The sequence below is a fragment of the Rhizobium sp. L43 genome, assembly GCF_002531725.1.
In the GTDB taxonomy this organism is placed as follows: Bacteria; Pseudomonadota; Alphaproteobacteria; order Rhizobiales; family Rhizobiaceae; genus Rhizobium.
Genome location: NZ_NWSQ01000013.1, coordinates 1 through 112583, shown reverse-complemented (window position 1 = coordinate 112583; position 112583 = coordinate 1). Strand labels below are relative to the sequence as shown.

General features: G+C 61.5%; 105 protein-coding genes, 2 tRNA genes and 6 pseudogenes (1 of these 113 running past the window's edge). 53 read left to right on the top strand and 60 right to left on the bottom strand.

Annotated elements, in window-relative coordinates; all coding sequences use genetic code 11:
- Both CO667_RS18505 and CO667_RS18500 read left to right on the top strand, forming a co-directional pair.
- Nucleotides 1-401, top strand: partial view of a carbohydrate ABC transporter permease gene (locus CO667_RS18505; protein ID WP_097619740.1) — the 3' portion only. Its footprint begins 436 nt before the window's first position; the window shows 401 of its 837 coding nt (coding positions 437-837); its start codon lies beyond the left edge, outside the window; the stop codon is at nucleotides 399-401.
- A gap of 25 nt (nucleotides 402-426) precedes the next feature.
- Nucleotides 427-1692, top strand: coding sequence for an ABC transporter substrate-binding protein (locus tag CO667_RS18500; protein WP_097619739.1), 1266 nt, complete (start codon nucleotides 427-429; stop codon nucleotides 1690-1692).
- A gap of 71 nt (nucleotides 1693-1763) precedes the next feature.
- On the opposite strand, the gene CO667_RS18495 is transcribed toward CO667_RS18500, so the two are convergent.
- Nucleotides 1764-2744: a substrate-binding domain-containing protein gene (locus tag CO667_RS18495; RefSeq protein WP_097619738.1), complete on the bottom strand. Its 981-nt coding sequence runs from the start codon at nucleotides 2742-2744 to the stop codon at nucleotides 1764-1766.
- Nucleotides 2745-2947: 203 nt separating this feature from the next.
- Between CO667_RS18495 and CO667_RS18490 the strand changes: the two genes are divergently transcribed.
- Nucleotides 2948-5791, top strand: coding sequence for an insulinase family protein (locus tag CO667_RS18490; RefSeq protein ID WP_097619833.1), 2844 nt, complete (start codon nucleotides 2948-2950; stop codon nucleotides 5789-5791).
- A 52-nt stretch (nucleotides 5792-5843) separates the two neighbouring features.
- On the opposite strand, the pseudogene CO667_RS18485 reads toward CO667_RS18490, so the two are convergent.
- Nucleotides 5844-6158, bottom strand: a pseudogene (locus CO667_RS18485) (MFS transporter); the annotation flags it as partial.
- Here CO667_RS18485 and CO667_RS18480 point away from each other — a divergent pair.
- Nucleotides 6109-6537 carry an arginase family protein gene (locus tag CO667_RS18480; RefSeq protein ID WP_245433151.1) on the top strand — a complete coding sequence of 143 codons (429 nt, stop codon included), beginning with the start codon at nucleotides 6109-6111 and terminating at the stop codon, nucleotides 6535-6537. The pseudogene CO667_RS18485 and the gene CO667_RS18480 overlap by 50 nt on opposite strands.
- Before the next feature lie 137 nt (nucleotides 6538-6674).
- Here the strand turns inward: CO667_RS18480 and plsY are convergent, their stop codons facing one another.
- The gene (gene plsY, locus CO667_RS18475) at nucleotides 6675-7334 is read right to left on the bottom strand and encodes a glycerol-3-phosphate 1-O-acyltransferase PlsY (protein WP_097619737.1); all 660 of its coding nucleotides are present in this window, start codon (nucleotides 7332-7334) and stop codon (nucleotides 6675-6677) included.
- A gap of 114 nt (nucleotides 7335-7448) precedes the next feature.
- Between plsY and CO667_RS18470 the strand changes: the two are divergent.
- Nucleotides 7449-8941, top strand: a pseudogene (locus CO667_RS18470) (winged helix-turn-helix domain-containing tetratricopeptide repeat protein).
- 47 nt (nucleotides 8942-8988) lie between these two features.
- On the opposite strand, the gene CO667_RS18465 reads toward CO667_RS18470, so the two are convergent.
- Entirely contained in the window at nucleotides 8989-9669 is a 681-nt protein-coding gene (locus CO667_RS18465) for a peroxiredoxin-like family protein (RefSeq protein WP_097619736.1), read from the bottom strand.
- Between the two features lie 73 nt (nucleotides 9670-9742).
- Nucleotides 9743-12988: an adenylate/guanylate cyclase domain-containing protein gene (locus CO667_RS18460; RefSeq protein WP_097619735.1), complete on the bottom strand. Its 3246-nt coding sequence runs from the start codon at nucleotides 12986-12988 to the stop codon at nucleotides 9743-9745.
- 251 nt (nucleotides 12989-13239) lie between these two features.
- On the opposite strand from CO667_RS18460, the gene CO667_RS18455 reads away from it, so the two are divergent.
- A complete protein-coding gene (locus CO667_RS18455) occupies nucleotides 13240-14025 on the top strand; it encodes a carbon-nitrogen hydrolase family protein (protein ID WP_097619734.1) in 786 nt (261 codons plus the stop codon).
- On the opposite strand, the gene CO667_RS18450 is transcribed toward CO667_RS18455, so the two are convergent.
- The 3 genes from CO667_RS18450 to CO667_RS18435 form a co-directional block, all read right to left on the bottom strand.
- Nucleotides 14009-14305 carry a hypothetical protein gene (locus CO667_RS18450; protein WP_097619733.1) on the bottom strand — a complete coding sequence of 99 codons (297 nt, stop codon included), beginning with the start codon at nucleotides 14303-14305 and terminating at the stop codon, nucleotides 14009-14011. The genes CO667_RS18455 and CO667_RS18450 overlap by 17 nt on opposite strands.
- 963 nt (nucleotides 14306-15268) lie before the next feature.
- Complete coding sequence (locus tag CO667_RS18440) at nucleotides 15269-17416, bottom strand: mechanosensitive ion channel family protein (RefSeq protein ID WP_097619732.1); 2148 nt, start codon at nucleotides 17414-17416, stop codon at nucleotides 15269-15271.
- A 148-nt stretch (nucleotides 17417-17564) separates the two neighbouring features.
- Complete coding sequence (locus CO667_RS18435) at nucleotides 17565-18887, bottom strand: epoxide hydrolase family protein (protein ID WP_097619731.1); 1323 nt, start codon at nucleotides 18885-18887, stop codon at nucleotides 17565-17567.
- A gap of 427 nt (nucleotides 18888-19314) precedes the next feature.
- Between CO667_RS18435 and CO667_RS18430 the strand changes: the two genes are divergently transcribed.
- Nucleotides 19315-20265, top strand: coding sequence for an alpha/beta hydrolase (locus CO667_RS18430; RefSeq protein WP_097619730.1), 951 nt, complete (start codon nucleotides 19315-19317; stop codon nucleotides 20263-20265).
- On the opposite strand, the gene CO667_RS18425 is transcribed toward CO667_RS18430, so the two are convergent.
- Both CO667_RS18425 and CO667_RS18420 read right to left on the bottom strand, forming a co-directional pair.
- The gene (locus CO667_RS18425) at nucleotides 20254-21168 is read right to left on the bottom strand and encodes a LysR family transcriptional regulator (protein ID WP_097619729.1); all 915 of its coding nucleotides are present in this window, start codon (nucleotides 21166-21168) and stop codon (nucleotides 20254-20256) included. The genes CO667_RS18430 and CO667_RS18425 overlap by 12 nt on opposite strands.
- Nucleotides 21169-21289: 121 nt before the next feature.
- A pseudogene (locus CO667_RS18420) lies at nucleotides 21290-21969 on the bottom strand (DUF599 family protein).
- A 324-nt stretch (nucleotides 21970-22293) separates the two neighbouring features.
- Here CO667_RS18420 and CO667_RS18415 point away from each other — a divergent pair.
- Complete coding sequence (locus CO667_RS18415) at nucleotides 22294-22839, top strand: PAS domain-containing protein (protein WP_097619728.1); 546 nt, start codon at nucleotides 22294-22296, stop codon at nucleotides 22837-22839.
- Nucleotides 22839-24098, top strand: a pseudogene (locus CO667_RS18410) (DUF4010 domain-containing protein). The gene CO667_RS18415 and the pseudogene CO667_RS18410 overlap by 1 nt, the downstream one beginning before the upstream one ends.
- A 67-nt stretch (nucleotides 24099-24165) precedes the next feature.
- Here the strand turns inward: CO667_RS18410 and CO667_RS18405 are convergent.
- Nucleotides 24166-24546 carry a hypothetical protein gene (locus CO667_RS18405; RefSeq protein ID WP_097619727.1) on the bottom strand — a complete coding sequence of 127 codons (381 nt, stop codon included), beginning with the start codon at nucleotides 24544-24546 and terminating at the stop codon, nucleotides 24166-24168.
- Nucleotides 24547-24612: 66 nt separating this feature from the next.
- A complete protein-coding gene (locus CO667_RS18400; RefSeq protein ID WP_097619726.1) occupies nucleotides 24613-25302 on the bottom strand; it encodes a hypothetical protein in 690 nt (229 codons plus the stop codon).
- A 262-nt stretch (nucleotides 25303-25564) separates the two neighbouring features.
- Between CO667_RS18400 and CO667_RS18395 the strand changes: the two genes are divergently transcribed.
- Nucleotides 25565-26191 carry a TerC family protein gene (locus CO667_RS18395; RefSeq protein WP_097619725.1) on the top strand — a complete coding sequence of 209 codons (627 nt, stop codon included), beginning with the start codon at nucleotides 25565-25567 and terminating at the stop codon, nucleotides 26189-26191.
- On the opposite strand, the gene CO667_RS18390 is transcribed toward CO667_RS18395, so the two are convergent.
- The 3 genes from CO667_RS18390 to metG are packed head-to-tail and all read right to left on the bottom strand — an operon-like array spanning nucleotide 26188 to nucleotide 29348.
- Entirely contained in the window at nucleotides 26188-27006 is an 819-nt protein-coding gene (locus tag CO667_RS18390) for an MBL fold metallo-hydrolase (RefSeq protein ID WP_097619724.1), read from the bottom strand. The two genes, CO667_RS18395 and CO667_RS18390, sit on opposite strands and share 4 nt — an antisense overlap.
- 4 nt (nucleotides 27007-27010) lie before the next feature.
- The gene (locus tag CO667_RS18385) at nucleotides 27011-27793 is read right to left on the bottom strand and encodes a TatD family hydrolase (RefSeq protein WP_097619723.1); all 783 of its coding nucleotides are present in this window, start codon (nucleotides 27791-27793) and stop codon (nucleotides 27011-27013) included.
- A 4-nt stretch (nucleotides 27794-27797) separates the two neighbouring features.
- Complete coding sequence (metG, locus tag CO667_RS18380) at nucleotides 27798-29348, bottom strand: methionine--tRNA ligase (RefSeq protein ID WP_097619722.1); 1551 nt, start codon at nucleotides 29346-29348, stop codon at nucleotides 27798-27800.
- A gap of 234 nt (nucleotides 29349-29582) precedes the next feature.
- On the opposite strand from metG, the gene CO667_RS18375 reads away from it, so the two are divergent.
- Complete coding sequence (locus CO667_RS18375; RefSeq protein WP_097619721.1) at nucleotides 29583-30371, top strand: sulfite exporter TauE/SafE family protein; 789 nt, start codon at nucleotides 29583-29585, stop codon at nucleotides 30369-30371.
- Nucleotides 30372-30451: 80 nt separating this feature from the next.
- On the opposite strand, the gene CO667_RS18370 is transcribed toward CO667_RS18375, so the two are convergent.
- The 4 genes from CO667_RS18370 to CO667_RS18355 form a co-directional block, all read right to left on the bottom strand.
- Nucleotides 30452-31477, bottom strand: a complete 1026-nt coding sequence (locus CO667_RS18370) for a DNA polymerase III subunit delta' (protein ID WP_097619832.1) — start codon at nucleotides 31475-31477, stop codon at nucleotides 30452-30454.
- An 8-nt stretch (nucleotides 31478-31485) separates the two neighbouring features.
- Complete coding sequence (tmk, locus tag CO667_RS18365) at nucleotides 31486-32166, bottom strand: dTMP kinase (RefSeq protein WP_097619720.1); 681 nt, start codon at nucleotides 32164-32166, stop codon at nucleotides 31486-31488.
- Between the two features lie 135 nt (nucleotides 32167-32301).
- A complete protein-coding gene (locus CO667_RS18360; RefSeq protein WP_097619719.1) occupies nucleotides 32302-33495 on the bottom strand; it encodes a D-alanyl-D-alanine carboxypeptidase family protein in 1194 nt (397 codons plus the stop codon).
- A 74-nt stretch (nucleotides 33496-33569) separates the two neighbouring features.
- Nucleotides 33570-34676: a septal ring lytic transglycosylase RlpA family protein gene (locus CO667_RS18355; RefSeq protein WP_097619718.1), complete on the bottom strand. Its 1107-nt coding sequence runs from the start codon at nucleotides 34674-34676 to the stop codon at nucleotides 33570-33572.
- A gap of 428 nt (nucleotides 34677-35104) precedes the next feature.
- Here CO667_RS18355 and CO667_RS18350 point away from each other — a divergent pair, with 428 nt between their 5' ends.
- Both CO667_RS18350 and CO667_RS18345 read left to right on the top strand, forming a co-directional pair.
- Nucleotides 35105-35578 (top strand): hypothetical protein, encoded by a 474-nt coding sequence (locus tag CO667_RS18350; protein WP_245433150.1) that lies wholly within the window; start codon nucleotides 35105-35107, stop codon nucleotides 35576-35578.
- A 109-nt stretch (nucleotides 35579-35687) separates the two neighbouring features.
- Nucleotides 35688-35891, top strand: a complete 204-nt coding sequence (locus tag CO667_RS18345) for a hypothetical protein (protein WP_028758513.1) — start codon at nucleotides 35688-35690, stop codon at nucleotides 35889-35891.
- A gap of 86 nt (nucleotides 35892-35977) precedes the next feature.
- On the opposite strand, the gene CO667_RS18340 is transcribed toward CO667_RS18345, so the two are convergent.
- Both CO667_RS18340 and CO667_RS18335 read right to left on the bottom strand, forming a co-directional pair.
- Complete coding sequence (locus CO667_RS18340; RefSeq protein ID WP_097619716.1) at nucleotides 35978-36457, bottom strand: LysR substrate-binding domain-containing protein; 480 nt, start codon at nucleotides 36455-36457, stop codon at nucleotides 35978-35980.
- Nucleotides 36414-36902 carry a LysR family transcriptional regulator gene (locus CO667_RS18335; RefSeq protein ID WP_097619715.1) on the bottom strand — a complete coding sequence of 163 codons (489 nt, stop codon included), beginning with the start codon at nucleotides 36900-36902 and terminating at the stop codon, nucleotides 36414-36416. Before CO667_RS18335 ends, CO667_RS18340 begins: the two co-directional genes overlap by 44 nt.
- A 303-nt stretch (nucleotides 36903-37205) precedes the next feature.
- Here CO667_RS18335 and CO667_RS18330 point away from each other — a divergent pair, with 303 nt between their 5' ends.
- Both CO667_RS18330 and CO667_RS18325 read left to right on the top strand, forming a co-directional pair.
- Nucleotides 37206-39245 carry an NADH:flavin oxidoreductase gene (locus tag CO667_RS18330; protein WP_097619714.1) on the top strand — a complete coding sequence of 680 codons (2040 nt, stop codon included), beginning with the start codon at nucleotides 37206-37208 and terminating at the stop codon, nucleotides 39243-39245.
- Nucleotides 39246-39521: 276 nt separating this feature from the next.
- Nucleotides 39522-40373: a glycine betaine ABC transporter substrate-binding protein gene (locus CO667_RS18325; RefSeq protein WP_097619713.1), complete on the top strand. Its 852-nt coding sequence runs from the start codon at nucleotides 39522-39524 to the stop codon at nucleotides 40371-40373.
- A gap of 88 nt (nucleotides 40374-40461) precedes the next feature.
- Here the strand turns inward: CO667_RS18325 and CO667_RS18320 are convergent, their stop codons facing one another.
- Nucleotides 40462-40788: a GYD domain-containing protein gene (locus tag CO667_RS18320; protein ID WP_179874179.1), complete on the bottom strand. Its 327-nt coding sequence runs from the start codon at nucleotides 40786-40788 to the stop codon at nucleotides 40462-40464.
- A gap of 268 nt (nucleotides 40789-41056) precedes the next feature.
- On the opposite strand from CO667_RS18320, the gene CO667_RS18315 reads away from it, so the two are divergent.
- Nucleotides 41057-41146 (top strand) — tRNA-Ser (locus CO667_RS18315).
- Nucleotides 41147-41182: 36 nt separating this feature from the next.
- On the opposite strand, the gene CO667_RS18310 is transcribed toward CO667_RS18315, so the two are convergent.
- A complete protein-coding gene (locus CO667_RS18310) occupies nucleotides 41183-42067 on the bottom strand; it encodes a LysR family transcriptional regulator (RefSeq protein WP_097619712.1) in 885 nt (294 codons plus the stop codon).
- A 380-nt stretch (nucleotides 42068-42447) separates the two neighbouring features.
- Between CO667_RS18310 and CO667_RS18305 the strand changes: the two genes are divergently transcribed.
- A complete protein-coding gene (locus tag CO667_RS18305) occupies nucleotides 42448-43437 on the top strand; it encodes a quinone oxidoreductase (RefSeq protein ID WP_097619830.1) in 990 nt (329 codons plus the stop codon).
- 42 nt (nucleotides 43438-43479) lie between these two features.
- Nucleotides 43480-43866 (top strand): pyrimidine utilization protein C, encoded by a 387-nt coding sequence (gene rutC / locus CO667_RS18300; protein ID WP_097619711.1) that lies wholly within the window; start codon nucleotides 43480-43482, stop codon nucleotides 43864-43866.
- Between the two features lie 253 nt (nucleotides 43867-44119).
- Here the strand turns inward: rutC and CO667_RS18295 are convergent, their stop codons facing one another.
- Nucleotides 44120-45250, bottom strand: a complete 1131-nt coding sequence (locus CO667_RS18295; RefSeq protein WP_097619710.1) for a hypothetical protein — start codon at nucleotides 45248-45250, stop codon at nucleotides 44120-44122.
- Between the two features lie 231 nt (nucleotides 45251-45481).
- On the opposite strand from CO667_RS18295, the gene CO667_RS18290 reads away from it, so the two are divergent.
- Nucleotides 45482-45706, top strand: coding sequence for an alkylphosphonate utilization protein (locus CO667_RS18290; RefSeq protein WP_003559525.1), 225 nt, complete (start codon nucleotides 45482-45484; stop codon nucleotides 45704-45706).
- A gap of 15 nt (nucleotides 45707-45721) precedes the next feature.
- On the opposite strand, the gene CO667_RS18285 is transcribed toward CO667_RS18290, so the two are convergent.
- The 3 genes from CO667_RS18285 to CO667_RS18275 form a co-directional block, all read right to left on the bottom strand.
- Nucleotides 45722-46540, bottom strand: a complete 819-nt coding sequence (locus CO667_RS18285; RefSeq protein WP_097619709.1) for a transglutaminase family protein — start codon at nucleotides 46538-46540, stop codon at nucleotides 45722-45724.
- A 158-nt stretch (nucleotides 46541-46698) separates the two neighbouring features.
- Nucleotides 46699-47592 (bottom strand): transglutaminase family protein, encoded by an 894-nt coding sequence (locus CO667_RS18280; RefSeq protein WP_097619708.1) that lies wholly within the window; start codon nucleotides 47590-47592, stop codon nucleotides 46699-46701.
- Nucleotides 47593-48102: 510 nt separating this feature from the next.
- A complete protein-coding gene (locus tag CO667_RS18275; RefSeq protein ID WP_018495827.1) occupies nucleotides 48103-48258 on the bottom strand; it encodes a hypothetical protein in 156 nt (51 codons plus the stop codon).
- 584 nt (nucleotides 48259-48842) lie between these two features.
- Here CO667_RS18275 and CO667_RS18270 point away from each other — a divergent pair.
- Nucleotides 48843-49097 (top strand): GlsB/YeaQ/YmgE family stress response membrane protein, encoded by a 255-nt coding sequence (locus CO667_RS18270; protein ID WP_097619707.1) that lies wholly within the window; start codon nucleotides 48843-48845, stop codon nucleotides 49095-49097.
- A 118-nt stretch (nucleotides 49098-49215) separates the two neighbouring features.
- Here CO667_RS18270 and CO667_RS18265 read toward each other — a convergent pair whose 3' ends face one another.
- Nucleotides 49216-49497 (bottom strand): hypothetical protein, encoded by a 282-nt coding sequence (locus CO667_RS18265; RefSeq protein ID WP_097619829.1) that lies wholly within the window; start codon nucleotides 49495-49497, stop codon nucleotides 49216-49218.
- A 220-nt stretch (nucleotides 49498-49717) separates the two neighbouring features.
- Between CO667_RS18265 and CO667_RS18260 the strand changes: the two genes are divergently transcribed.
- Genes CO667_RS18260 through glp form a run of 5 tightly spaced genes read left to right on the top strand, consistent with a single transcriptional unit; the run spans nucleotide 49718 to nucleotide 55176 of the window.
- Entirely contained in the window at nucleotides 49718-51610 is a 1893-nt protein-coding gene (locus CO667_RS18260) for a SurA N-terminal domain-containing protein (RefSeq protein WP_097619706.1), read from the top strand.
- Nucleotides 51611-51618: 8 nt separating this feature from the next.
- On the top strand, nucleotides 51619-52635 hold the full coding sequence (gene trpD / locus CO667_RS18255; protein ID WP_097619705.1) for an anthranilate phosphoribosyltransferase: 1017 nt from the start codon (nucleotides 51619-51621) through the stop codon (nucleotides 52633-52635).
- 9 nt (nucleotides 52636-52644) lie between these two features.
- Nucleotides 52645-53457, top strand: a complete 813-nt coding sequence (gene trpC, locus CO667_RS18250; protein WP_097619704.1) for an indole-3-glycerol phosphate synthase TrpC — start codon at nucleotides 52645-52647, stop codon at nucleotides 53455-53457.
- Between the two features lies 1 nt (nucleotide 53458).
- Nucleotides 53459-53956 (top strand): cyclic pyranopterin monophosphate synthase MoaC, encoded by a 498-nt coding sequence (gene moaC / locus CO667_RS18245; RefSeq protein ID WP_097619703.1) that lies wholly within the window; start codon nucleotides 53459-53461, stop codon nucleotides 53954-53956.
- Nucleotides 53953-55176, top strand: coding sequence for a gephyrin-like molybdotransferase Glp (gene glp, locus CO667_RS18240; protein ID WP_097619702.1), 1224 nt, complete (start codon nucleotides 53953-53955; stop codon nucleotides 55174-55176). Before moaC ends, glp begins: the two co-directional genes overlap by 4 nt.
- Here glp and CO667_RS18235 read toward each other — a convergent pair.
- The 6 genes and pseudogenes from CO667_RS18235 to CO667_RS18215 form a co-directional block, all read right to left on the bottom strand.
- The gene (locus CO667_RS18235; protein ID WP_097619701.1) at nucleotides 55145-55849 is read right to left on the bottom strand and encodes a 50S ribosomal protein L11 methyltransferase; all 705 of its coding nucleotides are present in this window, start codon (nucleotides 55847-55849) and stop codon (nucleotides 55145-55147) included. The genes glp and CO667_RS18235 overlap by 32 nt on opposite strands.
- A gap of 45 nt (nucleotides 55850-55894) precedes the next feature.
- Nucleotides 55895-55975 (bottom strand): annotated as a pseudogene (locus CO667_RS36370) (GNAT family N-acetyltransferase); the annotation flags it as partial.
- 65 nt (nucleotides 55976-56040) lie between these two features.
- On the bottom strand, nucleotides 56041-58011 hold the full coding sequence (locus tag CO667_RS18230) for a DEAD/DEAH box helicase (protein ID WP_097619700.1): 1971 nt from the start codon (nucleotides 58009-58011) through the stop codon (nucleotides 56041-56043).
- Between the two features lie 98 nt (nucleotides 58012-58109).
- The gene (locus CO667_RS18225) at nucleotides 58110-59966 is read right to left on the bottom strand and encodes an adenylate/guanylate cyclase domain-containing protein (RefSeq protein WP_097619699.1); all 1857 of its coding nucleotides are present in this window, start codon (nucleotides 59964-59966) and stop codon (nucleotides 58110-58112) included.
- A gap of 5 nt (nucleotides 59967-59971) precedes the next feature.
- Nucleotides 59972-60490, bottom strand: coding sequence for a FecR domain-containing protein (locus tag CO667_RS18220; protein ID WP_097619828.1), 519 nt, complete (start codon nucleotides 60488-60490; stop codon nucleotides 59972-59974).
- A gap of 136 nt (nucleotides 60491-60626) precedes the next feature.
- Nucleotides 60627-61772, bottom strand: coding sequence for a citrate synthase (locus tag CO667_RS18215; protein ID WP_179874178.1), 1146 nt, complete (start codon nucleotides 61770-61772; stop codon nucleotides 60627-60629).
- Between the two features lie 84 nt (nucleotides 61773-61856).
- Between CO667_RS18215 and CO667_RS18210 the strand changes: the two genes are divergently transcribed.
- Nucleotides 61857-62945, top strand: coding sequence for a citrate synthase/methylcitrate synthase (locus CO667_RS18210; RefSeq protein ID WP_097619697.1), 1089 nt, complete (start codon nucleotides 61857-61859; stop codon nucleotides 62943-62945).
- Between the two features lie 70 nt (nucleotides 62946-63015).
- Here CO667_RS18210 and CO667_RS18205 read toward each other — a convergent pair whose 3' ends face one another.
- From CO667_RS18205 to CO667_RS18190, 4 genes are all read right to left on the bottom strand, one after another.
- Nucleotides 63016-64644, bottom strand: coding sequence for a CTP synthase (locus tag CO667_RS18205; protein ID WP_097619827.1), 1629 nt, complete (start codon nucleotides 64642-64644; stop codon nucleotides 63016-63018).
- 144 nt (nucleotides 64645-64788) lie between these two features.
- Nucleotides 64789-65328, bottom strand: a complete 540-nt coding sequence (gene secG / locus CO667_RS18200) for a preprotein translocase subunit SecG (RefSeq protein ID WP_097619696.1) — start codon at nucleotides 65326-65328, stop codon at nucleotides 64789-64791.
- Between the two features lie 118 nt (nucleotides 65329-65446).
- On the bottom strand, nucleotides 65447-66217 hold the full coding sequence (gene tpiA / locus CO667_RS18195) for a triose-phosphate isomerase (RefSeq protein WP_097612710.1): 771 nt from the start codon (nucleotides 66215-66217) through the stop codon (nucleotides 65447-65449).
- Between the two features lie 137 nt (nucleotides 66218-66354).
- Nucleotides 66355-67254: a phospholipase gene (locus tag CO667_RS18190; protein ID WP_097619695.1), complete on the bottom strand. Its 900-nt coding sequence runs from the start codon at nucleotides 67252-67254 to the stop codon at nucleotides 66355-66357.
- Between the two features lie 219 nt (nucleotides 67255-67473).
- Here CO667_RS18190 and parE point away from each other — a divergent pair, with 219 nt between their 5' ends.
- The 3 genes from parE to CO667_RS18175 all read left to right on the top strand — a co-directional run bounded on the left by parE (nucleotide 67474) and on the right by CO667_RS18175 (nucleotide 72246).
- The gene (parE, locus tag CO667_RS18185) at nucleotides 67474-69576 is read left to right on the top strand and encodes a DNA topoisomerase IV subunit B (protein ID WP_097619694.1); all 2103 of its coding nucleotides are present in this window, start codon (nucleotides 67474-67476) and stop codon (nucleotides 69574-69576) included.
- Between the two features lie 197 nt (nucleotides 69577-69773).
- A complete protein-coding gene (locus tag CO667_RS18180; protein WP_097619693.1) occupies nucleotides 69774-70913 on the top strand; it encodes an esterase-like activity of phytase family protein in 1140 nt (379 codons plus the stop codon).
- Nucleotides 70914-71028: 115 nt separating this feature from the next.
- Nucleotides 71029-72246 carry an AI-2E family transporter gene (locus CO667_RS18175; RefSeq protein WP_097619692.1) on the top strand — a complete coding sequence of 406 codons (1218 nt, stop codon included), beginning with the start codon at nucleotides 71029-71031 and terminating at the stop codon, nucleotides 72244-72246.
- 18 nt (nucleotides 72247-72264) lie between these two features.
- Here CO667_RS18175 and CO667_RS18170 read toward each other — a convergent pair whose 3' ends face one another.
- Nucleotides 72265-72723 carry a GNAT family N-acetyltransferase gene (locus CO667_RS18170; RefSeq protein WP_097619691.1) on the bottom strand — a complete coding sequence of 153 codons (459 nt, stop codon included), beginning with the start codon at nucleotides 72721-72723 and terminating at the stop codon, nucleotides 72265-72267.
- A gap of 130 nt (nucleotides 72724-72853) precedes the next feature.
- On the opposite strand from CO667_RS18170, the gene CO667_RS18165 reads away from it, so the two are divergent.
- Nucleotides 72854-73273, top strand: coding sequence for a hypothetical protein (locus CO667_RS18165; RefSeq protein WP_097619690.1), 420 nt, complete (start codon nucleotides 72854-72856; stop codon nucleotides 73271-73273).
- Nucleotides 73274-73968: 695 nt separating this feature from the next.
- Nucleotides 73969-74256, top strand: coding sequence for a TraM recognition domain-containing protein (locus tag CO667_RS18155; RefSeq protein WP_097619689.1), 288 nt, complete (start codon nucleotides 73969-73971; stop codon nucleotides 74254-74256).
- A 324-nt stretch (nucleotides 74257-74580) separates the two neighbouring features.
- On the opposite strand, the gene CO667_RS18150 is transcribed toward CO667_RS18155, so the two are convergent.
- The 4 genes from CO667_RS18150 to CO667_RS18135 all read right to left on the bottom strand — a co-directional run bounded on the left by CO667_RS18150 (nucleotide 74581) and on the right by CO667_RS18135 (nucleotide 79498).
- On the bottom strand, nucleotides 74581-76017 hold the full coding sequence (locus tag CO667_RS18150; RefSeq protein WP_097619688.1) for a hypothetical protein: 1437 nt from the start codon (nucleotides 76015-76017) through the stop codon (nucleotides 74581-74583).
- 48 nt (nucleotides 76018-76065) lie between these two features.
- Nucleotides 76066-77607: a M23 family metallopeptidase gene (locus tag CO667_RS18145; RefSeq protein WP_179874177.1), complete on the bottom strand. Its 1542-nt coding sequence runs from the start codon at nucleotides 77605-77607 to the stop codon at nucleotides 76066-76068.
- Between the two features lie 19 nt (nucleotides 77608-77626).
- Nucleotides 77627-78562, bottom strand: a complete 936-nt coding sequence (locus tag CO667_RS18140; protein ID WP_143540730.1) for a hypothetical protein — start codon at nucleotides 78560-78562, stop codon at nucleotides 77627-77629.
- A gap of 366 nt (nucleotides 78563-78928) precedes the next feature.
- A complete protein-coding gene (locus CO667_RS18135) occupies nucleotides 78929-79498 on the bottom strand; it encodes a MobA/MobL family protein (RefSeq protein WP_245433160.1) in 570 nt (189 codons plus the stop codon).
- A gap of 15 nt (nucleotides 79499-79513) precedes the next feature.
- Between CO667_RS18135 and CO667_RS18130 the strand changes: the two are divergent.
- Nucleotides 79514-79774: pseudogene (locus CO667_RS18130) on the top strand (transposase); the annotation flags it as partial.
- A gap of 21 nt (nucleotides 79775-79795) precedes the next feature.
- Here CO667_RS18130 and CO667_RS18125 read toward each other — a convergent pair.
- From CO667_RS18125 to CO667_RS18115, 3 genes are all read right to left on the bottom strand, one after another.
- Nucleotides 79796-80938 carry a DUF2336 domain-containing protein gene (locus CO667_RS18125; protein ID WP_097619684.1) on the bottom strand — a complete coding sequence of 381 codons (1143 nt, stop codon included), beginning with the start codon at nucleotides 80936-80938 and terminating at the stop codon, nucleotides 79796-79798.
- A 108-nt stretch (nucleotides 80939-81046) separates the two neighbouring features.
- Nucleotides 81047-81658, bottom strand: coding sequence for a flavin reductase family protein (locus tag CO667_RS18120; RefSeq protein WP_097619683.1), 612 nt, complete (start codon nucleotides 81656-81658; stop codon nucleotides 81047-81049).
- The gene (locus CO667_RS18115; protein WP_097619682.1) at nucleotides 81658-82242 is read right to left on the bottom strand and encodes a nitroreductase; all 585 of its coding nucleotides are present in this window, start codon (nucleotides 82240-82242) and stop codon (nucleotides 81658-81660) included. The genes CO667_RS18120 and CO667_RS18115 overlap by 1 nt, the downstream gene beginning before the upstream one ends.
- Nucleotides 82243-82355: 113 nt before the next feature.
- On the opposite strand from CO667_RS18115, the gene CO667_RS18110 reads away from it, so the two are divergent.
- Entirely contained in the window at nucleotides 82356-83456 is a 1101-nt protein-coding gene (locus CO667_RS18110; RefSeq protein ID WP_097619826.1) for a hypothetical protein, read from the top strand.
- Between the two features lie 199 nt (nucleotides 83457-83655).
- Here CO667_RS18110 and thrS read toward each other — a convergent pair whose 3' ends face one another.
- The 4 genes from thrS to CO667_RS18090 form a co-directional block, all read right to left on the bottom strand.
- Complete coding sequence (gene thrS / locus CO667_RS18105) at nucleotides 83656-85662, bottom strand: threonine--tRNA ligase (RefSeq protein WP_097619681.1); 2007 nt, start codon at nucleotides 85660-85662, stop codon at nucleotides 83656-83658.
- A 123-nt stretch (nucleotides 85663-85785) separates the two neighbouring features.
- Entirely contained in the window at nucleotides 85786-86313 is a 528-nt protein-coding gene (locus CO667_RS18100; protein WP_097619680.1) for a DUF1697 domain-containing protein, read from the bottom strand.
- A 127-nt stretch (nucleotides 86314-86440) separates the two neighbouring features.
- Complete coding sequence (gene yidD / locus CO667_RS18095) at nucleotides 86441-86845, bottom strand: membrane protein insertion efficiency factor YidD (protein ID WP_097619679.1); 405 nt, start codon at nucleotides 86843-86845, stop codon at nucleotides 86441-86443.
- A gap of 5 nt (nucleotides 86846-86850) precedes the next feature.
- Entirely contained in the window at nucleotides 86851-87297 is a 447-nt protein-coding gene (locus CO667_RS18090) for an iron-sulfur cluster assembly scaffold protein (RefSeq protein ID WP_097619678.1), read from the bottom strand.
- 310 nt (nucleotides 87298-87607) lie between these two features.
- Here CO667_RS18090 and folE point away from each other — a divergent pair, with 310 nt between their 5' ends.
- The 3 genes from folE (at nucleotide 87608) to CO667_RS18075 (ending at nucleotide 89775) form a co-directional block, all read left to right on the top strand.
- Nucleotides 87608-88222: a GTP cyclohydrolase I FolE gene (gene folE, locus CO667_RS18085; protein ID WP_017960561.1), complete on the top strand. Its 615-nt coding sequence runs from the start codon at nucleotides 87608-87610 to the stop codon at nucleotides 88220-88222.
- Nucleotides 88223-88247: 25 nt separating this feature from the next.
- The gene (hisI, locus tag CO667_RS18080) at nucleotides 88248-88700 is read left to right on the top strand and encodes a phosphoribosyl-AMP cyclohydrolase (RefSeq protein ID WP_097619677.1); all 453 of its coding nucleotides are present in this window, start codon (nucleotides 88248-88250) and stop codon (nucleotides 88698-88700) included.
- Nucleotides 88701-88812: 112 nt separating this feature from the next.
- Nucleotides 88813-89775 carry a patatin-like phospholipase family protein gene (locus CO667_RS18075; protein ID WP_097619676.1) on the top strand — a complete coding sequence of 321 codons (963 nt, stop codon included), beginning with the start codon at nucleotides 88813-88815 and terminating at the stop codon, nucleotides 89773-89775.
- A 68-nt stretch (nucleotides 89776-89843) separates the two neighbouring features.
- Here the strand turns inward: CO667_RS18075 and CO667_RS18070 are convergent, their stop codons facing one another.
- The gene (locus tag CO667_RS18070) at nucleotides 89844-90278 is read right to left on the bottom strand and encodes a CBS domain-containing protein (protein WP_097619675.1); all 435 of its coding nucleotides are present in this window, start codon (nucleotides 90276-90278) and stop codon (nucleotides 89844-89846) included.
- Nucleotides 90279-90369: 91 nt separating this feature from the next.
- The gene (locus CO667_RS18065; RefSeq protein WP_097619674.1) at nucleotides 90370-91161 is read right to left on the bottom strand and encodes a rhomboid family intramembrane serine protease; all 792 of its coding nucleotides are present in this window, start codon (nucleotides 91159-91161) and stop codon (nucleotides 90370-90372) included.
- Nucleotides 91162-91424: 263 nt separating this feature from the next.
- Between CO667_RS18065 and CO667_RS18060 the strand changes: the two genes are divergently transcribed.
- The 6 genes from CO667_RS18060 (at nucleotide 91425) to CO667_RS18030 (ending at nucleotide 97762) form a co-directional block, all read left to right on the top strand.
- A complete protein-coding gene (locus tag CO667_RS18060; protein WP_179874176.1) occupies nucleotides 91425-92069 on the top strand; it encodes a PAS domain-containing protein in 645 nt (214 codons plus the stop codon).
- Between the two features lie 124 nt (nucleotides 92070-92193).
- A complete protein-coding gene (locus tag CO667_RS18055) occupies nucleotides 92194-92805 on the top strand; it encodes a PilZ domain-containing protein (protein ID WP_097619672.1) in 612 nt (203 codons plus the stop codon).
- A 311-nt stretch (nucleotides 92806-93116) separates the two neighbouring features.
- Nucleotides 93117-94091, top strand: a complete 975-nt coding sequence (gene pip / locus CO667_RS18050; protein ID WP_097619671.1) for a prolyl aminopeptidase — start codon at nucleotides 93117-93119, stop codon at nucleotides 94089-94091.
- Between the two features lie 364 nt (nucleotides 94092-94455).
- Nucleotides 94456-95061 carry a transglutaminase-like cysteine peptidase gene (locus CO667_RS18045; RefSeq protein WP_097619670.1) on the top strand — a complete coding sequence of 202 codons (606 nt, stop codon included), beginning with the start codon at nucleotides 94456-94458 and terminating at the stop codon, nucleotides 95059-95061.
- A gap of 243 nt (nucleotides 95062-95304) precedes the next feature.
- Nucleotides 95305-96051 carry a hypothetical protein gene (locus CO667_RS18040; RefSeq protein WP_097619669.1) on the top strand — a complete coding sequence of 249 codons (747 nt, stop codon included), beginning with the start codon at nucleotides 95305-95307 and terminating at the stop codon, nucleotides 96049-96051.
- Between the two features lie 157 nt (nucleotides 96052-96208).
- A complete protein-coding gene (locus CO667_RS18030) occupies nucleotides 96209-97762 on the top strand; it encodes a D-alanyl-D-alanine carboxypeptidase (RefSeq protein WP_097619668.1) in 1554 nt (517 codons plus the stop codon).
- A 1-nt stretch (nucleotide 97763) separates the two neighbouring features.
- Here the strand turns inward: CO667_RS18030 and CO667_RS35435 are convergent, their stop codons facing one another.
- Nucleotides 97764-97931: a hypothetical protein gene (locus tag CO667_RS35435; RefSeq protein WP_179874172.1), complete on the bottom strand. Its 168-nt coding sequence runs from the start codon at nucleotides 97929-97931 to the stop codon at nucleotides 97764-97766.
- Between CO667_RS35435 and CO667_RS18025 the strand changes: the two genes are divergently transcribed.
- Nucleotides 97876-98151 carry a hypothetical protein gene (locus CO667_RS18025; protein ID WP_097619667.1) on the top strand — a complete coding sequence of 92 codons (276 nt, stop codon included), beginning with the start codon at nucleotides 97876-97878 and terminating at the stop codon, nucleotides 98149-98151. The two genes, CO667_RS35435 and CO667_RS18025, sit on opposite strands and share 56 nt — an antisense overlap.
- 44 nt (nucleotides 98152-98195) lie before the next feature.
- Here the strand turns inward: CO667_RS18025 and CO667_RS18020 are convergent, their stop codons facing one another.
- The 3 genes from CO667_RS18020 to CO667_RS34890 all read right to left on the bottom strand — a co-directional run bounded on the left by CO667_RS18020 (nucleotide 98196) and on the right by CO667_RS34890 (nucleotide 100427).
- Entirely contained in the window at nucleotides 98196-98633 is a 438-nt protein-coding gene (locus CO667_RS18020) for a DUF1489 family protein (RefSeq protein WP_097619666.1), read from the bottom strand.
- 162 nt (nucleotides 98634-98795) lie between these two features.
- On the bottom strand, nucleotides 98796-100199 hold the full coding sequence (locus tag CO667_RS18015; protein WP_097619665.1) for an L-serine ammonia-lyase: 1404 nt from the start codon (nucleotides 100197-100199) through the stop codon (nucleotides 98796-98798).
- A gap of 48 nt (nucleotides 100200-100247) precedes the next feature.
- Nucleotides 100248-100427: a hypothetical protein gene (locus CO667_RS34890; protein ID WP_143540729.1), complete on the bottom strand. Its 180-nt coding sequence runs from the start codon at nucleotides 100425-100427 to the stop codon at nucleotides 100248-100250.
- Nucleotides 100428-100485: 58 nt separating this feature from the next.
- Here CO667_RS34890 and CO667_RS18010 point away from each other — a divergent pair, with 58 nt between their 5' ends.
- A complete protein-coding gene (locus CO667_RS18010) occupies nucleotides 100486-101250 on the top strand; it encodes a DUF599 domain-containing protein (RefSeq protein WP_097619664.1) in 765 nt (254 codons plus the stop codon).
- Nucleotides 101250-102239: a DUF1624 domain-containing protein gene (locus CO667_RS18005; RefSeq protein WP_097619663.1), complete on the top strand. Its 990-nt coding sequence runs from the start codon at nucleotides 101250-101252 to the stop codon at nucleotides 102237-102239. The genes CO667_RS18010 and CO667_RS18005 overlap by 1 nt, the downstream gene beginning before the upstream one ends.
- A 94-nt stretch (nucleotides 102240-102333) precedes the next feature.
- Here CO667_RS18005 and CO667_RS18000 read toward each other — a convergent pair whose 3' ends face one another.
- Together CO667_RS18000 and mgtE are read right to left on the bottom strand one after the other, a co-directional pair.
- A complete protein-coding gene (locus tag CO667_RS18000; protein WP_085737334.1) occupies nucleotides 102334-102726 on the bottom strand; it encodes a MerR family DNA-binding transcriptional regulator in 393 nt (130 codons plus the stop codon).
- Nucleotides 102727-102790: 64 nt separating this feature from the next.
- Nucleotides 102791-104203 carry a magnesium transporter gene (gene mgtE / locus CO667_RS17995; RefSeq protein WP_097619662.1) on the bottom strand — a complete coding sequence of 471 codons (1413 nt, stop codon included), beginning with the start codon at nucleotides 104201-104203 and terminating at the stop codon, nucleotides 102791-102793.
- A 253-nt stretch (nucleotides 104204-104456) separates the two neighbouring features.
- On the opposite strand from mgtE, the gene CO667_RS17990 reads away from it, so the two are divergent.
- From CO667_RS17990 to CO667_RS17980, 3 genes are all read left to right on the top strand, one after another.
- Nucleotides 104457-104951: a peptide deformylase gene (locus tag CO667_RS17990; protein WP_097619661.1), complete on the top strand. Its 495-nt coding sequence runs from the start codon at nucleotides 104457-104459 to the stop codon at nucleotides 104949-104951.
- A gap of 95 nt (nucleotides 104952-105046) precedes the next feature.
- Nucleotides 105047-105556 carry a BON domain-containing protein gene (locus CO667_RS17985; protein ID WP_097619825.1) on the top strand — a complete coding sequence of 170 codons (510 nt, stop codon included), beginning with the start codon at nucleotides 105047-105049 and terminating at the stop codon, nucleotides 105554-105556.
- 332 nt (nucleotides 105557-105888) lie between these two features.
- Entirely contained in the window at nucleotides 105889-106254 is a 366-nt protein-coding gene (locus CO667_RS17980; RefSeq protein WP_097619660.1) for a hypothetical protein, read from the top strand.
- A gap of 61 nt (nucleotides 106255-106315) precedes the next feature.
- Here CO667_RS17980 and CO667_RS17975 read toward each other — a convergent pair whose 3' ends face one another.
- Together CO667_RS17975 and lipB are read right to left on the bottom strand one after the other, a co-directional pair.
- Complete coding sequence (locus CO667_RS17975) at nucleotides 106316-106960, bottom strand: methyltransferase (protein WP_097619659.1); 645 nt, start codon at nucleotides 106958-106960, stop codon at nucleotides 106316-106318.
- 269 nt (nucleotides 106961-107229) lie between these two features.
- Nucleotides 107230-107949: a lipoyl(octanoyl) transferase LipB gene (gene lipB, locus CO667_RS17970; protein WP_097619658.1), complete on the bottom strand. Its 720-nt coding sequence runs from the start codon at nucleotides 107947-107949 to the stop codon at nucleotides 107230-107232.
- Nucleotides 107950-108133: 184 nt separating this feature from the next.
- Here lipB and CO667_RS17965 point away from each other — a divergent pair.
- The 5 genes from CO667_RS17965 to CO667_RS17945 all read left to right on the top strand — a co-directional run.
- Nucleotides 108134-108218 (top strand) — tRNA-Leu (locus tag CO667_RS17965).
- A 98-nt stretch (nucleotides 108219-108316) separates the two neighbouring features.
- Nucleotides 108317-109267: a DMT family transporter gene (locus CO667_RS17960; protein WP_179874175.1), complete on the top strand. Its 951-nt coding sequence runs from the start codon at nucleotides 108317-108319 to the stop codon at nucleotides 109265-109267.
- Between the two features lie 97 nt (nucleotides 109268-109364).
- Entirely contained in the window at nucleotides 109365-110069 is a 705-nt protein-coding gene (locus tag CO667_RS17955; RefSeq protein ID WP_097619656.1) for a hypothetical protein, read from the top strand.
- A gap of 75 nt (nucleotides 110070-110144) precedes the next feature.
- On the top strand, nucleotides 110145-112154 hold the full coding sequence (locus CO667_RS17950) for an acetyl/propionyl/methylcrotonyl-CoA carboxylase subunit alpha (RefSeq protein WP_097619655.1): 2010 nt from the start codon (nucleotides 110145-110147) through the stop codon (nucleotides 112152-112154).
- A 112-nt stretch (nucleotides 112155-112266) separates the two neighbouring features.
- The coding region (locus CO667_RS17945; RefSeq protein WP_179874174.1) for an alcohol dehydrogenase catalytic domain-containing protein at nucleotides 112267-112583 on the top strand (317 nt) is incomplete at its 3' end.

Below are 112583 nucleotides of genomic sequence, written 5' to 3'. Positions count from 1 at the left end.
CGCCCTTCACCATTTCGGTCTTTGCGATCTTCATGTTCCTGCAGTTCTTCCGCGCCATGCCGGATGATCTCATCCATGCCGCCCGTCTCGACGGCATGTCGGAGCTCGGCATCGTCGCCCGCGTCATCGTGCCGAATGCCTGGCCAGCGGTCACCGCCTTCGCCATCTTCTCGGTCGTCGCCCATTGGAACGATCTCTACTGGCCGCTGATCGTCATCAGCAAGCAGGACTACGCCACGCCGCCGCTCGGCCTGATGTATTTCCGCGCCGCCGAAGCCGGCGACGACTACGGCGCGCTGATGGCGGCGACCCTCATCATTACCCTTCCCCTCGTCGCTGCCTTCCTGCTTGCGCAGAAGCGTTTCGTCGAGGGCATCACCATGACCGGTCTCAAAGGCTGACCGGCTTCAACCAGGAGAACGAGCGATGAAACCTATCACCCAGCTTCTCGCCGCAGCAGCCGTATCCTTGGCAATCGCGCTTCCCGCGCATGCCGAGACGACGCTGACGGTTCATTACCCGATGCCGGGCTTCTTCAAGGACGTGATGGACACGATCTCGAAGAAGTTCATGGCAGAAAACCCCGACATCAAGATCCAGTTCGCGAGCCCCTCGGCAACTTATGAAGAGGGCATCCAGACGATCCTTCGCCAGGTCGGCACCAGCGAAATGCCCGATGTCACCTTCATCGGCCTCAATCGTCTGCGCATGCTCGACGAGCGCGACGTCGCCGTCGACCTCGGCCCGCTCGTCAAGAAAGACGGCAACATGGCCGAGCAGGGCTTCTCCGACACGATCCTCAAGCTCGCCCAGGTTAAGGGCAAGCAGGTGGGCTTGGCTTTCGCCACCTCCAACCCGATCATGTACTACAATGCCGATCTCGTGAAAGCGGCCGGTGGCGATCCCGACAATCCCCCGAAGACCTGGGATGAGGTCATCGCGCTCGGCGGCAAGATCAAGGCGCTTGGCAACGGCGTCGACGGTATCGATTTCCGCTGGCAGGGCGACGATTGGATGTTTTCGGCCCTGCTCTTCGGCGCCGGCGGCAAGATGCTGAGCGACGATGAAAGCAAGGTTGCCTTCAACGGTCCGGAAGGCCAGAAGGCCGTCGAAGTCCTGCATCGCCTGGTTAGCGAAGGCGGCATGCCTGTCTTCACCAAGCCCGCCGGCGAACAGGCTTTCGCAGCCGGCAAGGTCGGTTTCGAATTCCAGACGACGGGCGCGCTGCGCAACACCATCAAGAATGTCGGCAGCAAGTTCGATCTGCGCACCGCAAAAATCCCGCTGATCGATCCGGTCAACGGCCGCCTTCCCACGGGCGGCAACGCCGTCGTCATCCTGACGCATGACGCCGCCAAGCAGGATGCCGCCTGGAAGTTCGCAAAATTCGCCGCGGGCCCTTACGGCGCCTCCGTCGTCGTGCCCGGCACCGGTTATGTCCCGAACAACGAACTGGCTGCAAAGTCGGCCGATTATCTCGGCGATTTTTACCAGCAGAACCCGCTGTTCCAGGCAGGCCTCAGCCAGATGCCGGTGATGATCCCCTGGTATGCCTTTCCCGGCTCGAACGGCGTCAAGGTCACACAGACGATCGTCGACAACCTCTCGCGCATCGTCGACCAGTCGGCCGAGCCGAAGGAAGCGCTCGACGACGCAGCCGCTGACGTCGAAGGCATGCTGCCGCGCAGCTGATCATTCTTCTCGAGGCATAGGGCAGGGGCCGCCACGCCGAACGCGTGGCGGCCCCTCCTATTTCGCAAGCTTCAGATGGCGCGCACCGTGCCGCCGCGGCGCAGCGTATAGGCGACATCAAGATGGCGGGCAGGGGCGGCGTTCTCCGCCATGTCGAGGAGCAGCGAGGCGGCCGTCGCCCCCATGCTGGCATCCGGCATTTCGATTGTTGTCAGCGGCGGGTCGATCAGCCGGCCGATGGTGATGCCATCGAAACCGGCGACCGAAACATCGCTCGGTACCGAAAGCCCCTCGCGCTTCAGCGCGCCGATGACGCCGAGCGCCAGAAGATCGTTGGAGGCGATGATCGCCGTCGGCGCAAGCGCTGACATCGCGGCGCTGAGATCGAGTTGGTCATAGCCGCCGACGAAGGGGATCTGCAGGGCATCGAGCGGTGTCAGCCCGTTCTCGGCCATCGCGTCGAGATAACCCTGGTAGCGAAGCCGCGCCCGGTCGGAGGCGGCAAAATTGCCGGAGAGAAACAGAATGCGGCAATGGCCGAGGCCAATCAGAAAGGTCGCGATCTCCCGGCCGGCGCCGCGATTGTCGGCGGTGACGGCCGCCGGAAACTGTGCCGTCGGCAGGTTGTGGAGCAGCACGGTCGGCGGGAGCCTGGCCAGCAGCGCCTCGCTGGTCGATGGATCGCAGACGGTCAGGATCAGCCCGGTCGGCCGGTCGTTGAGGAGGGCCGCGACGGCATCGGCTTCCCGCGCCGGATCGTAATTCGACTGGGCGATCAAAACACCATGGCCGGCCACCAGCATGCGGTTCTGGATGCTCGACAGCGACGAGGCAAAGACCGGATTGGTGATGCTCGGGATCAGTACGCCGACCACCGGCCTGCGTCCGAGCCGGCCGACGGAATGGCCGGCCGGGCGATAGCCGAGTTCGGCGGCGGCGCGGCGTACCTTGCGCACCATCAGGTCGCTGGCCGGCCCGTTGCGGTTGAGAACGCGGCTTGCGGTCGCCAGCGAACATCCGGCCCGGAACGCGACCTGCTGCAATGTCGCCATCGAAAGCGCCTCGCATGAATCAAATTCGGTGCGACGCGCTTTAGAGGGTTTCGATGACATTGTTCTGACACCTGAGTCCGACAATTGGGGAGGCGGCTTCGGCTTCTTCCTCGTTCACACACATGGAAGTTGAAGCGAAATGCAACCCGTGGAATAGTCGGATCACCATATCCACCCCCTTCATGCGCATCGCCCGGACGAGAATGCCTCACAAACACATGGAATGCTCCGCCGCCTGGTGGTTTCTCACTGCGATTTCCCTTCTCGCAAACTTCACCTCGCCGGCCTATGCGGACACCCTGTCCACGCCCTGGCCGCAGACTCAAAGCGATCTTAAAGCCGACTCCAACGTCCATTTCGGCACGCTCGCCAACGGTATGCGGTTTGCGATTATGCGCAATGCCACGCCGCCCGGACAGGCGGCGATCCGTTTTCGCATTGGCTCCGGTTCACTTGAGGAAAACGACAACCAGCAGGGTCTGGCGCATGTTCTCGAGCACATGGCCTTCAAGGGGTCGACGCATGTCGCCGAAGGCGAGATGATCCGTATCCTACAGCGCAAGGGCCTGGCCTTCGGACCTGATACCAACGCCCATACCTCTTATGACGAAACTGTCTACGCACTCGATCTGCCCGAGGTCGATGCCGACACGGTTTCGACCGGCTTGATGCTGATGCGAGAGACGGCGGGCGAGTTGACGCTTGATGGCGGCGCGCTTGATCGCGAACGCGGCGTCATCCTGTCGGAAGAGCGGCTGCGCGATACGCCGCAGTATCGCGCCGGGCTCGGCATCATGAATTCGCTGCTCGCCGGCCGGCGCGCGACCATGCGCCCGCCGATCGGCAAGGCCGATATCATCAGCAATGCGCCGGTGGACCTCGTCCGTGATTATTACCGGGCCAATTACCGCCCCGACCGGGCAACGCTGGTGGTGGTGGGCGATATCGACCCGGCCGCGATGGAACGCGAAATCCGGCAGCGCTTCGGCGACTGGAAGGCCGTGGGTCCGGCGCGGGCACAACCGGATCTCGGCACGCTGGAGACCAAAGGCGAAAGCGCCGACGTCCTCGTCGTTCCCGGCGGCGTGACCAACATACAGATCGCCTGGACGCGTCCCTATGACGCCGCGCCCGATATGTTCGCCAAACGCCGCACCCAGCTTGTCGAAGATCTCGGCCTTATGGTGCTCAAACGCCGGGTGAGCGCCCTTGCCAGCAAGGCGGATGCGCCTTTCATCAGCGCGGGCGTCGGCTCCCAGGATCTTCTCGATTCCGCGCATGTCATCCTGATCGCGGCGAATTCCGAGCCGGACAAATGGCGGGCGGCGCTGACGGCCATTGACCAGGAACAGCGTCGTATTCAAAAGTTCGGCGTTGCGCAGGCTGAGATCGATCGCGAAATCCTCGAATATCGCTCGGCCCTCCAGGCGGCCGCGGCCGGAGCCGCGACGCGCACAACCACCGACATCGCCTCCAATCTGGCGAGCAGCGTCGATGACAATCAGGTTTTCACTTCGCCTGCCGAAGACCTCTCGCTGTTCGAAACGATAACCAACGGCGTCACCGCGGCCGAGGTCAATCAGGCCCTGCAACATGCTTTCTCCGGCAACGGTCCGCAGCTCGTGCTGCAGACCGCCCAATCGCCGCAGGGCGGAGCCGAGACGGTTCGGCAAGTCTATGATGCTTCGAAAGCCATTGCCGTTTCGGCCCCATCCAGTGCAGCCGACGTCGCTTGGTCCTACACCCATTTCGGCGAGCCGGGCGCTGTGGTCGAACGCCGCGCCGTCGACGATCTTGGCTTGACCATGGTGCGCTTTTCCAACGGGGTGCGGTTGACCGTCAAGCCGACCAAGCTGCGCGCCAACGAAGTGCTGGTGCGCGAAGATATCGGCCGTGGCCGGCTGGATTTACCGCATGACCGTCCCGTCCCGATCTGGGCATCTCCCGCCGTCGCACTGTCCGGCGTGAATGCCATGGATCACCAGGATATACAGAAAGCGCTGACAGCCAACATCGTCGGCATCGACTTCTCGGTCGGCGACAGCTCCTTCAAATTCGACGGCCGTACACGAACGGAAGATCTTGCGACGCAATTGCAGCTGATGACCGCCTATACCTCCGATCCCGCCTACCGCCCCGAGGCGTTCAAGCGTGTGCAGCAGGCCTATTTGAGCGGTATCGATCAGTATCAGGCGACCCCCGGCGGCGTTGTCGGCCGTGATCTCGGCGGTCTCGTGCATTCCGGCGATCCGCGATGGACCTTCCCGGATCGGGCCCAGTTGTCCGCCGCCAAGCCGGAAGATTTCGAGGCGTTGTTCCGGCCTGCGGTTTCCAGCGGCCCGATCGATATTACCATCGTCGGCGACGTAACGGTGGACGACGCAATCCGGCTGACAGCTGAAACCTTCGGCGCTTTGCCGCCGCGTCCGGAGACGGCGCCGAGCAATGATCGGGGCAATGTGCGGTTTCCCGCGAACAACAAGCCCGTTGTGCGGACCCATAGCGGCAGGGCGGATAGTGCCGCCGCCACCATCGGGGCTCCCATCGGCGATTTGCTCTCCGATCTGCCGCGATCCTTCACCGCCAATGTTGCCGTCCAGATTTTCCAAAACAGGCTGATCGACCGGTTTCGGATTGCAGAAGGAGCAAGCTACGCCCTGGAGGGTGACGTTAACCTGTCAAGGGAGCTCCCCGGCTTTGGCTACGCCTATTTCTACGTCGAGACGGACCCGGCAAAGATCGCGCGCTTCTACGCCCTTGTCGACGAGATCGCCGATGATCTCAGGTCGCATGACGTCTCCCCGGACGAGCTCGCCCGCGCCCGCGAACCGATCATCGAGACACTGAAGCATCAGCGGCAAGGCAACGAATATTGGATTGAATATCTGCGCGGCGCTCAGACGGATTCGCGCCGTCTAGACCGGATACGCGACAATCTCAGCGGTTACGACAAGGTCACGGCCGAGGATATCCGCGCGTTTGCCGCGACCTATTTCGGCCCGGAAAAATTCTGGAAGTTCGAAGTGTTGCCGGCGGCGGTCCGATAGTCGGCAGGGCTGCGTTGCGACGAGGGGCAGGGCGGCACCGGGCAAGCCTTGGTCAGGCCTGCGGTCTCCGAGCGATCAGCAATGCCGCCAATAGACAGCTGAGCAGGCCGAGGGAAGACGGCAGCCCCTGATGCCCGATCAGTTGCATCGCCAGTCCTGTCGCGGGCGAGCCGACGATGCCGCCGATGCCCCAGACGAAGGCGAAGGCGGCGTTGCCGGCGATCAGGACTTGACCGGTGAAACGCTCGCCGAGCTGGATCAGCGAAAGGGTGTAGATCCCGAAGGAGACCCCGCCCCAGATGAAAACCAGCGGCCAGATGAGCCACGAACTGAAGACCAGTGGCAAGAGCAGGCAGCCGGCGAGGCAAGTGAGCGTCGGCAGCGCGCGCGCCGCCGATGTAGATGCGGCACTGCACTATGGCAGCCGCTTCGTGACCGCTCGCGAGGTTCACGCTGAGGGCGCAGAGGCGGCTCTCCGGCATATTCCGGAAGGCGCCCGGGTCGTCGTCACCCTCGATTGCGACAGCATCGATCCCGCCATCTTGCCTGCTGCGGCGGCGCGGACTCCTGGCGGCCTCACCTACACTGAGGTGATCGACCTGATCGCCGGTCTCGGCAGGCGGGCGAGGATTGCGGGATTTGACCTTGTCGAATTCTATCCTCCCGCCGACATCGAAGGCCTGTCGGCCCTGACCGCGGCGCGCCTTCTCGTCAATGCGATCGGCGCCATCGTCCGGCAGGATTGAAACCTGCTTCCTCTGGCAGTTGGTGCTTTTCCGATTCTAGAGCGGTTCAGCTTTTCATGGAACCAGGAAACCGCTCTAAGCTATTGTTTTTACGTAATTCAGGACGGAAAATCGCTTCGCACTTTCCTGGAATTGTTCTAGGCCACCTTGCCCAGGCGAGGCTCCGTCCCAGCCAGCAGCCGCCGAATGTTGGTGCGATGGCGCACAATCACGTAAATGCCGCCGGCGATCACCAGCAGCCTATAGGGCAGCGGCTGCTCCAAGCCAAAGACGAGAGCGATGGCCGTCAACGCCGCCAGCATCGAACTCAGGGAAACAATCCGGGCGGCCGCCAGCGCAAGGCCAAAAACCGTCACGGCACCCAAACCGACGGGCCACGACATCGCCAGCAACACACCGAGCCCCGTCGCAACGGATTTGCCACCTGTAAAATTCAACCAGACCGAACGGCCATGCCCCAGCATCACGGCAAGCCCTGTCAGGCAAACAGCCCAAGGCGCCAAGCTTTGCAGATCAAGCGCCGCCGGTGGCGTGGCTGATGAGGCCGTCGTGAGCCAGGGATAAAACCAGCGGGCAAAGACGACGGCTCCCACGCCTTTCAGCACATCGACCAGCAGCACCGCCAAGGCAGGCCATTTGCCGAGCGTTCGCAACACGTTCGTCGCTCCGGTGGAATGGGAACCATGCTCCCGGATATCGATGCCCTTGAGCAGTTTACCCGCCAGATAGCCCGTCGGTATGGAGCCAAGGAGATAAGCGATCGCCAATCCCACCGCACCCGCTATCCAGAACACCATGGAAGTCACCTCGACGCTCTCTTTCTCAGGGCGTTATCAATGGTCGTTATCTGTGGAATACACCGCTTGCGTCCTTAGTTCCATCCAAGCTTTAAAGTCTCTAGGATACGCAGCATGGGACTACGCTTTGCCTTTGGTCCGTTCGTGCTTGATCGGGCTGCGGGAACGCTTCTTCGGGACGACGATCCCGTTGCCGTTGGCCACCGCGGGCTAGAGCTGCTTGCAGCACTCGTCGGGCGGCCCGGCGAAATCCTCGGCAAGGCCGAACTGATGGATGCAGCGTGGCCGGGCAGGGCGGTCGAGGAAGGCAACCTCACCGTCCAGATCGCTCGGCTGCGCAAGCTGCTCGGTCCGGCCGCCGGCGGCGGTGAATGGATCTCCACGGTGCCGCGCGTCGGCTACCGCTTCACAGAGGCCATAAATCAGCTGGGCGCGAAGCGAACAGCTTTGCCGCTGCCCGACAAACCATCGATATCGGTGTTGCCCTTCGTCAATATCAGCAACGATCCCGAGCAGGACGCCTTCGCGGATGGGCTGACCCAAGACCTCATTACCGACCTCTCCAGGATGCCGGGCCTGTTCGTCATCGCCCGCAATTCGGCCTTCGCCTACAAGGGGAAGGCGATTGATGTGCGCGGGATCGCCGAGGAGCTCGGCGTGCGCTATCTGCTGGAGGGGAGCGCAAGACGCGCCGCGGGACGAGTGCGCATCAACGCCCAGCTGGTCGACGCGGTGAGCGGCGCGCATCATGGGCAGAACGCTTCGACCGCAGCCTGGAGGATATCTTTGCCGTCCAGGACGAAGTCACCGGCAAGATCGTCGAGGCGCTGCTCGGCCGGCTGCGTTCACCGCCGCCGCGCAATCGGCCGAGCAGCATCGAGGCTTACGATCTCTGCGTGCGGGCGCGCAAGCTGATGGATGACGCCCCGCAGTCGGCACAGGAAGCGGTGTTGACGCGCGCCATTTCCCTCGACCCTGACTATGCCGAGGCCCATCGCTGGCTGGCCATGAACCATTGGATGGGATGGGTCCATAGCGGCGGACCGACGGAATCCAGCCGTAGCCTCGCTTTGCAACTGGCACGCAGGGCTGTCGCGCTCGATCCCGAAGATGCCGGCAGTCGCTGGATCCTGGCCTATCTGCTTGCCTATGAGCGCTGCTTCACCGAGGCGGATGCGGAATTTGCCAAGGCGATCGATCTCGACCCGAACGAGGCCGACACCTTTGCAGCCCTATCCGACATCGCGGTCCTGGCGGGGCGGGTCGGGGAGGGCCTCGAACACATTGCCAAGGCCTTCCGGCTGAATCCGTTTCCGGCAAGCTGGTATTATCTGACGCTCGGCCAGGCGCAATATGCCGCCGGTGAGTACGAAGCCGCCGTCAAGACCTTGCGCCGGGACGAGACCTATCGGACGAGCTCCCGCCGTTTCCTGGCAGCAAGCCTTGCTCAACTCGGCCGGCTCGACGAGGCGCGCGGGGAGGCCGAACTCTTCCTCGTCGCCAACCCGCAATTTTCAACCCGGCACTGGGCGGCGACCGAACCCTTCCGCGATGCCGTGACGCTTGCGCATTTCGTCGAGGGTTACCGTAAGGCCGGCCTTCCCTGACGCCCCATCTCATCGAGCCGAGGAATGATCACAACAAATCATCCGCTTCAAACAGCCATATTCGACGCTGCCGACATCACTTCTCGAGGCGCTGGGCCGCCGAACATATGGCGGCCGCCATCCTCGACTTCGGTGAAGCACCAGCGCACGACACCATCGCGATCGAGCAGGAATTCGCCGACAAGCTGGCCGTGGCCGGTAGCAATCATCTGCGTGTCGTCCTCGGTGAATTCATAACCATCCGCCTTGTCCAGATAGTCCACCGCCGCCATCACATCCATCGGCTCGGGGAGCTCACCCGGCATGTCGATACGCATCGAGGTTACCGTGCTCATGCTGAGCTTGTGCGGCCAGTCATTCTCGTCTTCCGTGAACTGGACATTCGGTAAGCCGAAGGCCCTGTGCGATATCCGTTCCGGGTCGGAGGCCGCCAGCAGATTGGGAAGCGGATGGTAGCGGAAATAGAGGCGGGCGCGCTCGATCGGCGTGTTGACGACGGTAAGGCTGTCGATGCCTTTCTCCTGCAATGCATCGGTGAGTTCGGCCATGGCGGCGATCTGCCGGCGGCAGAAGGGGCAATGCAGTCCGCGGAACAAGCCGACAAGCACCGGCTTCTGGCCGCGAAAATCGTCGATGGCGATCTTGCCCTGGCGGGTGATCGCATCCAGCACCACGTTCGGCGCGCGGTCTCCAGGCTGCAACGGTCTTTCCGAGTGGTTCTCCTGCATGTTTAGTTCCTCCCTTTATGCGTTTGAATCGATTTGATTAATCGATCTTCGGCAATCCTCAAGACGAGGACGCTCAGTCGAGAAACGGCAAGACGACAAGTGTGCCTGGATCGAGGTTGTGGCGCATGCACACATCCTGTGCCAGCGTGAAATACCGTTCCGCCTCGTCCATGTCGTCATGTTCGAGGCTCAGTGTCGCCAAGCCATCATAACACGGAAAGAGCAGTTGCGGCTCGTCAATTTCCTTTGCAACCTCAAGGGCTTCCTCGTAATACTTACGGGCTAGCTTCGGCTGCCCGTGGCATTGATGAATCTGCCCGAGGACGATCAGCGGTACGGAGAGATGGTCGCGCTGATCGAGCGCCCGGTCGATTTCGACGGCCTTCTCCGCTGCCGGCACGCCCTCGGCGGCGCAGCGATCGGTGAAGGTACAGCAGGAAACCGCAAGATTGGCGAGAAGCCGCGCCTGAAAGCCGAGATCACCGATACGGGTCGCAACCTCCAGCCCGCGCCGGCAGATCTTGATGGCGCGGGCCGGATCGACGATCGTGTAGAGAACGCCGAGATTGGAATAGGCGCGACAGGCGGCGCTTTGCAGATCGGCCTTTTCGGCAACCGAGAGGCTGTGCTCCACCTCAAGCACGGCATCGCGGCGGCGACCGAGCCGTGCAAGAGCGGCACCCTTGGTATTCAGTGCTTCCGCCATGGCGCGCGCCGCCTCCCGTCCGGCCTCGGTCGTTCCGTCGATCGGTAACGTTTGCAGGCATTGCAGCGCCTGCGTCGCCCACTCGGCGGCGGCAGCCTGATCGCCCATGCGGAAGGCCAGATGGCCGCGCTCCTGCAGGAGATGCGCATGTTCGACCGGCGCATCGATCGCCGCGATCATCACCTCGGCCGCGGCGCAATGTGTCTCCGCCTGGTCGCGGCGCCCTGCATCGAGGTGCAAGCGGCCGATCTTACGCAATATCCTCGCTGCGGCGATCCGGTCGTCTCTGGCGCGATGGATCGCAAGCGCCTGCTGGTAGTGGTTCAAGGCATCGTCGCGGCGGCCGGCAGGAGCGCAGAGATCGGCAAGACGCTCCAGCAGCGCCAATTGCTCCGCTGTCGCTTCCGGCTCGTTTGCGAAGGCCCCAAGGGCCTGACGGTAGAGGCGCATGGCATCGTCATTGGCGTAGGTCTTGCGCGCCAGATCGCCCGCCGCCATCAGATAGCTGGCGCCCTTGGCCTTTTCGGCGGTCAGGCTGAAATGATGGCCGAGCTGGGCCAGATGCTCGGGCCGCTCGGGCGTCAGGCCATATTGGCGCTCCAGAACCCGTCCGATCCGAAGATGAAGCTCCATGCGCCGTTGCAGCAGGAGATTATGGTAGACGACATCATGCATCAGCGTCTGACTGAAGCGGTAGCCCGGCGATATCGCGGCATCGGGCCCACGCAATTCCTCTGTGATATTGGCATCGCAGAGATAATCCAGTGCCGCATCGACGGCGGACGGGTCGGCGGCGATGGCGCGGAGCAGGGCGGTATCGAACTTCGGGCCGACCACCGCTGCCTCCTGCGCCAGGCGTCTGATCTCCTGCGGCAGACGATCGACACGGGCAAGCAGCAGGGCTTGCAGGTTGACGGGTATATCGACGTCCGTGTCTTCGGCGGCGAGGTGCCAGCGCTGACCATCATTGTGCAATGTGCCCATGTCGATCAGCGCCCGAAGGATTTCTTCGATGAAAAGCGGATTGCCGCCGGCCCGGTCGAGAATGCGTTTGCGCATCGCGACCGGCAACTTGCCATGAGCCTCGCCGAAAAGGGCGGCAAGCAGCCTCTGCCCATCGGCTGCGGCGAGGGGGCCGAGGCGTTGTACGGTGACGTTGACGCGATGGGAATCCAGCGGGTCGGTCTGCGATGTCGGCCGGTAGATCGCTAGCAGCATCAGCCGGCTGCGCTCCAGCCGATCCATCATGAAGCGAAGCACCTCGAGCGAGGCGGCGTCCGCCCAGTGCAGATCCTCGATGACAAGCAGCAGCGGACTTTGCGCCAGCCGCCGCTCGAAGACGGTGCGGACCGCATAGAAGATCTGCCGCCGCAGCTGCTCCGGCTCGATGTGCCGCAATGCACCATCGGGATCACCGAGGCCGAGGACGTGCTGAAACAGCGGCAAAAGTCCCTCGACGTCCTCCTGGGTCAGATCGAGCGCGCGGAACCCCGTTGCCAGCAGCTGCCGTGTCCGGTCGAGATCATCCCGCTCGCCGATGCCATAAGCGCTGCGCACGACTGCGGCGAGCGTGCCATAGGATTGTTCGCCGAGCGGAGAGCAGGTTGCCTTGCGGATGGCAAGGCCCTGGAAACGGGCAGCCGTGCCGGCGATCGCGACGAATTCGTTGGCGAGCCGCGACTTGCCGATACCGGCTTCGCCGATCAGGCGGACGAGCTGGGCCGCACCGCTGCAGGCGAGATCGAGGCATGTCAGCAGCCGCGACAACTCCGTATCCCGTCCGATCATCGGCGCCTGAAGGCCGAGACTTTCCAGCCCGCGCGCCGTATGCGGCGCTTCCAGCAGCCCTGTCAACCGATGGACGAGGACGTTTCCGCTTTTGCCGCGCAAGGTCTGCGCGCCGAGACTGTCGAAGGCAAAGGCATGGCGGGTGAGGCGATAGGTCAGCGGCCCCACAAGGATATCGTTTTCACCGGCCATGGATTGCAGGCGTTGGGCGGTGTTCACCGTGTCGCCGGTCACAGAATAGGATTTTGTACTGACCGCGCCGAAACCGCCGGTGACAACAGGGCCGCTGTTGATGCCGATATGCAGACGCAGCGGCACGCCGGCGCGTGCGTGCCAGCGCTCGCCGACCTCAGCGGCCCGACGGATCATATCGAGAGCGGCGCCGAGCGCCCGTACCGGATCGTCCTCATGGGCGACCGGTGCGCCGAACAGCGCCAGCAGCGCATCGCCGACGAACTTGTCGACGAAGCCGCCATAGGCCTCGACCGCCTGCGTCATCTCTTCGAACAATTCGTTCTGCAGCACCCGCATCACCTCGGGGTCGATCTGCTCGCTCAGCGTCGTGAAGCCGCAGAGATCGGCAAAGAGCACCGTGACCGGCCGCCGGTCGGCATCGCCCTCCGATTTGGACGGCATCGCCTCGATGCCGGGCTTCGATACGGATTGGACCTTGCCTGCGATCGATGCGCCGCAACGGGGGCAGAAGGCGAAATCGGGCTGGCAAGGATTGCCGCAGGCGGCGCAGGAGACAGGCTGCCTTGTGCCGCATTGCGGACAGAAAGCAAAACCGCTCTGAATATCGAAACCGCAGCCGGCGCACTCCATCGCACGCGTCCCACGAAGGCCCGATCCGTCACGGCGATTTCACCCGTAACCAGCGGACCTTAACAGGGGCAGCATGAACCTGCTGCTTGGGGCCTGCAAGCACTAAACAAAAGCGGCAGAACGACGATCGATAAGAGCACGCATACCGGAGTTGATCGATTGCGCGTGCCGGCGTGAAGGCTCTATCGGTTGGGTTGAGATCTGGACGTTCGCGCATCATGATCGCAATGACGGCAGCAGGAGGATAGGATTTGGCAAACACCTTTCGAATCGCGTTGGCGCAGATGACGACCGCCGTGGATATTGATGAGATCTGCGCATCTGCCGCGGAAAAAGGAGCTGCTATCATCCTGTTTCCCGAGATGTTTTCGAATGGGTACAGTCGTTTTAGTTCCGAAGATGCTGCGTCCCGGCAGGCTTGGATCGACGCGGCAGTGTCGATTGACGGTCCCTACCTGAACAGATTTCGACAGGCCGCGCGCAACAATAGCCTTGCGGTCGTGGCGACGTTCCTTGAACGGGGCGAGGCCAAACCATTCAACTCGGCCGTATTGATTGACGACAGCGGCGAAATTGTCCTCCATCAACGCAAGCGTCATATTTGCTTCTTCGACGTTCCGGAAGAGGCTTGTGCGCCGGGCGAAAGCTCAAGCGTAACAAGGCTGAAGACCAAGGTGGGGGAGGTGGCGATCGGCATAATGATCTGCATGGATCGGGAGTTTCCCGATGTAGGATCGGATCTCGTTCGGGACGGCGCGGAGATTATCCTCGTTCCGAACAGTTGTCCGCTCGTGGACGATCCAGGCGTAGGGGACGTGCGCGTGGCCGGGGTGCGCGCACTGGCCTTCCAGTCCGCCGTCGGAATGGCTGTGGCCAATTATCCGGCACCGAAAGATGATGGGCATTCATTCGCCGTCGATCCATTGGGCAGGATTCTGATCATGGGCGGCAAGCAGCAAGAGCTCGTCACCGTAGACTTCGATCTGGATGAGATCAGGACCGTTCAAAAGCGGGAGTGGTTTAGACGGACCCGATGAGCGCGAGGCGGTGGATCATGGCAATGAAGAGCCTTTCCGCTGAAAGCAGCCGATTGAGCGGTAGCCTGCGATAGCTCCAATATGGCGTTCTGCGCCGCGATACCGGTGTGGCAGGCCGCAATTCGCCCGAGCGACCCCGATCAACACAGCTTTGCGGCTGCTCGGCGTCGACGCCGCTGGAAACGCCGACGAGTTCGATGCTCTGGGTCTTGGTCGCTTTCGAGACCTTGAAGACCTCGGCCTTGACGAAAGGGATGACGACTAGAGCGGTCTGTCTCATAGATAAGAAAAGTTCTATATCTCATTGTTTTACAAAGTTAAATACAGAAATCCGCTGCACGAGATTGCTGGAACTGCTTGATGTTGATAGTCGCAGACCCGCTACTCGTGCGCGCGACGGCACAAACAGACAACGAGGTGGTGCTTAGATGACGCAACGAATTTCAGGCATCTTGATCTCGGGAAGTTCTCATGCCGGCAAGACAACCCTCGCCAAGCGTCTAGCTGAAACACTTGGGTGGAACGTAACTTCGACTGACGAGTTTGGGCGTCACCCTGGTCGGCCATGGCCGGATGTACGCGCTCCGGTCGCCGAGTATTATTCGCGCCTCTCTTTAGAGACAATCCATTGGTTCCTGAAGGTTCACCACGAAACATGTGGCCCAGCATCGAGCAAAGAATCGAGGCCGAGAGACGGGCTCAAAGGCCTTTCGTGCTTGAGGGCTCTGCCTTGCGCCCAGAATATACAGCTGGTCTCATTGGCGATGATCTGTCTGGCGCACATCTTTACGCCGATAGTGATTTTCTAAGAGAGAGGATGTGCGTCTCGGCACAATACGATATCGCCGAGAAAGCCAGGCGCGACATAATCGATAAATTTATAGATCGTTCCTTGCGCGAAAATTCCGAAATGCACGCGGCTGCCCGGGAACACGGCCTAAGGACCGTGGAAGCTTCAGACGAGCCCGCCATAACCGCTCTTTTCGACGAGTTCGTGTACCGCGCACTATCCTAGGCGCAAACAATCTCCCAGATCTCGTTAAAGCCGAGGAGAGTGACATTCCAACTTTGCAGGATCAGGACACTTCAACTTTGCGGTGACAAACAAAAATCGCATAAGACAGATTATGGAACATGAGAATGCTATTTGATTACAATGGCATGCCTTCGCCATTCATCTGATAGTCCCATTCTTTTAAATCGGCCGCTCCCGGACTTGCCCTTATAAAACGGCGCGACGCTGCTATTCCTGCGGTGTTGGGATGATTTTTGATGGCCTCTGGAGTTCCGACGCGGCGGCGGTTGCCGCTGCATCCGTGCCGCTGGAGACATGAACCGTCGGAGTTGCGAACTGGATGCCTTTTTCCGCGAATGTCTTCTTGAGCATGGCGAGCGCCTTTCGGCGAACGGCGAATTGTTCGCCGGGTTTCGCCATGAACTTCAGACGAATCTGCACGCCATAGTCCGCCATCTGCTCAATCCCTTGCATTTTCAAGGGCTCGATGATGTTGGGTCCGAGTTCGGCATCCTCCAGAAGCTCGACGCCGATGCGCTTGATGGTCTTGCGGACTTCCTCGAGATCGCTGTCATAGTTCAGGGTAAGCGTAATGATGTCGATCACCCAGTCGCGGCTGAGGTTTTGCACCGCGCCGAGTTCGCCGAACGGAACGATGGTGACCGGACCGCGGTGATGTCGCAGGCGGATCGATCGCAGCGAGAAGCCTTCGACCGTCCCTTTATATTTCGCCGCCTGAATGTATTCGCCGATGCGAAAGGCATCGTCGAACAGATAAAAGACGCCTGAAATGATGTCCTTGACGAGTGTTTGTGCACCGAAGCCGACGGCTATGCCGACGACACCGGCGCCCGCCAGCAGCGGTCCGATCTGGACGCCAACGGCATCCAGGATCATCAGGAAACCGACAGCTCCGATCGCCAGGAACAACACGTTGCGAAGAATGGGCAGGAGGGTATTCAGCCGCTGACGGCGGCGCGCCTCGGGGCCGTCCTGATGCCCCGCCTCTGCGTTTCGCGAGGCCACCGCCATCTGGCTGTCGATCAGCGTGCTTGCGAGTTTCCAGATAACGTCGGTCACCAGCAGCACGATCACGATGCGGATTCCTGCGCGGATCAACCGCGTGCTCACCGTTTCGGCTGCGGCGAGGTCACCGAGATTAACATTCCACGCGCGGGCAATCAGGAGCGCGGCAACCACAATGAGGCCGTTCCGCAGCGTTTGCATGATGACGACAGACCATCCGACGATGGTGGGATCTTCGACCGCCTGCCCCTCCCCGGATTGTATGATGCGTCGAATGATATCATGAGCCACCGAAACGGTAAGCGGCAGAAGCGTGATGACGAACACCGTCCAGAATGCACCGCGCAGCCCGGACACCCATAACAGCCACGATAGGATGATGCTCGCGCTGAAGCCGACACAGACCAGCCGGTTTACGGGCGGGCCGTCGGTACGAAAGTGCCGCAGCCAGATCATGACGATCAAAGCGATTGAAACGACACCGAACCATGCCGCAGTAAAGAGATCGACCAGGATGGGCGAAGCCCCGATCGTCCGGATCACTTCGATGATGGCCCAGCCAGCCGCCAGCACTGCGACGATTGCGAGGAGCCAGTAGTACCAGAACCAGGCAAGCGATGTGACAAGCGTCAGCAGCCGCATATGTGGCAAGCGGGCGCCCGGCGCGATGACAACGCGGCCGACAAGCACGCCAAGGCGCAGCATGAGCGCAGCTGATAGCAGGATGAGCGCGATATCGCGGAACACGGCAGGCCATGGAAAGAGGATAAACGCGCCGAGGCTTCCGATCAGGTAACCGACCAAGGCGAGAAGACCCATTGAAAGCCGGGCCGCGTGCAGCCTGATGCGCTGCCGGACGGTGTCGGCAGGCGCGGTCAGGACAAAATGGAGAAGCCCTCGCCCGGACCACCAGGCAAGGCGCTGCGCGACGAATCCGCCTGCGACAAAGAGTGCGACCGCCAAGATCAGGCCGACAGGGTCGATATGATTATCCGTTTGGAAGGCGCGGATGGCCGCCTGGATCTGACCTGGGAGGGTCGGGACGGCATTGACGAGTGCGAGTAGCCTCTGGCGCAAATCCTGTAGCGAGGTGGCAATCGATGGTGGCGGCGTCTCCTGCGAGACCGCTACCGGCTGCGCCGGTTCCTGATTGCCGGGAACGATCCGATTGACCAGCGCGCGTCCGGGTTCATCGTTCGGCAATTCGATAATAACCCGGATCGGCGCCGAAGAATTGGTCGTTTCGGCCGCCGGGGCGGGGTTTGCGCCAGCGAGCAGAAGCGTTGAAAATACCACCGTCAGGAATGTGGATACTCTGCCGAAGAAATGACGGTCGTCGTTGATGCGCATGTAGCCGTGATCCCCGCGAAGTTGTCGTCGCTTCTGCTTGGTTGATGGAAACTTCGGACTTTGTGAAGCGTTGCACCATCAACGTCAATCGACGAACCTGTTCGGCGGATGTAAACCCGACTCTGCCCATGCGCAAATCTGCGGTTGCTCATGACCGCACCGACTTGAACCCTGCCCTGATCTCCTGACTGAAGAGTTCCGGCTCCTCCCAGGCCGCGAAGTGGCCGCCCTTGGAGACGCGGTTGTAGTAGATGAGCTTGGGATAGGCTTTGGACAGCCAGGGCTTTGGCGGCTTGTAGACCTCTCCGGGGAATATTGTCACGGCGACCGGTACTTTGACGGCGGTGAGCGTGGCGCCGGACATGGCGTTTTCCCAATAGATACGGCCACTCGAGGGGCCGGTATTCGTCAGCCAGTACAGCGTGATGTTGTCGAGGATGGCATCCTTACCAAGCGCCTGTACGGGATCACCTGAAGTGAACACCCAGTCGGCGATCTTGTCGTAAAGCCAGGCGGCAAGACCGACCGGAGAATCCGCAATGCCGTAACCGACCGTCTCCGGCCGCGTGCTCATGATCGCGGCGTAGCCGAAGCCGTTGTTGAGGAAATCCCGCGCCTCATCGAAGACGACCTTCTCATCCGCAGATAGGCTATCGGGAGCCGGCCCTCCGTTTTTAAGAGCCTGGGCTGCGTCCGATGGGAGCGTCGTGGCCCGCTCGATCCTGTTGACATGGATCGCGAGCAGTCCATCGGGCGCCTGGCGACCCAGGGCGTCACTGATGATCGCGCCCCAGTCGCCGCCCTGCGCGACATAGCTCTCATAGTCGAGCCGCTTCATCAGCACATCCCAGGCAGCCGCTATCCGCTGCGGGTTCCAGCCCGTTGCCGACGGTTTCCCGGAGAAACCGAATCCCGGGATCGACGGGATCACCAGGTGGAAGGCATCGTCAGCCGTGCCGCCATGCGCCGTCGGGTCCGTGAGCGGCCCGACGACATCAAGCAGCTCGAATACCGAACCTGGCCAGCCATGGGTCATGATCAGCGGCAGCGCGTTTTGATGGCGCGAACGAACATGGATGAAATGGATGTCCAGTCCATCGATATTGGTGAGAAACTGCGGAAAACTGTTCAGCCTGCTCTCCGCCTTCCGCCAGTCGTAGGACGACTGCCAATAGCGCACCAGTTCCTTCAACCTGTCAGGCTGGACACCCTGCGAACGATCCATGACGGTTTCGCCGTCGGGCCACCGGGTCTCGGCAAGACGCCGCCTGAGATCTGCCAGCGCCGCCTCGGAGACCTCAACCTTGAACGGCCGGATCTCCTCGGATGCGGCGCCGACGACATCAGCGGCGTCGGATGTGCGTGGAAGAGCGGCAGACATGCCGGCCGCCGCAACCCACAACAGCAGTGAGCGTCGTGACATATGCCCGAGCTTCAAGGCGTGGCTATGTTTCAAAGAGGTCAGTGCCATGACACGTGTCCTTTCATGACATCGAGGGTCAACGGACAGATTTTCGACAAGGAGAAGCCCCAGGTGAACCACATAGGTCGCCCCTTCGGACGCCCTGCCCTCGCCGACATTCCTTGCCGCGTGCGCCGCGCCGTCAGGATGAAGAGCGACTGACGGGCGTTGAACCTGATCGGTTCGCGCGCCTCGTGCCTGCATTCGATGACTATCAGTTCTTCCTAATTTTGTCGCGGACGACAGCTGGCCGGCACCCCGGAAAAATGAGAGGCACCCTCTCGTGCGAATGTCAGCCTTGGGCAGCCGCGTTGCAGCGCTACCGCCGTCGAGAGGATGCCTCTCACTTTCTCCGGCTACTGCGCACCGACGCCGTGCTCAATTATGTCGGGAGACAGCCGGCTTTGGCTGAGCGCCATTCAGGAAAGGACATCCTATGTCTAAGGGCAAAATCGCAAATACGGCTGCATCGGTCGCAGCAACTCCCTCTTCCCACACGTCTGAAACCGTCGCGTCCGGAGAAACCGCGCACGACGCTGTCGACTTCATCGAGATCGACGATATCCTGACGCTGAGAAGGATGATTGTCCGAGCCCCGGCGCCAAAAGGCACCGTGCTTTTCCTGCATGGGTTTCCGGAAACGCTGACGGTCTGGAAAGACATCGCGACGACGCTTGCGCGCGACTACGACGTCCATGCCTTCGATTGGCCGGGCTACGGGCAGTCGTCGCGCCCGGTTTCGGAACGCTTTTCCTATGCACCGAGGGCCTATGCCCAGGTGTTGAAAGCCTATATCGAGCGGGCAGGCATCGATCGGTCGAACCTCGTGATCTATGCGACCGATATCGCCGCCCTCCCCGTTCTGCTGCTTGCTCTCGATGAGCCGACGATAGCCAGGCGGATCATCGTCGGAGACTTTGCGCCGTTCGACCGGCCGCAACATATGTGGGAAAACCTGCAGAATCTCAAAGCCGAGCCCACCGCCTCGCCGACAGGCGCCTACATGAACAAGACCAGCGACGAGATCCTTGAGAACGTGCACAGGCGCGGCCTCTCGCCTGCCGAGCAATTCGATCTACCGACCGACGTCCAGCAAGACATGGCCCGCTCCTGGCGCCTCGACGGCGTCACGTCGGCGGATGCCTTCGCCCAATACTACGCGAATTTCACCCATGACCAGAACTTCCTCGAGGCCAACCTCCACCGGCTGAAGACGCCCGTGAAGGTGATCTGGGGTGAGAAGGATATCTACATCAGAAGCGGGATGGGCATCGAGTTCGCCGGCAAGATCGGTGCAAAGGTCGATATCCTCCTGGGCATCGGGCACTTTCCGCACCTCCAGAATCCGAATCAAACGGTTAAAGAAATCTGCGCATCATTCAGATAATGTTAGAACATCTTTGTAATTTTGTTGCGCCCGCAACCGCGGCAGAGTCCAATCGACGAAAGCCCGCACCTTCAAGGCCAGCAGCCCCTGGCGCGCGTATACGATATGAATGGGCTGCGGCGCGCCGTCGAAATCGCGCAAGATGGGGATGAGCGCGCCGGACGCCAATTCGTCCGAAACCTGATAGTCGAACAGCCGCGCGATCCCCGCGCCGCCGACAGCCGCCGCAACACAGTTTGCCGCGGTATTCACTTCCAACCGGTTACGCGGCACCGCCTCCATCGGCGTGCCGTCGACGTCGAATGTCCAGAAGAATGTCCGCTTGTTGAAGATGATCCCGTCGCGCTCGATGAGATCGACGGGGTGCTCGGGCATACCATGCCGCTCGACATAAGCGGGGCTCGCGCAGGTCAACAGCCGGAATTCGCCGAGCTTGGCGGCATGCAGGGAACTGTCGGCGAGGTCGCCGAGACGGATCGCGATATCCACCTGCTCGGACACGAGATCGACCGTGCGGTCGAGCGACAGAAGATTCACCGACACCTCCGGGTATTTCTCCATGAAGCTCAGCGCGAGAGGAAGAACGTACCGGCTCCCGTATTCGACCGGCATCGTGATCGTCAGCACGCCTCGGGGCGTCTGGTATTCCCCGGAGGCCCTCCGCTCGGCCTCATCGAGATCCGCCATGATCTTGCGGGCGGCGTCGACATAATCGCGTCCGGCGTCGGTCAGCTGAAGATTGCGGCTGGTGCGGACGATGAGGTTCGCCCCAAGATGTCGCTCAAGCTCGGCCACCTTGCGGCTGACGCTGGGCAATGGCGCGTTCAGCTTCCTGCTGCCGGCTGAGATGCTCCCGGCGTCGACGACCGCCAGCAATATGCGCATCGCTTCAAGACGATCCATCGGCCACCGCCCGTGAGATTACCGCTTCTGTCTGTTGTCGTTCGAGGGCCGGACCTTCGCAACGTGCTCGACCGCAGGTCTCTCAAACTATCACCTTGCGCCGCGCCGCGGGCATCGATTCTTAGTCGAGCAGCTTGCGTATCGCCATGATCCCCTTTGCCGCATCCGACCAGGACTGGCGCCAGATCAACACGCCGACGCTGAGGATGGTCGCAACAATGAACGGGATTGGCCCGATGAACCAGAAGGCGGCGGCGACGGTGAAGTAGTAGGATCGGACGCCGACGCTGAACGAACGAAGCGCAGGGTTCAAGACCAGGGTGAGCGCGTTCGTCCAGCCGGCGATGTCCCTGTCTTCGTCGCGGGAGGGGCTGGCCCCGATCGCCGCCAGACAATAGTTGATCTGCCGCACCGCCCAAATGAAATCGGATAGTCCCCGCAGCAGCGTCGCCATGATCAGCAGGACCTTGCACTGGAAAAACCATGCGGGATCCTGAGCCGCGAACATCGCGATCAGCCCACCCGATCCATAGTTCGGTTCCATGAACAGCGCGCCGCTCAGCCCGACGATGACGATGAGGTTGGCCGAGCCGAAGAAGGATGCCGAATTGATCGTATGCCCGAGGATCGCGGCGTCGCCGATGAAGTTGTTGTCGCGCGTCAGAACCTCCCGCATCCAGGCTGCGCGAACGCGCACCATATCGACGGAAAGACTGTCGTTCCTCCTCGGCCAATCAAAGGCTCGACAGCCACCCAGACGAGAAGGAAGAAAACGATCGCCGCAACGTTCAGAAAATCCATGGTGCCCCCGAACTTTATGTGGATTTTCTGAAACACTACTTCGCGGCGGCGGCAGCTCCAAGCGTGTATCGATGCCGCCGACCGGGTCGCGGAAAACTGTGCGGCGGTTTGCGACAACGACATGCGTTGACAGAACACCCAACACGCGAAGAGAGAATTAGCTTCAGCTTGCAATGTCCTTGCAGTTGCGTCCGATGGAAACGCCGCTAAAATCGAGGGCGAAATGGTCGACCGCCCTGTCATTGATCGAGCGTGTCGTATTCTTTCGAGGGCCGGGATGATATAATCAACCGGCGGCATTGGCGCGCAGACCGGGGGTGGCGAATGAAGCCTGTCAACGGAGCTTTTGGAACCTCTGAATTTTCTCTTGCCGAAGAGGCTGGCATCTTTACCTGGGTGTTGGCGACCGACACGGTTTATGCGGATTCGGCGCTGGCAAATCTCTTTGGGCTTGATCCGGAAGAGACCATCGCAGGGCTGCCGGTCATCAGATATCTCCACCGGATTCACCCGGACGACAAGCCATCCGTGGCCAAGGCGATTTCAGAATCGGTGATCACCGGAAATCCGTACCGCCATGATTACCGGGTATTCGATCGAAGCGGGCAAATGATCACCGTGGCTGCCTTCGGCCGGTGCTTCAGGGATGAGGCCGGAAACCCGTCGCAATATGCCGGCATCGTATTCCCGACGAATGATCACGTCCGGCAGGACCACCAGCAGGACCACCAGGACCAATTGTCTGCTCACTGCCGTGAGGCCCTGAAAATTGCGCAGTCATCCGGCCTGCAGGCTACGGCCGATGCGCTTGAGGCAATTCTCAAAGAGCTTCCCAAGCCGATGCCTTCGGACTTCGCGCAGATTCATTGATGATGACATCATTGATGACGACAGAAGCATTCCAGCGCCTCAGTCTGGCGCTGGCGATCGGCATTCTTGTCGGCATCGAGCGCGGCTGGCGGGATCGTGAGGCTGCACCAGGCAAGAGAGTAGCCGGTATCCGCACCTATGGCCTGTCAAGTTTCCTCGGTGGCTTCTGCGGTTTCCTGCAGCCTGTCACAGGGCCGATTCTGCCGACAGCGATCTTTATATTCTTTTGCATCACGGTTCTCCTTTTCGGCTGCATGCAGGCGGCACGAAAAGAGGATTACAGCGCCACCGGCACCATTGCGGCCCTGGCGGTCTTTGCGCTGGGCTTTGGCGCGGTCGTGGCGGATATGACGATAACGGCCGCAAGCGCTGTGGCGATAACCGCCCTTCTCGCGGCGGGAGCCATTGCATGGATTTCTTCGCCGATTGACCTGGCTTGAACTCAGGGCCGCCCTGATCCTGCTGACCATGACGATCGTCATCCTCCCCATTCTTCCCAATAGGGCGATTGATCCCTGGCAGGCAATCAATCCCTTCGAACTTTGGATGCTGACGATCCTGGTGGGAGCCGTTTCCTTTGCCGGCTATATCCTGATCAAGCTCAGCGGCGCCCGCGCCGGAATACTGCTGACCGGGGCCAGCGGTGGCATCGTCTCCTCCACCGCCTTGACGCTTTCTTTCGCCCGTCAGTCGAAGCAGATGCCGGCCCTCTCGCCATTCCTCTCCGCGGGGGCAATGCTTGCGGGAGCCGTTTCTCTTGCCCGCGTCCTTTTGATTTGCGGCGCCATTGCACCAGCCGTTTTCAGGGAGCTTGCTCTATCTCTCGCTCCGGCTGCTGCCATCCTCGCCATAGCAGGTGGTTTCGCCGCATTGCTGCAACGCCCGGATGACAGCACCGATTTTTCACCCCGAAACCCGCTCGAGGTGATGGTCGTGCTGCGCTTCGCACTCATTCTCGCCGTCGTGACAGTCCTGACGCGAATGACCTTGATCGTCTTCGGAACTCAGTCGCTGATCGCCCTTGCATTCATCACCGGACTGGGCGATCTCGATGCGATAACGCTTGCCGTTGCAAAATTGCCATCCATCCAGGTACCCGCAGATGCGGCCACCCGCGCCATAGCGGTCGCGGCCTTCGCCAATTTGCTGGCGAAAGCCGTTCTTGCAGCGAGCATGGGGAGCATGCTTATGCTGTTCGTTTCGCGATCGCCGGCGGTGTCGCGACCTTGGCAGGAATTGCCGGCACGCTGCTGGCATGAGCGCTTGGCCGACGCAGAGGGATCTTGTCGGGACTGGCCGCATGCGGCTTCGGACTGCAAGGCGTTCTCACCGCCGCCTCGCCTGTGACAGATGGGCGACAGATCCGGCAAGCATGAGGTCGAACGGAAGGCGTCGAACCAGTCTGGTTGCGATGAAGGTTGCGCACATCGCCGCAGCAAGCTTTGCCCAGGGATAGTCGCCGAGTTGGACATGGGCATTTGCGTCGACCGAAGCGGCCTTGGCTTTCAGCGCCGCTTCCGCATCCTCGCGCAGCATGCCGATCCGGGCGCGAAGCAGTCTGACTTCGTGCTGCAGGACGGTCAGATCATGGTCGGCCTTTTCACGCGCGGTCTCTGCGGCGGCATCGGCAAAAGGCGGTTCGCCTTCGGCGACCAGTTCATCGGGATCGAGCGGAAGGACGCCGTCCCGGTTGATGGATGATTGCATGGACATGTCCTCCAACGAAGAGCAAGAGAAATGAGGCCCGGCATTTCGGCTGGGCCAGGGTTTACATCAGTGATCGCGCCGGAAGCTCTGGCTCTGTTGGCCTCCACCTTGCGACTGGCTCTGCGATTGGCGATCGGCGTCGCTCGATGGCGAGCCGGCGCCGGTGAAGCTATAGGCCCGCACCTTGGCGCTTCCGTGCGTGGTGTCGCGGGTTGCGACCGGGCGCGCGTCGTCGGAAGTCGCAGGCGAATCCCGGCCTTCGAATGCGCTCTCGGACACGGCGAGGTCTTCCGAGGCTTTGCCGCCCTGAGGCGATCCGGCAAAGCCGGTGTTTGACGCGCCTTGAAATGCGCCTTCCGACGACCACAGATCCGCCCGCTCGTCCATGTCGATGCTGCCCTCGTGTTCCAGGATATCGTGGACGGTCTCATAGAGTGCGTCATCGATATCGTTGACCTGGACAAGGAAGCCGCCTCGCCGCAGCCCTTCCGCATAGACCGCACGATCCTCGTCGGGGAAGAAGAAATCTGCTAGCGCGTCGAAAAAGCCGCTGCGGTCATCGCTCATCACGCCGGCATTTTTTCCATCCGCCTCATACCCCGGCATCAGCCTTATTCTGGCAACCGGCACGCCGGCATCCTCCAGACGGGAGATGGCGGTTTCGGCGTCCGATCGGCTGTCGAAAAGTGCGGTGAGGCTGCTGCCGCCTGTCGGGCCTGAGAAGGCCGGATTGGTATCGTTGTGAATGTTGCTCACGGGAATCTCCTCTCGATGCATGGAGCCAGGCCGTCGACCCGACGTCTGGTTCCCTGACCGGAAAACCGGCGGACAAGAGGAATGTTCCAAGCGAATGCAAGGCTCGCCGACATCTACATGCGGAACGGTTTGGCAGCGAAGATCGTTGTGCAGCGATTCAAGGTGCTGCAGCGTCTTTTGCGCGAAACGCGCGGCGCTGTAGCGGTTGACGTCAAACCTTCGAGACGCTAGCACGGCTGTTGACGCATTGGGGATATTTCATATGGACATCTTTACGGCAGCCGGTCTGACGGCTTTGCTGCAGGTCATTGCTATCGACCTCGTTCTCGCCGGCGACAACGCCGTGGTTATCGGTCTTGCCGCTGCCGGCCTCGAGGCGACGCAACGCCGCAAGGCGATCATCGTCGGTATTGCGGCCGCGACCATCCTGCGTATTCTCTTTGCCAGCGTCGCGGTCTATCTGCTGGCGATCGTCGGCCTGCTGCTGGCAGGCGGACTTCTGCTTCTGTGGGTCTGCTGGAAGATGTGGCGCGAGCTTCGCGCCGGCCATGGCGAAAACCACGACGCGGCGGGCGCCGAAAGCGCACCGAAAAAGACCTTCTTCCAGGCGGCCACCCAGATCGTCATCGCCGACGTCTCCATGTCGCTCGACAATGTGCTCGCCGTTGCCGGTGCGGCGCGCGAACATCCGAGCGTGCTGATCATCGGTCTTGCTCTGTCGATCGCGCTGATGGGTATCGCCGCCAACCTGATCGCCCGGTTGCTCAACAACCATCGCTGGATCGCCTATGTCGGCTTGCTGATCATCCTCTATGTTTCGCTCGACATGATCCATCGCGGCGGCGTCGAAGTGCTGCCCTACGTGCAAGCGAGCGGGTTCAAGTTTTAGAGCCTGACCTCGGTCTCGAAGCTCATCTGGTCATACGCCGGCACCACATGGTCCGGCGTCTCGGCCATGACAACGTCGTAGTCGAGCGGCGTGTGCATATGGGTAAGGATTGCCCGTTTCGGCTTCAGCCGGCCGATCCAATCGAGCGACTGTTCCAGCGACAGATGGCTCGGGTGATAGGTATATTGCAGCGCGTCGATAATCAGCACGTCGAGATTCTGCAGCTTCTCGACCGTCTGCGGCGGAAAATCGCTGATATCGCTGCAATAGGCCACATCGCCGATCCGGAAGCCGAGCGAATGGATATCGCCGTGCTGCTGGAGATGCGGATGGAAGGCGATCGTGCCGCCGGGACCGCGGATTTCCAGAGGTTCGTCGAGGTTTTCGATGACGACAGGCAGCACGATCGGCGGATAATTGCTGCCCGGCGGCGTTTCCAGGCAATAGCCGAAGGCGTCCCGCAGCCTGTCCATCGTAAATTGGTCGGCGAAGATCGGCACCCGGCGGCGGGTATTGTGAAAATAGCCGCGCAGATCGTCGATGCCATGAATATGATCCGCATGCGGATGGCTGTAGAGCACGGCATCGACATGGTCGGCCCCTGCCCTGATCATCTGCTCGCGAAAATCCGGCCCCGTGTCGATGACGACGGTGGTGACACCGCCATCCCCCGCAAATTGCTGCACCATGAAGGCGGCGCGTGTGCGCCGGTTCTTCGGATTGTCGGGATTGCAGGCACCCCAGTCGCCGGTAATGCGCGGCACCCCGGGTGACGACGAACAGCCGAGAATGGTGAAGCGCCGCCGGTAGAGCACGCCGCTAGACCCTCGGCATCTTCGAGAACAGCCGGAAAGCGTTCTCGGTCGTGATCCGTGCGACCTCCGCATAGGAAAGGCCGATCGTCTCGGCCAGCACCTCGGCGGTGTTGACGACATAGGACGGTTCATTGCGCTTGCCGCGCCAGCGCTTCGGCGCCAGATACGGCGCGTCCGTTTCCACCAGCAGCCGATCCTGGGGGATCGTCTTGGCGATCTCGCGCAGCTCTTCCGACTTCGGGAAGGTCAGGATGCCGGAGAAGGAGACATAACCGCCGAGCGCGACGCCGGTCTTGGCAAGCTCCGGGCCGGCCGAGAAGCAGTGCAGGATGAAGGGGAAGGCCCCCTTCCCGGTTTCCTCGGTCAGGATCGCAGCCATGTCCTCGTCGGCGCTGCGGCTGTGGATGACGAGCGGCAGCCCGGTCTCGCGCGCCGCGGCGATATGGCGGCGGAAGCCGGTCTGCTGGTCCTCAGGCTTCTGCGTGTCGTAGAAATAGTCGAGACCGGCCTCGCCGATCGCCACCACCTTCTCATGGGCATTGGCGAGACGCACCAGCTCTTCCGTCTGGATATCCAGCTCTTCGTCGGCATTGTTCGGATGCGTGCCGACCGAGCAGAACACCGAGGGATATTTCTCGGTGATGGCAAGCAGCCCATCAAGTTTGCGCACCCGCGTCGAGATCGTCACCATCTGCGCAACGCCGGCCTGATGGGCGCGCGTGACGATCTCGTCGCGCTCCGCCTCGAAATCGGCGAAATCAAGATGGCAATGCGTATCGATCAGCACGGCTTCAAGCCTCCGGAGCCACGTAGCGCGGGAAGACCGGCGTCGGCGCTTCGAGGGCCGTTCCGGCAACGAGGCGGCCGGCCTCACCGAGGGCGGCGAAGTCGCGCTTGTCGTCAGGCGCCGCGACCAGATCGAGCAACTTGCCGGATGATTCCGGCATGAAGGGCTGCAGCAGGATGGCAATCTGGCGCACGACTTCGGCAGTCACGTAAAGCACGGTGCCCATCCGCTCCGGATCGGTCTTCTTCAGCGCCCACGGCGCCTGGCCGGCGAAATAACGGTCTGTCTCGGAGACAACAGCAATGATCGAGGCGAGCGCCCGGTGGATCTGTTGTTTGCCCATGTCCTCGCGCGTCGAAGCATGCAGCGCGTCGGCTTGGGCCAGCATCGCCTTGTCCTCGTCGCTCAGCGCCCCGCATTCCGGGATCTTGCCGTCGCAGTTCTTGACGATCATCGACAGCGAGCGGCTGGCAAGATTGCCGATGCCGTTGGCGAGATCGGAATTGATGCGGATGCCGATCGCCTCTTCGCTATAACTGCCGTCCTGGCCGAAGGAGACCTCGCGCAGGAAGAAGTAGCGCACCTGGTCGAGGCCGAAATGGTTCACCAGATTGACGGGATCGACGACGTTGCCGAGCGACTTCGACATCTTCTCGCCCTTGTTGAGCAGAAAGCCATGGGCAAAGACCCGCTTCGGCAGCGGCAGCTTTGCCGACATCAGGAAGGCCGGCCAATAGACGGCATGGAAGCGGATGATGTCCTTGCCGATGATGTGGACGTCGGCCGGCCAGTATTTCGCCCGCGGGCCGTTCCTATCCTCGATATAGCCGGTCGCGGTGAGGTAGTTGGTCAGCGCGTCGACCCAGACATACATGACATGGGCGGGATCGTTCGGCACCTTGATGCCCCAGTCGAAGGTCGTGCGCGAGACCGAAAGGTCCTTGAGGCCCGACTTGACGAAGGAGATCACCTCGTTGCGGCGCTCGGCCGGACCGATGAAATCGGGGTTCGCCTCGTAATGGGCCAGCAGCTTCTCCTGGTATTCAGAGAGCTTGAAGAAATAGCTTGCCTCTTCCACCCATTCGACGGGCGTGCCCTGCGGCCCGTAGCGCACGCCGTCGGCGCGCAGCTCCGTCTCGTTTTCCTGGTAATAGGCCTCGTCGCGCACCGAATACCAGCCGGCATAGCTGTCCTTGTAGATGTCGCCGTTCTCGGCCATCAGATTCCAGATGTTGCGCGATGTCTCGTGATGACGCTCCTGCGTGGTGCGGATGAAATCATCGTTCGAGGCGTTGAGCAGCGTGGCCATTGCCTGGAATTCGCCGGAGTTGCGGTCGGCAAGCGCCTGCGCGGTGATGCCCTCGGCGCGCGCCGTCTGCTGCATCTTCTGGCCGTGTTCGTCGGTGCCGGTCAGGAAGAACACGTCCTTGCCGTCCAGGCGCTGGTAGCGCGCCATCGCATCCGTCGCGATCAGCTCATAGGCATGGCCGATATGCGGCTTGCCGTTGGGATAGGAAATCGCAGTGGTGATGTAGAAGGGTGTCTTGTCTGTCATGGCGGCCAATGTCCGGCTAACTCTATAAACATGGTCAGCCGCTCTTAGCGCATGTCACCGTCAAGCGAAACATCAAGTTTCACCGCCGCCAATGATTTCCGGGAGGTCGGCATGGTGAACTTGACTCAGCTTCTGCCGCAATCTACCCGTCATGGAAAAGAGGGCGGAACAGAACCAAGTGCCAGTTTTCATCTACCGGAATTGTCGTGGCTGCGCGCCGTCAGGGGCGCTTGTTTGACATTCGAGCCGCTCTATTCGCTTTCGGGCCTGTTCGTCGGCGCCCTCGTCGGCATCACCGGCGTTGGTGGCGGTTCGCTGATGACACCGCTGCTGGTGCTGCTCTTCGGCGTCCATCCCGCCACCGCCGTCGGCACCGATCTTCTCTATGCGGCGATCACCAAGACCGCGGGTACTGCCGTTCACGGCATGCACGGGCGCGTCAACTGGAAGATCGTCGGCAGTCTCGCAATCGGCAGCGTGCCGGCCGCCCTGCTGATGCTCTGGCTGCTGGCCGGCGTCGATCGCAAAAGCATTGGCGTCACCAACACGATCACCACGGCGCTTGGCTGGCTTCTCGTCATGACCGCGATCATGCTGGTCTTCCGTGGCCCGATCCTCGAGCTGGCGCGCCGCGCCATCGGCGACCGCACGCCGCCGCGGCCGGCAACCATCCTCGCGTTTACCGTCATTCTCGGCTTCTTGCTTGGTGTGCTCGTCACCTTGACCTCGGTCGGCGCCGGTGCGCTGGGGGTGACGATCCTGCTGGTCCTCTATCCCAGGCTCGATGTGCGCGAGATCGTCGGTTCCGATATCGTCCATGCGGTCCCGCTGACCTTGATCGGCGGCATGGGTTATTGGCTGATCGGCGAGATCGACTGGCCGATGCTGTTTGCCCTGCTCATCGGCTCTATCCCCGGCATCATCATCGGCAGCCTGCTGGCGCCGAAACTGCACGAACGCACCATCCGCATCGTCCTTGCCGCCACGCTCGCCGTCGTCGCAGGCAAGCTGCTGACCGGCTGATAATGCATGTCGCCCAAAAGTGTGCAGCGGTTTTGAGATAACGACATGCATAAATTAGAGAATTAAAGCGCGTTCGCGCTTTAAAGGCCCGGCTGCTTGATATCGGCGAGAATGCTGATGATAGTCTGCTTGCGGTCGAGATTATAGGCATCGGAAATGGTCAGCCGCTCGGTGATCTCCGAATAGAGCCGCGCCAGTCGCTCCGCAGCGGCGATCTGCCCCTCGCCTGCCGCCGCCCGCGCGCGGTTCATGATGTCGTCACCGACATGGCTGACGAAGAAATCGAAGATCGTGTCGCTTTCCCGGCCGGAAAGCGCGTCGGCCAGCCGATGCATCGCCTTGCGTGATGTCGGCCCCTCGGCCGACAGCATCTCGTCATAGGCGGCAATGATCTCGCCGCCGCCGTAGTTCAAGAGTTTCAGCGCCTCGCCGACGCTGCCCTTGGCGGCCGAAAGCACTGCCCCGCCCTCGCCTGCTATGCCGAGATGGTCAAGGGCGGCGACCAGCGCGTCGTCGGCAAGCGGCGCCAGTTTCAGCGGCAGGCAGCGCGAGCGGATGGTCGGCAGCAATCGCCCCGGCGCATGCGAGAGCACCAGGAACAGCGCCCGCTTCGGCGGTTCTTCCAGGATCTTCAGGATGGCGTTGGCCGCATTACGGTTCATGTCGTCGGCCGGGTCGATGATGACGATCCGCCAGTTGCCGGTGCCGGAGGTCTGCGAGAAAAATTTGCCGGCGCGGCGCACCTCGTCGACTGTTATCGCCGATTTCACCTTGCCGGTCTTTTCGTCGACCGGCCGGGCAAGGTGCAGGAGATTGTGCGAGGCGCCGGAGGCGATCTGCCGGCTGACGGCAGAGGCCGGATCCGGATCGCCGATCGTCTCCGGCGCCGTCTCGGGATCGGGATGCGAGAGCACATGATTGGCGAAGCGGAAGGCGAGCGTCGCCTTGCCGATGCCCTCGGGCCCCTCGATCAGGATGGCGTGGTGGCCCTTGCCGGATCGGTAGGATTGCGCCAGGAAGGCCTCCGCCTCCTCATGGCCGAACAGCCGGGTATTTTCGCCCGGCCAGATGGCGCCGTCGAGCAGTCCGGGTCTATCCTCACTCATGATGGCCTTCATTCATGATGGGCGGCTTCCGGCATGCGCGCACGGCCTGCGGGCGATAGCAGCTGTTTGACGATCGCCAGGATCTCGGCGGCGATCGCCTCCTCGGTCTGCATGGCATTGACCACGTGGCAGCGCTCCGGCTCGCGGGCGGCGATATCGAGAAAGGCCTCGCGCCGTTTCTCGTGGGTTTCGAGCCGCTCCTTCTCGAAGCGATCGGGAGCGTCGGCGGCGGCGCGCTTTTGCGCCCGCTCCAGCCCGATCTTGGCGGGGATGTCGAGGATCACGGTGCAATCCGGCATGACGCCGTTGATGGCGATGCGCTGCAGCGTCTCGATGAAATCGGGTTCGAGATTGCCGGTGATGCCCTGATAGACGCGGGAAGAATCCATGAAGCGGTCGCAGAGCACGATCTTGCCGGCGCCAAGCGCCGGCCGGATCACCTCTTCGACATGGTCGTTGCGCGCCGCCGCAAAGAGGATCGCTTCCATCCGCGTGCCGAAGGCTTCGGCAGCCCCTGACAAGAGCACGTGACGCACGGCCTCCGCCCCCGGCGATCCACCCGGTTCGCGCGTCACCAGCACGTCGTGACCTTCGCCCTTCAGCGCCGCGGCGAGGCGGCGGATCTGCGTGGATTTACCAGCGCCTTCCCCGCCTTCAAATGTAACGAACAATCCCATACCGGATGACAATGCCAACTTCCCGCATTCCAGGCGCCCCGCGTGCGCCCCACCTCTTCTATCTATCCGAAGATATCGGGGAGGAAAACCTTTCGCCGCGGCGACATATTCACCTTTCCCAGCAAAACGCATGGGAAGGCCTGCTGTTCAGCCGGGCGCCGACTTGTCCCAGAGCCAGGAGAAAAACAGCGATTCGCCGAGTTCCAGCATGGCGTCGACCGCCCGGCTGCTGAGCGAGCCCTCGCCGACGGCCTGCACGGTATAGAGCGGCACTTCCCTCAGCAGCCGGGACCCTGCGAAAATCCTGAGTGTGCCGGCCTGGGTATCCGGCTGCACCGGCGCCGTCAGCGGCCAGCGATAGACGATGCGCGCCGACAGCCGGTCGGGGTTGCTGATCGGGATATAGACGCTGACCGGCGCCTTGGCGACGAGATCGACGGTGCGCGCCGTGCCGCCATAGACGCTGGCGGCACCGATCACTTCCTTGTCGGCGAAGATCTGCCGGTTTTCGAAGGCCGTCAGCCCCCATTCCAGCACCCGCTTGGCCTCCTCCGTCCGCTCCTTGTCGGAGGCGATGCCGGCCAGCGCCAGAAACAGGCGCCGGCCGTCGCGTTCAACCGAAGCGACGATCGAATAGCCCTCGCCCTCGGTAAAGCCGGTCGCCAGCCCGTCGGCGCCGAGATCGAGCCCGAGTAGCGGGTTGCGGTTGCGCTGGAAGATCTTGTTCCACTCGAAATCCGGCTGGGCGAAATAGGGATAGAGGTTCGGATAGGACTGCTGCAGGGCCGTGGCCAGGATCACCATCTCGCGCGCCGTCACCTTGCTCTTTCCATCGGGAAGGCCGGTGGAATTGCCGAACTCGGCCTTCTCCATGCCGATCTCGCGGGCGCGCCGCGTCATCGACACGGCAAACTGCTGCTCGGTTCCGGCCATGCCTTCGGCGAGGATGATGCAGCTGTCATTGGCGCCCTGGATGGCGATACCCTTGATCAGGTCATCGACGCGCACACGCGATTTGAGGCTGGCAAACATCGTTGCCGTCCGCGACGGCGCACCGCCGGTTCGCCAGGCATATTCGGAAACCGGATATTCGGTATCGAGGCTGATCTGGCCCTTCGTCACCGCCTCGAAGACGAGATCCATCGTCATCAGCTTGGCGAGCGAAGCCGGCGAAAAGCCCTGATCCTCGTTCTTGGCGAGAAGCACCGTGCCGGTGGCAGCCTCGATCATATAGGCCTGCGCCGCCTTGGTGGCAAAACCGGCGGTACCGCTATCGGCTGCGAGTGCGCCGGTGGCGAGCGGCATGATGCATGCAAGCAGGCGAAGCAAAGGCTTCAGCATCAAGAATTCCCATCGATCAGGGGGGCGTATTTCAGAAGGTTAGAGCGAGAGGAAATCCGATGCAATTGCCGCGCTCAGCGCGCGGCGGATTTTGCCTGATGACGCTTGGCCGCGGCAAGGATCGACTGCTGCGTCAGCCCGTCATTGCGCACCATCACCGCGTCGAAGGCGAGATCGACGGTCACCGTCTTCACATCCTCGTTCTGGTAACCGAGCGCGAGAGAGCCGAGCGGCCGTTCGTAGGGCATGGGACCAATCTCCGGCAGCACGACCATCTGGTCGAAGGACGGCGCGGCATTGTTGACGGACGGTGCTGACGGCGCCACCAGAACATGAGCGGGCGCGGTTAGGGCGGGCGCTGCGGCGGGTGCCGCATTGTAGCGCGCGCTCGGCGTCGAACCGGCATAGGACGTCGCCGACATCGGCACCGGCACGTTGGCCGGCGTCTCATAATCTTCCGAACTCTGCAGCTGGTCGCGGGTGATCTTGCGGCTGTTGGAGGCGACCATCACGCCGGATGCGATCTGGCCTTCCGGATTGATGCCGGGAATGCGGCTGCCCTTCGGCACGTAGGAGGCCATCAGATAGGGCATGTCATGGCCGTCCATGCGGGCGCGGCCGACATATTGCACGCGCACCTTGCCGGTGCCGCTGTGCTGCAGATCCAGCATGTCGGCCGTCTTGTTGGACAGGTCGATGATGCGGCCTTCGTGATAGGGGCCGCGATCGTTGACGCGCACGATGACGGAGGAACCGCTTTCGAGATTGGTGACGCGCGCATAGCTCGGCAGCGGGAAGGTCGGATGCGCGGCGGAAAGGTGCATCTGGTCGTAGACTTCGCCGTTCGCCGTCAGGCGGCCATGAAAGGCCGAGCCATACCAGGAGGCGACGCCGACCTTGTTATAGGCGAAGTCTTCCTTCGGATAATACCACTTGCCCTTTACCTCGTAAGGATTGCCGACGATGTAGCGGCCGCCGCCCTTGGGGATATTGTTGCCGGTGGCAACCCGCGGGCTCGCCTTCACGCCATATTCGGATTCGGAGAAATATTCCTTGCCGTGGGATTTCTTCTTCGGCACCGCCTGTGTCGTGCCGCATGCCGCAACCGTCGCACACATCGCCGAGATCGCCAGCCACCGTGCTGTCGTTGCGAAAGACGCCGCCCCGTATCCCAATTTCATGTGCCCCACGCCGCTCAAAGATCGTTATGGTTAAGGAACTCTGCCCCATCCTGGGCCATTACGCCTTATCCCCGCCCGCCTAACGAGACTTTAATCTTGTTAAGTTCGTGGCAAATTTACGAAGGATTTCGCAGCGATAGCGACAATTCTAATGATTATGGTTTATAAATCACTAACGCGAACGTTGCCGCCCTGCCCCTCGTCGCCGTAATAAGGCCCTGACGCCTCGTGCCGATGCGGGGCATATGGTAAATCTGAACTCACTTGCGAATGCCCGAAAAGCCCAAATTGGCACAGGCCGGAGCGGCTTTCCCAAGCGGCGCGGCGCCACCTTGCCTCGCCCGGCGAAATAGCGCTAAGCATTCTCTGCGCAGGGTTGGGGGATTGCCATGGGCGGAATTTTTAAAAGCTTGATTTTGCTTGTTATAATGACCGTCTCATCGGCCGTCAGTGCCGCCGCGGAAGATTTCCCCGCCTATTGGCGCAAGACGATGACCAATGATCCCAGCACGAATTTCTATCTTGCCCAGGCCCTGAAGCCCTTACCGAACAAGGATGCCGAAACCATCAGAGTGCTCAGGCTGTCGCTGATCGCCGGCAGTTTGTGTCTCGGCGCCACCATTAATACGAGGACAGGCGAGGCCTTTCTGCAGCAGGCCGGATATCACCGCCTGCGCGGAAAGGCCTGGGACGAAGCCGCTTTCCTTGCGAACGATTGGTTCAAATACTTCAACTACCGCTCCCTCGCCCATCTCTGCGCCGGCATCGACTATATGTTCGGGCCGGAGGGAAAACTGGCGCCTAATCTGGTAAAACCCGGCAAGGGCGAGCCAAAGGGATCTTACGACCCTCTGGACTCCTACTACATGCGGCTTCCGCCCTTGCGCAAACCGAACGGCTAAGTCACGTCACCAATTGCCATATGGCGGATTGCGTATTTGACGCTTCGTGGCTGTATGGAACGAAATGCCCGCCGGGAGCTTTGAAGGTTTAGACCTTTGGAGGATCACCATGAATAATGAAACCATTCTGCAGCTCGACACGGTCAGCCAACAGTTGCACGCTCGATCTCGCGCGCTTTCCCAACCAGATAAAGACAACGACATCTCGATCCTGATGTCGGCACTCGCCGTGACGATGGAGGCGGTTCGTTCTCTTTGCGAGGATATGAACCAGCTCAACGGTCCGAAGGGCCTTGGATCCGACGGGGGCTAGCTGCCACTTCCCAAAGCCGTTGGAATTGCGTCTATGCGCAGCATTCCCTCCGGAATCACGCCAAGGGCGGGAACGACATGCGCGCCTCAAAGACCTTCAAAACGGTTCGCCAGCCAGTCTCTGAAAATCAGGGCGACCTTTCTGCGGTTCGGGGCACTTGGCGTTACCGCATAGAAACGCCTCCCTGTCTTCAGGGTGCGGTCAAGAGCAATGACGAGGCGGTTTTCTCGAAGGGGACGATCGATGAGAGGTCGCCAACCGAGCGCGATGCCTTCGCCATTTTCAGCGGCCTTCATCGCGACAAGGGAATCGTTAACCTGCAGCGATGTCGGCAAGGTCGGCGGAGCGCCGACGCCTGTAGCCCGCAACCAGTCGGCCCAACCGATCCTGAAGCGATACGGGTCAACGTAGTGTATAAGCCGATGGCACAGTATATCGCTGGCAAGTGACAGAGGCTTGCTCTTCGCCTGATAGACCGGGCTGCAAACAGGCAATATTTCCTCGTTCCACAGCGGAATGGCATCACAATCCGGCCAGTTCCCATCGCCGAGCCGAATATGGAACATCGATATTACTCGTCGTCATCGCTGGATCGCGGTCCAGGCATCTCAGGTCAATCATCAAGTCGGGATGGACTTGGCGAAATTCCGGCAGCAGCGGCATTAGCCACTCTGTCGCCATGACCGTCGAGGCGCTGATGACGAGGGTGTCTCGGCGAGGCATGCCGGCGATATCGTCAAGCGTTTCGGCGATCGACGCAAATCCTCCCGATACTGCCGAATAGAGGCGTTGGCCTTGCGTTGTCAGGCTTAGCGCCCGTCTTTCCCGGACGAAAAGGGCGTGGCCGAGAGACGACTCGAGTTGCCTGATCCCGTGGCTGACTGCGGGCTGAGTAATGGACAATTCCGTGGCGGCTTTCGAAAAATTCAGATACCTCGCCGCAGCCTCGAACAGGATCAGGCTGTGGAGGGAGGGAATTGACCGTCGTAACGACTGACTTTCATGACTCATGGTTTGAGTTCTTCGCCGTTCGAAAATTGCAGCGCACGGAATCCGTCACACGGTGCAAGACTGCGCACCGGCAAGAAGCGAACACCCTATCGTTAGCGTGGTCAACAAGCCTGGCGGGGGATCACCCACTCACCCGTCGGCCGATCCCACCTCGAAGGACTTTATCGATCCTGCCTCATACTTCCATGAATTTATTTGCCCTTTACGGCCTCACGCCCTCGCCGGACATTGTCGTTCACCCGCCACAACCCGACGTCGGGAGAACAGGCGACAACGACATAGGCCGTCACGGGAACAATTGAGATGCCAAACGATCCATTGCTCCAGCCTTTCCAACTCAAGCATTTGACACTCCGAAACAGGATGATGTCGACGGCGCACGAGCCGGGATACACTGAAGACGGCCTCCCGAAGGAGCGCTATCGTCTCTACCATTCGGAAAAGGCCAAAGGCGGAATAGCTATGACGATGATCGGCGGTTCGTCCGTCGTCGACATCGACAGTCCCCAGGCGTTCGGCAATATCCAGCTCCACAAAGACGAGTCCGTGAAGTGGCTTCGAGAGCTTGCCGACGACGTTCACGACCACGGCGCTGCCGTGATGATTCAAATCACTCACCTTGGAAGCCGAACCAACTGGAATAAAGGCGATTGGCTTCCGATAATCGATGCGTCCCACATCCAGGAGCCCGCGCATCGCGCCTATCCCAAGGCGATGGAGGATTGGGACTTCGAGCGCGTGATCACAGGGTATGCCGACAGTGCGGAGCGGGTCAAAGCGGCAGGGCTTGACGGTATCGAGCTTGAGTGCGCCTCGCATCTCATCGCGCATTTTTGGTCTCCGGCAACAAATAAGCGGGACGATGAATACGGTGGCTCGCTCGAGAACCGGATGCGCCTTGTGAACGATATTCTAACCGCCATCCGCAAGCGTATCGGCCACGAGTTCATCGTCGGCGTCCGTATGGTCTGCGATGAAGTTTGGGATAAAGGGCTCTCGCGCGACGAAGGGGTGGAGATTGCCCGTCGATTGAAGGCCAGCGGATTGATCGATTTCGTCAACGTCATTCGCGGCCACGTCTCAGAGGACGAGGCCTTGAGCCACGTGATTCCGAACATGGGAGCCGCATCTGCTCCCCATCTCGATTTCGCCGGAGAGGTTCGCCAGAATGTGAAGATACCGACCTTCCATGCGGCAAGAATTCAGGATGTGGCTACCGCACGGCACGCGATTGCGAGCGGCAAGCTTGACATGGTCGCCATGACACGCGCGCACCTTGCCGATCCTCACATCATCCGCAAGGTGACCGAAGGGAAGGAGGATCAAATTCGCCCCTGTGTCGGCATGGGGTTCTGCATCGACTCCATCTACCCCGCTGGCAACGCCACTTGCGTGCACAATGCGGCGACTGGTCGGGAGGGCAGCCTCGCGCATGTGATCAGGAAGACCAACGGGCCAATGCATAAGATTGTGGTCGTCGGAGCGGGACCGGGCGGTCTTGAGGCTGCACGGGTCGCGGCCGAGCGGGGCCACAAGGTCATGGTTTTTGAGGCTGGATCCAAAGCAGGCGGACAAATTCTAATAACCGCGGCACTGAAACGACGTCGCGAAATCCTTGGGATCGTGGACTGGCGCTTGTATGAATGCGAGCGCCTCGGCGTCGAATTCCACTACAATCGCTTCGTCGATGAGAGTGACGTTGTGGCAGAAGAACCCGACGTCGTCGTCGTTGCCACGGGCGGACTGCCTAATGTTGACTGTCTTGAGGAAGGACAGGAGCTTGCGACGACCAGTTGGGACATCCTCGGCGGAAGCGTTCAGCCCGCGAAAAATGTGCTGGTCTACGACGACAACGGTTCGCACCCCGCCATGACGATCGCTGAGTTTCTGGCCGACGCGGGCTCGAATCTTGAAGTTGTCACGCCTGCACGAACCCTTGCGCCGGACATCGGGGCAACGAGCTACCCCGCCTATTTCCGTGCCCTCAACAAAGCAGGCGCAAAGTTCACCCTGAACTTGCGCATTGAGCGCCTCCAACGTCGCGGAAACAGGATCGCAGTCATATTTTTCGACGAGTATTCTAAGGTCTGCGTCGAAAAAGAAGTGGACCAGGTTGTCGTCGAAAGCGGGACGAAGCCGATGGACGAACTCTATTTCTCGCTCAAGCCGCTCTCCCGGAACCAAGGTGAAATCGATTACCGGGCTTTCATAGCGGGCAAGCCGCAAGTTGTTGTCAATAATCCCGGGGGCAAGTTTCAGCTATTTCGGATTGGCGATGCGGTCGCAAGCAGGAACATCCACGCGGCCATATACGACGCGCATCGATTCATGGCCGCGGTTTGATCAAGGCCGCAGGGTTGAAATCCCGCCAGGCAGTTCGATTTCGGCCAGTCCTCCACTGATCGATCTTAAAGGCATACGCAAGTCAAGGCACGCATGAAGTCCCGAAAGATGTAGGCCCCGCCCCGTCTGCAAGGTCATGGCCATGATGGCTAGGAGCAGACTCGGTGATCTGATTGCAGGAATTGCGCGCAGGGATGACCCCTCGCCGCGTAATTATGAAGGCCAGGCCGACCGCTGGTGTTTCATGAAAAGGGGAACGAAAACTAGGAGAAAAAAATGATGACGTTGTGGAAAATGCTTTGTGCCGCGGCCATGTTCGGAATGACCATGCTGCCCGCGCACGCGGAAGAAAAGACAATCACCATTGGCACGATGCAGTGGGAAGATCTGGGAGCGATCAGCGGTGTCACCAAGAAGGCGCTGGAAGATTCCGGCTACACCGTCAAGGTCGTGTCGTTCTCCGAATGGGGCATCGCCTATGCCGCTCTCAGCAAGGGCGATATCCAGATTCTCGCCTCGCTGACAGACTACGTTGCACAGGACTATTGGGATAAGAACAAGAAGAAGCTGGAGAAGATATCGCCGGTTTCGTTTGGCCTGTACCAGGCTATTGCGGTTCCGAATTATGTGCCGATCGACTCAATGGAGCAGTTGAATGCCAACGCTGACAAGTTCAGCGGCAAGATCGTCGGTATCGAACCGGGTTCAGGCCTGATGCGCGATGCCGCCAACTCCGTCAAAGCCTATGACCTCAAGCTACAGCTTGTCGAAGGCAGCACGGCTGCGATGACGGCTGAATTGAAGTCGGCCATCGACCGAAAGGAATGGATTGCTGTGACGCTCTGGGAGCCATCGTGGATGATACAGAAGTACCCGGTCAAGTTTCTGAATGACCCGAAGGCGATATTCCCGCTGGCGCAGACCTACAACTGGATAGCCAAGAGCGGCTTCTCCGCCGAAAACCCGCATGCGCGCGAAGTCATCGCCAGCGTATATCTCCCACTAGCAGATATCACCGCGATCGCCGGCGCGGTCGCCGATGGCAAGACAATGGACGAGGCAGTTAAGGGCTGGACCGACACTCATGCCGACCTCTTGAAGCGCTGGGAAAACATCAAGTCGAAGTAACTCTTAACGGCCGGGCCACCGAGCGATCGGCGGCCCGGCCTGGACTTTACCTGGAGTCGCGGAGGGCTCGCTGGCATTGGGCCGCTGCTTATGCTGCCGGTGGCCGATACCGAACCGACTTCGCCTTTTCCAAGGCTTCGATCGTATCCTCGACGCTGAGGAGGACGGTGGTCTCCATGGATCTGAGCGCGCCGCCTGCGCCGATTGCCAGCGCGACCGCCGCCATCGATACGTTGTCAGGCGCCTCCCACAGATTCCAACCGTCATGCTCGCCAAAGGCGTACCAGAACCCATGGAGCTTTCCGCCCACCGATTCAATGTAGGTCCGAGCCGCCGCCCGGCGATCTTCGGGGTTTTCGATCATGCGCGCCCACGTCTCGGGCGTGTAACTGAAACGCGTGAGATACATGGCCATGGCTTGCGTCCTCCGCCAGAACAAAACAGTAAACGCTCAAGCCCGGGAGAACGCCAGTTATTTCCATTGTGCGGACCGGGCCTGTCTGCCCGGTTCATTCGCAAAACGGCGATCATCGAAGATGCCGGCAAATGCTGCAGAGCACGTTGACGCTGCTATCAAAGCTGCTAAAAAGCCAGCCATCGAATGATTGGGTCGCAGATCGGCGGCAATGGCCGGTTCGCAGAAATCGACAGACTGTGGATTTCTGAAACCTTTTCAATCGGATGGAAGAGTGTCCGAGTGGTTTAAGGAACCGGTCTTGAAAACCGGCGTGCGGGAAACCGTACCGTGGGTTCGAATCCCACCTCTTCCGCCAGTTCCCATTGTCCCACGAGAACAGGACGTAGCTTAGTCAGCCCTCTAGCTGACCACTGCTTTCCGTGAGAATCTTCACCAGACATTCCTTCACGATCTGAACCCTCTGTATCCGACCAGCCTGATCCTGCACGAGAAGCCACAGGTCGAGGATCAGCCTGGGGATGTCTGTGAGCACGGGCACCAACTCGGTTCGGTTTGCGGCAAAACACGGCAGAACCGCAATGCCGAGGCCGCTTTCGACGGCGGTCAACTGGGCGGTGAACGAGCTCAGCCGCATGGCCGGCTGCAGGTCGGGGAAAAGCTCGTCCAGCCACACCGACATCGAGAGATAACGCAGCTCCTCGCTCCATCCGATCATCCGGTGAGATTGCAGATCTCGGTCATTCGACGGCTGGCCATGGGTCTCCACATAATCCCGATTGGCATAGAGGCCGAACGCGACTTTGCCGACGCTGCGCATTCGGTAGCTGCCCCGCTCCGGTGGAACGATCCGAAGGACGATATCGGATTGCTGGGTGGCGAGTTGTACGGGCCGGACGCTGGAGCGGATGTCGAGCTGGATGCCGGGATAGTCCTGCAGGAAGCCCGCCAGATTGGGGAGCAGGAACTGCTGGCCGAGCAGCTCGGGCGCGTCGATACGGACGACGCCCGAGAGCGTGTCGCTGCTGTCCTTGGCCGATCGTTCGAAAGCCTTCAAGGACGTCTCGGCCTGTTCGGCCGGCCTCTGCAGCTTCATCCCGGCCTCGGTCAGTTCATATCCGTCGAAATGATGCCGAAATAACGACAGTCCCAACGCCTGCTCGAGGGCGATGATCCGGCGGGAGACCGTTGAGGTGCTCACGCCCAATCGGCGTGACGCCGCGCTGAGCGATCTCGACTCGGCGACGGCGAGAAAGAATTTTAGGTCATTCCAGTCCATGCGTCTTTCCATTTTTGGAATGACGGTTGCCCAAATCGGCAATCGCCTACTGCGCCTGATTTGATATGATCGGGACTGCAGCGGCAAGGGAAATCGCCGCCGCCGCTGGATTTCCAAGTCTTAGAGTTTCCAAATTTGGTATGGCCGATTCTCAAACGGCCCAACAGGCGTGAGGCTTGTCACTATGATCGTTCAAGCTTGTATCAACGGTGCGCGCCCGAGCGGTTTTCACCCGCTCCTTCCCCTGGCAATCGATGCCGCCCCGGTCGCCGCCGCCGCGGCGATCTTCAGCGGCCAATCGCACTGACCCGATGGCGAATTTTTTTCTCCGTCGTCGGGTCAGCCTGATCCGGTCGACCTATCGCTCCCACGAGGCAACCATGACAATTGCAATAGACACTTTCCGCTTTTCAGAATTCGGCGCACCTGATGTTCTGCGTCGGGAAACCATAGAACTCACCGCGCCGGCTGCCGGCGAAATCCAGATAAAACACCTGGCCATCGGCGTCAACTATATCGACGTCTACCATCGCAAGGGCGTCTTTGCGGCACAGCTTCCCTTGCCGAGCGGGCTGGGCGTGGAAGGGGTCGGTATCGTCACCGCTCTTGGCGATGGCGTCGGCAATTTCAAAATCGGTGACCGCGTCGCCTATGTCGGCGGTCCGCCGAACGGCTATTCCACACATCGAAACCTGCCCGCGGCACGCGCTTTGCCGGTGCCGGAGGCGCTGGACAGCGAAACCGTCGCCGCCCTGGTGTTCAAGGGGCTGACGGTCGAATACCTGATCCATCGCTGCGTGCCGGTGACCAAAGGCGACACCGTCCTCTTCCACGCCGCGGCAGGCGGCGTCGGCTCGATCGCCACCCAATGGCTGAAGCATCTCGGCGCCACCGTGATCGGCACCGTCGGCTCGGAGGAAAAGGCCGAGATCGCCCGCGCAAACGGCTGCGACCACACGATTATCTATAGCAGGGAAGATTTCAAAGCCCGGGTTGCCGAGATCACCGGCGGCAAGGGCGTGCGCGTCGTCTACGACTCCGTCGGCGCCGATACCTTTGCCGGGTCGCTGGAGTGCCTCAGCCCGCGCGGCACACTGGTCAGCTTCGGGGAAGCCTCCGGCCCGGTCGCGCCTTTGAATGTGGCGTCGCTCGGCGCTAAGGGTTCGCTGTTCGTCACCCGTCCGTCCATCGCGCACTACACGGCCGATCGCGGCCAGTATGAGGCGGCAGCCAGGAATCTCTTCGCCGCCATCGAGGCCGGTATCGTCAAGGCGCCGAACCTGTCGAAGTACAAGCTCAGCGATGCGGTCAAGGCGCATGAGGACATGGAAGCCCGCCGCACCCGCGGTTCGATCATCCTCATTCCCTGACGCACCTGCCCCGATGCCCTCGCAATATCAAAGGAGAAGTCGATGCCGAAAACCATCGTGGCGCCTGAGGGAATCGGCGAGCCGATCGCGCCCTATTCGCCCGGCGTGCTTGCCGATGGCGTGCTCTATGTCTCGGGTACGTTAGCCCTAGATGCGAACAACGACGTCGTGCATCCGGGCGATGCCGGCGCTCAGACCCGCCATGTGCTGGAGACCATCAAGTTGGTGATCGAAACCGCCGGCGGCACGACGGAAGATGTGACGATGAACCATATCTTCATCAGCGACTGGGCGAATTACCAGGCCGTCAACAAGGCCTATGCGGAATATTTCCCCGGTGACAAACCCGCGCGCTACTGCCTCCAATGCGGCCTCGTGAGGCCGGATGCGCTGATCGAAATCGCGACCGTCGCTCATATAGGGATATAGGCGGGAGATTGCGGCGCGTGAGAGCCCTCACGAGAGGTACGCGTATATCAGGACGCCGACGGAACCCCAGAAGATAAGCGGCGTAAATATCATTCCCGCAACGAAAATCTTTGTCACTGCAAACTCCGCAACTCCGTTCATGCCGCAAACCTATTGCAGTGACGTGGGTTTGCCATGGGCATAAAGTCCGGGATAGATCGGGCCTTGGTCTGAGTTTTGCAGGAATGCTACAGCGCCATCCGCATGGAGGCGATCATTGCCTAGCGGCCAGCCGCTCGATGAAGCGCTCCTTTCGAGCATGGAGTTCACGGATCGAATGCAGGCGGTGGGTGAAATCGGCCGTGCTGCCATTTTGTTCGGCAATTGTCTTCAGGTCGGCGAGGAGGTTGGCGGCCGCGTCATAGCCGGAAGCGTTGCGCCGCGCGATCTCGATCTCGACCTCGCGCCAGACTGCATCGCCCCGTTGTATGATCGCGTTGAGCCGGGCGCGGCGGGCGCTAGCCTCTTTCTCCTCCTGCCGCTTTCTTTCTGCCGCAAGCCGCTCGTTCTCCTCGCGTTTGCGGATATCGCAAATCGCGCCGGCACGGGCTCGCAGGTCCGCGGCCGTATGCGTGGCGGCTGCAGAACTCGCGCTAGGAAGGCTCCGGGCGCTTTTCCGCAACTCGCTTGCCACATACGGATCGCCCTCGATCAGACGGACAAGCATCTCCGTCTTCTCTTTGTCGGGCAAGGCGGTGACGAACCGCCGGACGGCATCCGACGCCATGGGGCCGCTCAATGTCGTCTCCGCGGGGCGTTCGGCGGCGGCCGCAACGAGGTCGGCATCGAGACCGAAGAACTGCGCGAAGGCTTCAAGCTCACCGGTCATCGGGCCTATCCCGGGCAGCGGCGCCACCTCCTCCGGCCCGAGCGTTTCCGCTTGGACCGCCATCAGCCACAGCAGATAGAAGAGCCTGAGATCACCGCCGAGCACAGCGGTGCGCAACGGTGTCAGCGCCGCGAGCCAACCCGATCCGTCTTCACTGTCATCCTCTGGTTCCTCCTCCTCGTATACGATGTCGAGGATCAGGTTTTCGCCCGAGGGGGTGAGCTCGACACCATCGACCTCGCGGAGAAATCCGTCGAAGCGTTGCAGGTCGACGAGTCGCTTTGGAAAGCGGATCATCAGGCGCCGCGTCCCCCAGTTCGCGAGATAGAGGTGCATGTCGAACCAGCGTTCCATGAGGTGGGCCGGGTCACCCTTGAAGTCGCCCCACTCGTAGGAATTGGTGAAGCTTGTGGAGGTGATCCGCGCCCGCGTCGATAAATCCCGAAGGGACTGGCGATCTGCCTCGTTGAGGGGGCGGTCGATCGCTTGGAATTCGTAGTATTGATATTCGCTCATGGCCGTGGTGATCGAGATTTCATCGTGGATGAAGGCGGTTCCAGTCTGCGATCCCGCCTTGATCAGACCGGATGCAGCACGCCGTGAGTTTCGAGGATTCGCAGCGTCTCGGCAAGCGTTACCCCGGAATGAGCCAGCAGATGTCGAACCTGTCTCGATCGTCCCGTTCGTAATGGTTGACTATGCCGTGTCGCCATGATTTCCCGTCCGGGATCATCAAAAGAGGACATCATGGCCGACGACATCATTGTAAAAGACAGCAACGGAAGCCAGCTTCACGACGGCGATTCCGTAACCCTGATCAAGGATCTCAAGGTCAAGGGAACCTCGGAGACGCTGAAGCGTGGAACGCTGGTGAAGGGCATTCGCCTGACCGACAATCCCGGTGAGATTGAGTGCAGCACCAAGCAGGTCAAAGGCCTGGTGCTGAAAACCGAGTTTTTGAAGAAGGCATAGAGCCACCTCGCCGCATCAATCGCCCTCCTGCGGCACTTCCTCGGTGATCACCTCGAAACGGGCGAGCGTTGCCGGGCCGAAAGCCGTCGACATTGCGACATCGGTGGCGTCGCGGCCGGTCGCCATCAATATTCTGCCGATGCGCGGCGTGTTGTGGCGGGCATCGACCGTATGCCAGTGGCCGCCGAGGAAGATCTCGAACCAGGCGCTGAAATCCATCGGATTGGGATCGATCGGAACGCCGATATCGCCGAGATAACCGGTGCAATATCGCGCCGGGATATTCATGCATCGGCAAAGCGCGATGGCGAGATGGGCAAAGTCGCGGCAGACGCCGGCTTTGTCGATGAAGCCGCCATGCGCGGTCCGCAGGAGGTCGGCCTTCAGGTAGTCGAAGGTGATGTGGTCATGGACGAAATCGCAAATCGCCTGGACGCGCGCCCAGCCGAGCGGCGTCGACGAGAAGGTTGCCCAGGCGAAATCGGCAAGCCTGTCGGTGTCGCAATAGCGGCTGCCGAGCAGGAAGACGAGCACCTCGTCCGGCAAGTCGTTGATCGCGTGCTGGACGGCATCTTCGGGAACGACGTCGGGCTGGCCGCTGTCGTAGATCTCGAACTCCGTAGAGATCGTCGTCATGCCCGCCGGGGCGACGATCCGGCTGCAGGCATTGCCGAATCCATCGGTATATTCCCAGGCCTCGATCGCCCGGTCGAATGTCAGGACCTGCTCGCTGAGAAGATCGGCGCGGCGGGAAGGATGAATATTGAGAACGAGCAGCATCGGTGTCGGCTGTATGCATTCATAGCCCAGATGAAACCCGGCGCGTATCTTCATTGTGGCTTCCCTATCGCGGCTCCGCATGTGCGGAGGTGAGTATGGAACGTTGATCGCGCTACCCGGTTCCCGCAAGGGCAACTGTCACCCTGCGGAGACTTGTGGTGATCCGAGATTGCCTCGGAGATAATCGAAATTACCTCGGAGGTAATCCAGGATTACCTCGGAGGCAATCGTGATTGCCTCGTGGTGACGTTGACCTGCACCGTCATGCTGTCGAAATCCGCTCCATCGCCGTCATAGCTGCCGCTCAGCGGCACGGCCTGGCGCGGATCGCGGGCGACTGCGACACGAATGAGATCGCGGTTGCCGACGATCCCATTGGTCGGATCGAATTCCGCCCAGCCGGCGCCGGGAAGATAAATCTGGCACCATGCATGGGTGGACCCGCCGCCGAGCACGGTCGAGCCGTCCCGGTCGGGAACATAGACATAGCCGGTGACAAAGCGCGCCGCGAGGCCGAGGACGCGTGCCGCCTCCATCATCAGCAGCGCGAAATCCCGGCAGGTGCCGGAGCGAAGCTGCAAAGTCTGCAGCGGCGTCTGGGTTCCGTGCTCCATCCGGCGCTGATAGACGAAGCTTTCCCGAATGGCGTAACAGAGGGTCATCAGCAGATGCCCGGTCTCCGTCGGGCGTCCCCGGCGCAAGAACTGGCGCGCCCAGCGTCCGACCTCATCGTTGGGGTCGGGATAATGGCGCTGCATCGCCGGCGTCAGATCGGCAATCTCGTCCTTGTCGTAGGAGAATGGATAAGTGAGCGCCTGGTCGTCCACCTTGAGATCCAGGGCGACATGGGGCGTATGATCGAGGGTGATCCAGGTTTCGAAACGAAGCTCGGACGCCGGCCTCGAAATATCGACGAGCGCCACGCAATTGCCGAAAACATCGTGGATCCAGCGCACATGACTTTCCTCTGGATAGATCGTCAACGACGCTTCGATCAGCCGTTGGTCGAAACTGTCGCGCGGCCGGAACATCAACCGATGCTCGCCGAAATCGACCTCCCTGACGTAGCGATAGGAGGTGATGTGGCGGACGGAGAAAATCGTCATCGGCCGCCGTCCGATAATCTGTTCACGGTGCTTCTCCAAGGCGGCGGCGCCGCCTCTCCTCTGCGAAAGCGCCCTGCCCGCTTCCCCGCTCATCCCGATTTCTTGTCATATAAGCACATTCGAAAGATTGCTATTCTACATCAACCGATCGACGGCAGAGCCGTCCAACCTAAGAGGATAACATGCATATCATCTGGGACGTTCTGACACTTCTGCTGACAATCGGCTCGCTCTATGGCGGTCGCGAATACCGGATTATTCGCGCCCGTGCCCGCGCTCAGAACTGGGGCAATTTCTGATTCTTCGATAGACTGGTCGCATGGCCTCGCTGCCGGAAGAGCGCCGGTCGCGGATACGTCGAATGACGTAAAGCCATGCGCTTCAGCAAGTGCTTCATTAGCTGAGACGGCGTCAATCCGTCCATTCTCCTGTGATTGCAAGCCCGCCTCACCCCAGGCGGGCTTTTTTCGTCGTAATTCTTCTATCGCGCGTATCTTTCTGGCGCCTGCCTCACTTCTTGGCGCCTGCCGAAAGCACCCGGTGTGTCGCATTGTCCATTGCGTGGCTCGCCTCCTGTCCATCCTTCTTCAGCCCGTATGCGGTATTGCCGCAGCCGGACAGGGTGAGCAGGCAGATGCAGGCGATGGCGATTGCAGCTTTTGACATCAGGTGTTCCCTCGGATCGAATGGCTTCTGAATAAAATGATGCGCTTCGCGCCAAAATCAATCCGTCGAAGCCGGCATGAATCGAATGGGCGACGGATTAATCCGCTGGAAAAATGCCGCGAACTATTGAAGTGTAGTCACCCGAGGCATTGCTTGCCATCGCTTTCGGTCGCAGCTTTTCAAGGCAAGAAAAACATTCACAAGTCATCTCTCCCGTAATCTGCTCAAGTTATTCGAGTATATGTCTTTCCGTCTCGCAAAATAACAGGTGTGTCGTTTCGATACTTTAAGTTTTACTCAAATGCAGTTACTTAACTATTTATTAGTAATAACCTTGCGCAGCGGCCACTTGAGTTTATTCTTTTCTCAAAGGGGAGAGAAAAGAATGTTTGACAAAAGCCTGATCATGCCTGTCGGCTTCGCAATGCTCGCCATATCAGGCCTCCTGTTCCAGCTGGCTGTTTACGCGCTGGAGACGCCGGTCACCCAGTTGCACCCGTAAGCCGCTTTAAATTCTGCCAGGAGTGGAATTTCCTTCCGTTTCATGCATTGTTTCGAGTCGGTTTACCAGGAGGGAGCTAACCATGGAAAACGCAGGTGTAGGTTGGATTGCAGCCATCATAATCGGTGGCATCGCCGGATGGCTGGCGGAAAAGGCCATGAGCAGCAACATGGGCTTGCTCATGAACATATTGCTCGGCATCGTCGGCGCCATTGTCGCCAACTGGATCCTGGGTTTCTTGCACATCCAGCCGCTTGCCGGTTGGCTGGGTTATCTGATCACCGGTTTCGTCGGCGCCTGCATTCTGATTTTCGTCGGCCGCCTCATCCGCCGCTGACCCCGGTCGCGCCAGCTGGCCCGGTCGCGCCAGCGGACCCGGTAGCGATAGCTGGCCATCGAAACACCAGAAGCCGGGCAATTAGGGCGCCCGGCTTTTCATTGTCCTGAAGTCTTTCTCAGCGACGGCTCAGCAGCCCGAAAACATAGGCGATGCCTGCCGTCACCGCGAGGGCGATCAGCGGTTCTTCGCGAACCTTGTCGCGCAACTGTTCCGTCATCAGCGACGCCTCGTCGGTCACCGCCGATTTTGCCCCTTGCCCGAGCGCGACCACGCTTTCCGTCAGCCGGGAGAGATCGTTGCGAAGGGCTGCGACCTGCGCCGACAGGTCGTCTGCTGCCATATCAGCCTTGACGCGCGCAGCGGTGGATTCGGCGGAAGCGGTTTTCAATTCTGCCATGGTCTGCTCCTGTTTCATGGATGCCGTTTCAACGAAATGGCGGCCCGAAAGGTTCCGCCGCAACCGATCTTTTGTTCGCCACAAAGCCGCCTCGGCCGAGCGGCAGGCTTGTGCAGCTTTTCGCATGACAAACCCTTCATTTCCTGTCGGGTTTGTTTTAAGGAACGTCGAATGTCCGCCCGCGCGCGGCTCTAATGAATACTGCGAGGTTTGCGTTTCGATGTTCCATATCCTGAGAAGAGCTGCTCAGACCTGGGTTGCCAAGCTGCTCCTGCTTCTGCTCGTCGTCTCCTTCGGCGCCTGGGGCGTGTCGCATCAGTTGTTAACGGGCGGCAACAGCACCACGGTCGTGACCGTCGGCGATCAGCATGTGGACGTCAACGAATTCCACCTCGCCTATCAGCGCCAGGTGGCAAGCCTCGGCCAGCAGTTCGGCATGCGCCTCACTCCGGAACAGGCCCGCGCTTTCGGCGTCGAACAGCAGGTGCTCGCCCAGCTCGTCGCCGGCGCCTCGCTCGACCAGCTCGCCGAAGACATGAACCTCGGCCTGTCCGAGGATCGCCTCGCCCAGCTGATTGCCGACGATCCGGCTTTCAAGGCCGTCAACGGCAAGTTCGACCGTGAGCTCTTCATCTCGCGCCTGCGCAATGCCAATATCCGCCAGGACGATTACATCAAGGAGCGCAGCAAGGTCGCCGTCCGCAGCCAGGTCGTCGATGCCATCTCGAACGGCTTCACCGCCCCGAAGACGCTGGTCGACGCCCTGAAGCTCTATGGCGATGAAAGCCGCAGCATCGACTATCTCCTGCTCACCAACGCCAATATCGAGCCGATCAAGGCGCCTGCCGACGATGTGCTGGCGACGTGGTTCGATGGCGTCAAGCAGCGCTACCAGGCGCCTGAGTACCGCAAGCTCGTCTATCTCAAGCTGCAGCCCGCCGATATCGCCGACGCCGCGACCGTCACCGACGACCAGATCCACGAAGCCTTCGACAAGAGCAAGGATACTTACCGCACGCCGGAAAGCCGCACCATCGAGCAGCTGACCTTTGCCAGCAAGGATCTTGCCGCCGCCGCCGAAACGGCGCTGAAGGGCGGCACCAGCTTCGACCAGCTGGTCACCGATCAGGGCAAAACGGCAAGCGATGTGCTGCTCGGCGAATTTACCAAGGACAAGGTTCCCGACCAGGCCGTTGCCGATGCGGCGTTCGCGGTGTCGCGTGATGGCGGCACGACGCCTGTCGTCGAAGGCTCCTTCGGCTCCGTCATCCTGCGCATCACCAACATCAAGCCGGAAACGGTCAAGAATTTCGACGAGGTGAAGGAAGACATCCGCAAGCAGCTGGCGCTCACCAATGCCTCTCAGGAAGTGATCAACGTTCATGACCGCATCGAGGATCTGCGCGCTGGGGGTTCCACGCTCGAGGATATCGCCGGCCAGTTGAAGCTCCAGGCCGTGACCGTCGACGCTGTCGATATGACCGGCGCCGACAAGGACGGCAAAGAGGTCAAGGATATCCCTGTCAAGCAGCAGTTGCTCGGCGAAGCCTTCAAGACCGAGGTCGGCGTCGATGCGCCGCCGCTGCCGATCGGCAATGACGGCTATGTCTGGTTCAACGTCCGGGAAATCACGCCGACCCGCGAGCGCCCGGTCGCCGAGGTGCGCGAAAAGGCGGTCGAGGACTGGACGGCGGAACAGCAGAAAGCCGAACTCGCCAAGAAGGCCGACGAATTGAAGGCCGCGGCAGCCAAGGGCACCGCGCTTGCCGATATCGCCACGCCACTCGGCATCGCCGTTGAAAGCAAGAGCGGCGTTACCCGCTCCACCGATGATCCGGTGCTTGGCCGTGCCGCCGTCACCGCCGCCTTCTCCGGGCCCATCGATACGGTTGCGAGCGCTGTCGGCGCCGATCCCTCGACGCAGATCCTAATGAAGGTCACCGAGGTCAACAGCCAGCCGACCGGCGACGTGCTGAACAACCGCGATGCCCAGATCACCGCCATGGCCAATGCCGCCGGCGACGATATTCTCGATCAGATGGTCAACCTGCTGCAGACGCAGTATGGCGCTCAGATCAACCAGACGCTCGCCGAACAGGCAACGACCCGCTAGGAGGCTTTATGACCGATCTGAAGCCGTTCCTGGCCAAGGCCGCAAGCCGTGAGCCGCTGACGCGTGACGAGGCTCGCGCCGCCTTCGACATCCTGATGTCGGGCCAGGCGACGCCCTCGCAGATCGGCGGCTTCCTGATGGCGCTGCGCGTGCGCGGCGAAACCGTCGACGAGATCGTCGGCGCCGTCACCGCGATGCGCGCGAAAATGCTGGCCGTCGAGGCGCCGGCCGATGCGATCGACATCGTCGGCACCGGCGGCGATGCCAGCGGCACTTACAATATCTCGACGCTGGCGGCGCTGATCGTCGCCGGGGCCGGTGTCCCCGTCGCCAAGCACGGCAACCGGGCGCTGAGTTCGAAATCGGGCGCGGCCGACAATCTGGCCGCCCTCGGCGTCAAGCTCGACGTCAGCCCCGAGATCATCTCCCGCTGCATCACGGAGGCCGGCGTCGGCTTCATGTTCGCACAGATGCATCATTCCGCCATGCGCCATGTCGGCCCGTCCCGGGTCGAACTCGGCACGCGCACGATCTTCAACCTGCTCGGCCCCCTCTCCAATCCGGCCGGCGTCCGCCGCCAGCTGCTCGGCGTCTTCTCGCCGCAATGGCTGGTGCCGCTCGCCGAAGTCATGCGCGATCTCGGCTCCGAATGCGTCTGGGTGGTCCATGGCGACGGTCTCGACGAGATCACCACCACCGGCATCACGAAAGTCGCCGCCCTCGAAGACGGCAAGATCCGCACTTTCGAACTGTCGCCCGCCGATTTCGGCGTCAGCCCCTGCGTGCTCGCCGACATCAAGGGCGGTGATGGTGTCGCCAACGCCGCCGCGCTTCGCGAGGTCCTCGGCGGCGCAAAGAATGCCTATCGCGACGTCTCGCTCGCCAATGCCGCCGCCTCACTGGTTATCGCCGGCAAGGCGGAGACGATCCGCGACGGCATGACGCTGGCCGCGCGGTCGCTGGATAGTGGCGCCACCGCGCTCGCTCTCGACAAACTCATCGCCGTTTCCAACGATATCGACTAGGATTGGCCGATGACTGATATCCTGAAGAAGATCGAACTCTATAAGCGCGAAGAAATCGCCGCCGCCAAGGCTGCCGTGTCGCTTGCCGACCTGAAGGCGATGCAGGCCGGCCAGTCCGCCCCGCGCGGTTTTCACAAGGCGCTCGTTGCCAAGGGGGAAGCCGGCCATTTCGGTCTGATCGCCGAGATCAAGAAGGCGAGCCCGTCCAAGGGGCTGATCCGTCCGGATTTCGATCCGCCGGCGCTGGCAAAAGCCTATGAGGCCGGTGGCGCGGCATGCCTTTCCGTGTTGACCGACACACCGAGCTTTCAGGGTGCGCCGGAATTTCTGACGGCAGCGCGGGCCGCCTGTGCTCTGCCCGCCCTGCGCAAGGACTTCATGTTCGAGACCTATCAGGTCCATGAGGCGCGCGCCTGGGGTGCCGACTGCATTCTGCTGATCATGGCGTCGCTGACCGATGACGATGCCGAGCGGCTGCAGGACGAAGCTTTCTCGCTCGGCATGGATGTGCTCGTCGAGGTTCACGACGCGCCTGAGATGGACCGTGCGCTGAAGCTCTCCTCGCCGCTCCTCGGCATCAACAACCGCAATCTGCGCACCTTCGAGGTCAGCCTGACGGTCAGCGAGACGCTGGCTGATATGGTTCCGGCCGACCGGTTGCTCATCGGCGAAAGCGGCATCTTCACCCATGCCGATTGCAAACGCCTGCAGGCCGTCGACATCAATACTTTCCTTGTCGGCGAGAGCCTGATGCGCAAGGACGATGTGGCGGCCGCCACCCGCGCGCTGCTCTTTGGCGAAGCCGCCATCGCGGCCGAATGATATGAGCGGCGCAGAGCCCGGTCTGACCCATATCGATGCCTCCGGCGAGGCGCACATGGTCGATGTCTCCGACAAGGCCGAGACGGTGCGCATCGCCACCGCCGAGGGCCATGTGAAGATGGCGCCGCAAACGCTCGCGCTCATCCGCCAAGGCAATGCCAAGAAGGGCGATGTGATCGGCACCGCGCGCCTTGCCGGCATCATGGCGGCAAAACGCACCGCCGATCTCATCCCGCTCTGCCATCCGCTGATGCTGACGAAGGTCACGGTCGAGATCGAGGAGGATGCCGCCCTGCCCGGCCTGCGCGTCACGGCAACCGTCAAGCTGACCGGCAAGACCGGTGTGGAGATGGAGGCGCTGACCGCCGTCTCGATCGCTTGTCTGACGATCTACGACATGGCCAAGGCAGCCGACAAGACAATGGAGATCGGCGGCGTGAGGCTCCTTGAAAAGTCCGGCGGAAAATCCGGCGATTTCCGTCATCCGGAGGCAAGATGAACCTTCTGCCGGTCGCCGAAGCCCTGAACCGCCTGCTGTCTCGCGCAAAACCCGTCGCGGCATCCGAGACGCTGCCACTCGCAGAGGCGGAAGGCCGAGTCCTCGCTATTGCCCTCACGGCCGGCCTCACCCAGCCGCCCTTCAATGCCTCTGCCATGGATGGCTATGCGCTGCGCCGTGAAGACGCACCGGAGCCGGGCGCCGTGCTGAAGGTCATCGGCACGTCTGCCGCCGGCCACGGCTTCGAGGCAAGTGTTAACAAGGGCGAGGCCGTCCGCATCTTCACCGGCGCGCCTGTCCCGCCGGGCGCCGATAGCGTCCTGCTGCAGGAGGATGCGGAGAAGATCGAAGGCGGCATCCGAACCAATTTCCCCGTCCGGCAGGGCCAGCATATTCGTCCCCGCGGCCAGGATTTCGTCGAAGGCGAAGCTGTGCTGTCCGCCGGCACGGTGCTCGATTTCTCGCGGCTGACGGTCGCTGCCGGCATGAACCGACCTGAGGTCGAGATTTTCAGGCGTCCGCGGATCGCCATCCTTGCAACCGGCGACGAGTTGCTGCCGCCCGGAAGCACGCCCGGCCCGTCGCAGATCATCGCCTCCAATACGTTTGGTATTGCAGCCCTTGCCCGCAAAGCCGGCGCCGATGTGCTCGATCTTGGCATCGTGCCGGACGACAAGGTTAAAATCACCGCGGCGATCGACACGGCGCGGGACGCCAGGGTCGATGTCATCGTCACGCTCGGCGGCGCGTCGGTCGGCGACCATGATCTGGTGCAGGCGACGCTTGTTGAGGCCGGCATGCAGCTCGACTTCTGGCGCATCGCCATGCGCCCCGGCAAACCGCTGATGGTCGGCAGCTTCGGCGAGACGCATGTGCTCGGCCTGCCCGGCAATCCGGTCTCGAGCCTCGTCTGTTCGCTGCTGTTCCTGGAGCCGCTGATCCGCAAGCTCGCCTCCCTGCCGCCGGTGCGGCGCGAGGCAGTGATGGAGGCGGCCGTCACATTGCGCGCCAATGATCACCGGCAGGACTATATCAGGGCGAAACTTTCGAAGTCTGCTGCCGGAAGCTGGCTGGTCGACCCCTTCGGCAAGCAGGATTCCTCGATGATGAAGATCTTCGCCGAAGCCGACTGCCTCATCATCCGCCCGCCGCAGGCGCCGGAACTGCCGGCCGGAGCGCCCTGCCCGGTCATGCTGCTGCGGCCGGACCTTCTCGTTTAGCTGCATCTCCAACTGTTGCGGAGAGCGAAAAGACACCCGCCTGCACTGATCCGCCACTCGCGCCCGCACCGAAATCTGCAACCGCATGGGTCGCGCTTCGCCTGAGTTCTCTTTGCGGGAGATAGGCGCGCTCGGGATCGCCGATCAGCACCTCGATGCCGGCGGTCTGGCAACGCCGCAGGAAAGCCATCGCCCGCAAGGCAAGGGCGGGATGATAGAACAGGTCGCCGACGAGCAGGAGATCCGCCACGGGCGGTGGCCCATCGATGATATCTGCGGCAATGGCCGCAATGTTCACCCCGTTAATTTCCGCGTTAAGGCCCATCGCGGCGATGGCATTGGCATCGATATCGACCGCCGTCACTGCGGCTGCTCCGGCCTTTGCCGCCGCGATGGCGACGAGCCCGGAGCCGGCGCCGAGATCGAGGACGCGACGACCGGCGACCGTTTCCGGCCGGTCGAGCAGATGGCGGGCCAGCACCGCGCCGCCGGCCCAGGGATAGGCCCAGTAGGGCGCTGGATCTGTCTCTCCCCGGCCGGCAAGCCGCCAGAGCCCGCTCGCAGGTCCGGCCTGATGAAGCTGGATTTCGGGGATGGAGGTAACCGGCGATATCGGCAGATTGGCCTTGATGAAGGCGGTCGGATCGGGGTGCGGCTGGCGCGCGCGTTTCATCGTCGTCTGCTCCTGCCGGCGCTGAAGCTCAATAATTCTTCATGGCACGATGCGGCGCAGCCGCAAGGCTTCGTTGCAGAGCGTACTGAAGACCGGAACGCTGAGGATCGCCGTCTCCGCCATCACCTTTGCCTCCCCGAGAAATACGAGCCACAGCCCCGCGCCGGATCGGCGAAGGGCTGCTGGCGAAATCAGCCGGGCTTCTTCTTTGAAAATTTGTTCTTCGGCGCAGCGCCGCCCTTGCCCTCGGATCTCGGCCCGTCGAACTTGGCGCCTTCGAATTTCGGCTTGTCGTATTTGGGTTTGTCGGATTTCGGGCCGTCGAAACCGGGCTTGCCTGGTTTCTTGCTCCAGGGCTTGCTATCGCGTCTCTCCCCGCCGCTATTGTCGGCTGCCGCGTATCCGCCGCCTGGACCCTTGCCGAACTTGTTCTTCGGCCGCTCGCCACGGGAGGCATCATCCGGCCGCTCGTCACGCGATGGCTTGCCGGCATAAGGCTTCGGCGACGGCGCCCGGCTGAAATCCGGCGTGCCGGAAAGCCGGGTCACGCGGATGCCGCGTTCGAGCGCCTTGTTCGGCCCGATCGCCGCCTGGAAGCTTTCGGCACTTGCAGCCGCGATCTCCACGAAGGTTTCCTCGGGCTGCATCTTGATGGCGCCGATCTCCCGCTTCGTCACATTGCCGTTGCGGCAAAGCATCGGGATCAGCCAGCGCGGCTCGGCATTCTGCTTGCGCCCGACCGAGACGGAGAACCAGACGCTGGCGCCGAAATCTTCGCGCGGACCCTTCTGCGCCGGCTCGTAGGGCTCGGCATTGTCGCGGCGCTTGCGGCTGCGATCGTCCTGCACGGTGACCTCGATCAGATCCTCGGGCGCCGAATGATTGGTGCGGTAGAGACGCAAGAAGGCGGCGGCGAGCTTTTCGGCGCCGTGGCTGGAAAGAAGCTGCTGCACCAGCCCCTGTTCTTCTTCCTGCGGCGCTTCGCTGAAGATCGGATCGGCGAGCAGCCGCTCGTCGTCGCGTTCGTTCACCTCTTCGGCGGACGGCGGCCGCGCCCAGGCGGCCGAAATACCGGCATTTTCGAGCAGGCGCTCTGCCTTGCGGCGTGCATTCAGCGGCACGATCATGGCGCTGATGCCCTTGCGCCCGGCCCGGCCGGTGCGGCCGCTGCGGTGCAGCAGCGTTTCCGGATTGGTCGGCAGGTCGGCATGGATGACGAGATCGAGGCCCGGCAGGTCGATGCCGCGGGCGGCGACATCGGTCGCGATGCAGACGCGGGCGCGCCCGTCGCGCATCGCCTGCAGCGCATGGCTGCGCTCGTTCTGCGTCAGCTCGCCGGACAGCGCCACCACGGCGAAATTGCGGTTGTTGAACCGCGCCGTCAGATGATTGACGGCGGCGCGCGTCGAACAGAAGACGATGGCGTTGGTCGCCTCATAATAGCGCAGCACGTTGATAATAGCGTTCTCGCGGTCGCTCGGCGCCACCATCAGCGCGCGATATTCGATATCGACATGCTGCTTTTCCTCGGCCGCGGTGCTGATGCGCACAGCGTCGCGCTGGTAGCTCTTGGCCAGCTTGGCGATCGCCGCCGGCACGGTTGCCGAAAACATCAGCGTGCGACGCTCGTCCGGTGCCGAATCGAGAATGAATTCCAGGTCCTCGCGAAAACCGAGATCGAGCATCTCGTCGGCCTCGTCGAGCACGGCGGCCTTCAGTTCCGACATATCGAGCGCCCTGCGGCGGATATGGTCGCAGAGCCGGCCGGGCGTGCCGACGACGATATGGGCGCCGCGTTCGAGCGAGCGGCGCTCGCTGCGGATGTCCATGCCGCCGACGCAGCTTGATATCACCGCGCCGGTCATTTCGTAGAGCCATTCGAGCTCGCGCTTCACCTGCAGGGCAAGCTCGCGCGTCGGGGCGATGACGAGGGCGAGCGGGGCGCCGGCATTGCCGAAGCGTTCCCTGCCCTCAAGCAGCGTCGGCGCCAGCGCCAGCCCGAAGGCGACGGTCTTGCCGGAACCGGTCTGGGCCGAGACCAGCGCGTCGGAAGCGGCAAGCGCCGGATCGAGCATCGATTTCTGCACCGGGGTGAGTTCGGCGTAACCGCGCTTCTGCAACGCCTTGGCGATCGCCGGAACGACGCCGTTAAATTCTGTCATGAGTTCGATCTTTCGGAGCTGTCAGGCGCGAAATGCGCCATGGCCGGAGCCAGCCGGCGGGGTATTTGCGCCGTTCCTAGCCGCTCCCGCGGCGATTGTCAAAGTGTGCGGCTGCGCCACAGCCATGCGTCGATATGGCTTGCCCGGCCGCGCAGCGTTGTTTCCAACGGCCCCTCCATCCGTCCGGACTGCGCAAGCACGCTGTCGGAGCCCGCGGCGCGGACGATTTCGGCGCTCAGCGCCAGCTCGACGCCGTGGCGGGCGGCGACCTCCATCAGGCGGCTGCCGACATTGATGGTGTCGCCCGCCGCGGTGATCTGCTGCCGGTCGCCGGTGCCGAGACGCGAGGCGACGATCGGGCCGCAATGGGCGCCGACCTTGAAGCCGATCTTCTTCTGGGCAAAGCCGGCATGGGCGCCAAGCCAGGCCCGTGTGCGTTCGCAGAGGCCGACCGCGCAGGCAGCGGCCCGGGCGGCATCGTCATCGGCAGGCTCCGGCAGGCCGAACAGGATCATCGCCCCGTCGCCCATGAAGCTGGTGATGGCGCCGCCATGAGCGCGCGCCTCCTCGTCGATCAGCTCGAAGAAGCCGCTCAGCACTTCGCTCACCTTGACCGGTCCGAGGTTTTCGCTGAGACCGGTGAAGCCCGAGAGATCGATGAAGATGACGGCGGCGTTCTGGCGCACCGGCGCAGCCAGAAAATTCGGATCGCGCGCCAGCCACTCGCCGAGACCCGGCGCCTCGATGCGCTGCAGCAGCGCGCTCTGCTCGGCGAAATGGCGGGCGCGGCCGCGGTCGAGCCAGAGTTCGGCCGCGCCGAGGATCAGCGCCGGCGGCAGCGCGGCGGCGATCGGCAGCGCCGCACTCAGCCAGTAGCCATGCGCAAAGGCCGACAGATTGAGCATCGCCCAGACGACCAGCGTCAGTACGATGATGACATAACCTGCCGCACTGCGGCGCCAGGCGATCAGCGACACCAGCACGAGCGTCAGACCGATGGCGATGCCGGCATCGATCAGCCTGATCCTGCGGTCGCGCACCATGCCGTCGCCGGTGACGAGATGGGTGATCGCCGTCGACATCACCTCGACGCCGGGCATGACGGGATCGAACGGCGTCGGAAAGACGTCGCCGCCGCCGGTGACCGTCGAGCCGATGACGACGATGCGACCAGTGACCGCATCCGCCGACAGCTTGCCGTCAAGCGCATCGGCGGCGCTTGACGTGGCGATACTGCCGTGCCCGCCATAGAAGGTCACCGGCAGGCGCTGGCCGATATCGGTGGGAATGCGCAGCTTGCCGAGCATGATGGCATCGGGTTCGATGCTGGGATTGACACCGAGGGCCACCGATGCGGCGCGCAGCGGAAAGGCCGGATCCAGCCGGTCCGCGGCCCGCGAGATCAGCGGAATGAAGCGTGGTGTGCCGGTCTGATCGGTGGCGACATTGACGATGCCGACCGCGGCCGCCTCGGCAAAGCGGGGAAGCGGCAAGAGAAGCTGGCTCGCTTCGGGAATGGCGGCAAGCGGATCGTTCGCCGCATCGCTGACCTGCTGGCGGCTTTGCGCGAAGGTGGCGGCTGCGGCAATGACACTCGGCCCCTGGGCAAGGGCGGCAGCCAGCGCCGCATCGCCCGCCTCCGGCCCTGGATCGACCAACAGAATATCGAGTGCGAGGGCCTTCGGCTTCAGCGCGTTGATCGCGCCGACGAGCCGCGCAAGTGTGGCCCGATCCAGCGGATAGCCGTGGGCGGCGGCTGTGCGGTCGTCAATGGCGACGATCGAGACGACGGGAGGCGGTGTCTTTGCCCCGACGATGGCGCTGCGGATATCGGCAAGCGAAGCCTCCATCCGATCGAGAAGGCCGCTTCCGCCATTGAGATTGGCATAGCCGAGTGCCGCCGCCCAAAGACCGGCGACGAGCAGCGCGATCACAGTCTGCAGGCGATGGTTCATGGGACTTATTGGCCGAGACGGGCAAGAAGAGCGGCAACGCGGGGCGCCGGCCAGCGACGCACGACGAGCGGGCCGGTTCCATCAGAGACGTCGACGCCCTCGCCCGGCGACAGCACCACTTGCTCGCCGGCCGGTCGGCGGACCGCGACGCTGCCTCTGACGACCAGCACCGAGGTCTTGCCGCCGGCGACGTCGACCGCCCATTGGGTGCCGCGCACCGCGGCGATCGCCTGCGGCGTCACCACCTGGAAACCGCCCGCGTGCTGGCTGCTGTCGACATCGACGAGGATGGCCTTGCGCCGCAGCGATGCCGAATCGGGACTGCCGTCACGATTGCGGTCGGCAAGGCGGAAGGATGCGCCGGCCTCCGCCGTCACCTTGACGCCGCCCGGACAACTGAACACCTGGCGGCCACCGGCGTCGCGCGAAATCGTGCAGCCGGCAGACTGGGCAAAGGTTGCCCCTTCAGCAAACAGGCCGACCGCGAGTGCGCCGGCAAACAGGCAGCGAAGCGTGATATTCATGGAAAGCCCCCATGACCGTGCGGAGCGGCTCATTTCGAAAGCGCCCGCCAACCGTCTTCTTCCATGCCGGACATGATAGCCGAATTCGGATATTTCCCTAGGCAAAAAAGCAGGCCGGCCAATCGCAGGGGGCGTCTCAAGGACCGCTCCTTGTTTCGGGTGCCGGCCCGGCATAACGCGCCCGCGGCCGGATCAACTCTCCGCTCCCGATTTGCTCCATCGCATGTGCAAGCCAGCCGGCGGAACGGGCGAGCGAAAAAATAATGATCGGCGCCTCCCGCGGCAGATCGAAGGCGGTGGCCATTGCGGCAAGCGCGAAATCGACATTGACCTTTTCGCCGACCATCGCTTCGCCGGCGTCACGGAGGTTTGCAAATTCCGGCGGCAGGGGAAAATGCGAAAGCAGCGCCTGAGCCCTGATATCGCCATCGGGATAGAAAAGATGGCCGAAGGCTGAGAGGTGATTGCCCTGGACAAGCGAGCGGCGGATCGCCTGCTCCGCCCCGAGCGCTGAAGCTGCCTCGATCAGGGCGTCGACGCCCTGCCAGGCAGCACCATGCAGCGGCCCTGTCAGCGTCGCCAGACCGGAAAGCACGGCGGCCGAAAGGGCGGCACCCGCCGATGCCGTCACCCGTGCTGCAAAGGCCGAGGCATTCAGTTCGTGATCGGCAAGCAGCACCAGCGCGCGACGCAGGCAATCGGCGGCATCCGGCCGTTCCCAGCTTGCGGCCAGCCGCAGATGCAGCGGCGGCTCCGAAGGCCCCGGCGCCAGCGCATCGGCGACGGTGGAGAGAACGCCCTGCGCCTCGCGCCGCAGGGCCGCCTGCGAGCGGCCGAGCGACGGCAGATCTGCCGTCACCCGCTCCGCAAGCGCCACAAACGCAGCCTGAAGCGATGGCGGGGCATACCCGGATGCTGTGCTCGAGACGAGCGCTTCCGTACCATTCCAGAGCAGGGCTGCCGTCTGTTCCAGCGTCGCCACCTCGGCAAAATCGGCCGCGTCCCGTCCGCGATAGAAAAGCCGTCCATCAATGATGGTGGAGATCGCCGAAGACAGAACCGGATCGCCCCAGCGGATCGTCTCGGCGGCAACCGTTTCGGCTTTACGCTGACCGGCATGGCGTTCGGCAAGCCGCTTGACGTCTGCAGACTGGTAGAGGCTGCGGCGTGGGTCGGCGGGATCCGGCTTGGCGCGGATGCGCCCGCGGCTGACATTGGCGTAGAGCGTCTGCGGCTTGGTTTTCAGCGCTTGCAGCGCCTCCTCGGCAGTCAGCCACGACATCGAAGCCTCATATTGATCAATTGCATCAAGATTGACGTCAATGAGACTAGGTCGGATCATTCAAGCCGTAAAGGAGAAAACCACATGAAAAATGGCTTGGAAGACGTCATTGCCGCCGAAACGCAGCTCTCGGATGTCGATGGCGAAGCGGGTCGGCTGATCATCCGCGGCGTATCGCTGGATCATCTGGTCGCTGACGCCACCTATGAAGGCGTCGCCGCACTCTTGCTCGACGGGCTGATGGAACGAAGCTTCGCCGAAGCGCAATTGCGCGACTGGCTGGCGAAAGCGCGAACCGGGGTGTTCGACCATATCAAGGCTGCCGATGCCGCCTTGCTCGCTTTGCCTCCGGTCGACGCGATGCGGGCGCTGATTGCCCGGCTGCCCGACGGCGAGGATTTCGACACCGCGCTCCGCCTGCTGGCCGCGCCCGCAGTCTTCCTGCCGGCGATTCTCAGGCTTCAGCGTGGCGAAAAACCGATCGCGCCCGACGCCTCGCTGCCGCAGGCGGCCGATATCCTGCGCATGCTGACCGGAAAAATGCCGACCAGGGAGCAGACGGCCGCACTCGACGCCTACCTCGTGACGATATCCGACCACGGCCTCAACGCCTCGACCTTCGCATCGCGCGTCATCGCCTCGACGCAGGCCGGTCTCACCTCCTCGGTACTGGCGGCATTGAGCGCGCTGAAGGGACCGCTGCACGGCGGTGCGCCCGGTCCGGTGCTCGATATGCTGGACGCGATCGGAACAGCGGAGAATGCCGGGCCTTGGCTCGGCGCAGCGCTCGACCGCGGCGAAAGGCTGATGGGCTTCGGCCACCGCATCTACCGCGTCCGCGATCCCCGCGCCGATGCGCTGAAAGGCGCGCTGAAGCCGTTGATCGCGTCAGGACAGGTGGACAGCGCCCGCAGCGCCCTGGCCGAAGCCGTAGAAGCCGCGGCATTGGCGATCCTCAAGGCGCGCAAGCCGGACCGGCCGCTCGACGTCAATGTCGAATTCTATACGGCGCTGCTGCTCGAAACGCTCGGCTTCCCGCGCCAGGCCTTCACCGGCGTCTTTGCGATCGGCCGCACCGTCGGATGGCTGGCGCATGCGCGCGAACAGGCGCTCGACGGCCGGCTGATTCGCCCGCGCTCGGTCTATATCGGCCCGTTGCCGGCTGCTGCTTGAAGGTTGATCCGGCAGAGCATCCGGATCCAATCCAGATCGCGCCTAACCGCGCGATCTGGTGCCGCACTCGTCAAACGAGGCGGCTCTGTTCCGTCGCCGCTTCGATGAAGCTGGCAAACAGCGGATGCGGGTCGAGCGGCCGGCTCTTCAGTTCGGGGTGGTACTGCACACCGATGAACCAGGGATGGTCGGGATATTCGATCGTCTCCGGCAACACGCCATCCGGCGACATGCCGGAGAAGACGAGGCCGCAGCTCTCGAGCCGGTCCTTGTAGTCGACATTGACCTCGTAGCGGTGGCGGTGACGCTCGGAAATATCGGTTGAGCCGTAGATCTCCGAGATCTTCGTGCCCTTCTTCAGCGCCGCCTTGTAAGCGCCGAGGCGCATCGTGCCGCCGAGATCGCCGGCTGCCGTGCGCTTCTGCAACTCGTTGCCCTTGATCCATTCGGTCATCAGACCGACCACCGGCTCCTTGGTCGGGCCGAATTCGGTCGAGGAGGCGCCGGACACATCTGCCAAGTTGCGGGCAGCCTCGATGACGGCCATCTGCATGCCGAAGCAGATGCCGAAATACGGCACCTTGCGTTCGCGGGCGAAGCGGGCTGCGAGGATCTTGCCTTCCGAACCGCGTTCGCCGAAGCCGCCGGGCACGAGGATGCCGTGCACCTTTTCGAGATAGGGAGCCGGATCTTCCTTTTCGAAGACCTCGGACTCGATCCATTCGAGCTTGACCCTGACGCGATTGGCGATGCCGCCGTGGTGCAGCGCCTCGATCAGCGATTTATAGGCATCCTTGAGGCCGGTATATTTGCCGACGATCGCGATCGTCACCTCGCCTTCCGGCGTGCGGATGCGGTTGCAGACCTCTTCCCACGGGTCGAGACGCGGCTTCGGCGCCGGCTCGATGCCGAAGGCGGCAAGCACTTCGTCATCAAGGCCTTCCTTATGGTAGGCGATCGGCACGTCGTAGATGTTGGCGACATCGAGCGCCTGGATGACGGCGGACGGGCGCACGTTGCAGAACAGCGACAGCTTGCGGCGCTCGGCCTCCGGAATTTCGCGGTCGGCGCGCACCAGCAGGATATCGGGATGAATGCCGAGCGCCTGCAGTTCCTTGACCGAATGCTGGGTCGGCTTGGTCTTCAGCTCGCCGGCCGCCGGAATATAGGGCATCAGCGTCAGGTGGACGTAGACGGCGGTGCCACGCGGCAGATCGTTGCCGAGCTGGCGGATCGCCTCCATGAACGGCATCGCCTCGATGTCGCCAACCGTGCCGCCGATCTCGCAGATGACGAAGTCGTAATCGTCATTGCCCTCGATAACGAAATCCTTGATCTCGTTGGTAACGTGCGGGATGACCTGCACCGTCGCGCCGAGATAGTCGCCGCGCCGTTCCTTGTCGATGATGTTCTTGTAGATCCGGCCGGTGGTGATGTTGTCGGTCTTGGTCGCCGAACGCCCCGTGAAGCGTTCGTAATGACCGAGATCGAGATCGGTTTCCGCGCCGTCGTCGGTGACGAAGACCTCGCCGTGCTGGGTCGGGCTCATCGTGCCCGGGTCCACGTTCAGATAGGGGTCGAGCTTGCGAAGCCGGACCCGATATCCACGGGCCTGCAGCAACGCTCCGAGAGCCGCGGCCGCAATTCCTTTTCCGAGAGAGGAAACCACGCCGCCAGTGATGAATACGTATCGCGCCATGGGATTCACCGGATACCTTTTCAAAAACGATTCCACCAGCCCCAAAAATTCTTTTCCGGAACTTTCGGCGCGTGGCGCAGGAATCTGAACAAAAGAAAACCGGCAGACCCTGGGGCCTGCCGGCGGTTTATGTCGAAGCCCGGTTTATTGTCCCGTCGGGACGCCGGAAGGCTGAGCCGGCGCCGGCGTGGCCGGAGCTGCTGGCGCAGTCGTCGCCGGAGCGGTCGCTGCCGGTGCGGTGGCAGCAGGAGCCTGAGTTGCCGGAGAAGTCGTTGCTGGCGCAGTCGTTGCCGGCGCCTGAGCGGCAGGAGCCTGCGGTGCGGGCGTCGCCGCCCCGCTGCTCGGAACGCCGTTGCCGGCCGGCTGGGCTGCCGGAGCCTGCGCGCCGCCGCCGAGCGAATCGAGAATGCCGTTGCCCTGGCCGCCTGTTGCCGGAATGCGGTCGAGAATGTCGCTCGGGCGGCCTTCGTAACGCGTCAGAATGCCGAGGCCGAGTGAGGTCAGGAAGAACAGGGTCGCAAGGATCGCGGTCGTACGCGTCAGCGCATTGGCCGTGCCGCGGGCCGACATGAAGCCCGAACCGCCGCCGATGCCGAGGCCGCCGCCTTCCGAACGCTGGATGAGCACGACGCCGACGAGGGCGAGCACGATCATGAGATGAATGACAATCAATACGGTCTGCATGGGTCCAGTCCTGCCCGCCTGGAGACGGACAAAGTTAAGAATTCTGGCGGCTCTTTACATGAGGCTTTCATCTATTCCAAGCCCTTCGGCCCGGAATAAACTGCGAATGAACAATGCCTCAGGCGAGCAGCGCCTCATAGGCCCGGTAAATGGCGAGGAAGTCGGAGGCTTTCAAGCTCGCCCCGCCGATCAGCGCACCGTCGACATTGGCAATGCCCATCAGCTCACCGGCATTAGCTGGCTTGACCGAGCCGCCATAGAGAAGACGCATCTTGCGGCCTTCATCACCGAAGCGGGCCACGAGCTCGGCACGCATGAAGGCATGCGCCTTTTCGACATCGCCGGATGTCGGCGTCACACCGGTGCCGATCGCCCAGATCGGCTCATAGGCGATGACGGTGTTCTCGGCGGTCGCACTGTCCGGAACCGAGGCGGAAAGCTGGCGCTTGATGACGTCGAGGGCCTGCCCGGCGCGGCGTTCGTCCGCCGTCTCGCCGATGCAGATGATCGCCGTCAGTTCGGCGGCAAAAGCTGCCTCCGCCTTGGCGCGCACCAGATGATCCGTCTCGGCGTGGTCGGTGCGCCGCTCGGAATGGCCGACGATGACATAAGTGCCGAAAGCATCGGCGATCATTTCGGCAGAGATGTCGCCGGTATGTGCGCCGGACGCCTTCTGATGGCAATCCTGCGCGCCGATCGCAAGCGGGCTGTCCGTGCAGAGCGCCGTCGCCACGTAGAGCAGCGTCGTCGGCGGGCAGATTAGCGCCTCGACCTTGTCGGCAAGCGGCGGGCGAACGCCCTCGGCAATCGCCTTGATCTGATCCAGGGAGGCACGCGTGCCGTTCATTTTCCAATTTCCCGCCACGAGCGGTCGCACGTCAGGTGTCATGCCGGCCTTCCCCAAATCTGTCTATGCCTGGGGCAATATCAAAAGCTTGCGGCAAAGAAAAGCATCATGCCCCTGACGTAACGGGAATCGCGGCGATCGCGCGCATATTTCTGCCGAAAAACGACGACCAGCATGCTTCAGCCGGCGAGAATCCAGTTCAATACTCTGCGCCAGTCGATCATCCGGATCGGCGTCCCATGATTTCCCGTCTGAAACAGCGTGAAGCGCGTCGGGTATTTTGCCTTGTGCAGGCTTTCGAACAGCGCCTGCTGATCGCTCGCGGCATAGACCGGGTCACGGCTGCCATGGGCGAACCAGAGCGGCAGCTTTGCCTTGTAGAAGGCGCTCCTGGTGAAATCGGGATCGGTGACGCCGCTCATGACAAGCATGCCCTTCAGCCGCTTGACGCTGTCACCGTCGCGCGCAATGCCCCAGCAGATCTGGCTGCCCATCGAGGCGCAGGAAAGGATGATCGGCCGGCCCGGCGATTGGGCGCTGGCATAACGGATGAGGCCGGTGATCGCGGCAACGCCGTTGCTGTCGAAACTCCTGACCGTCGGCGAATAATAGACGCCGCCATTGCCGGCGACCAGGTTCTTCAGCCGGTTGAAATTGCCGCCGAAACTGTAGTCGTTGGCCCCGAGCCGCCGGTCTCCGTCGCGGCCATGGATGAAAATCACCGTGAAGGCGGCATTCTGAACCGGTCCCACCCTGGTGACATCGAGGCTGACGCCGTCGAGCGATAGCGTTTCGTCAGCCTGGGTCTTGCGGATGCCGAGCGCCACATATTTCTGCTGCACCCGCTTTTGCGGGATCTGGTCGCGGCCGTTGATATCGCGCATCTCATCATAGCCGATGACCTCGAGGGCGCCGTCATCACCCGTCTGCAAGATGGCCTGCTTCGAAAACAGATCGTCTTTGAAAGGCGGCAGCGTATCGGCCGCCCGCGCCGGGCCGACAGCAGACAGGAGGGCTGCGGACAAGAAAAACGCCGCAATTGCGGTGATGATGGTGCAATGACTTGTGGACATTCGCATTCGGATGGTTCCTGAGGCCTGCCGCCGCTTGCCATTCGGCGCCCGGCAACGCAAATCATTTGGGAAAAGCCCGCCAAGTCAGGCGGTGTCGCGTATAGAGGTGCTTTCTGGCAAAATCTGCCTGATTCGCAAACGTGGCATGAAATGCGGTGATTTTGGGTCGGCGGCGGATACCTGCCCAAACCAGACCCAAGACAGGATGAAGATCTGAACGGCCCCATGGACGATAGCAACGACCTCTTTTCCGGAATGCCCCTCTCTGAAAAACGCGAGGAGGCGCAGAAGCCTGTCGCTGCGGCCGAGCGGCCGCCGGTGACGGCTGCGCCCACAGCCGCTGCAGCCCCCTCTGCTGCCGGGGCGTCAGCGCGCCCGGCGCCTGCCGCTTCGAACTCGGATGAGTACGGTGCCTCGTCGATCCGCGTCCTCGAAGGCCTTGAGCCGGTGCGCATGCGCCCGGGCATGTATATCGGCGGCACCGATGAAAAGGCGTTGCATCACCTCTTTGCCGAAGTCATCGACAATGCGATGGACGAGGCGGTTGCCGGCCATGCCAATTTCATCGAGGTCTATCTTGACCTTGAGGGTTATCTCACCGTCTCCGATAACGGCCGCGGCATCCCCGTCGAAAACCATCCGCAGGTGCCGGGCAAGTCGACGCTCGAAGTCATCATGACCAAGCTGCATGCCGGCGGCAAATTCGACGGCAAGGCCTACGAGACCTCGGGCGGCCTGCACGGCGTCGGCGTCTCGGTCGTCAATGCGCTTTCCGACGACCTCGAGGTCGAAGTGGCGCGCAACCGCAAGCTCTACCGCCAGCGCTTCTCCCGCGGCCTGCCGCAGGGCGGCCTCGAGGAGCTGGGCGACGTCCACAATCGCCGCGGCACCCGCGTGCGCTTCCATCCTGACCCCCAGATCTTCGGGGATCACATGAAGTTCGATGCCGCCCGCGTCTTCCGCATGGCGCGCTCGAAGGCCTATCTCTTCGGCGGCGTCGAGATCCGCTGGAGCTGCGAAGCGGGCGTTCTGCCCGAAGGCTCCGAAGTGCCGGACAAGGCCGTCTTCCACTTCCCCGGCGGCCTGAAGGATTATCTCCAGGCGACGATGGGCAAGGAGTTCACCGTCACCCGCGAGATCTTCGCCGGCAAGACCGAGAAGACGAGCGGCCACGGCTCGATGGAATGGGCGATCACCTGGTATGGCGGCGATCCGCAGGTGCATTCCTATTGCAACACCATCCCGACCCCCGAAGGCGGCACGCATGAGGCCGGCCTGCGCATCGCGCTGACCAAGGGCCTCAAGGCCTATGCCGAGCTGACGCAGAACAAGCGCGCCGCGCAGATCACCACCGACGACGTGATGATCTCGGCGGTCGGTATGCTGTCGGTCTTCATCCGCGAGCCGGAATTCGTCGGCCAGACCAAGGACAAGCTGGCAACCGTCGAAGCCCAGCGCATCGTCGAGAATGCGCTGCGCGATCCCTTCGACCATTACCTTGCCGACAATCCGAACGAGTCGGCCAAGCTGCTGGACTGGGTGATCGAGCGCGCCGAGGAGCGCCTGCGCCGCCGCAAGGAAAAGGAAGTCAACCGCAAGACGGCGGTGCGCAAATTACGCCTGCCCGGCAAGCTCGCCGACTGCTCGCAGAACACCGCCGAGGGTGCCGAACTCTTCATCGTCGAGGGCGATTCGGCAGGCGGCTCGGCCAAGCAGGCGCGCAACCGCGCCAACCAGGCCATTCTGCCGTTGCGCGGCAAGATCCTCAACGTTGCCAGCGCCGGCCGCGAAAAACTCGGCGCCAACCAGCAGCTCGCCGATCTCATCCAGGCGCTCGGCTGCGGCACACGCTCGAAATACCGCGACGAGGACCTGCGCTATGAGCGCATCATCGTCATGACCGATGCCGACGTCGACGGCGCCCACATCGCCTCGCTGCTCATCACCTTCTTCTATCAAGAGATGCCAGAGCTGGTGCGCGGCGGCCATCTCTTCCTCGCCGTGCCGCCGCTCTACAAGATTACTCAAGGGTCGAAATCCGCCTATGCCCGCGACGACAATCATCGCGCCGAGCTGATGCAGACGGAGTTCAAGGGCAAGGCCAAGGTCGAGATCAGCCGCTTCAAAGGTCTCGGCGAGATGATGCCCGCCCAGCTCAAGGAAACCACCATGGATCCGTCCAAGCGCACCCTGCTCAAGGTGCTGATCGACGAGGTGGATTTCGAAGGCACCCGCAGCGCCGTCGACGATTTGATGGGCACCAAACCGGAAGCCCGCTTCCGCTTCATCCAGGAGCGTGCGGCCTTTGCGGAGAACCTCGATATCTAAAAAAACGCGCTCCGAACGGTCGGATAGACAGGGTTCGGCGCGGCCCGCATTTTAGCATCTTCGATTTCACGGAACTGACGAAGAACCGTAACAACTCCGTCAAACAATCGGCGCATGAAGCGGTTGGCGCGCCTTCTCCTTGAGGGAGCGGCGGCGCCGGTTCGGAACCGTTTTCAACCCCTTGCCGGATATTTGTCATGACCAAGCGTTTTCTCGTGACTGCCGCGTTCGTTCTCCTGTCCAGCACCGTCACCGCTAAAGCCACCGAGATCGGCGCCACCTTCGAGACCGCCTGCCCTTTCGGCGATTGCGCCGCCGGCATTTCGCTCTCTTACCTCGGTGAATTCGTTATCCCCACCGGCCACATGGAAAACGGCGTCGAGTTCGGCGGCATATCAGGCCTCGATTTCGATGCCGCCACCGGCCACTATATCGCGATCAGCGACGATCGCTCGGACAAGGCGCCGGCCCGCTTCTACGAGCTCGACATCGATGTCGATGCCTCGGGTCTCAAGGGCGTTTCGATCGTCAGGCAGGTCACGCTGAAGGACAAAAACGGTGAGCCTTTCGCCGCAAAAACGGTCGATCCGGAATCGATCCGCCTCGGCAAGGACGGCATCTACTGGGGCAGCGAAGGCGACGCCAAGGTGTTGCTGCCGCCCTTCATCCGCGTCGCTTCGCCGGATGGTTCCTTCATCCGTGAATTCAAGCTGCCGGAAGGCTTTGCGCCCACCGCCGACAAGTCGACCGGCATCCGCGACAATCTGGCCTTCGAGGACCTCGCCGTCGCGCCCTCGGGTGATGTTTTCGTCGGCGTCGAAGCCGCCCTCTATCAGGATGGTCCGAAGCCGTCGCTGACGACGGGCAGCCTGTCGCGCATCATCCGTTATGACGGCGCAACCGGCGAGCCGAAGGCCCAATATGTCTACCCGGTCTCGCCGATCCCGCAGGCCGCCGCCAAAGCCGACGGCGGCAACGACAACGGCATGTCGGAAATGTCAGCCCTCGACGATCACCGCCTGCTCGCCGTCGAGCGCAGCTACGCCGAAGGCTTCGGCAATAACGTCAAGATCATGATGATGGATCTCGCAGATGCGACCGACATATCCGCCATCGCCTCACTCGCCAAGAACGACCAGCGCGTCGTCCCCGCCCGCAAGAGCCAGATCCTCGATGTGAGAGCGATCAGCCTCGTCCCCGACAATATCGAGGCCATGTCGCTCGGCAAGGCCAAGGACGGCAGCGACGTTCTCATCCTTGGCTCCGACAACAACTTCTCGCCCGTTCAGAAGACGCAGTTCTACGCCTTCAAGATTCTCAGCCGTCCGCAATCGTAAGATGCTGCATCTGACGGTCGAATAGCGACGCTTTGTATACGCTTTCGGGCTACGCACCTTGAAACCGCGGGGGTGATGGCCCATAACCAGAGTACAAGAAAAAGAAGAGGCGCGCGTGGGTGTATTCGACCGTCAGAAAAGCAATCATGAACCGCGATGGCTCGGATCGTCGGCGCAAACGCGCACGCCGCTGATTCCCTCCATCTCGGCGGCGCGCTGGCTGCTGGTCCTGATTGTCGCGGCCGGCGTCTATTTCTTCTACGGCTTCCTCGTGCCGGTGCTCGCAGCCCTCGTCATCGGCTTTGCCAGCTGGCCGCTCTACCGCAAGCTTCTTGCCCGCGTCGGCGGCAATACGACGATCGCCGCGACCATCGCCATCCTCATGATCATCACCTTCCTGGTCATCCCGATCGGGCTTGCGGTCACCTATACGACGGGCGAAGTGCGCAACTGGGTTGCCTGGGCAATCCACGCCAACCGCGCCGGCGCCCCGACACCCGACTGGATCGTCGCCCTGCCTTGGGCAGGCGCCTATCTCGATGAAGTCTGGACAAAATATATCGGCAGCCCCGGCGCTCTCGGCGAGGTCATCCAGGCGGTCAGCGGCGCCAATATCGGCAATATCTACCGTGCCGTGCTTGCGGCCGGCGGTGGCGCCTTCCACCTGCTGCTGACGCTTCTCTTCATGCTGATCGCGCTGTTCTTCGTCTATCGCGACGGCTTCTCCTTCTCCAAGCAGATCGACATGCTGGGCGAGCGCATCCTGCCGAACCGCTGGGAGCGTATTTCCCGGGTCGTGCCGGCGACGATCAGCTCCACCGTCATGGGCATGACGCTGATCGCCATCGGCGAAGGCATCGTGCTCGGGGTCGCCTACTGGATCGCCGGCGTACCCTCGCCTGTCACGCTCGGCGTGCTCACAGGCGTGATGGCGCTGATCCCGGGCGGCGCGCCGCTTTCCTTCACGCTGGTCTCGGTTTATCTGCTGGCCAGCGGCTCGCATGTCGCCGGCATCGGTCTTTTCGTCTGGGGTACGGTCGAACTCTTCATCGTCGACAAGACGCTGCGGCCGAAGCTCGTCGGCGGGCCGATCAAGCTGCCCTTCCTGCCGACCTTTTTCGGCCTCGTCGGCGGTGTCAAGACGATGGGTTTCCTCGGCCTCTTCATCGGCCCGGTGCTGATGGCGCTGATCGTCGCCATCTGGCGCGAATGGGTCCACGAAGCCCGCAACGCCGACAAGAGCGAGACGGGACCGCAGGTACTTATCGACGAACTGGCACCGCCGACCGTCCCCGGACCACCGAAAACGATCCCGCGCGTTGCCGAAGGCTGAACCGGCCGTCGCGGATCGTCACACGAGCCGCTTTTCCATGAACAGGCTGAGCGGGTCCGGCAGATAAGCGCCGAACGGCTCGATGTCCTGGTAACCGTATTTGCGGTAGAGAGCGATCGCTTCGGGCTGGTAGATGCCGGTTTCGAGCCGGATCGCCGTCAGCCGCTTTTCCCCTGCGATTGCTTCGAGCGTATTCATCAGGCCGCTGGCGATCCTCAGCCCCCTCGCCTCGGGATCGACGAACATCCGCTTGATCTCCGCCGTGCCGTCGCCGGCCTCGACCAGCGCGCAGCAGCCGACGATCGCGCCGTCGTTACGCGCAACCAGGAAGCTCACCGAAGGTTTCTCCAGCGTGGAGAGGTCGACCAGATGGTTGCTTTCCGCGGGATAGAGCGACCCTGCATAGGCGTCGGAAAGATCGAGAAGGCGGATGACGCCGTCCTGGCGCGGCGGCTCCTGGGCGATGATGACGGACATGATGTTTCCCAATGCTTGCGAAAGGCGCGATTTTTTCCCGACGTGACGAAGAGTTAATGCCTTCGCCTTCTTTCGGTTGGAATTGCGCCGTCTAAGGCGATGTCAGGTTCAATAGCCAAGGAGGCAGAATATGCAAGCGGTGCTCATCGCCATGACCATTCTCGGTTGCGACGATTCCGTCAGCCAGTGCAGCTATGTCGCGACGGTCGATAAGCGCTGGGAAACCGTTGCCGCTTGCGATGCCGAAGCCGAACGCCGGCTGAAAACCTATGCCAATGTCAGCTATCCCTCGGTGATCGCGGTGTGCGAGGCGCCGAAAGCCCTCGCTGCCGCTGAGCCGCCGAAGCCGGCGCCTCTGCCTGCCGCCGCGCCCGAGGTCGCTGTCGCAGCGCCCCAACCCGCAGGGAGGATTGCCGGTTTTGCTGAAGGCATCGCCAGGCAGGTCCGCGCCCACCTGCCCTCGGGCAGAAGCGTCAAGGACACACTGACCAAACCCGCGCACTTCGTCTCCGCCCGCTATTCCTGGGTGGTGACGCGGCTCGCTGATTAGAGCATGCGTCCTTTCGGACGCACAAAGGACGCTCTAACTCTTTCAATCCTCGCATCGTAGCGACGATTTAACTATTTGAGCCAGCGATAGCGGCGAGTTTGACGAAGCCCATGATGTTGCAAGGAGTTTGTCATATCAGGTTGCGACGCGTCGGAATTGCTTGAGCTTGTTGAAGAAGCGTTCGATTCCATTGCGCTCCTTGTAAAGCTCGGCGTAGTAAAGACCATCGGCTCATCCGCGCCGGCACCTCTCATGAAGCGGATGATGCAGCGGCCCTGGCGAAACTGATGGTGATGCCCGGGGGGAACAGCAGTCACTGGGACACCAAGGCCATTTCCCTGCTGAAGGCATTAATCCTGCACACTCTGCAGGAACCACCGGCGAGCCGCCCTCTCGCTACGGTGCGCCGGATGTCCGTCGCGGAATCCTCCAGCTTCCTCAGCACACTGGAGAACATTGCCCACTATTCTCCGTCGATCACGGCCTCGGAAATCGCTTCAGGTCTCCATGCGACGTCATGGCGACCTGTCCGCTGAATTCAAATCCATTCTCTCGACCATGCAAGAGGCTACCGAACCGTGGTCGGCGGCCCTGCCGGGCAACACTCTCCGGCGCGTCGAGTTTCGACCTGGCCGACCTCGTGACGGTCACCACCACGCTTTACCTGACGAGAATCTGCTGGAGGTCTATGCGCCTTGGCTGAGGGTCATGGTCGGCTGTGTCCTGAAAACCCTCACTCGTGCCAAGAGCGGCCCCCCCAACTTAAGGTCGGGCTGCAGCTGGATGAAGCGGCGGTGCTTGGCCCGCTCGACCAGCTTGAGAAGCAGTCCGGCCTCCTGCGCGCCTACTGCACCCCGATCCTCATCTGGCAGAGCCTGCCGCAGATCTTCGCCATCTACGGCACCGGAGCGACGGCGTTCCTGGCCACTGCCTCAGCCCGCGTATTTTCAGAATCAACGATAACGACGTCGCCCAGTATGTAACCAGCATGATCGGACAGCCACCATCCCCGCCAGCGGAAGCAAGGCCAGCAAGACTCGGTTGCCCGCCAAGGCGCAAGGCGGTTACTGGCTCCTGGATGCCTCCGAAGTTCAACGCCTTCCGCTCACGCGCACGGTCGTCAAACTACGCAACGTCCCCTACCCGATCTTCGGTCGCCGCATCAACTATCGCAAGGTCCTTCGATGGCGACGGCGATGGGATCCTGGCATGGAAAACCCGCGGAAGCTTTACCTCTGGAGTCTATGTCGCCTACATGCAGCGTGCGACAGGCTGACGTTTATCAATAGGCACTGCGCGATGCCTGCCTATGGATTCTGCGCACCATCGGCCGGCGCCTCCTGAGCAGAAACACCGAGTAAATCGTCGAAGTCCTTATCCTGATAGAATACATGTAGGTCGTCATCAACACCGGATCCTGGAAGGTACGTTGCTCGCAGCGTCTTACGGATCGAACTTTCCGGATCAGGAGCGCGGGTTACCACCTGCGCTATTGCATCAAGCGCCTCTTTCCGGATTTCAGTAAGCTCCTGCGGGGGAGCTGTTTTAATCTTATGTTTGTATTCTTGTCCTCGCGCGGCGGCGGTGTACATCCAAATTTTCGGGTCATCGGCCAGCGGACTCTTGGCGAGATAATTCCCCAAACGAATCGCGTATTGAAAACTGGCTGGAGGATTCAGATAGAGCGCGTCGAGCTGCGCAGATCGGGCTTCATGCGCTATTTCGACGTTAGTCGGATCAAGTTCCGCCGCTTTGAGAACCGCTTCAAGGTAGGCTGGCACATCGCCCTTAAGTCGGAGTACCTGGGCCAGGCGGAGACGTGTGCCGGAGTTCCCGGGGTCGGTCGTGATCGCCTCATTGAGCCCCTCCAACGCCTTATCGAAGTTTCCGCTTCGTGCCTGCGCCGAACCCCATGCGGCCATCGCCAACGAAGAGCGTAACCCCGACAACGGTACCGTTAGCAGCTCACGATCGGCGGTGGTAGCAGGTGTCGTAACGGGCTCCGGCCGACTACCGGCTCGCTGCGATTGATCTGCTACCTCCCGGTCAGAAATGGGCCTGGAGATCGAGTCCAACAACGCTTCCTGACTCGCCGCAACTTCCGCTCGCGTAAACAACGCGGCAAGGCGTGTTCGTGTTTCGAGATACGCAATGAGACACGCAGAAAACAGGGACGTGACAATCAGGCAAAACGCCACCACCGTAGCAATCTTGCCATCAGACGGATTGGCTGCAGCGGCGGGAACGGGTGACAGGGATATGTAGGAGGCAGCATATAAGGATGCGGTATACAGATAGGTGAGGACCATCTGGAACTGAGTAAGACCGAGGCCGATTATTATTTTCGTTAGCCAATCCGATATCTCTTCGAAACTCGTATTCGTGCTGAAGAACCGCTCACCCGCCATCTGACGTTGGCTAGATTGCGACGCTCCATTTGGCAGATCCGCAGTCTGTGGTTGCGATGGTCCGGGTCGTTGAAGCAGCCGAGGGATGCCGAAGAGAAATCCCAGCAAAGCACCAGTCGCGCCCGCGGCAAAGACTATGGCCACACCAACGGAAAACGCGCGCAGGGCCACAACAATGCCATCGGCCAACGTACTGCTCGCAACGCCTGCGCTCAGCGCAAACAGTACCAAAAGAGCGAACAGTCCTGCTGCAAGCACGCTTGCAAAAACCTCGACCTTCTCAAGGTGATCGAAAACAGTTGAAAAAGCTACCCGTTGATCCTTTGCGACGTTCATCGTCCCTCCCCTCCCTCCCTCTGCCGAGCCACCTTGGCATTTCTCAGTTCAAATCACTCCAATTTCGGCTAGCACCGCGCATGCATCGCCATACCACGCGGCTGCGCGGTTAAGATGATTGTCATAAGCCCGCATACCCCAAGGCGAGTGAGTGGACTCGTAAATGCCACCGGCGTTGTAGGCTGCGGCGACAAGGATCGGATCATCTCGCGTGGTAGCCCACCGCATCCGAATTTCGGCTGTGCCGAGTTCGATCGATGCGGGCGCATCATAGAGCGGATGCGTGGCGAGTGGAGGATTGGGCTTAGTACTGATAGCCGACGCGACAGATTCGTCATAGGCGCCAAGGTCAAATTTCGTCCGGTATTCGCGCAACATATATCGGACAGTTGTGGCCAGACACTGCATCGGGCCAGCCGAATAACTACCTGAGAAAGGAGGGGCGACGTCGTTGTTTTCCACGTGCGCTTCCCATCGGAACGTCCGCGGACCGGTGAACCCATCTTCCATTGCAAAGGCACTCTCGGTTGCAATGGTCATGATGATCAGCGCGGGGTTCACTTTATGCTTGCTTGCATAAGTGAAAATATCGCCGCCGTAGATTCTGAGGATCTCCCGGCATGTAACGGGTTCGCCCGGGCTGCGCAATGGTTCGGCTCCGCCAGCATCCGTATAGACTCCGCGGCTGTCGTAACGCCAGCGCTGCCCGGAAAATCGCTTATGCCAGCTTGCTGAGCCGGGAAGCGGATCGGTAAAGGCGATCTCGTGCTGGGTAGAGACGCCGCCCGGTGTTAGGCGCTTGCCGGATACAGCCAACTTTACCAAGAATTGCGTTGGGTCACGCAACGACGCCGGCGGGTTAGGTTCATTCTGCATCCACCGCGAGTTCGCGGTCGTGCCCGCCCGGTAGGCCTCAAAATGGATCATATTTGTGCTGCTAACGCGGGCGATCTTCTGGCCGGCCGTCACATTATCCCCGATCGACCACCCGTACCTTGTGGGCGAATCCGCTTTCACCTCTCCATAATTGATAACCAAATCACCGTGATCGATCAGAAGTGCGTAGCTTTGTTCACCAGTGCTGGTCTTGTAGAACTTGAAGAAAGCAACCACCTTGCCATTGGCACAGGCCACAACCTCCTCCCCGTCGGAACAGAACAGATCCACACCAACATGGTAACGCTTGCCGTTGCTGCGATCCGCTAGGAAACGACGCCCTTCACGACCAATAATCTGCCCTCCAGTTGTACGCTGCGACACGACCAGAGCGTTCGCCGCTGCAGTTATCGTCGGCCAATAAAATTGGGAATAAGATCCGCTAAAGCTAGCGAATGGCACTTGAGTCTGAGCGGGATCGGAGGGCATCCCATTTGCAGCAGTTTCGATCGGTTGCTCCGCGACCTCAGGCTGCTCCTCTTCCCCGCCGCCCTCCCATTCCGGTTCGGTCCAGTCCGACGGATATGTAACTATCACCGCGTACGCGCCGTCCATGGTGACGATCTTGGTGTCAGCCCCGATGTCCCGGTAAAGTTTTGCGTACAGCTTGGCATCCTGCTCCGTAAGTCCACGGATAATCAGATTCTCCGGCATCTCTTCCCCCTTCTTTGAATCACGGAACCGCAACGGAGCCGGGTTTGCACGGCGCGTTGCCACCATAGGACGACATGCACCCAATCAGCGTCTTCCGCACGCCGTCGTACTTCTGGTTCTTGTCGGTGAAGTAGAAATAGGAATCGTGCCTACCACCGGAGAGCAAAGCGTCGAGGTACTTCTTACGCTTCAGGTCCGGCGGCCCGGTTGTATTGCCTGCATAGATGAAGTTGAAGAAGGCAACCGACGTGGAATCCGTCGTCGACAATCCTTCGATGACAGTATATGCGCGTGTTTCCGCGGCATCGGCCGCAACAACGCTGATCGCCTGCTCAGCCTCCACCAACCCGTTCGTCACCGTGCCCGCGCGGTAATAGTCCTGCAGGTCCATCCAGGCCATCATCAGGGGATATTCATCGGTTGAGCGGCCAAGATTCTTCAAAATCCTGGTACCAACCCGGTCACGGCTCGCCTGCATCTGATGCTGGATGATCTGTATGGTTCGCCCAAGGAGGACGTCCTTGTCGTAGGCAGCCTTGACGCCGGTTAATCCAGCAGCCGTCGCCGTCAATATGTCCTTCGTCCCAACAGGCGTCACCTGCGACGCCACAGTTGTCAAAGCGATATTGGACACCGTTGATGCGAAGCTTACACTCTGCATCTCCCGCGTGAGGCCGGCCTCGAATTTTCCGTAGTTAGCATTGATCGCAGCCATTTGTCCCAGAACGTATTCATTTCTGTAGACCTTTCTCTCATCGGTCGCCATAGCCACGTATGCGGTAAAATTAGGACGACCAAAGGTTTTCTTTACATATTGTATGTCTTCGTCGATGGAATATACGCGTCGTGGCTCACCTTCAAACGAAGGAGAGCAACCGCCATTCAGCAACGCAAGGATTAAAACGCACGAAATCGTTACGGCCTTTCGGCCGTTTACCCCAACCTTATGTAACACGGCAGACCCCTCTACCACTTTGCATACATAATTAATCAATCATTAATCGTGTAGGCAAGTATTATTTCAACCAGATCTATTTTCCAATCGATGCCTTGCGCACTACCTAGAGTTAGTGCTTTTATTGTTGATCGGCCACTATATATCTTATTCAAAGAATCGCTTTGTTAGTGAAATCTTATCCTGGCGCGATCCCCAGTGGCCGCACCTGTCCAAGCCGCGACCTCGCGTGCTCGAACCAACGTTCTCTCGCGCTCGCGCCGCTTGCCTGTCGCTGCCCAAGTCAACAGCTTCAAGAGTTCTCGGATCTGCGCTACACGGCGACGAGCTTGTTGCGCTCGACGATCGGCATCCTCCCGTCGGTAGCTATCCATCGCAACGTTTCTCCGACCGGGAGGTCGACTTCCGATGCTGCGGGTAACGCGCTCGCTCCAGAGCTTCGCGCCTTACCTTGTAGTCCAGTCGGCGATTGAACCGATCAAGCTTTCGCTCGATATCGATGAGGCTGCGCTTCAAGTCGTGGCTGTTGCGAGCGATGATGCTTTCCATCCATAGCAGCCGCGCGCCTCGGTCCTGGGGGTAGTCGCGCCGGCGCCGGCGTGGCGGTGCATTAGCGACCGTGACCCGGAACGGTTCGGTCTCGCGCGTCCGGCTGACCGGAACGCGGCCGTTGTAAAGGATTTGACGTGCCCGCGTCCCGACGTGGATTTCCGGCCGCCGGTCCAGCATCATGGAGCCAACCAGATCGCCTGCCTCCCTTGCTCGCTCCCTCTGCGCCTCAAGGGTGCGATGGTCGATTCGCACCCGTTTCCCGTCTCGTTCCAGGGCATGATTGAAGGCGTCCGCCCAGGCGGCTCGCCAGACCCCCAGCAGATCGCGACTATTCCACTCGCGAGTTTTGACGCGATCGAGACCGGTGGCAGTCGCCCGTCGCATACTCAGCAGGACATGGCTACGATTGCCGACAAAGGCTATGATGCCGATCATCTGTGCGACAAAATCACTGAAACCGGTGCTGACGTCGTCATCCCGCCGAAAAGCAACCGCAAGCTCCAGCGCCCTTACGACGCCGATCTCTATAAGGAGCGAAACCGTATCGAACGCTTCTTCAACAAACTCAAGCAGTTCAGACGCGTCGCAACCCGATACGACAAGCTGCTCGCAAACTTCATGGGCTTCGTTAAACTCGCCGCTACCGCTATTTGGCCCAAACAGTTAAATCGTCACTACGGCCTAGGCGGCCGCAAGAGCCGCATAGACGCGGGCCGATTGCCGCTGTTCGGCGACACCAAGTTTTTCCACCATGTCGAGCAGCTCGCCGACGGAGCCATGCGCCTCGTGACGGCGAAATTTATCGAGAAGACGGCTACAGATAGTGCCGGTCATGCTGCCCGGTGCTTTTCTGGCAGCGTCACGCCACAGCATCGTCGCCTCGACGAAGATGACGCTGATGTCCCTCGGCAGGCCGGCGGATTCGTAGAGCGCGCGCACCGCATGCATGCGCCCGGTTGCCAGGATGGAACGCACCCGGCGGTCGCTGCACGCCGTCAGATCGACGATCGCGCCGGCGAAGAAACCCACCTTGCCGGCGCAAAGCGCGTGCATCAGGAAAGATGGCGTCAGCCGGCCGTTGAGGCGCAGATGCTCGACGAGGTCGGGTATTTCACGCGGCGCAATGTCGCCGGCAATCGAGACGATCGCAGCCTCGGTCGCCTCGCGGCTGATGCGCTGGAGCCGCTGCAGGCCGATCGCCGCCTGTGCCAGCGGCAGGCCGATCAGCGCATTGCTGACATGCTGGGTCAGCAGCTGGCGGGCGTCGGCGGGAAGATCGCTGCGGTCGAGAAGCAGGTTGCGAATATCGCAGCAGTCACCGAGCCGTTCGGCGATGCGTTTGAGAGATAGGCTGGAGATCACCGCACCGTCATTCTCGAGCAGGCAGAGCAGTTCCTCTTCGTCGCCAACCTCCGCAAGGGCGGCGGAGACAGGGCGCGTCACATGCGCCCTCGCCGCGATCAGCATGCGGGTGGCACCGTTGCCGCGGGCGGCAAGGTCGACGAGATCGGCATCACTCAAAAGCGGCGAACAGGTCACCGCGTGGCAGGCGACTTCGGGCTGGTCTTCGGCAAGCGAAAGGATCAGGCTGCGCGGCGCATCCGGTGACCAGGCGATCGCCTCGGCCAGCGCCAGCCGCACGCGCGGCGACGGATCGTCGAGCAGGAAGGTCATCGCCATCTCGGCCGCCGCCCGCTCGGCCGCCGTCATCTCGGATTGCAGATAAGCTCGCCCGAGTGCATTTGCGGCCCGGGCCCGGTCACCGGTCTTGGCGGTTTCGATCCAACGAAGGAAAGCTTCTACGATCACGCGACGCCCCAGCACTTGAACGCGATTCCCTCGCGTTTCATTCAATGCTGCGACGGTAGCGGCAAAAGGTTTAAGATTGGTTCACCATGTTTCTTAAGCCTTTGTGCGCCTTGCTCGTTCGCCTCAGCCTTGCTGCGACTTCGGCCGAAACATCTCGAAGACCTCGCTGGCTTCGCTGTAGTCCATATAGCCGAGACGCGCGACCGGCCGGGCGAGCGACATGTCGAGGCGGCCGTCCCTGACGATCGCCTCGTCGATGCGGATGCCGACCACTTCGCCGAAGACGAAGACGTTTTCGGACGGTTCGCCCGACAGCGTCTTCGGCTCGATGATCTCGGTGACCTTGCATTCGAGCACCGCGAAAGCCTCGCCGACATAGGGCGCGTCGATCAGTTCGGCCTGTTTCGGAGTCAGGCCGGCGAAGTCGAATTCACTGTCGCCATAGGGCAGCGCCGCCGAGGAAAGGTTCATCTTCTCGGCGAGATTGCGGCTGACGAAACTGCAGGTGAAGACGCCGGTTTCGGCCGCATTGCGCTGGCTGTCCTTGCGACCGCTGGAGGAAAACATCACCAGCTTCGGCCGATCGGAAACGGCATTGAAGAAGGAATAGGGCGCCAGATTGATCGAACCGTCCCTGCCCTTGCTGCCGATCCAGCCAATCGGACGCGGCGATACGATCGCCTTGAAGGGGTCATGCGCGAGCCCGTGCCGATTGCTGTCGGTGGTGTAGAACATCAGTCCTCTCCGCCGACCCAGGTCACGGTGTCGGCAAGCTCCGGCCGCGGCCGCTCGATCGCCGGAAATGTCGTCGAGCCGATATGAATGAAACCCGCCACCTTTTCATCCGGCCCGACACCGAGCAGCGGATAGGCGCGTTCGTCATAGGCGAACCACTCGGTCAGCCAGTTGGCGACATAACCGCTGGCATTGGCGGCGAGGATGACGTTGAGGCAGAGCGCGCCGGCCGACATCAGCTGCTCCCATTCCGGGATCTTGATATGCGGCCCCGCCTTGCTGACGACGGCGACAACCACGGGCGCGCGGGTGAAACGGGCGCGCTCGACCTCGATCATTTCCTCGGAAAGCTCGGGCTTTGCCTCAAGCGCCAACGTCAGAAGCGCCTCGCCGAGATGGGCGCGGTGCTGTCCGCGATAGACGATGAAGCGCCATGGCGCGATCTTGCCGTGATCGGGGACACGCGAGGCAAGCCGCAAAATTTCCTCGATCTCAGCCCTCTCGGGGCCTGGTTCGCACATCTGGAAAGCGGGGATGGAGCGGCGCACGGCAAGGTAGTCGATCAGCTTGATATCGGATTTCATGCGGGAGAAACTCTCATTTTTAGGCTGCTGCAAAGGCTGGGTCTTGAATTTGCCATCGCGTTGGTCTTGAAGTGGCCTTTGCGATTTCAGAAGTCAATCGGTTCACGAAACAGATGTTTGGCATTTCGCCCTTTGGACGCATCGGCCTTGCCATTGTCCTGATGATACTGACGCCCTTTGGCGCCGGCGCTCAGGATGCCTTCAAGGAATTCAAACAGCTCGACTCAACGTCGAAGATGCCCAAGCTGAATGCTTTCATCGCGCCCGGCGCGGCGCCCGAAGGGGTCAAGCTGCGTGATGTCCCGCTGGAAGCCAAGCTGACCGCGGACGGCACACCGGTCGAGGAAGGCCTCTCCTGGTACGTCTTCAGCCCGATCGCCGGAACCGACGGCAAGCTGCCGCTGATCGCCAGCGCCAAGGGCGGAACCGCCGCCTTCCAGCTCGCTCCCGGCGATTATTTCGTCAATGTCTCCTTCGGCCGCGCCGGCGTCACCAAGAAACTGACCGTGCCCGCTGATGGCGAAGTCGGCAAACAGGTGATGGTGCTCGATGCCGGCGGCCTGCTGCTCAATGCCGTCTCCGGCACCGATGCCCGCATCCGCCCCGACCAGTTGAGCTTCTCGATCTATTCCTCGGAGGTGCGCGACGACGGCGAGCGCGGCCTCGTCGTGGCCGATGTCTCGCCGAACACCGTCGTCCGCCTCAATGCCGGCACCTATCACATCGTTTCCGAATATGGCAGCGTCAACGCCGTCATCCGCGCCGACATCCAGGTCGAAGCCGGCAAGCTGACCGAGGCGACGATCCAGCATCGCGCCGCCCAGGTCACCTTCAAGCTGGTCTCCGATGCCGGTGGCGAGGCGATCGCCGATACGGCATGGTCGATCCTGACGGCGGCCGGCGACAGCGTCGGCGAAAGCGTCAGCGCCTTCCCGACCATGGTTCTTGCCGAAGGCGGATATTCCGCCGTCGCCCGCAACAAGGACAAGATCTACCAGCGCGATTTCACCGTCGTCGCCGGCAGGAACACCGATGTCGAGGTTCTGATGAAGGACCAGCAGCCGCAGCCGCCGGTGAACGACGCGGCCCGCACGGTGCAGCAGGTGCCGGTGGGCACCCCGCCGCCACCGGGCGTTCAGCCGGCGCCGGTGGCGCCGCTTCCTTCCTACGAACAGCTCGCGCCACAGGGCGGCGACGACACCAGCCTCGATTGATTTAGAGTAAGCGGTTCGGTTTATTTGGAGAAGTGCGCTTCGCCGTCACTGAGAAGACGGCTGGAAAGCCCCTGACGACGCAGAACGGGAACCCTTCAACGCCGCTCGGGATGACCAGTACCCGTCGTCACAACGACATTGTGATTGTAGATTGGATTTCCGACAGCGCCGAAGCCGGCGCTGTCGGAGCCGGGCGGTTTCAGGCCGCCTTGGCTTTCTTTGCTTCAGCCTTGCGGCGGATGTCGGGAGGGGTCGCCTCGAGGGTCAGGCTCTCGACCGCGGCGTCGAGCCCCATCGAAACCTGGTCCTGGCTTCCGAGGCGCCGGATGTTGACCGTGCGCTCCTCGGCCTCCTTCCTGCCGCAGACGATGATGACGGGAACCTTGGTGACCGAGTGTTCGCGGACCTTGTAGTTGATCTTCTCGTTGCGGAAATCGGTCTCGACGTTGAGACCGGCTTCGCGCAGCGCTTCGGCCACCTCAAGCCCGTAGGCGTCGGCTTCCGAGGTGATCGTTGCTACCACGATCTGCAGCGGCGATACCCAGAGCGGCATGTGGCCGGCGAAGTTCTCGATCAGAATACCGAGGAAGCGCTCCATCGAGCCGCAGATGGCCCGGTGGATCATCACCGGCTGCGTCTTTTCGGAGTTGCTGTCGATGTAGAAGGCGCCGAAACGTTCCGGCAGGTTGAAGTCGACCTGCGTCGTCCCGCACTGCCATTCGCGGCCGATCGCATCCTTCAGCGTATATTCGAACTTCGGCCCGTAGAAGGCGCCCTCGCCCGGCAGGATGCCGGTCTTGATGCGGCCCTCGGATTGCGCCTCGATCGTCTTCAGCACGTCGGTCATGACGGCTTCCGCCCGATCCCAGAGCGCGTCGGAGCCGACACGCTTTTCCGGACGAGTGGAAAGCTTGACGACGATTTCCTTGAAACCGAAGTCTTCATAGACCGACAGGATCAGGTCGTTGATCTTCAGGCACTCGGCGGCCATCTGTTCGTCCGTGCAGAAGATGTGCGCGTCGTCCTGCGTGAAGCCGCGCACGCGCATCAGGCCATGCAGCGCGCCTGAAGGCTCGTAGCGATGCACCAGGCCGAATTCGGCAAGGCGGATCGGCAGTTCGCGATAGGATTTCAGGCCATGCTTGAAGATCTGCACGTGGCCCGGGCAATTCATCGGCTTCAGCGCGAAGACGCGATTATCCGCTTCCTTGTCGTCGGGATGCGTCATCGCATGCGCCGATTTCACGGCGAACATGTTTTCCTGATACCAGCCCCAGTGACCCGAGGTCTCCCAGAGCGAGGTGTCGAGCACCTGCGGCGCGTTGACTTCTTCATAGTCGACGGCAAGCCGGCGGCGCATATAGGCAACGAGCGTCTGGAAGATGCGCCAGCCCTTGCCGTGCCAGAAGACGACACCGGGGCCTTCTTCCTGGAAATGGAACAGGTCCATTTCGCGGCCGAGCTTGCGATGGTCGCGCTTTTCCGCTTCGGCCAGCATATGCAGATAGTTGTCGAGATCAGCTTGATCAGCCCATGCCGTGCCGTAAATGCGCGAGAGCATGGCGTTGTTGCTGTCGCCGCGCCAATAGGCGCCGGCAACCTTCATCAACTTGAAGGCCGTACCGATCTGGCCGGTGGAGGCCATATGCGGGCCGCGGCAGAGATCGAACCAATCGCCCTGATTGTAGATCTTTAGATCCTGCCCTTCGGGAATCGCATCGACGAGCTCGACCTTGTACTGCTCGCCCTTGGCTGCAAAAACCTCCTTGGCCTTCTCGCGCGACCACACCTGCTTGGTGAAAGGCGCATTGCGGGCGATGATCTCCTTCATCTTCTTTTCGATCTTCGGCAGATCGTCGGGCGTGAAGGGCTCGTTCTTGGCGAAGTCGTAATAGAAGCCGTTTTCGATGACCGGGCCGATCGTCACCTGCGTGCCGGGCCAGAGCTCCTGCACCGCTTCGGCCATGACGTGCGCGGCGTCATGGCGGATGAGTTCCAGTGCACGGCCGTCCTTGCGGGTGATGATCTCGATCTTCCCATCGGTGACGGGATCGGAAAGGTCCTGCACGGCGCCGTCAAGCGCAATGGCGACCGCGCTCTTGGCGAGCGACTTGGAAATGGATTCGGCGACATCCCTGCCGGTCGCGCCAGCCTGAAAGCTGCGCACGGAACCATCGGGAAATGTCAGGGAAATAGCGTCAGACATTGAAATTTCTCCTTGTCCAGTCCCGCCAACGAATGCGGGTGGTTGAAATGGAAGCGCCTCCGTTCTTTGGATGCGCCGCCGCCTGATAGCCAGATTTCCATCGGGAGTAAAGAAGAAGCCGGCCTACATGATCATTTCGGCAAGGCCGCACACGGTGTTCCAGTTGCGCATCGTGCCGACGCCGAGCCGCTTGGTCGTCAGCGCCGAAAGCAGCTTGGATTGGCTCGGCTTGCCGGCGAAATCGATCCACAGATCGCCGCCGACGACGGCGATGCGCTGCCCCTCCGCCATCAGCGGTTTCAGCGCCTCCACCTTCTTCGGATCGACCGGCAGGCGCATCACCCGGACGATGACTTGGTCACCGCTGCCGTCCTTGAAGGGATTGGTGCTGCAAAGCGCCATCCAGGTACAGTCGCTGCGCACGACAATATCGACGTGTTTGCCGAATTTTTCTTCGAAGCCCTCTTCCAGCATGACCTCGAGTTCGTGCGGCCGCACATCGTCGGCCTCGAAAACCAGATTGCCGGTGGAAACCAGCGTGCGCGGCTCGCGACAACCAAGCTCTTCGGCCAGCGCCCGCAAATCCTGCATGATGACGCGGCGATCAGGCGCCAGGACGATGCTGTGCAGAAGGGCGACGAACATGCTCATGGCTGCCGGCCCTCCTCGGTTGCCCTACACCCGAAACCACGGTCACCGAATGGTGACTGCACCTCACGCATCGTCGCTGCCCGGATCTCCGACACGCATGCGTATTCGCAAGGCATCGTCATGGCGCTCACCCTCTTTTGCGTCCGATGGCCAGGTAACGCCAAGGCGTCCACCAGAGGAACGTGTCGCCCAGCACCTCCGGCACCTGGTCGAGGCCGCTGGTGCCGCCCGGGCCGCAGCGGCCGACGCGAAACAGCGTCATCCAGCCGCCGGCCCACAGGCCGTGGCGGGCGATCGACTCGTAGCCATATTCGGAGCAGGTCGGGATATGGCGGCAGGAATTGCCGACAAAACCGGAAAGCGTCAGCTGATAGAGGCGGATGAACCCCATGCCGAGCAGGCGGTCGGGGGATTTGCGGAACGGACCGGTATAATTGCGGGACGTGCGTACAGCCTTTTCGCGCGGCTTGTCCGATCCGGCGGCACCGCCGTCGTCCTCATCGCCTGCCTGCAGGGCGCAGAACTCGCACATGTCAGTTACGCCTCGACAACTTCCGCCCGCTTCGCCTCGATCTGCCCGATCGCATCGACGACGGCATCGAAGGTCAGCATCGTCGAGGCATGGCGGGCCTTGTAGTCCCGCACCGGCCGGAGATAACGCATGTCTTCGAACCGGCCTTCAGGCCCCGCCCCGTCCGCCTTCAGCATGGCAAGCATGTCCTGGCGTGCCTGGCGCAATTCGCCCGATGTCGCGCCGACGACGTGGCGCGCCATGATCGAGGACGAGGCCTGGCCGAGCGCGCAGGCCTTCACGTCATGGGCAAAGCCGGTCACGATATCGCCGTCCATCTTCAGCCAGATCCTGACCTTCGAGCCGCAAAGCTTCGAATAAGCCTGGGCGCTCGCATCGGCGTCATCAAGCGTGCCAGTCAACGGAATATTGCCGGCGAATTCGAGGATCTTGTTGTTGTAGATGTCGTCCATGTTGGATTTCCGCTCCCAAATCGCTGCGGATCGGCCTCAATAAGGGCTGTTATTGTTATTGAAACAAAAAACACACCGTGTCATCTGAGGATACTTACATACGATGGCCGTCTTCCTATATGTATGTCGTTCGAAGGCCATGAAAATGCAATGGCCTCGTGTAAGTTTGATTGGGAAACCGTGCCGGACGGGTGTTGAATGCGCCTCGAAAGCCCCGGAGCCTGCCAAAGGTGCATGAATTCCCGCATGGGATTGACCAGTGGCGATTCCGACAGATCGGTCCGCGGTGCGGGCCAGGAGACCATTGTTCATGGACGCCATCGTAAAGAATTTTCCGCAGACGAACCGCGACTCGGATCGCCCCTCCCAGCAGGAGGCGGAGGAAGCCGTTCGCGTTCTGCTGCGCTGGGCCGGTGACGACCCGACGCGTGAAGGTCTGCTCGAAACGCCGGCCCGCGTCGTCAAATCGTACCGCGAGCTTTTTTCAGGTTACGACATGGCGGCCGAAGACGTGCTAGGCCGCACCTTCGAAGAGGTCGCCGGTTACGACGACATGGTCCTCGTCAAGGACATTCCGTTCTATTCGCATTGCGAACACCACATGGTGCCGATCATCGGCAAGGCCCACGTCGCCTACATGCCGGACGGGCGTGTGCTCGGCCTGTCGAAGATTGCCCGTGTCGTCGAGATCTATGGCCGCCGCCTGCAGACGCAGGAAACGATGACCGCGCAGATTGCCCGAGCCATCGACGATACGCTGAATCCGCGCGGTGTCGCCGTGTTGATCGAGGCCGAACATATGTGCATGGCGATGCGCGGCGTTCAGAAGCAGGGCTCGACCACGTTGACGACGACGTTTACGGGAACGTTCAAGACCGAGCCGGCCGATCAGGCCCGTTTCATGACCATGGTGCGGAGCCGCTGATACCGGCTCCCTCAGGAGGGCCGCGATGAACCAACTGATCTTCAATCAACCATCCGAGGATAAGTCGGCGTGGGAAGACGCCGGCGATTTCACGCCGCGTTTCGACGACCGCGGCCTGATCACCGCGATCGTCACCGACGCCGGCGACGGCGAGCTCTTGATGGTGGCGCATATGAACGCCCAGGCGCTGGCCCTGACCATCCAGACCGGCACGGCCCATTATTTCAGCCGTTCGCGCGGCAAGCTCTGGAAGAAGGGTGAGACCTCGGGCAATCTCCAAACGGTGAAAGAAATCCGCACCGATTGTGATCAGGACGCCATCTGGCTGAAGGTCGAGGTGGCCGGCCACGACGCCACCTGTCACACCGGCCGCCGCTCCTGCTTCTACCGGACGATCACGCTTCGGGACGGAAAACCGATGCTGGATATCGTCGACGACGAGCTTCATTTCGATCCGCAGGACGTCTACGGAAAATAGCCCGAAATTCCCCGGCATTTGCTCCTTATTGTGCCAAAAACCGTCTCTATATACCATTTGGAAACTGATCGGGCAGACTATCGGGAACCAAGTATTGGGAGGGGAGAACACCATGCTGAGCTGGAGTTTGCATCGTCAAAGCTCTGAAGGCGAAGGTGCCGGTTCCGGCATGTCGACCACACTCGAGACGATCCCGCCTCCCTCGCCCCTGAAGAAAATCAAGATCGCGCTGGCGCTCGGTGGCGGTGCCGCCCGCGGCTGGGCCCATATCGGCGTGCTGCGCGCCCTCGACGAGGCAAAGGTCGAGATCGGCATGATTGCCGGCACCTCGATCGGCGCGCTGGTCGGCGGCTGCTATCTCGCCGGCAAACTCGATGAACTCGAAAGCTTCGCCCGCTCGCTGACGATGCGCCGGATCGCCAGTCTCCTCGATCTCACCATCGGCGGCAGCGGCCTGTTCGGCGGCATGCGGCTGACCAAGCGCATGCAGGAACATCTCGAAGGCCTGAATGTCGAGGATCTCGACCGGCCCTTCGTTGCGGTCGCCGCCGAGGTCAATACCGGCCACGAGGTCTGGATCGCCAATGGTTCGCTGATTACGGCGCTGCGCGCCTCCTATGCCCTGCCCGGCATTTTCGAACCGGTGCGCAGCAACCACCGCACGCTGGTCGACGGCGCGCTGGTCAATCCGGTGCCCGTCTCCGTCTGCCGCGCCTACGAGCAGCCGCTGGTCGTCGCCGTCAATCTCAACTACGACCTCTACGGCCGCTCGGCCGTCGTCCGGCACAATGCCAGCCTCTCACCGCAAGAAGTGCAAAAGCAGGAAGAGGCGCCCTATGCCCGTCTCGGCATGACCGGCGTCATGGTGCAGGCCTTCAACATCATCCAGGACAGGATCGCCCGCGCCCGTCTTGCCGGCGACCCGCCGGATATTTCGCTGCAGCCGCGTCTCAGCTATATCGGCCTTTCCGAATTCCACCGGGCCGGCGAGGCGATCGAACGTGGCTACGAGGAAGCCAGGGCCCGGCTCCCCGAGATCAAACGCATGCAGGAAGTCTACGCCACCCACCCCTGATACATGCCGTCCAAAAGCGTGTCGTGGTTTTGCGACGACGAGTCGGTCAACTCAAACAGACGAAAATCTCAGCCGGCGATATAGGCCTTGATTTCCTCGGTCTCGCGCTCGACTTCGGCGATGCGCGATTTCACCACGTCGCCGATCGAGATGATGCCGGCAAGCTTGCCGTTGCTTTCGACAGGCACGTGCCGGAAACGGCGGCTGGTCATCAGCTCCATCAACTCGTTGACGGTCGTTTCCTCGTGGCAGCGGTAGACCTTTGCCGTCATGACCTGAGCCAGCGACTGGTCGAGGCCGTCCTTGCCGTGTTTGGCGATGGCATGCACAAGGTCACGCTCGGTGAACATTCCGGAAATCCGGTTTTCCATGCCGACGACGACGATGGCGCCGATCTTCTTCTTGCTGAGCATAACGGCCGCCTCGGCGACCGTGGTATTCGGCCCGGCAGTGACGACGTTTCTGCCCTTCAGGTCGAGGATTGCTTTGACTGAACTGGTCATTCGAACCTCCTATGTCCGTGAAACACTTGTCACAGGCATCCGCGGCGGTTTCTCCCCCCAGCGCGGATAGGTCAATCGTGCACTGCCCGGCTCAGGATTGCAACAAATCCTTCTCCGTTCCGGCAGGTTCCATCACGGGCGGGCGCGGCGCCCGGTCGAACAGCGAAAACAGCAGGAAGCCGAAGACGAAACCGCCGATATGCGCGTCCCAGGCAATGGCCTGGTCGCTGTCGCCGACGAGCGGAATGCCGATGGCGATCAAGGCGTTGCCGACCAGCCAGAGCAGCATGAAGATGACGACGGTGCGGCTCTTCAGCGCCTCGACGATGGAAAGCCGGGGATTGAGATGCGCGGGCAGCATCGGTCGCCGTTCGGCCGGAAAGGCGAATCGGCAGGCGGCGCCCATCAGCCCGGAGATAACGCCCGACGCACCGATCAGCAGCGTCACATCCCCCCAGTTTAACACCGCGTGCAGGGCGGCGGACGCGACCGCGGAAAAAAGCCAGAAGAGCACGAAACGCAGCGTCCCGATGCGGCGCACGACCGGCGCGCCGAAGGCCATCAGCCAGAAGGCGTTGAAGAGGATATGCTGGACGCTGCCGTGCAGCAGCGAATAGGTGACGGGCGTCCAGAACAGCTCCGGCCCTTGCTGCGACAGCGGAATCACATAGCGGGCGGGAACGAAGCCGAAGGTGAAGAACAGCCAGCTCATCGCATCGTCGGAAAGCACGAGCTCCTGTACCGCATAGATCAGAACAAGCAAGCAAAGGCTGAAGAATAGCGCCGGCGGAAGATTGAAGACCGGCACGCGCGGCGGCTTTGCCGGCGGCTGGACCTCGGGAGGTTCGGGCGCCTTATGCGGCTCGGCCGTCTGCTCATTCATGTCAATATCGCCTCGTTGAGGCCACAGCCATACAGGAGCACCTGTCAAAAAAAAAGCCGTCCGAAGTGCCGGACGGCGTGACCGGGAGCTCCTGGAAAGACCTGGACCCCGCAGCTTGTGCTGAACTTCGAAAGTCGAAGCGATGGAGGGACAGTGTCACGACGGGCACCGCATCTCAACCGAAACCGTTTCTTAACCTTAACGGCCGCGGTTTGGCATGAAATCCGCAAGGTAGAGCCTGTACGGGCAATGACTGCCCGAAAATGATCCGGAATGGGACAGGTTGGTGTAAAATGCGTGTGCAAACGACCATCGAAATTTTTGACTACTGGAACCGTATCCGCGGCGCTGCCGATGCGCCGCTGAAATCGCAGGTCGAACCCTCCGCCGTACCCCATCTGCTGCAAAGCCTCTTCATCCTCGAGACGCGCGGGGCAGGAAACATCGGCTTCCGGCTCGCCGGCACCCGCATTTGCGATCTGTTTGGGCGGGATCTGCGCGGCGAACGTTTCGCCTCCCTCTGGGGAAACGGCCAGCACGCGGATATCGAACGCACGGCGATGGGCGTGATGGACCATGCCATGCCGGCCCTCTTCAATGCGACCGGCTACAGCACCATCGGTCATCAGGCCTCCTTCGAGATCATCATGATGCCGCTGCGCTCGCCGCACGGCGCCTGCGACCGGCTGCTCGGCGCGATCGCACCGACGGCGGCTGCGAGTTGGCTGGAAGTAGTACCGCTCGAATTCCTGGCACTCGACCGCAGCCGCCTGCTGCCCGGAAAACTCGGCACGGCCGCGCCGGCGGAACTGCGCCCCATTAATGAAATCGTCGCCGGAAAAAGCGCTGGTCTCGGCCAGGTCATGCGCCGCATGGTGTCGCAGCTGCTGAGTGTGGAGGCGCACTGACCGTTCCGTTTCAGCACATTGGACATACTCGTTTTCGGCTATGTCCGATTGAGGCAAAACAACCTTCTGTTAATGGATTGCGGGTAAAGATCGGTCTCTGCGATTTTGATGAAGAAGCCCCTTGATGCACTCGTTCCAGCCAGCTCAGACGCAACGACCTGCGCCGCGCCCTGAACAGGGCGTTTTTCAGCGTGTGCCCATCAATATGCAGGGCCGACTGATGCTTGCGAACTACGAGGAATTCGAATGCATGGTGATCGACATGTCGCCTGGCGACATGTACGTCACCTGCCCCGGGCGGCCGCGCGCCAACGAACGCGTCGTCGCCTATATCGACCATCTCGGCCGGGTCGAAGGTTATGTCCAGACGCTCGATGGTCGCGGCTTCACCATGTCGATCAATGCCACCGAGCGGAAGCGCGAGAAGCTCGCCGCCCAGCTCACCTGGCTTGCCAACAAGCACGAACTCGGCCTGCCGGAAGATCGTCGCCACGACCGTCTGACGCCGCGCGACACGAAGACCGAGCTGACGCTCGAAGACGGCACACGTTATTCCTGCCGCATCATGGACCTTTCGCTGTCGGGCGCTGCCGTCGACGTCGAGATGCGCCCCTCGATCGGAACGGCAGTGCGTCTCGGCAACATGCGCGGCCGTGTCGTGCGCCATTTCGTCGAAGGTGTGGCGATCGAATTTCTGTCGATCCAGTCCCGCGAGACGCTGCGCGAATTCCTCTGACAGGTTGTTGATCGCGCTTGCCGGGTCGGATGCGCACCCGGTCAGGTCGCGTTGAAAACGCTTGAGCTTCACGGCAAGAGATCCGCAAGCGGCAACCGATCCGGCTTCGGAAAGCAGGCTCAAATCCTGTCGCAAGTCGTTCCAACCAGTCAGTAGAAATATTATGAGTGGATCAACCTGCGACAGGTCGGTTTCGCAGCAGGTTCGCAAAACCGTATCATGATTTTGCGGTCGGGCTTGCCCGCCGGTCATCCGTCTTCCATTCGTCACGGATATGATGGATAAGGTCCGCCTCGACCGCAGGCGCCCCGATGTCAGCTCTCTATCCGGAAATCGAACCCTATGATCATGGCCTGCTCGATACGGGCGACGGCAATCTGATCTATTGGGAGACCTGCGGCAATCCGGCGGGCCGGGCGGCACTGGTGTTGCACGGCGGGCCGGGCTCCGGCTGTTCGACCGACGCCCGGCGCCAGTTCGATCCGGACGCCTACCGAATCATTCTGTTCGATCAGCGCAATTGCGGCCGCAGTCTGCCGAGCGGCGCCGATCCGGAAACCGACCTCTCCTTCAACACCACCTGGCATCTCGTTGCCGATATCGAGCGGCTGCGGCTCTTCTTCGGCATCGACACCTGGCTCGTCTTCGGCAATTCCTGGGGCTCGACCCTGGCGCTCGCCTACGCCGAAACCTATCCTGAGCGTATCGCCGCGATCGTGATATCAGGCGTGACAACCACCAGGCGCTCGGAAGTCGACTGGCTCTGTCGCGGCATGGCGCCGCTTTTTCCAGAAGAATGGCATCGGTTCCAACAGGCGGTTCCCGCAGGCAGCCGGGAACAGGATCAGGACATGGTGGCCGCCTATCATCGTCTGCTCAACGACCCCAGCCTGGACACGCGGCTGAAGGCGGCGCGTGACTGGCATGACTGGGAGGCAGCCTCGATCCTGCTCGCCGATCCCGAGGGGCTGCCGCGCCGCTGGGCCGAACCGGCCTATTTGCTGACCCGCGCCCGCATCATCACCCATTATTTCATCCATGGCGCCTGGCTGGAAGACGGCCAGCTTTTGAAGAACGCCGCACGACTGACAGGCATTCCCGCCATCCTGCTGCAGGGAAGGTTCGACATCGAGGCGCCGCTTGTCACCGCCTGGGAACTTGCGCGCGCCTGGCCGCAAAGCGAACTCAAAATCCTTCCGCATGCCGCCCATTCCACTGCGAATCCCGATATGAGTGCGGCGATCGTCGGCGCCACCGATCGGTTTCGCAATTTTCTTCAAAAATAATTTGCCGCCGGAAATGCGGATCTGAGCGCTATTCTGCTTTTGACGCGGCCGAATTGACCTGACCCGGCCTGCATCGCCGGCTTTCCCAGCGCCGCCCCAACACATCGGATCTTACCCGGCTCAACGAAAACCCTTAACGCCGGGACGGCAACGCAACCTTTTTGCGGCCGAAAGCCTTGTCGCGCCAATTACATTTTTAATCGATTTCGAGACAAATCCCCTTCAAATTTTAGTCGCATTCGACTTGGTTTTTAGCCAGATTTTATCGGCATTTGAATCAACTAAGCCTTTAATTCTATTACGTAATTTTGCGTGAGATAAAAACGTCTGTGCGATTGTCGCCTCAACTTACGGGGAGACGGCAATGACAAATGCGAACATCCTGAAAGGCGGCCTGCTGGCCGGTGTCCTGGTGATGGCAATGGCGGGTTCGGGACAGGCGATGCCCGCCAGCATGGCGCTGGCAGGCAATGCCAGCCCGCCGATCGGACATTATGAATTCTGCAAGGCAAATCCGAAGGAATGTGTCGAGGTCGGCGGCGATGCCGGACCGGCTATCCTCACCGAGGATCGCTGGAAGGAAATTCTCAAGGTCAACTACACCGTCAATTCGACGATTCAGCCGGAGACGGATGAACAGATCTACGGCGTCGAGGAGCGCTGGGCCTATCCCACCACCGTCGGCGACTGTGAGGACTATGCCCTGCTCAAGCGCAAGATGCTGATCGAGGACGGCTTCTCGCCGTCAGACACGCTGATCACTGTCGTGCTGCAGCCGAACGGCGAAGGCCATGCCGTACTGACGGTCCGCACCGATCACGGCGACTTCATCCTCGACAACATGCGCAACAAGGTGCTGCTGTGGTCGGATACCGAATACACCTATCTGAAGCGCCAGTCCGCCGACGATCCGGCCCGCTGGTCCAAGCTTCAGGACGGCCGCACTGTCGCGGTCGGTAGCGTCAAGTAAGAATTGCCGGCCCCCTGCCGGCTGCAGCCTACGGCCCGGTAAGTCCCCGCATTTCGTCCCGACCGGCGCCCAAGAGCCGTTCCCGCTGTCCCGGGAACGGCTCGTTTCTTTTGGGACAAGCATTGTTTATTTCCAGCGAGGCACTTTAGCGAATTGTTAACCATGACGACCTGATCCTGCCGATCATCCATCATCGGCACCGGCGATTCATGTTCTCCCGCGGCCGAAACGCGAAGAACCGCCATGAGCCATGCCGTGCACAGCGCATCAGACGAGCAGCCGCTTTTTTCCATGGGGTTTCTCCTCCGCACGATGGCAGTGATCACGGTCCTTGCAGTGCTGACCGTCGCCATCAGCATCGGCGGGCGCTGGTTCGGCCGGCATATCTCGCTTGCCGGCAACACGGACAGCACCACCGAGATCTCGCTGACGATCGGCCGCGACAGCGTGAAATTCCCCGAGAATGCCATCCGCTTCCCGAGCCAAAGGCATGGAGGCGCGGCTGAGCGCGTCGATCTCTACCTCGCCTGGCCTGAAATGCAGGGTTACGGCAAGGAAAACCATCTTCGATTCGATGATGTCGCCCAATCCTCCGGCCTGATCTTCCTGCAGATCACCCAGAGCACCATGTCGCGCGACATGTCCGGCCGGCTGGAGCCTATCTATTCGCATCTGCTCGAAGGACCGGCCGAGACTTTCGGCAACGGCCTGACGCTGCATCGTCTTCGCGCCGACGCCGGTTACGGCGACGAGGTGCTGCTGACGGCGCCCGCCAAAGACGGCGCGGACTACGTCGTACGCTGCGTCTTGCCTTCAGCCCCGGACAAGGCGACGAGCGGAGATTGCCAGCGCGATATCAAAGTCGGCAACGATCTCAGCGTTCTCTACCGCTTCTCAAGCAGCCATCTCGACGACTGGGAACATATTGATGCCGCTATCCGCACCTTTGTGGAAGCGCGTCTTATAAACCGTTCTGCAACAAGTCCCTAAAATGCTCCCCGGACAGCGAAATAAACGATTCATCATAAACGGATTGGTAACGCCCGATCGGTAGATTTGAAAGACGAGCTGTGCGGCGGGAGGTGTGCGGTTCCGGCCGAATATCCAAAGTGCCAAATATCTGAAATGCAAAGCGAAGAGTGGAATAGTGTCAAGGTCAGTCTCCTCCGTATCATCGTCCCGATCCGGCAGTTTTTTCGCAAAGCTGCTGGCGATCCTTTCGGTGGCCGTCACGATCGTCCTGGTCGATTCGGTAAATGCCGAAGCGGAAGCGGCGAATTCGAAATATGCAGGCATCGTCGTCGACGCCAAGACCGGCAATGTTCTCTACAGTGAGAATGCCGACCGGCTGCAATATCCCGCCTCCCTGACCAAGATGATGACCCTCTACATGACCTTCGAGGCACTGGAACAGGGTCGCATCCGTCTCGATACGCCGGTTCCCTTCTCCGCCCATGCGGCAGCCCAGGCGCCGACCAAGCTCGGCGTTCGCGCCGGCGGTACGATCACCGTCGAACAAGGCATTCTCGGCCTCGTCACCCTGTCGGCCAATGATGCCGCAACTGCGCTCGGCGAAATGCTCGGCGGCGGCAGCGAGGATCGTTTTGCCCAGCTGATGACCGCCAAGGCCCATGCGCTCGGCATGACGCGCACCACCTATCGCAACGCCAACGGCTTGCCGAATACGGCGCAGATGACGACGGCGCGCGATCAGGCCCGCCTCGGCATCGCTCTTCGTCAGCATTTCCCGCAATATTACGGCTATTTCTCCACCCGCGCCTTCAAGTTCGGCAGCCGCACGATCCGCAGCCACAACCGCCTGGTCGGTTCGGTACGCGGCGTCGACGGCATCAAGACCGGTTACACCAGAGCTGCCGGCTTCAACCTGGTGAGCTCGGTGCAGTTGGACGGCAAGTCGATCGTCGGCGTCGTGCTCGGCGGCGCCTCGACGCCTGCCCGCGATGCCCAGATGCGCAATCTGATCGCCACCTACCTGCCGAAGGCATCGAGCCGTGGCGGATCCTCGGCACTGATCGCCCAGGCGGCCCCTGCCCCCGCCCCTGCAATGATCGAGACACCTGCACCGGTCCAGCCGCAGAAGGTTCAGCAGAAGGCCCAGCCGCAAATGGCAAAGACCATCACCGCGGCGCAGCCGCCGGTTTCGGCAGCAGTTGCCGATCTCAGCCTTCCGCACAAAGGCCCGCTGCCGGATGCGCGCGAGGTGGCCGAGACCGAAGTCGCCTATGCCGAGACGGCAGCACCGAAATCCGACAATCCGCTGGTCGCGCAGCCGATGCCGGCGCCGACCAAAGTCAAGACCATGACCTTCAAGCAGCAGGCATCGGTCCCCGCAGCGAAGCCGGCGGCCGCATCCATGACGTCGGAACAAACCGATACCGGCGTCGATAACGTCACGACGGCCTCGACCAGCCCAGCTTCTGCCGGCAATGGCCCGGCCGGCTGGGTCGTGCAGGTCGGCGTCTCGCCGAGCCGGCAGATGGCCATGGACCTTCTGGAGAACGCCAAGGGCAAGGGCGGCAAGGCATTGGCCTCGGCAAAGCCTTTCGCCGTCGCCTACGGCGCTGGCGGTGACCAGCTCTATCGCGCCCGCTTCGGTGGCTTCGATGACCAGCGCGATGCGGTCAACGCCTGCAAGGCCTTGAAGAAGGCCGGCATCAAGTGCTGGGCGGCCGCCCAATGAGCTATTCGATGCTGCCTGCAAGATGGCCGGCGGCATCGGTGACGGCCGGAATCGGTGTTTGCGTTTCCGGCCACTTTTCTTGAACTCGATCAGTATTGCGTACGGGGAAAACAATGGCGATCAATGAGAATGTTCCGGGAATGCCTTCAGACCGCCGCATGACGGCCAAAGGGCGCTCTTCCCTGCATCCGTTGCACGAGGCGGCCATGCGCCTGGCCGAAATCGGCCTGCAGCGGCCGAAGCCGAAGTCTCCGAAGACCCGGGATCTCATCAATCTGCTGCTTTGCCATGGCGCCCGCGCCTGGCGTTATTCGCAGCCCGAAGCCCGCATTCACCTGCATGTGACCTCGCCTGACGGCAGCGCGCCGGTGCAGCTGCGCCTGCGCTGAACCGCAGACGTCCGCCTGCGGAAAGTCGGTTTTGATTTTCGGATTTAGAGCAGGCCAAGCTCGGTGAGCTCGCGGCGAAGGTCCGCGGGCATTTCGACGATACCGGCCCCAAGGCTTGTCAGGTCGCGCGGCACGTCGTCCTCAGTGTAATAGCGCCAGCCCTGGAAGGGACGCTTCGGCTGCACGGCCGTCTCGATGACCTCAGGGCCGAGCATCAGGCGGCAGCGCGAAATGCCCTCGCCGTCGGTGAAGGTCTGGATGCCGAGCAGTTTCTGCCGCGCCTGCACCTGCCCCTTGATCACCCAGTAGAGCGAGCCGCCATCCAGCAGCTCCTCCATGCGTTTCGGCACCATTCGCGTCGTGTGCACCGAATGCGGCTCAAGTCCGGCAGCGATGGCGCTGAGCGAGCGTTCCGCCACCCATTCGCGCAGATCGTCTATCGAGTCGGCGCCGACACAGAGTTTGATGAGATGCAATGCCATGCCGCCGTTGAAATCCTTTTGGCAGCGAGCGTCAAGCGTCTAAAGCAATTCCACAAAAAGTGTGAAGCGGTTTTCCCAGGCAAAGCGCAAAGCGGTTTTGCCAAGCAAAGCGCACAACGCTTTTGCCGGGCAAAGCGCGCTCTAACACCAGCGTCCACAAACTCAGCATTCCACGACATTGACGGCAAGACCGCCCGTCGAGGTTTCCTTGTATTTTTCGCTCATGTCGTGACCGGTCTGGCGCATCGTCTCGATACAGGCGTCAAGCGGCACGAAATGCTGGCCGTCGCCCTTGACGGCGAGTGATGCCGCGGTGACCGCCTTGACGGCGCCGAGCGCGTTGCGCTCGATGCAGGGGACCTGCACCAGGCCCGCGACCGGGTCGCAGGTCATGCCGAGATGATGTTCGAGCGCGATCTCGGCGGCGTTCTCGATCTGCTCCGGCGTGCCGCCCATGACCGCGGCAAGGCCGGCGGCCGCCATCGCCGCCGCCGAGCCCACCTCGCCCTGACAGCCGACCTCGGCGCCCGAGATCGAGGCATTGTGCTTGATGATGCCGCCGATGGCAGCGGCCGTCAGCAGATAATCGCGGATGCCGTGCTGATCCCAGTCCTCGTGGAAATGCTCGTAATAGCGGATCGTCGCCGGAATGACGCCGGCCGCCCCGTTGGTCGGTGCGGTGACGACGCGACCGCCGGCTGCATTCTCCTCGTTGACGGCCATCGCATAGACGGAGAGCCAGTCGTTGGCGAGCAGCGGGTTGACGCGGTTGCTGCGCCATTCCTCCTCCAGCTTGTCGTGAATCCTGCGGGCGCGACGCTTGACGTTGAGGCCGCCCGGCATGATGCCCTCGACCTTGAGGCCACGCTCGATGCAGGAACGCATCGCCTCCCAGATGCGGTCGAGCCCCTGATCAAGCTCCTCCCGGCTGCGCTGGCTCTCTTCGTTTGCCCGCTTCATCTGCGCGATCGACAGCCCCGAGCGCTCCGCCATATCGAGCATCTGTTTTGCCGTCGAGAACGGATAGGGCACGCGCGTCCCGCCGGCCACGTTTTTCTTCGCCCGCATCTGCTCCAGCTCGGTGTCGGTGACGACGAAGCCGCCGCCGACCGAATAATAGATGCGCTTGAGCAGCAGCCGGCCATCCCTGTCAAAGGCGGAAAAGGACATGCCGTTGGCATGGCCGGGCAGCGGCTGTTTCTTGTCGAAGATCAGATCGGTCTTCGGCTGGAACTGATAGGCGGGATGACCTTCCGGCGTGATGCGGCCGGTGCGCTCGACCATATCGACGATGCCGTCCATCTTATCAGGATCGACGCTGTCGGGCGCCTCGCCCATCAGGCCGAGAATGACCGCCCTGCCCGTGCCATGGCCGATACCGGTATGGGCAAGCGAGCCATGCAGGCTGACCTTGATCGCAACGACCTCCGCGCCCGACGATGGACGCGGCCATTCGTTCGACAGGATCAGTTCGAGAAACCGGTTGGCGGCCGACATCGGACCCATCGTGTGCGAGCTCGACGGCCCCACACCGATCTTGAAGACATCGAATACCGAGAGAAACATGGATGCGCCTTCTGATTACGAGGATGCAAGCTTAAGCGACGCCGGTTTTCAATCCGTGCGGTGCACCGACATCGCATGGAGCCGGTGCGACATTGATAGAACGCCGTGCGTCAGATGACGCGCCGAAAGACGCTCCAGCAGCTTGAGTTTGCGCATAATCCCTTTCGAAAATCGAATCCGATTTTCAGGGGTGCGCGCTAAAACCAAGCCGCCGACCTTACCAGTCATTGCAGCATTTCAATGCATATGTAAGGTGGCCGCACTTCATGTGGAGACTGAATCACCGATGACGACGGCGGACTATATCGCTCTGGCCTTCTTTGCCTGTGTCTGGATGGGCTATTCCTGGCTGCTGCATGGCCGCACCTTCTTCGGACGCACCAGCCTTACCCATGCGATGATCGAACGGCGGCGGGAATGGATCTACAATTCGCTGCGCCGCGACCTGAAGATGATCGATACGCAGATCATGGCAGGCCTGCAGAACGGCACCGCCTTCTTCGCTTCGACCTCGATCTTCGCGATCGGCAGTTGCTTCGCGCTGCTCGGGGCAACGGAGAAGGTCGACGCCGTCTTCGCCGACCTGCCCTTCGTCTTCCACAGCGGCCATGCCGTCTTCGAGATGAAGGTGGGCGGGCTGGCGGCACTTTTCGGCTATGCCTTCTTCAAGTTCGGCTGGTCCTACCGGCTGTTCAACTACTGCACCATCCTGTTCGGCTCGATCCCGATGCTGCGCGATGCCGAACGCGACGTCATCGCCGCCGAACGGGCCGCTGAACGCGTCATCCGCATGAACGTCATTGCCGGCAGCAATTTCAACGAAGGCCTGAGGGCGATCTTCCTGTCGATCGGTTATCTCGGCTGGTTCATCAACCCTTATGTCTTCATGCTGACGACGGCGACCGTCATCTTCGTGCTGGCGCGGCGGCAATTCTTCTCGCAGGCGCGACTGGCGATCATGGACGCCGGCCCGCCATCAAATCTCCACCTTTCCGCGTTTGGCCGCGACATGCCGTCGAGCGACGGACGTGATTTGCCCGAGGGACTTTGATGACATTGCCGGCAATGCAAGCCGATGCGGCGGCAAAACCGCCACGCATCGGCCTATTGGACACGGCGCGCGGTCTCGCGCTGATCGCCATGGCGAGCTACCATTTCAGCTGGGACATGGAGTTCATGGGCTATCTCGCGCCCGGCACGGCCGAGACCGGCTGGCTGAAGATTTATGCCCGGGCGATCGCCACGACCTTTCTGTTCATCGTCGGCATCAGCCTCGTGCTCTCAAGCACACCCGAGATCCGCTGGCCCTCGTTCTGGAAGCGTTTCGGCATGATTGCCGCGGCAGCCGCCGTCATCTCGTTCGCCACGCGCATCGCGATGCCGAACGAGTGGATCTATTTCGGCATCCTGCATTGCATCGCGGTGCTGACGCTGATCGGCGTCGTTTTTTTGAGGTTGCCGCTCGCCGTCACGCTGATCACCACGCTGGCGCTCTTTGCCGCCTGGATAACCGATAATTTCGGCCCACCCGGCCTGCTTCGGTCATCCTTCTTCGATCCCAGATATCTGGCCTGGATCGGCCTTGCCGCGATGCCGGAACGGTCCAACGATTATGTGCCGCTGTTTCCCTGGGCAACGCCGTTTTTCGCTGGGTTAAGTTTCGCCTCGATCGCCATCAGAACCAGGCTGCTGCATCGGCTTGCCGCGATCGGCACCGGTTCCTGGTGGCCGGCCAGGCTCGGCCGCCACAGCCTTGCCTTCTACCTCATTCACCAGCCGGTGTTGATCGGCATCGCCTACGGGCTTTCCCTCGTCGTCCCGCCGCAGGCGCCGGATCCGGTCGCAACTTACCTAAGGCAATGCAACGCCGCTTGCGTCATGCAGCAAGGCGAAGCGCTCTGCCGCAGCTTCTGCCAGTGCACGCTGGAGAAATTGCAGGCTCAAGCGCTGTTCACACCGCTGCAGGCGGGCGCGATCAATATAGAGACGGACGAGCGGGTTCAGACGATTGCCGCCGAATGCAGCGCCGAGGCGCAATAAGCTAGAGCAATTCCAGGAAAAGTGTGAAGCGGTTTTCCCAGGCAAAGCGCGAAGCGCTTTTGCCGGGAATTGCGTAAAAACAAAAACTCTAGCCTCAGGTGGTGACGCCGATTTCGGCGAGGCGGCCGAGGCAGGCCTCTTCGATATTGTCGAGTTCCGTCAGTGTGTCGTCGATATCCTTGCGCTTCTGGCGCAGGTCCTCGCGCTTCTCGTCGACGCGCTTCATCAGCAGCTTCAGCTGCCCGAGTTCACCCGGCGGCTCCTTGTAGACCTGAATGATCTCGCGAATCTCGGCGATGGTGAAGCCGATGCGCCGGCCGCGGAGAATTTCGCCGATGAGCCGGCGGTCGGCCTGACGGAAGAGACGGGTCCGCCCCCGCCGCTCCGGATGGATCAATCCCTCGTCCTCGTAGAAGCGCAGCGTGCGCGTGGAGACACCGAATTCGCGCGTCAGCTCCGTTATGCTATAAAATTTGTTCACCGGCATGCCTTCCCCGTCATGAACCGGTGATAATATTGACTTTTACGTAATAGTCAATTTCGCCACCCGTTCAGATGCCGAACCACCATGTGGCGATGCCGAGAAAGGCGAAGAAGCCGGTACAGTCCGTCACCGTCGTGACGAAGACGGAGGAGGCGATCGCCGGGTCGGCCCCCATCTTGTCGAGCAGCAGCGGCAGCAGGATGCCGGCAAGGGCTGCCGCCATCAGATTGATGATCATCGCCGCCGCGATCACCCCGCCGAGCTGGTAGTCGTGGAACCAGATGCCGGCGATCAGCCCCATGATCGTCGCGAAGACGACGCCGTTGAGGATGCCGACGCCCGCCTCTCTGCGGATGATGCGGCCGGCATTATAGATATCGAGATCGCGGGTGGCGAGCGCGCGCACCGTCACCGTCATCGTCTGCGTTCCGGCATTGCCGCCCATCGAGGCGACGATCGGCATCAGCACGGCAAGCGCGATCATCTTCTCGATCGAAGCGTCGAACAGGCCGATGACGCTTGCCGACAGCATCGCCGTGCCGAGATTGATCAACAGCCAGAGGAAACGCGAACGCGCCGTCGAGAGCACATTGTCGGACAGTTCTTCGTCGCCGACGCCGCCGAGGCGCTTGATGTCCTCGTCCGCTTCCTCGTGGATGACGTCGACGACGTCGTCGATGGTCAGCACGCCCACAAGCCGGCCGTTCTCGTCGACGACGGCGGCCGAGAGAAGGTCGTACTGCTCGAAGAGCTGGGCCGCCTCCTCCTGGTCCATCTCGGCCGGGACCGGATGGTTGGTCTCGCGCATGATCTGCTCGATCTTCGTCTGCCGCTTGGTGCGCAGGATCTGGTCGAGATCGACGGCACCGAGCAGCTTGAAGGTCGGATCGATGACGAAGATCTGCGAGAAAGAATAGGGCAGATCCTCCTCGTCGCGCATGTAATCGATCGTCTGTCCCACGGTCCAGAACGGCGGCACAGCGACGAATTCCGTCTGCATGCGGCGCCCGGCCGAACTTTCGGGATAATCGAGCGCCCGGCGCAGCCGCACCCGCTCGGTGAACGGCAGCTGGGCGAGGATCTCTTCCCGGTCCTCCTTGTCGAGGTCTTCGAGAATGTAGACCGCGTCGTCCGAATCGAGCTCGCCGATCGCCGCGGCGATCTGCTCGTTCGGCATCTGGTCGACGATCTCGCGGCGGATCGCCTCGTCGACCTCGGTCAGCGCCGTCATGTCGAAATCTTCGCCGAGCAGCCGCACCAGCGCCAGGCGCTGATCCGGCTGGATCGATTCCAGCAGGTCGCCTATTTCGGATTCATGCAGGCGGGCGACGTTCTGGCGCAGGAACAGCGTGTCACGGTCGGCGATCGCGGCGCCGACGAGCGCCAGGAAATCGCTGCGGACATTGCCGTCCTCATCGTAGATATCGGCTTCCTCGTCATCGCGCCTGCGAATGCGGTCTTCCCCGTCGGTCGTCGTCATCTGCCGCCCTCGCATCTGGTTCGAATTTCAACGACTACAGCGCCGCACTCGCAAATGTCGGCGAAAACACATTCTCAACAAGCAGATAAGCAAATCCCGCGCGAGGCTCCCGCGATCGGAATTCATGCTTCTGCTAGCCCAAAGCATCCTTGCCGTAAAGCAGCAAACCTGCCTCTTGATGACAATGCCTGCGGCCGGCGATAGTTTCGCCACCCATCCGAGCAGAGCCCGCTCAAGCCGAGAAAGCTGCCCCATGCCCATCCGTCCGATTCTGCGCTATCCGCATCCTGCCCTGAAGAGCGTCTGCGCGCCGGTGACGACCTTCGATTCGTCGCTCGCCGAGCTTGCCGACGACCTGCTGGCGACGATGCGCGCCGCCCCCGGCGTCGGCATCACCGCCGCCCATATCGGCGTCCTCAGCCGTGTGACGGTGCTGGAGCTCGACAAGGCCGAGGGCGTGCGCCTCTACGTCAACCCGGAGATCACCTGGTTCTCGCAGGAGACGATGAACCACACCGAAGGCAGCGTCTCCATGCCCGGCGCCACCGACGAGGTCACACGCCCGCGCGCGATTCGCTTCCGTTACCAGGATGCCGAGGGCATCGTGCACGAGGACGCCGCCGAAGGTTTCCACGCCATCTGCATCCAGCACGAGGTCGACCAGCTCGACGGCATTTTCTGGCTGCAGCGCCTCTCGCGGCTGAAACGCGACCGTCTCGTGAAAAGATGGGAGAAGGCCCAGGGCTAATAATCACCGCTGACAAATCCCCTCCGCACCGAACCATTCGCCGCTGCCGGCGTTTCCAGCAAAGAAACCCCGCACGGAAACGAGGAGTGACCGCCATGGTAGGGATCGGTGACAAGACGAAGTTTACCCGGGAAAAGCCTGAGCTTTCCCGGGAGGAAGATTATCGCGACCTCGAGGAACGCAATCTCGACGACGGCTGGCCCTATGCCGACGGCGCCGGCGCCGACCCGGCCAACCGCCCCTATGGCGAGACGGCGGCAAATTTCGACAGCGACCCCAACAGGGGCTTCCGGATCGACGGCACGGATGAAGATGGCAACGAGAACCGCCTGAAGGATTCGCTGCGCCTCGACAGCATCGACCGGGATGAGAGCGACGACCTCGAAGCGCGGGTGAACGACAATCTCGAAAACATTCCCGAGGTCGACATCGACAGCATCGAGGTTCATGCGGATGGTCATATCGTCACCCTGGAAGGGTCGGTGGAGACGATCGGCATTGCCCGCAAGGTCGAACTCGGTGCGCTTTCCGTCGACGGCGTCCACCATGTCCGCAACAAACTGCAGCTGACCGGTGTCGACGCGCATATCCCGAACGAGGACTGATTGACCCGCAGGATACGGATATTCCGCGGGAGGCACCCAATGCCTCTCGCCCGCTTCCATCAACCTTCCCGTCCGCCAACATTACCAAAAGTTAACAATTTCAGATTGCATCGCAACATGCTTGCGCAGATGCCGTATTTTGACATTTTGCTTAGGCGGCTTCTGTAACGTGAACGTCAATTTCGTTGACAACACTGTGATTTCATTTGGACAAAAGGTCGCGGCCACGGCGCCGTTTGTTCACAAAATTGCCTGAATTGGGGCGCGAACTCTGATGCGCCGAGGGTTAGTTTATGTTGTGGAATTCAACAGCAGATTGAGGAGATAGACCCATGCGCATCAAATTTGCCCTTGCCGCGTCCCTGTTCGCCGTCAGCCTTGCAGGCGCTGCCTTCGCCCAGCCGACCTATTCCGACGACTACACCAACGACAGTGACGGTTTCTCACCGAGCCCGGTGGCAAAGCCGGCCCCGGTCCACTACAGCAACCGCAAGGCCCCGGCCTATTCCAGCGACTATACCAATGACAGCGACGGCTTCGCCCCGAGCGCCATGGCAGCTCCTGCCGTCGACAAGACCGCTACGGCGAGCATCGCCCCCCTGCCTCCGTGCCACAGCATGATCGGCCCGAAGGGTTCCCACACCAAGGGTGCCGACAGCGGCGCCTCCCGCACCGAAGCATGCCGGGCAACGCATTGATCCGATAAAAGAAAGGGCCGGAAACCGGCCCTTCTCTTTTTCAATCCACTTGTTCGTCGCTTCAGAAAAGAAATGGCACGAGGCGGTAACGCGTTTTACCCATGAAGGCCTGGTAAGCAGGATCTTGGCTGAGCAGACGCTCCTCCGCCAGCAGGCGGAAACATTGTGCGGTCAGCGCCGTCGCATAGATGGCAAAATTCCAAAGGCTCGGATGTGCCAGGAAGAAGCCGACATGTGTCATCAGATAGCCCGCATACATCGGATGGCGGACAAATTTGTAGGGTCCGCCGATCTTGATCCCGCGATTGGCCGGCACAAGGCCGAAGCTTCGCCGCAATGACAGCTTTGCCGATATCTGCAGGACAAAACCGAGCGCCATTGCCATTCCGCAGAGCGCGAGCGGTGCAAGCGGTTGTGTCGCGGAGGGGACGACAAGCAGCGGGAAGAGCGTGCCGACGGCGGTGACCATCCAGTCAAACACACGAAGCGACGCATTTTTCGTCGACCGGCGCGTCAGGATGAGGAAGGCTGCAGCTCCCTCCGAAACGATCAGCAGGCAGTCGATGATTGCTCGATTGTCCTGCATCTGCGGCAGAATACGCAAGACGATCGCGACAAAGAAATAACCAATGACGACTTTTTCGATGATATCGAGAACGAAATACACATCGAAGAACGACCAGCTTGCCGCCGTCTTTTTTTTCATTGTTCGCAAGTCTTCCGCATCATAACATTGCGACAACCTATATCTGCGCAATCGCTAATTATCGGTTAATGCGTCTGCTGACGGGACGGCGGTTCTTGCTGGCCGATCCTCACGGCAAAATGCGGCAGCAGCGACAGGCCAACGGGTTTCTGCAGCGATATCAACGCCGTCCGTCTGCCCATTCCGCCACGACGCATTGCTCCGGAGAGGCCGAAGCCGGCCACTCCTTCAGATGCAGATTGCCGGAGACAAGTCGCCGTCCTGAACAATCAGGTTTCGCCGGTCGTTTCACCGAAAACCGCCTCGAAGGCGGTGCGCAGCCGGATATCGACATCAGCCATCATCACAGGCAAGCCGAGATCGACGAGACTGGTCACGCCATAGGCCGATATCCCGCAGGGCACGATGCCGCTGAAATGGTCGAGATCCGGATCGACGTTGAGCGACAGTCCGTGGAAGGTCACCCATTTCCGCAGCCTTATGCCGAGGGCGGCGATCTTGTCCTCGGCCATCGTTCCATCGGCAAGCAACGGCTTTTCCGGCCGGCGCACCCAGACGCCGACGCGATCTTCACGTCGCTCGCCGCGGACATTCATCATGTCGAGCGTGCGGATGACGACATCCTCAAGGGCGGTGACGAAGGCGCGCACATCCTGGCGTCTGCGCTTCAGATCGAGCATCACATAGGCGACGCGCTGGCCGGGTCCGTGATAGGTATATTCACCGCCGCGCCCCGTCGCAAAGACCGGAAAACGGTCCGGCTGCACGAGATCGCCGGCATTGGCGCTGGTGCCGGCAGTATAGAGCGGCGGATGTTCGACGAGCCAGACGAGCTCGTCGCCGCCATCCGATATCGCCGCCACTTCGCGCTCCATCGTCTCCACGGCCTCTTCATAGGCAACGAGACCGTCGGCAATGCGCCAGCGTACCGGCCGGCTGCCGGGTTGGGGAAGCATGGAGAATTCGAGATCGGTGCGAAGCATGGCCATTCCTTGCCGCTCTCCCCGAAATGCCTGCGAAATCGGAGGGCGGCAGGACAGCTATATGGACCCGTTCCGGGAGCAATTCAAATGCGATGACCGGTTTTTAAAAAAACTGTCATACCGCCCTTGTGCACCCCAAATGCTTTTGCTACATGCTGCCCCGCCGACGCAAATCGGCACCTACCACGATGCGGTCGTGGCGGAATTGGTAGACGCGCAGCGTTGAGGTCGCTGTGGGGCAACCCGTGGAAGTTCGAGTCTTCTCGACCGCACCATTTCCCTTCCGGGAAACGCTTTCTAAGCGACGATTTCGATTTCACCCTCGAAGTTATTTGCGGTTGCTCGGCTTGATCGCCAAGCCATCTCATGGTTGATGGCGTCATCCCCGCAAGAATCGGCAGCCATGTCAGAGCCCCATCAAAATTCCCTGCAGGGCATGGCCATCATGTCCGGCGCCATGCTCATCCTGCCGACCATGGACGCCATCGCCAAATACATGGCGACCTTCGAGGCGATGTCGCCGGGTCAAGTGACCTTCTACCGATTCTTCTTCCAGATCGCCTGCACCCTGCCGATTCTCTTCGCTCTTTTCGGCCTGAAGGCGCTTTCGGCCAAACGGCCATGGATGAACCTGCTGCGCGGCGTGCTGCATGGTGGTGCGAGCCTGCTGTTCTTCGTCGCCGTCAAATACATGCCGCTTGCCGATGTCTTCGCCATCTATTTCGTCGACCCCTTCATGCTGGCCGCCCTGTCGGCGCTGTTTCTCGGAGAGAAGGTCGGCTGGCGCCGCTGGATCGCGATCGTGGTCGGTTTCGGCGGCGCGATGATCGTCATTCAGCCGAGCTACGAGATCTTCGGTCTGAAGGCGCTGCTGCCGGTCGCCTGTGCCTTTCTGTTCTCGCTCTATCTCTTCCTCAACCGCGCCATCGGTGAGGCCGATTCGCCGCTGACCATGCAGACGATGGCCGGCATCGGCGGAACGGTCTTCATGGCCGCCGCGCTTCTCATCGGCAACGGTTCCGGCAATGCCGATTTCGCCGTCTCTCTGCCCTCCTCCGGTCTCGGTCTTGTGCTGCTTCTCGCCCTCGGCCTGATCTCGGGATATGCGCATATGCTGGTGGTCCGGGCTTTCCGCCTTGCGCCGCTGTCGCTGCTTGCGCCGTTCCAGTACTTCGAGATCATCTCGGCGACCGTTCTCGGCTATGCGCTGTTCAACGACTTCCCGAGCTTTTCCAAATGGATCGGCATCTTCATCATCGTCGCCTCAGGGCTGTTCATCATCTGGCGCGAGCGGCTGCAGGCGCAATCGTTAAAATCTTCCTGACCCCGGGAATATCGGATTAACTCCTCTTCTTGAGGGATCGTCAATTCGCAGGCGATAAAACAGTCTCCGGTTTCATGATGAAGCCTGGAGTTAAAACATGAGCGAATTTCGTCTCGCTTTTCCGGCCTGCGTCGTGGCCGGCAAGCATCGGCTGACGGCCGAAGATATATTGCTATTGCGCAAACATGCTTTTCCGGAGGGCATCCGGACATCCGACGATGTCGTGGCGATGTTGGCGCTCAATAATTCCTGCCCTGAAAAATGTGCCGCCTGGAACGCTTTCTTCGTAGAGCAGCTCGCCGGTTTCATCGTTCATTACACCTATCCGCAGGGCTCCCTTGATGAAATCAACGTCGCCTGGATCATGCGCATGTTCACGACCGACGGTGTCGTCAACTCGGCGCTGGAACTCGAGCTCATTCTCCACGTCATGGAGATTTCGGCCGACGTCCCGGGTGAATTGAGAGCGCTCGCCCTCGATCAGCTCCGTCTGGCGATCACCGACAATATCGGTGGCTACAAGCTATCACGTGCCGTCGATCGCCGGGGCATTACCCGCCAGGACGTCGATTTCACGATGCGCATCTTCAGAAGCGTCGCCGAAAACGGCATCATCCCCGTTTCCTCGGTCGAATACGGCGTGCTCCAGCAGATCGAGCAGGCGACGCTGGCCGGCGCCAATCATCCGCACTGGGCGGGGATCATGGCCGCCGTCGAGCTGCGTGACTATGCCGAGCCGCGGCGCAGCCGCTGGCTGCGCATCGTCGACGAGGAACCCGTCTGCGAAGCCGCCGTCGCCTGATGCTCCTCATGCCTGATTGTGCGTTCCGGTGTTTTGTGCGTAAAACTCCGGAACGCATTTCTGGGTGGAGTCTCGATGTTCAAGAAAATCCTGATCGCGAATCGCGGCGAAATCGCCTGCCGCGTGATCAAGACTGCGCGCCGCATGGACATTCGAACCGTTGCGGTCTATTCAGATGCGGATCGGGACGCGCTGCATGTCGAGATGGCCGACGAGGCCGTGCATATCGGCCCGGCCGCGGCGTCCGAGAGTTATCTGGTGGCCGAAAAGATCATCGCCGCCTGCAAGGCCACCGGCGCCGAGGCTGTGCATCCCGGTTATGGCTTCCTGTCCGAACGCGCCGCCTTCTGCGCTGAATTGGAAAAGCAGGGCATCATCTTCATCGGCCCGAAGCCGAAGGCGATCATGGCGATGGGCGACAAGATCGAATCGAAGAAATTCGCCAATGCCGCCGGTGTCTCCACGGTGCCCGGCCATCTCGGCGTCATCAAGGATGCCGCCCATGCGGAAGTGATCGCAGGCGGTATCGGCTATCCTGTCATGATCAAGGCATCGGCCGGCGGCGGCGGCAAGGGCATGCGCATTGCCTGGAACGAGGCCGAAGTGCGCGACGGCTTCGAGCGCGCCCGCTCGGAGGCGAAAAGCGCCTTCGGCGACGACCGCGTCTTCATCGAGAAGTTCATCGTCGAGCCGCGCCACATCGAGATCCAGGTTCTGGCCGATGCGCATGGCAATGTCGTCTATCTCGGCGAGCGCGAATGCTCGATCCAGCGGCGGAACCAGAAGGTGGCGGAAGAGGCGCCCTCGCCCTTCCTCGACGAAAAAACCCGCAAGGCGATGGGCGAACAATCGATGGCCTTGGCGAAAGCCGTCGATTACCAGAGCGCCGGCACCGTCGAATTCATCGTCGATCGCGACCGCAATTTCTATTTCCTCGAAATGAACACCCGCCTGCAGGTCGAGCACCCGGTGACCGAACTCGTCACCGGCATCGATCTCGTCGAGCAGATGATCCGTGTCGCCGCGGGAGAGCCCCTTCCCCTGGCCCAGGAAGATATCAGGCTCGACGGTTGGGCGATCGAAAGCCGGCTCTATGCCGAAGACCCTTACCGCAACTTCCTGCCCTCGATCGGCCGCTTGACGCGCTACCGCCCGCCGGCCGAAGGCAGAACCGGCAATGTCGTCATCCGCAACGACACCGGCGTCTTCGAGGGCGCCGAGATCTCGATGTATTACGATCCGATGATCGCCAAGCTCTGCACCTGGGCGCCGACAAGGCTGGAGGCGATCGAGGCCATGGGCCGGGCGCTCGACGGCTTCGTCGTCGATGGCATCGAGCACAATGTTCCTTTCCTGTCGGCGCTGATGAAACATCCGCGCTGGCGCGAGGGCCGGCTTTCCACGGGCTTCATCGCCGAGGAATATCCCGATGGTTTCGCGCCGATGAAACCGGAGCAGTCGGAAGAGGCCGTGCTTGCCGCCATCGCGCTCTCCGCATCGCTGATCGAAGCGAACCGCCGCGAACGTTTCGCCGATCGCCTGCGCGCCGCATCCGGCGCGCTGCGCGAGCACTGGGTGGTCAAGATTGGCGATAACCACGTCGCGGCAAGATTGCTCGACGGTCTCGTCACCATCCCTTTCGATATGGACATGTCGATCGAGGGCGAGAGGCAGAGCGTTGTCACCGACTGGAGACCCGGCGACCCCGTCTGGAGCGGCAAGGTCGGCGGCCGCGACATCACCGCGCAGATCCGCCCCGTTCTCAACGGATTGCGCATCGACTGGCAGGGGCTTTCGGTCATCGCCAAGGTGTTTTCGCCGCGTCATGCCGAGCTCGACAGGCTGATGCCGGTGAAGCTGCCGCCCGATACCTCCAAGCTCCTGCTCTGCCCGATGCCCGGCCTCGTCGTGTCCATCTCGGTTGCCGAGGGCCAGGAGGTCAAGGCCGGTGAGACGCTGGCGATCGTCGAGGCGATGAAGATGGAAAACGTCTTGCGCGCCGATCGCGATCTCGTCGTCTCGAAGATCAATGCCGCGGCCGGCGAAAGCCTGGCTGTCGACGCCGTGATCATGGAATTCGCCTGAGAGGAACAGACTGGGGGCCGGCCGTTTTCGCTTGAGCCGAGTTCGCCGACCATGCCAAGCTCAGCCCGATAAATCAGCTGAGAAGCAACAAAATCAGCAGGGAGACAGGAAGATGGACGTTCGCGCCGCCGTTGCCGTTCAGGCAGGCAAACCGCTTGAGGTGATGACCGTGCAGCTGGAGGGACCGAAGGCCGGCGAAGTGCTGGTCGAGGTCAAGGCGACGGGTATTTGCCACACCGATGATTTCACCCTGTCGGGCGCCGATCCGGAAGGCCTGTTTCCGGCCATTCTCGGCCATGAGGGCGCCGGCATCGTTGTCGATGTCGGTCCCGGCGTCACTTCGGTGAAGAAAGGCGACCACGTCATTCCGCTCTACACCCCGGAATGCCGCGAATGTTATTCCTGCCTTTCCCGCAAGACCAATCTCTG

Coding starts and splice junctions, on each gene's coding strand:
- CO667_RS18495 (WP_097619738.1), bottom strand. CDS start 2,744: ATGGCGACATTGCAGCAGGTCGCGTTCCGGGCCGGATGTTCGCTGGCG.
- parE (WP_097619694.1), top strand. CDS start 67,474: ATGGACGATAGCAACGACCTCTTTTCCGGAATGCCCCTCTCTGAAAAA.
- trpD (WP_097619705.1), top strand. CDS start 51,619: ATGACCGATCTGAAGCCGTTCCTGGCCAAGGCCGCAAGCCGTGAGCCG.
- CO667_RS18070 (WP_097619675.1), bottom strand. CDS start 90,278: ATGACCAGTTCAGTCAAAGCAATCCTCGACCTGAAGGGCAGAAACGTC.
- CO667_RS18045 (WP_097619670.1), top strand. CDS start 94,456: ATGACAAATGCGAACATCCTGAAAGGCGGCCTGCTGGCCGGTGTCCTG.
- CO667_RS18500 (WP_097619739.1), top strand. CDS start 427: ATGAAACCTATCACCCAGCTTCTCGCCGCAGCAGCCGTATCCTTGGCA.
- glp (WP_097619702.1), top strand. CDS start 53,953: ATGAACCTTCTGCCGGTCGCCGAAGCCCTGAACCGCCTGCTGTCTCGC.
- folE (WP_017960561.1), top strand. CDS start 87,608: ATGGACGCCATCGTAAAGAATTTTCCGCAGACGAACCGCGACTCGGAT.
- CO667_RS18170 (WP_097619691.1), bottom strand. CDS start 72,723: ATGTCCGTCATCATCGCCCAGGAGCCGCCGCGCCAGGACGGCGTCATC.
- CO667_RS18370 (WP_097619832.1), bottom strand. CDS start 31,477: ATGAGTGAGGATAGACCCGGACTGCTCGACGGCGCCATCTGGCCGGGC.
- CO667_RS18450 (WP_097619733.1), bottom strand. CDS start 14,305: ATGAGACAGACCGCTCTAGTCGTCATCCCTTTCGTCAAGGCCGAGGTC.
- mgtE (WP_097619662.1), bottom strand. CDS start 104,203: ATGACGACGACCGACGGGGAAGACCGCATTCGCAGGCGCGATGACGAG.
- CO667_RS18040 (WP_097619669.1), top strand. CDS start 95,305: ATGAGCCATGCCGTGCACAGCGCATCAGACGAGCAGCCGCTTTTTTCC.
- CO667_RS18415 (WP_097619728.1), top strand. CDS start 22,294: ATGAAGCCTGTCAACGGAGCTTTTGGAACCTCTGAATTTTCTCTTGCC.
- CO667_RS18260 (WP_097619706.1), top strand. CDS start 49,718: ATGTTCCATATCCTGAGAAGAGCTGCTCAGACCTGGGTTGCCAAGCTG.
- tpiA (WP_097612710.1), bottom strand. CDS start 66,217: ATGACACCTGACGTGCGACCGCTCGTGGCGGGAAATTGGAAAATGAAC.
- CO667_RS18490 (WP_097619833.1), top strand. CDS start 2,948: ATGCCTCACAAACACATGGAATGCTCCGCCGCCTGGTGGTTTCTCACT.
- CO667_RS18060 (WP_179874176.1), top strand. CDS start 91,425: ATGATCCGGAATGGGACAGGTTGGTGTAAAATGCGTGTGCAAACGACC.
- CO667_RS17955 (WP_097619656.1), top strand. CDS start 109,365: ATGAGCGAATTTCGTCTCGCTTTTCCGGCCTGCGTCGTGGCCGGCAAG.
- CO667_RS18010 (WP_097619664.1), top strand. CDS start 100,486: ATGACGACGGCGGACTATATCGCTCTGGCCTTCTTTGCCTGTGTCTGG.
- CO667_RS18435 (WP_097619731.1), bottom strand. CDS start 18,887: ATGGCACTGACCTCTTTGAAACATAGCCACGCCTTGAAGCTCGGGCAT.
- CO667_RS18115 (WP_097619682.1), bottom strand. CDS start 82,242: ATGAAATCCGATATCAAGCTGATCGACTACCTTGCCGTGCGCCGCTCC.
- CO667_RS18150 (WP_097619688.1), bottom strand. CDS start 76,017: ATGAACGTCGCAAAGGATCAACGGGTAGCTTTTTCAACTGTTTTCGAT.
- CO667_RS18100 (WP_097619680.1), bottom strand. CDS start 86,313: ATGAGCATGTTCGTCGCCCTTCTGCACAGCATCGTCCTGGCGCCTGAT.
- thrS (WP_097619681.1), bottom strand. CDS start 85,662: ATGTCTGACGCTATTTCCCTGACATTTCCCGATGGTTCCGTGCGCAGC.
- CO667_RS18355 (WP_097619718.1), bottom strand. CDS start 34,676: ATGAAATTGGGATACGGGGCGGCGTCTTTCGCAACGACAGCACGGTGG.
- CO667_RS18290 (WP_003559525.1), top strand. CDS start 45,482: ATGGCCGACGACATCATTGTAAAAGACAGCAACGGAAGCCAGCTTCAC.
- CO667_RS17990 (WP_097619661.1), top strand. CDS start 104,457: ATGCCCATCCGTCCGATTCTGCGCTATCCGCATCCTGCCCTGAAGAGC.
- CO667_RS18460 (WP_097619735.1), bottom strand. CDS start 12,988: ATGGAGTGCGCCGGCTGCGGTTTCGATATTCAGAGCGGTTTTGCTTTC.
- CO667_RS18305 (WP_097619830.1), top strand. CDS start 42,448: ATGACAATTGCAATAGACACTTTCCGCTTTTCAGAATTCGGCGCACCT.
- CO667_RS18360 (WP_097619719.1), bottom strand. CDS start 33,495: ATGCTGAAGCCTTTGCTTCGCCTGCTTGCATGCATCATGCCGCTCGCC.
- CO667_RS18480 (WP_245433151.1), top strand. CDS start 6,109: ATGAGCCACGAACTGAAGACCAGTGGCAAGAGCAGGCAGCCGGCGAGG.
- CO667_RS18465 (WP_097619736.1), bottom strand. CDS start 9,669: ATGCAGGAGAACCACTCGGAAAGACCGTTGCAGCCTGGAGACCGCGCG.
- CO667_RS18015 (WP_097619665.1), bottom strand. CDS start 100,199: ATGTTTCTCTCGGTATTCGATGTCTTCAAGATCGGTGTGGGGCCGTCG.
- CO667_RS18210 (WP_097619697.1), top strand. CDS start 61,857: ATGAAAAATGGCTTGGAAGACGTCATTGCCGCCGAAACGCAGCTCTCG.
- CO667_RS18005 (WP_097619663.1), top strand. CDS start 101,250: ATGACATTGCCGGCAATGCAAGCCGATGCGGCGGCAAAACCGCCACGC.
- CO667_RS18295 (WP_097619710.1), bottom strand. CDS start 45,250: ATGAGCGAATATCAATACTACGAATTCCAAGCGATCGACCGCCCCCTC.
- CO667_RS17975 (WP_097619659.1), bottom strand. CDS start 106,960: ATGAAAAAAAAGACGGCGGCAAGCTGGTCGTTCTTCGATGTGTATTTC.
- CO667_RS18225 (WP_097619699.1), bottom strand. CDS start 59,966: ATGAACCATCGCCTGCAGACTGTGATCGCGCTGCTCGTCGCCGGTCTT.
- CO667_RS17980 (WP_097619660.1), top strand. CDS start 105,889: ATGCGCATCAAATTTGCCCTTGCCGCGTCCCTGTTCGCCGTCAGCCTT.
- hisI (WP_097619677.1), top strand. CDS start 88,248: ATGAACCAACTGATCTTCAATCAACCATCCGAGGATAAGTCGGCGTGG.
- CO667_RS18235 (WP_097619701.1), bottom strand. CDS start 55,849: ATGAAACGCGCGCGCCAGCCGCACCCCGATCCGACCGCCTTCATCAAG.
- CO667_RS18270 (WP_097619707.1), top strand. CDS start 48,843: ATGGAAAACGCAGGTGTAGGTTGGATTGCAGCCATCATAATCGGTGGC.
- metG (WP_097619722.1), bottom strand. CDS start 29,348: ATGACAGACAAGACACCCTTCTACATCACCACTGCGATTTCCTATCCC.
- CO667_RS18345 (WP_028758513.1), top strand. CDS start 35,688: ATGAATAATGAAACCATTCTGCAGCTCGACACGGTCAGCCAACAGTTG.
- CO667_RS18190 (WP_097619695.1), bottom strand. CDS start 67,254: ATGCGAATGTCCACAAGTCATTGCACCATCATCACCGCAATTGCGGCG.
- CO667_RS18430 (WP_097619730.1), top strand. CDS start 19,315: ATGTCTAAGGGCAAAATCGCAAATACGGCTGCATCGGTCGCAGCAACT.
- pip (WP_097619671.1), top strand. CDS start 93,117: ATGTCAGCTCTCTATCCGGAAATCGAACCCTATGATCATGGCCTGCTC.
- CO667_RS18020 (WP_097619666.1), bottom strand. CDS start 98,633: ATGGCATTGCATCTCATCAAACTCTGTGTCGGCGCCGACTCGATAGAC.
- CO667_RS18335 (WP_097619715.1), bottom strand. CDS start 36,902: ATGAGTCATGAAAGTCAGTCGTTACGACGGTCAATTCCCTCCCTCCAC.
- CO667_RS18425 (WP_097619729.1), bottom strand. CDS start 21,168: ATGGATCGTCTTGAAGCGATGCGCATATTGCTGGCGGTCGTCGACGCC.
- CO667_RS18230 (WP_097619700.1), bottom strand. CDS start 58,011: ATGACAGAATTTAACGGCGTCGTTCCGGCGATCGCCAAGGCGTTGCAG.
- CO667_RS18075 (WP_097619676.1), top strand. CDS start 88,813: ATGCTGAGCTGGAGTTTGCATCGTCAAAGCTCTGAAGGCGAAGGTGCC.
- CO667_RS18110 (WP_097619826.1), top strand. CDS start 82,356: ATGTTTGGCATTTCGCCCTTTGGACGCATCGGCCTTGCCATTGTCCTG.
- CO667_RS17960 (WP_179874175.1), top strand. CDS start 108,317: ATGGCGTCATCCCCGCAAGAATCGGCAGCCATGTCAGAGCCCCATCAA.
- CO667_RS18090 (WP_097619678.1), bottom strand. CDS start 87,297: ATGGACGACATCTACAACAACAAGATCCTCGAATTCGCCGGCAATATT.
- CO667_RS18205 (WP_097619827.1), bottom strand. CDS start 64,644: ATGGCGCGATACGTATTCATCACTGGCGGCGTGGTTTCCTCTCTCGGA.
- CO667_RS18440 (WP_097619732.1), bottom strand. CDS start 17,416: ATGCGCATCAACGACGACCGTCATTTCTTCGGCAGAGTATCCACATTC.
- CO667_RS18025 (WP_097619667.1), top strand. CDS start 97,876: ATGGCGATCAATGAGAATGTTCCGGGAATGCCTTCAGACCGCCGCATG.
- CO667_RS18405 (WP_097619727.1), bottom strand. CDS start 24,546: ATGCAATCATCCATCAACCGGGACGGCGTCCTTCCGCTCGATCCCGAT.
- CO667_RS18310 (WP_097619712.1), bottom strand. CDS start 42,067: ATGGACTGGAATGACCTAAAATTCTTTCTCGCCGTCGCCGAGTCGAGA.
- plsY (WP_097619737.1), bottom strand. CDS start 7,334: ATGGTGTTCTGGATAGCGGGTGCGGTGGGATTGGCGATCGCTTATCTC.
- CO667_RS18215 (WP_179874178.1), bottom strand. CDS start 61,772: ATGTCGTGGCTGACTGCCGAGGAGGCGCTGCAAGCGCTGAAAACCAAG.
- CO667_RS18330 (WP_097619714.1), top strand. CDS start 37,206: ATGCCAAACGATCCATTGCTCCAGCCTTTCCAACTCAAGCATTTGACA.
- CO667_RS17950 (WP_097619655.1), top strand. CDS start 110,145: ATGTTCAAGAAAATCCTGATCGCGAATCGCGGCGAAATCGCCTGCCGC.
- moaC (WP_097619703.1), top strand. CDS start 53,459: ATGAGCGGCGCAGAGCCCGGTCTGACCCATATCGATGCCTCCGGCGAG.
- CO667_RS18135 (WP_245433160.1), bottom strand. CDS start 79,498: ATGCGACGGGCGACTGCCACCGGTCTCGATCGCGTCAAAACTCGCGAG.
- CO667_RS34890 (WP_143540729.1), bottom strand. CDS start 100,427: ATGACTGGTAAGGTCGGCGGCTTGGTTTTAGCGCGCACCCCTGAAAAT.
- CO667_RS18350 (WP_245433150.1), top strand. CDS start 35,105: ATGACCGTCTCATCGGCCGTCAGTGCCGCCGCGGAAGATTTCCCCGCC.
- CO667_RS18275 (WP_018495827.1), bottom strand. CDS start 48,258: ATGTCAAAAGCTGCAATCGCCATCGCCTGCATCTGCCTGCTCACCCTG.
- secG (WP_097619696.1), bottom strand. CDS start 65,328: ATGCAGACCGTATTGATTGTCATTCATCTCATGATCGTGCTCGCCCTC.
- CO667_RS18285 (WP_097619709.1), bottom strand. CDS start 46,540: ATGAAGATACGCGCCGGGTTTCATCTGGGCTATGAATGCATACAGCCG.
- lipB (WP_097619658.1), bottom strand. CDS start 107,949: ATGGCCATGCTTCGCACCGATCTCGAATTCTCCATGCTTCCCCAACCC.
- CO667_RS18395 (WP_097619725.1), top strand. CDS start 25,565: ATGGACATCTTTACGGCAGCCGGTCTGACGGCTTTGCTGCAGGTCATT.
- CO667_RS18180 (WP_097619693.1), top strand. CDS start 69,774: ATGACCAAGCGTTTTCTCGTGACTGCCGCGTTCGTTCTCCTGTCCAGC.
- CO667_RS18325 (WP_097619713.1), top strand. CDS start 39,522: ATGATGACGTTGTGGAAAATGCTTTGTGCCGCGGCCATGTTCGGAATG.
- rutC (WP_097619711.1), top strand. CDS start 43,480: ATGCCGAAAACCATCGTGGCGCCTGAGGGAATCGGCGAGCCGATCGCG.
- CO667_RS18340 (WP_097619716.1), bottom strand. CDS start 36,457: ATGTTCCATATTCGGCTCGGCGATGGGAACTGGCCGGATTGTGATGCC.
- CO667_RS17985 (WP_097619825.1), top strand. CDS start 105,047: ATGGTAGGGATCGGTGACAAGACGAAGTTTACCCGGGAAAAGCCTGAG.
- CO667_RS18120 (WP_097619683.1), bottom strand. CDS start 81,658: ATGTTCTACACCACCGACAGCAATCGGCACGGGCTCGCGCATGACCCC.
- CO667_RS18165 (WP_097619690.1), top strand. CDS start 72,854: ATGCAAGCGGTGCTCATCGCCATGACCATTCTCGGTTGCGACGATTCC.
- CO667_RS18320 (WP_179874179.1), bottom strand. CDS start 40,788: ATGGCCATGTATCTCACGCGTTTCAGTTACACGCCCGAGACGTGGGCG.
- CO667_RS18280 (WP_097619708.1), bottom strand. CDS start 47,592: ATGACGATTTTCTCCGTCCGCCACATCACCTCCTATCGCTACGTCAGG.
- CO667_RS18145 (WP_179874177.1), bottom strand. CDS start 77,607: ATGCCGGAGAATCTGATTATCCGTGGACTTACGGAGCAGGATGCCAAG.
- trpC (WP_097619704.1), top strand. CDS start 52,645: ATGACTGATATCCTGAAGAAGATCGAACTCTATAAGCGCGAAGAAATC.
- CO667_RS18220 (WP_097619828.1), bottom strand. CDS start 60,490: ATGAATATCACGCTTCGCTGCCTGTTTGCCGGCGCACTCGCGGTCGGC.
- yidD (WP_097619679.1), bottom strand. CDS start 86,845: ATGTGCGAGTTCTGCGCCCTGCAGGCAGGCGATGAGGACGACGGCGGT.
- CO667_RS18055 (WP_097619672.1), top strand. CDS start 92,194: ATGCACTCGTTCCAGCCAGCTCAGACGCAACGACCTGCGCCGCGCCCT.
- CO667_RS18000 (WP_085737334.1), bottom strand. CDS start 102,726: ATGCCGGTGAACAAATTTTATAGCATAACGGAGCTGACGCGCGAATTC.
- CO667_RS18065 (WP_097619674.1), bottom strand. CDS start 91,161: ATGAATGAGCAGACGGCCGAGCCGCATAAGGCGCCCGAACCTCCCGAG.
- CO667_RS18265 (WP_097619829.1), bottom strand. CDS start 49,497: ATGGCAGAATTGAAAACCGCTTCCGCCGAATCCACCGCTGCGCGCGTC.